This window comes from Streptomyces sp. NPDC051578 (genome assembly GCF_044454045.1).
Classification (GTDB): domain Bacteria; phylum Actinomycetota; class Actinomycetes; order Streptomycetales; family Streptomycetaceae; genus Streptomyces.
Genome location: NZ_JBITDH010000002.1, coordinates 890,847 through 1,005,225 on the forward strand (window position 1 = coordinate 890,847; position 114,379 = coordinate 1,005,225).

The window sequence follows — 114,379 nt, forward strand, 5'->3', positions numbered from 1 at the left end:
TGGGAGACCACCGTCCTTGCCAATGACCCGGCCATCCAGCGCACGCAGTACATGCCCGGAGTCGGACACCACATGTGGAACGGCCTCGACGACAACAACGACCGGGCCGTCGCCGTCATCACTGCGTTCCTTCAGGGCAAGCCAGCACCTCTGCCGAACTCCCCGACCCGCGACGAGATCCCTACTTTCCTGCGCGACCACAAATGAAGACGTTTCAGCCCGGAACCGGCAACGGCGCGGGAGGAGAGAGACCTCGAAGCCGCCCCGGCCCTGCGGCATGTACAGCCAAGGGCGATCTCTTAGTCCGGAAAAGGTCAGCGACTACCGGATGATCCTCGTCGAAGGCGTAGCCTCGGGCGAGCTGCCCGCGCTGCTCGGCTCATCGCCCGGCACGGAGCTCTCCCCGCCCCTGCGGCAGTGGGATGTTACCAGGCACCATCGATCCGGCCGGCAGGTCTTCTCCAGCTACGACGACAAGGCGCTTCTCAGCGTCGGACGGGCCGGATCGGGCTGGAGTTTCGCCTTCGAACAGGACCCTTCCGCAGGATTCGACACCGCGCGCTTCGTCTCTCCCGCGCCGGCCGCCTCGGCCGGCGGAGGGTGGGCGATCGTGATCTGGCACGAGTGGCGCCAGGGCATCCCGCCCTTCCACGTGTCGGCCGCCAAGGGTGGCACCCTGCGCTACGCGTTCACCGTGCGCGCCGGGACGCTCGAAGCCACCGTCGGCGACGTACCTGCCGAACTGACCTCGCCCACCCCCGGGTTCGATGCCCCCGACGGGGACGGTCAGGCCGCGGCGGCAGCCCGCGTCCTGGCCGCCATCGCCCGCCTCCACGGTGTCACCCTGCCCCGCCTCGCCCTCACCGAGGGCCGGCTGCACACCTTCGAGTCGCCCTCCTGGAGCCGCCCTCCCGGCCCCGGAGAGACGTACATGATGATCAGCATCAGCTAACCCCGCTGGCCCCCGCCTCGGGACTGGTTGGACCAACAGAACAGTGGGTGGCGGCAGTGATGATTCCGCTTGTCGGTCTCGTAGATACAACCAGTTGCGAGAACTGCTCTGAACCGCTTGTGTGTGCCGCCGGTACACACAAGCCGTACACGTCAAGCGCTGTCGGTCATGATGTCTCCATGTTGCAGCGGTCAGCGGTGCCGACGGCGCAGGAACGCGAAGGCCGCGACGATCGCGGCGGCGGCGAGGGCCAGCACGAGCGCACTCTCGAGCAGTTGCAGCGGCCAGAAGTGGGACTCGGGGTGATAGCGGGTCCCGATGAAGTCGACCGGACCGGAAATGTCCCCCCCGCCCCCGCGCGCGGGCTCTTCGAGGGTGGGCCAGAACCAGGGGAGGATCAGGACGAGGGCCGCCGTGACGATCCCGGCCATGGTGACGGCCGCGGCCAGGGCGGGTACGCGCGTCCGATCAGCAGGCCGGCCATGGCGCCGCCGCGATGCCGAGGAGGGCATAACTCACCGACACCGGCCTGATCACCTGGTAGACGGGGAGTTCGTTCCAAGTCGGTAGGTGCCCGATTCCAGCTCGCGTCCGACCAGCGGGCCCGCGACGAACGCGCCGAGGGCCAGGGGCAGTACTCCCGTTCCGAGCCCGATGTAGTTGAACACCTTGTTGACGCAGAGGCTGCGGGAGAGGAAGCCGCGGACTTGGATGCCGCATCCGGGCACGGAGTTCTCCACCTTGCAGCCGGTTGCGGCGAGATCGTCGGCCAGTGACTGGACGTACCAGCGGCCGGCAGGCAGGGCGATGGCGGCGAGCAGTACGAGGGCGAGCGCCGCCCACAGCACGTGTCGGTGCAGGCCGATCGTGACTCGAACAGGGCCGCGCAGATCGAGGCGGGTCATGCCGCCGCCTCCATGGCCGTGGTGAGCAGGGCCGGGACGCCCGGGGCGCCCAGGTGGGCGAGTACCAGTTCCTCCAGGGTGGGTTCGAGAGCCTGTCGGCCTTCGCCGTCGGTACTCACGGGCCCCTCCGGACGGATGAGGGCGGTGAGTTGGTGGCGCCCTCCCGTCCGTACACGGCAACACAGCGGGCGACAGCAGACAGGGCGAACACAGTGGCCAGCTGCGCGTCGTCCAGAGCGAGACGCGGTGTTGCGCCGTCGCCAGCGAGGACCAGGAGGGCTTCGGCGACGGCCGTTTCCATGGGGATGCTCTCCAGCCACTCGATGTCCGCGGGCCCCATTACCACGCGGCGGCATGGGAAGAAGTCGGGGCCGGCCAGGACGGATTCGGTCAGTAGCCCCGAGCCCCGCTGGTGCATCAGGCGGCCGTGGTCGGGCCACGGCGCCCGCCGCCGCGGCGGCAACGACGGCTTCCGGGTCAGCGGCGAGGTACCCCCGCGCATCAGATCCAGGGCGCCCGTTTCGCCGGCGATCTGTTCCGTGCTGGTCGTCATGTCGCCGCCCGATTACGCCGCGGGCCTGGCCGGGACAGCCACGATCCCGTTCGGGACCGTGCTCCGGTGCCGCGGCATGCCCAGGCGCGGCACCGCAGTACGGCGCGTCTCCCGCAAGTGGCGCGCCTGAGCCGGGCGGTGCGGCGCTCCGGCCCCGTGCGCTCAGCCGCCCATCGCCTCGCAGTACCGCTTCAGCCCGGCCGCCTCCATGTCGACGTACCGGCGAGTCAGCTTGCCGTACGCCAGCGCGAGCAGCGGCGCCATGAAACCCTTTTGCCGCAGGCCGAGCACGACGCGGGACCGGCCCGCGCCGAGCGGCTCGATCCGGTGCGTACTGATCGTGGTGAACACCGGGTTCTGGGAGCGCCACTCGAAGCTTCGCCCGGCCTCCATCTCGGTGACCTGCCACACCTCGGTCGCCAGCTTGAGCTGCCGGACCTCCGCCTCGCTCCCGACCGCCACCGGGCCGCCGGACAACAGCCGTACGCTCGGCTTCGACACCGTCCAGCGAGGCCAGCCCTCGATGTCGGCCAGCACCTCCCACACCCGCTCCGGCGCTGCCGCGACATCCACCGTCACCTTGTACCGCACTCGCGTTCCCTTCTTCGGAGCCGATGCCCCACGGTACGGCCAGTCGCGTGGTGACGTTCACTCAGCACGTTCTTCCTGTGCGAAGGTCAGTGCGGCGTCCTCGGCGCGGTCGTGGGTCATGATCAGGACATGGGTGCCGGAGGGGAGTGCGGTGAGGACCTCCTCCGACAGCAGCGGTGTGTGGTGCACGTGCATCTGCGCCACCTCATCGGCGAGGACCGCCGCCGTTCGTCGGCGAGCATGTCGGGGCGGTGTCGATCAGGTGCAGATCGAGGTCCTGGCGGCCCAGGATGCGTGCCAGCTCCGGTCCGACCTGCCCGACGCTGCCCCTGAGCGCTCTGGTTGGCCTGGTTGAGGAATCTGAATGGCCTGCGGGGCAGGACAGTGAGGCCAATCCGGTGGCACCCGGGCCCAACTGGAACACCGGCACCCCGTCGGGGGTGGTTCCTGGCGTTACTCCTTGGGCGTCATCCGCCAGGTTCCGTGTCGTACGTCGAGCATGGCGGTGAGGTCGGCCTGTGGGAACGGGACGCCCAGCCGCCACGGGTGCGGTAGGGCAGCCAACCCGATGACGACCACGTCCTCAGTGATGTGAGACAGGGCCCCGATCCAGTGAGGTGCGGCGCCGATCAGCTGTTCGGGCAGCCAGAGGTCGGGCTCGGGAACCCGTGCGAAGGGCTCCTCGGTGAGTTCGGCGAGGGCAGAGCCAGCCAGCAGGGCCAACAGCCGCGCCAGCACCGCGGCGGGCGGGGCGGGGTCGCGGGCTTCCAACGTCACGTAGCAGTCGTCGTGGCCCGAGAACCAGACCCGGGAGTCGCCCAGGAGACCCAGGAGCGGTTCGTCGACGCCGGTCGTGCCGAGCACGAGGGCGAGCTCGTCAAGCTGCTCCGGCGTCACATCGGCGGACACGTCGATCAGGGGGATGGACCGTGCACGGCGAGCTCGGCCGCGATCAGCGCGGGCTGCAGCGAATGCCAGTCCTCATCCGGGTAGGAGTTGGTCTTGGGACTTCACCCTCGACGGGGGCGAGCGGGCGGTGCGGAGCCTGCTTGCCGAACAGCCCGCCCTGGACGGGGTGTTCGCCGCCAACGACCTGATGGCGCAAGGAGCCTGCCTGGTGCTGCGCGAGCACGGCCGCCGGATTCCGGACGACGTGGCGGTGGTCGGCTTCGACGACTCCGGCGCGGCGGCGGCCTGCCGGCCGAGGCTGACGACCGTGAGGCAGCCGGTGGAGGACATGGCGGCCGAGATGGTCCGACTGCTCCTGCACCGTGTCGCGGGCGCGTCGGACACGGGGCCGGCGTCGGTGTTGTTCGCGCCCCACCTCGTGGTGCGCGACTCGGCGTGAACGCCCCGGGGCTGATCCCTGGCCCCCCTGGAGCTGGTCCCTGCGGCGGCCGCCCGGCGGTGCAAAGGCGTCGGGGCTTCGCACCGGAGTGCCCCGCGTGCTCGGTGGTGGGGCCGGCAGGCCGGCGTCCGGTCACGCGCGGCGGGGCGTCGTTTCGCCGCGGACGCGCAGGGCCGTGCGCCAGGCCGGGGGCTCGATGTGGGGCTGGGGTGCCGTGCGGCGGCCACCCGTGGCGAAGAAGGCGGACAGCGGGAGCGTCGCCGCGCCGACCGTCACGGCGTCCGGCCCCAGGGAGCCCATGCCGATGGTGACCCGGCCGGCGGGATGACGCAGCGAGTACCGGGTCGCGTGCTCACGTACCGCCGCAAGGATGTGGGGGCCCAACACCAGGCCCGCCCAGCCGCCGATCAGGATGCGCTCCGGCTGAAAGAGGTTGATGAGGCCGGACAGACCCGCCCCCAGGTATTCCGCGGTCTCCTCCAGCACCTCCAGCGCGACGGGGTCCTCCGTACGGGCCGCCGCCAGCAGCGCCGAGAGGGCCTCCTCCTCGTCCACGGAGTCCACCGGGCCGCCGCCCCGCTCCGCCCACCGCGCCAGCAGCGACTCCGCCCCCGTATAGGCTTCCAGGCAGCCCAGAGCCCCGCACCGGCAGCGCCTGCCGCGCACCGAGACCGTGAGGTGCCCGCACTCCAGCGGGGTCCCCTCCGTCGTCCCGCCGTCCGGCGAGCCGTCGGTGATCAGGCTCGCGCCGACGCCCGACCCGAACAGTACGACCAGCGCCTCCCGGGCGCCGCGTCCCGCCCCGAACCACATTTCCGCCTGGCCGAGGGTTCGCGCGCCGTTGTCGATGATGTAGGGGACCTCGTTCGGCACGGCTCCGGTGGCGCGCAGCAGCTCTTCCAGCGGTACGGCGTCCCAGCCGATGGTCTGGCCGTGTACCACGGTCCCGCCCGGTGCGCCCCGTTCGACGATGCCGGGCACTCCGACGCCCACGCCCAGCAGCCGCTCTGCGCCGATGGCCGCCTCGGCGAGTACGGCGGCGATCCCGTCCTTGATGTGGGCGACGATGGGGCCCACGTCGTAACAGCCGCGTGGCAGCAGCGGCATTTCGGCGCGGGCCAGTTCTCTCAAGGTCAGGTCGAACAGCTCGACACGGACGCGGGTCTCAGCGACGTCGACGCCGATCATGTGCGCACTGCCCGGGGCCACGCGCAGCAGCGTGCGGGGGCGGCCGCCGTCGGAGTCGACGACGCCGGCTTCCTCCAGGAGTCCGTCGGTGACGAGCTCGCCGACGACATTGCTGACGGATCCGGAGCTCAGCCCCGTGGCGGGTCCCAGCTCCTGGCGGCTCATCGGCCCGCCGAAGTACAGACGTTGGAGGACGGCGCTCCGATTGCCCCGCCGCAGGTCCCGCACCGTTCGCCCGCTACGTCCCGTGGTCATCCGGCCCCTTCCGCAGTGGCATTGCTCGCAACATACCGTTGTGCGAGCCCTTGACGCGACCCTTTCACAGAGCTTAACTCACGTCCTAAATTAAGGCCTGGACGGAGTGCGCCGCGTCGGCCTTCCCGCATCACCGCCGAAAGGGACCGAGCCGCCATGCGCAGAACCCGGGCCGCTGCCACCGCCGTCACAGTCTCCCTCCTCGCCACTGCCGCCACTGCCTGCGGCGGCGGGTCGACGGACAGCGGGGGCGGTTCCAACACCGCCCCCCAGGAGCTCACCTACTGGGCCTCCAACCAGGGGCCCGACATCGCGGCGGACCAGGCCGCGCTCGCTCCCGAGCTGAAGAAGTTCGAACAGCAGACCGGCATCAAGGTCAAGCTGGAAGTCGTCCCCTGGGCCGACCTGCTCAACCGGATCCTCGCCGCCACCGCCTCCGGCCAGGGCCCGGACGTCCTCAACATCGGCAATACCTGGTCCTCCTCCCTCCAGGCCACCGGAGCGCTGCTGCCCTGGGACACCGAGAACTTCCGGGCGATCGGCGGCCGGGACCGCTTCGTCGAAGCCGCCATCGGATCGGCCGGTGCGTCCGGCAAGGACCCGGCAGCCGTCCCTCTCTACTCGATGTCCTACGCGCTCTACTACAACAAGAAGATGTTCCAGGAGGCAGGCATCGAAAAGCCGCCGGCCACCTGGGACGAGATGGTCACCGTCGGCCAGAAGCTGTCCAAGGACGGCAAGTGGGCGCTGGGGGCCGAGGGCTCGAACCTCTCCAACAACATCCACCAGGCCTTCGTGCTCTCCAAACAGCACGGCGCCGCGTTCTTCGACACCGCCGGCAAGCCCACCTTCGACACCCCCGCCAACGTCGAGGCCGTCAAGCAGTACGTCGACCTGATGGCCAAGGACAAGATCATCGCGCCGGGCAACGCCGAGTACGACAAGAACCAGTCCCTCCAGGACTTCGCCAACGGCAAGACCGCAATGGTCCTGTGGCAGAGCGCCGCCAGCAGCTTCAAGGCGCACGGCATGAAGGAGGGCGACTGGGGCGTTGCCCCCGTTCCCGTCCCGGCCGGCGGCGCCCCCGGCACCGGAAAGAACACCAACTCCATGGTCGCCGGCATCAACATGGCCGTCTTCAAGAACACCGACAACATCGACGGCTCCCTGAAGTTCGTGAAGTTCATGACCAGCGACGAAGAACAGAGGCTCCTGAACAAGACCTACGGCTCCATCCCGCCGGTCAAGGCCGCCCAGAGCGACCCCGCCTTCGCCACCGAGGACCTCACCGTGCTCCGCACCACCCTCGCCACCAGCGCCGCCCCGCTCCCGCAGGTTCCCGAGGAGTCGCAGTTCGAGACCGCCGTCGGCACCGCCGTCAAGGAGCTCTTCGCCGACGCCGCGGCCGGTCGCCCGGTGACCTCCGAGTCGGTCAAGGCGAAGCTCACCAAGGCCCAGCAGCAGATGTCGAACTGAGCCCCGCCCGATGACCTCCGCACCCACCGTGATCCCGCCCGATACCACCCCGCCAGAGACGCTGCGCCGCGCGGTCGGCGGCGGCCGCCCGCCCGGACGGCTGCGCCGCGCAGCCCTGCCCTACCTCCTCCTCCTGCCTGCGCTCCTCCTCGAACTGCTCATCCACCTCGTCCCGATGGTGATGGGCATCCTGATGAGCTTCCGCCGGCTCACCCAGTTCTTCATCCGGGACTGGTCCGGCGCACCCTGGACGGGCTTCGACAACTACCGACTCGCCGTGGACGTCAACCGGCCCGTCGGCGAGGCCCTGCTCGGATCCTTCCTGACGACCTGCCTGTTCACCCTGCTCTCCGTGGCCCTGTGTTGGCTGCTCGGCACCGCGGCCGCCGTGTTTATGCAGGAGGCATTCCGCGGTCGAGGCTTCCTGCGGGCCCTGTTCCTGGTCCCGTACGCCCTGCCCGTCTACGCGGCCGTGATCACCTGGGCTTTCATGTTCCAGCGCGACAACGGCCTGGTGAACCACGTCCTGCACGACCAGCTCGGCATCGGAGGAACCGCGCACACCTTCTGGCTCCTGGGCGACAACAGTTTCTGGGCCCTGCTGACGGTGTCCGTGTGGAAGGGCTGGCCGTTCGCGTTCCTCATCGTCATGGCCGCCCTGCAGAACATCCCCAAGGACCTCTACGAGGCCGCTGCACTGGATGGAGCGGGCATCTGGCAGCAGATCCGCCGCATCACCCTGCCATCGGTCGGCGCCGTGAACCAGGTCCTGGTCCTGGTGCTGTTTCTGTGGACCTTCAACGACTTCAACACGCCATTCGTGCTGTTCGGCAAGTCCGCACCCCAGGCAGCGGACCTGATATCCATCCACATCTACCAGTCCAGCTTCGTGACCTGGAACTTCGGCACCGGGTCGGCCATGTCGGTGCTGCTGCTCCTCTTCCTCCTGCTGGTCACCGCCGTCTACCTGCTCGTCACCACCCGCGGCCGGAGGGAAGCCGATGCCCGCTAGAGCCCGCAGCCCGCTCGATCCGCCCACCTCCTTCCGGGTGATCCGGGCCGTCTTCCTGACCCTGCTTGCAGGCTTCGTGCTCCTGCCCGTCTACGTGATGGTCACCAGCTCCCTCAAGCCGCTTCAGGACGTCTCGGGCCAGTTCCGGTGGATCCCCACCGGGTTGACCGTCCGCCCCTACATCGACATCTGGCACACTGTCCCGCTCGCCGAGTACTTCGTGAACTCCCTGATCGTGGCGGGAGCGGCGACCGTCTGCTCCGTGGTCATCGCCGTGTTCGCCGCCTACGCCGTCAGCCGCTACCGCTTCCGCGGCAAGCGCCTGTTCACGGTGACCGTGCTGTCCACCCAGATGTTCCCGGGGATCCTCTTCCTGCTCCCGCTGTTCCTGATCTTCGTCAACATAGGCAACAGCACCGGGGTCGCCCTCTACGGCTCCCGTAGCGGGCTCATCCTCACCTACCTCACCTTCTCCCTGCCCTTCTCCATCTGGATGCTCATCGGCTACTTCGACTCGGTGCCCCGAGACCTCGACGAGGCGGCCGCCGTCGACGGCTGCGGCCCGCTCGGCGCACTGTTCCGCGTCGTGATCCCCGCAGCGGTCCCCGGCATCGTCGCCGTCGCCGTCTACGCCTTCATGACCGCCTGGGGCGAAGTGCTCTTCGCCTCCGTCATGACGAACGACGCCACCCGCACTCTCGCCGTCGGACTGCAGGGCTACTCCACGCAGAACGACGTCTACTGGAACCAGATCATGGCCGCCTCACTCGTCGTCAGCATCCCCGTCGTCGCCGGCTTCCTGCTGCTGCAGAAGTACCTGGTGGCCGGACTCACGGCAGGAGCCGTCAAATGACCCTTTCCGAAAGCCTCCGCCTGACCGGGCGCGGGGCCGCCGACGACGCCGTCGGGCACCCGGCCGCCGAGGACGCCCTCGATCTGGCCGCCCTCCCCGCCGACTTCGCCTGGGGCACCGCCACCTCCGCCTACCAGATCGAGGGAGCGGTCGATGAGGACGGCCGCGCCCCCTCCATCTGGGACACCTTCAGCCGTGTCCCCGGCGCCATCGACAACGGCCACACCGGCGACACCGCCTGCGACCACTACCACCGCTGGCCCGAGGACATCGCCCTGATGCGGGACCTCGGTACCAACGCCTACCGGCTGTCCGTCGCCTGGCCGCGCATCCTGCCCGACGGAGACGGCCCCGCCAACGCCAAGGGCCTGGACCACTACGACCGGCTGATCGACGCCCTGCTCGCCGCCGGAATCGAACCCAACGTCACCCTCTACCACTGGGACCTCCCACAGGCCCTCCAGGACCTCGGCGGCTGGCCCGAGCGTGCCACCGCCGAGCACTTCGCCGCGTACGCCGGCCTGGTGGCCGGCCGGCTCGGAGACCGCGTCACCCAGTGGGCCACCCTGAACGAACCGCTGTGCTCCGCCTGGATCGGCCACCTGGAAGGCAAGATGGCCCCCGGCTGGACGGACCTGACCGCCGCCGTCCGCGCCTCCTACCACCTGCTGCTCGGCCACGGCCTCGCCACCCAGGCCGTCCGCTCCGCGGCTCCCGGCGCTCGGATCGGCATAGTCAACAACCTCTCCACCATCGAACCCGCCACCGACAGCGAGGCCGATCGCGCCGCCGCTCGGCGCATGGACGGCCACGTCAACCGCTGGTGGCTCGACCCGGTCCACGGGCGCGGCTTCCCCGCCGACATGCGCGAGGTCTACGGCGTGGAACTGCCCGAACGCCCGGGCGACCTCGCGGCCGTCGCGGCCCCTCTGGACTGGATCGGCCTCAACTACTACTTCCCGCAGGTCGTCACCGCCGACCCGGCCGGTCCCGCCCCCTTCGCCCGACAGACTGTCCGTCCCGGCGTCCCGCGCACCGGCATGGACTGGGAGGTCGACGCCAACGGCCTGGAAACACTCATCATGCGGCTCCACGAGGAGTACGGGGCCCGGCGCATCCACATCACCGAGAACGGCTCCGCCTACCCGGACACCGTCGCAGCCGACGGCAGCGTCCACGACCCCGAGCGCACCGCCTACCTGACCTCCCACCTGACCGCCTGTGCCCGCGCGGCCCGCCGCGGCGCTCCGGTGGCCGGCTACTACGCCTGGTCGCTGCTGGACAACTTCGAATGGGCCTACGGCTACGACAAGCGCTTCGGCCTGGTCCACGTCGACTACGCCACCCAGGCCCGCACAGTGAAGTCCAGCGGCCGCACGTACGCCGGCATCATCGCCGCCCACCGCTCCCGCTGAAACCTACTCCCTCCTTCGCGCCCCCGCGCCCGCCCTCATGTTGTTCTTGTACGTGGTGTCCGTGACGTAGTCGGTGCAGCCGCCGGAGCCCGGGCCGCCGCCCGGCTGGAGCCAGAACCCGGCGACCATCTTGATGCTGTTCGAGGCCGCCGCGTCCAACAGCTGGCGGCTGCTCGCGTCGGTGCCCCACGTACGGATGGTGTTGGCGCCCAGCGACTTCACGTCGGGCAGCAGCCGCCCGGCGTCCGCCGAGGACGGGCCCCAGGTGACGCCCTTGACGACGTAAGGGGAACCGTTGACCGTCAGCTGCCAGTTGCCCTGCGAGCCGGTCACCTTCACCACGCTGCCGGCGGCCTGCGCCGGTCCCGCGGGGATTACAGCCGCGGTGCCCGCGAGGAGTGCGGCCGCGACGAGGGAACGCATACGGGAGTGCATGCCTGCACCTCCTTGGAAGGGGGTGGGGGAGGAGGAACGGGTCACGGGAGCCGGTAGTCCGGACCGAGGACGGATCCCGCCTCGGGGTGGGTCTCGTCGTAACCGCGGGCGTTGCATTGGAAGCCGCCGTTGATGCACTGGTCGACAAGGGCCTTCAGCGTCCGGTCGTCCCATGCGTTGAAGAAGTCGTAGTGGAAGGAGTGGCCACTGCCGCTGGACAGCCTCACCTGCGACATGTCACCGCTGACCGGGAAGGCCATCTTGAACTCGACCATCGGCAGCGCGACGGGGTGGTCGGCCGGGCACACGTTGTCGTTGCTGCCGGGCTTCACGATCGGGTAGGCCATATGGGCCTTGTGGTCGGGCGTGTCCAGATACTTGCCGTCCCAGCAGCTGGGTGACTGCATGCGGATATTGAGCTGTGTCCCGGCGGGGCAGCTCGCCGGGAACTCCACGTTCTTGAAGCTGTCGCCGCACTCCCAGCCCTCGACCCAGCCGCGGTGGGCGCGGAACTCGGCCGCGGTCTGCGTCGGGCTGCCGACCACGAAGCGCAGGCCCTTGGGGAAGGGGCGCACGCTCTTGTAGTCGGTGACGCCGGTCTTGTAGTAGATCACCTGAGGTCCGGTGGGCAGGACGGGCTGGTTGCCGTTGTAGAGCGTCGGCATCCAGTAGCCGGACAGGTCGCCGGGGGCGTTGCAGCGCGTGCCGCCCGCGCCGAGTGAGGCGGTGGTGGAGTTGGCGTCGGTCGTGGTGTTGCCCATGAAGGTGTGGTTGTGCGAGGCGCAGGGCCGGTCTGGGAAGACGATCGGGTCGTCGGGGGCGGTCTTGCTGACGGCGCAGTTCGCCTGGAACTCGTGGAAGTAGCGGTCGGGTGGGTTCGCCCAGGAGGGGGTGACGCCGGTGACCGGCGGCACGGCCGGGATGTAGCCGTCCCCGTCCCCGTCCGGGTCGTCACCGGTGGCGAGGGGCGCGACGGCGGCATGGTCCATGTGGGCGGCCGCGCCGTTGGGGGGAGAGGCCTGGGCGGTCAGGGCGAGACCGCCCAGGCCCGCCGCCGCGGTCATGGCGAAAGCCGCCGAAACCAGTAGGGCGGACAGGCTGCGAGGTCAGAGATTCACTTCTGCTCCTGCGGATGGTGGGGGAGGCCCTCTGGGTGGGAGAGCGCTCTCTCAAACGGACCGGAAAACGCGGGGCGGCCGACTGCCGCCCCGCGTGTTGCGCGGGTTCGGGGACAGGTCAGGGGAAGGAGACGACGGCCGACGGGGTGGTCGAGGTCCCCGAGGTCGGGGCTCCCGTGGCGTTGATGACGTGCTCGTACTGGCCGTTGCCGCCGAGCGAGACGACGAGCAGGTCGTGGAACTTGACGCCCGGCTTCACCGGCACCTCGAAGCCGTGGTCCTGCCGGATGGTCGGGTCCACGTTGTAGTAGCAGTAGCTGCCCAACCCCCACCCCTCGTGGGTGTTCACCGAGTCGGCCACCTTGTAGGCCGCGAACCCCTTGGTGGAGCCGTTCTGGACGGCAGCCTGGTTGGGCGCGTCGTACGCCTTCTCGTTCTGGAAGAAGATCGTGCGGCCCCGGTCGCCGTTCCACTGCACGTCGTACTTGTTGAAGTGCTCGACGAACAGACCGGTGGCCAGGACGTCGTCGCCGTTCACCCGGAAGCCGTAGTCGGAGCGGTTGGTCTCCCAGCCGACCCCGTCACCGTGGTCGGCGCGCCAGATCCACGTGTGGTCGACGATCGTGTCGTGGTTGTTGATCACCATGCCGACTGTGGCCCTGCCCGCGCCCGCGCCGCCGACCCGGACGAACACGTCCTGCACGGTGGTCGGGTTCGCCGCGTGGTCCGTCGTGGTGCCGGCCGGGCCGACCTCCAGGAGGCTGGGCGAGTTGACGGGGCCCGCGTCGATCAGGAGGCCGGCGAGCCTGATGCCGTCTACGTCGGCGACCTTCAACGCGGTCACTCCGTTGCCCGGGACGATCGTCGCCAGGCCGAGGCCGAGGACGACCGTGTCCGGGCGGTTGACCTGGATGGTCTGGCTGACGTGGTACACGCCGGGGGTGAAGAGCAGGTGCAGGCCCTGGGCCAGCGCCGCGTTGATCGTCGCCGCGCTCGCGCCCGGCTTGACCACGTAGAACTGGCTCAACGGGATCGAGGACCCCTGCGGCGTGCCGTTGCCCCAGGAGGTGCCGCGGGCGCCGGTGCGCTTGGCCGGTACGAAGACCTTGTACTGGGTGCCGTCGAGGTAGAGGAAGGGCTTCTCGCGGGAGACGGGCGTGCTGTCGAGCGTGGTGTAGGGGGCGTTCGGGAAGCTCTGGGCCGGTGCGCCCTGGACCCCCGAGAACACCTGGTTCCACACGGCGTTGGACCATCCGCCGATCGAGCTGTCACGGGTGTACCACTGCTGCTGCGAGTAGTTGCCGACCTGTCCGTCGATCTTGGAGTCGGCGATGTAGCCGCCCGAAGCCCAGCCGTAGCCGTCGGGCGCCAGGTTCAGGCCGCCCTTGACGTGCATCCGGCGGAACGGCGCGGCCTGTGAGACGGCCCAGCGGTCCGTACCGCTGACCGGGTTGAGGGCGAGGTTCTCGGCGGAGCGCCAGAAGTTCTGGGTGGCGTTGCCCCCGAACCAGCCGGCGTCGACGGTCACGTCGCCGTTGATGGTGGTGTCGTCGGGATTGAGGCCGAGGCCGGAGATCGAGGTGTAGAAGCCGAGCTGGGCGTTGAGGCCGTTGTACGTGCCCGGCTTGAAGAGGAACTGGTATCGCCCGGAGCCGAATTGGGCCGATTCCTGCTGCGCGAAGACCTGGTCCAGCTTGGCCTGGATGTCCGGCATCGAGGGGTCGAAGACGATCACGTTCGGTCCGAGGTCACCGCCGCCGGGGATCACCGGGCCGGTGCCCGTGGTGCCGTAGACCTGGAACTCCCAGAGCGAGTAGCCGTAGGCGGTGGCTCGTTGGGTGCCGTAGACGCGGACGTAGCGCGCGGTGCCCGTGATGTCGTGGGTCTGGACCCCGCCGGTGCCCGCGGTCGTCGAGTAGGCGGTGGACCAGGTGGCGCCGTCGGTGGACAGCTCGACCCGGTAGGACTTCGCGTACGCCGCCTCCCAGCGCAGGACAACCTGGTTCACCTGGGCGGGGGCGCCGAGGTCGACCTGTATCCACTGAGGGTCGGCGAACTGGCTCGACCAGCGACTGCCGTTGTCGCCGTCGACGGCCGCACCGGCCGGGGTCCCGGCGCCCTCCACGCTGGAGGCGGTGGCGGGCTTGCCCTGGGAGAGCAGAACGGGAGCCGCCTGGGCCGCGGTGCCGGGCAGCAGCACGAGGAGGGCCGCGACCAGGGCGGCGGCGAGCGCAGCGACGGTGAGCCGCGGCGGGCGGTCGGAGGGGAGTGGCATGGGGGGTGCTCCTGACGTCATGAATCCGGGGGGATCGAAGCGTGAGTGAACTGCCCTCCAGCTGGACCGTCAAGGGTTTCCGCATTCATGAACTGAAGATCCTCAGCGCGATCCGCGCCCACCAGACCTGTGAACTCGAAGTTTCTTCAATCCTTGTGAAAAGTGTTGACGAAAAAAATTCTGCGGGTCTTAACTGGTGTCCCTGACCGCTCCGCCCCGCCGTCGCTGGCGGCGCGACGGAGCGGGGCAGGGTTCAGGAAGTGAGCCATGAACAGGCGGAGTTGAGGGCTACGTCTTCGTTACTTGTCCACTGTCAGCACGCGCCAGGCCGCCCAGAGGGCGTCGAGCACGTCGGAGCGAGGGGCTTCGCGGAGCTGAAGCGGTCAGGATGAACGGCATGTACCAGACCGGTCAGGCCCTGCGCCAAACGCGCTGTTGGCGTCCCCGCTGCTGATCCCTTCCACCCCTGGCGATCGCGGGCCGGCGGCGTGCGACCAGATCGTCCTCCAGCTCGTCCAGCCGGGGCAGCATCGTCGGGCTGACCGAAAGCACGGGACACCGATGGCGCCAACAGCAGCCATCGCGGATCTGCAGCCCTACGCGCCGGTGGTGGAGGGTGACTGGCACCGGCCCCATGGCCCCCACCGCGCTTCGTTCTCCGTATACGGATTCCGGAACACCCTCGGTTCGTTCAAGGCCCACTTCTGGGCCGGGGAGCGGTGGGAATCCGTGCGCGACCACACCGACCCGCAGGTGCGCGCCGAGTTGGACGCCTTGCTGCGCGGGCTGATCTGGGGAGGCATGGACGGCGAGGCCGAGCACGTCGATCCGGGCTTCTTCCGCCCCGCCCCCGCCGCCGACGCCACCGACCCCGCCACCCGCCCCGCCGTCGACTCCGGCGTGCTGCTCGCGCGCACGCCGGACAGCGTGCGGGAACTGGCCGCCACATCGGAGCGGCTACGGCCCCGGCTGGGCGTCCTGCGTCCGGCCTTCGACCGGTACGCCGCCACCCCCGGGGGATGGGTCGGCGACTTCGACGCGTTCGCCGACCTGCTGGAGGACTGGGACCGCGTCCTGTCAGAAGCGGCGCGGCGCGGCTGGGGACTGGTGGGGCTGAGCCAGTAGGGGCGAGCCGGGCGCCCGCGGCCCCGGGGGTGAGGCGTGTCTCATCCGGCCGGTGGCGCTTGTCCATGCAACGAGTTGCATATGAAGATCGGGGTATGGCGCTTGAGCACGCGATCCTCGTCTCCCTGCTGGAGCAGCCGGGCTCCGGCTATGAGCTGGCCCGGCGGTTCGACCGGTCCATCGGCTATTTCTGGACCGCGACCCATCAGCAGATCTACCGCGTGCTCAAGCGCATGGAGAACGACGGCTGGATCGAGGTCCGCGCCGTGCAACAGCAGGGCAGGCCGGACAAGAAGGAACACTCCGTCACCCCGGCCGGCCGGGCCGCTCTGTCGGCCTGGCTCCGCGACCCCGTCCAGCCCGACACCGTCCGGCACGAGATCGCCGTGAAGATCCGTGGCGCGGCCTTCGACGACCCGGCCGCGCTGATCAGCGAGGTCGAGCGGCACCACCAGGCGCACGCCGACCGGCTGACCCACTACCTGGCGGGGGAGCTGCGGGACTTCACCGGCCCGCAGGCTCCCGCCGCGGCCGCGCCGGATACCGGTGAGGAGCTGCAACACGTCGTGTTGCGCGGTGGTATCGCCTACGAGCGGATGATGCTCGCCTGGCTCGAGGACGTCCTTGCCACGCTCCGCCGGATCGCCTCCTAGTCCGCCGACGGGCGCGCGAACCGTCCGACGTGCCCCCCGACGCTTCCCTTTCCCCGTGTCCCCAGCCCCCGAGACAGCCCGGACCGCACCCGGGCCCGAAAGGCGAACCCTCATGACCGACACGCTGCTGTTCAACCCGCACACCTACGACCCCGCCCACTTCGACCCCGAGACCCGCAGGCTGCTCCGCGCCACCGTCGACTGGTTCGAGGACCGCGGCAAGCGCAAGCTGATCGAGGACTACCGCTCGCGAGCCTGGCTGGCGGACTTCCTCGCGTTCTCCGCGAAAGAGAACCTCTTCGCGACCTTCCTCACCCCGGCTCCCGAGGCCGGCGACGACGAGCCGGACAAGCGCTGGGACACCGCGCGGATCGCCGCCCTCAACGAGATCTTCGGCTTCTACGGCCTCGACTACTGGTACGCCTGGCAGGTCACGATCCTCGGTCTCGGGCCGGTCTGGCAGAGCGACAACGCCGCCGCCCGCTCCCGCGCGGCGCAACTCCTCGGCGAGGGCGAAGTATTCGCGTTCGGCCTGTCCGAGAAGACCCACGGCGCCGACATCTACTCCACCGACATGCTCCTGGAGCCCGACGGCGAAGGCGGCTTCCGCGCCCGCGGGTCCAAGTACTACATCGGCAACGGCAACGCCGCCGGCCTCGTGTCCGTCTTCGGACGCCGCACCGACGTCGAGGGGCCCGAGGGGTACGTCTTCTTCGCCGCCGACAGCCGTCACCCGGCGTACCACCTGGTGAAGAACGTCGTCGACTCGTCCAAGTACGTCAGCGAGTTCCGCCTCGACGACTACCCCGTCCGGGCCGAGGACGTCCTGCACACCGGGCGCGCCGCCTTCGACGCCGCACTCAACACCGTCAACGTCGGCAAGTTCAACCTCTGCACGGCCTCGATCGGCATCTGCGAGCACGCGATGTACGAGGCCGTCACCCATGCGGACAACCGGATCCTCTACGGCCGCCCCGTCACCGCCTTCCCGCACGTGCGCCGTGAGCTGGCCGATGCCTACGTCCGACTCGTCGGCATGAAGCTGTTCAGCGACCGCGCCGTCGACTACTTCCGCTCCGCCGGTCCCGACGACCGCCGTTACCTGCTCTTCAACCCGATGACCAAGATGAAGGTGACCACGGAGGGCGAGAAGGTCATCGACCTCATGTGGGACGTCATCGCCGCCAAGGGCTTCGAGAAGGACACCTACTTCGCGCAGGCGGCCGTGGAGATCCGCAGCCTGCCGAAGCTGGAGGGCACGGTCCACGTCAACCTCGCGCTGATCCTCAAGTTCATGCGCAACCACCTGCTGGAGTCCGCCGACTACGCACCCGTGCCGACCCGCCTCGACGCGGCCGACGACGAGTTCCTGTTCCGTCAGGGACCCGCGCGCGGCCTGGGCTCCGTACGTTTCCACGACTGGCGGCCGGCCTTCGACGCGTACGCCTCCCTGCCCAACGTCGGCCGTTTCCGCGAGCAGGCCGACGCCCTGTGCGAGTTCGTCAGGACCGCCGCCCCCGACGAGGAGCAGAGCCGTGACCTCGACCTCCTCCTGGCCGTGGGCCAGCTCTTCGCCCTGGTCGTCCACGGTCAGCTGATCCTGGAGCAGGCACGCCTGTCGGGCCTGGACGAGGACGTGCTCGACGAACTCTTCGCCGTCCTCGTACGGGACTTCTCCGCCCACGCGGTGGAGCTGTACGGCAAGGACTCCGCGACGGCGGACCAGCAGAGCTGGGCGCTCGGGGCGGTTCGGCGCCCGGTCGTCGACGCCGACCGCTCGGCGCGCGTCTGGGCGCGCGTGCAGGCACTGGCCGGGGCCTACGAGATGGCGCCCTGACGGGACCGGAGCGCGAGGACCATCACCACGCTGCGGGAGTCCGCGCCGGGCCGAGCCGCCGGCAGCCCTGAGTTCCCCTCAGGGCCGCCGTGCCGACTCCGCCGATCCGATGTCCAGGGGGACGTCCAGTCGCTCGGCCACCGTGGTGAGGGTGGCCCCCAAGGGCAGCGCGACCCGGGTGACGGCGTGCCGGTCGCCCCGGGTCGGATCCCGGTTGACGATCAGGACGGGTTTCCCGGCCCGGGCCGCCTGGCGGACGAACCGCAGCCCCGACATCACCGTCAGCGAGGAGCCCAGGACCAGCAGCGACGTGGCCGCCTCGACCAGGTCGCGGCAGTGCTCGACCCTTGGCGGCGGAACGCTCTCGCCGAAGAACACCACGTCCGGTTTGAGGACGCCCCCGCACTGGTGGCAGGGCGCCACGGAGAAGTCCCCGACCTGCTCGTCGGTGAGGTCGGCGTCGCCGTCCGGGTTGAGTCCCGCCGCCACCGGTCCGAAACCCGCGTTGGCCTCCTCCAGCCGGTGGGCGAGCTCACGGCGCGAGGTGAGGGCGCCGCAGGAAAGGCAGACCACGCGCTCCAGGCTGCCGTGCAGTTCCACCACGTCCTCGCTCCCGGCGGCCTGGTGCAGCCCGTCGACGTTCTGGGTGATCACACCCGAGAGCAGGCCCTGCCGCCCGAACGCCGCCACCGCCCGGTGCCCGGCGTTGGGCCGGGCGCGACCGAACGTGCGCCAGCCGAGGTGGCTGCGCGCCCAGTACCGGCGCCGGGCCCGGGCACTGGCGGTGAATTCCTGGTAGGTCATCGGGGTGTGCCGACTCAGGCTCCCGCCCTCTCCCCGGTAGTCGGGGATGCCCGACTCCGTGGAGATGCCGGCCCCGCTGAGCACCAGCACACCACCGCTCCTCAGCGCGTCGACGACCGGCGCCGGCTCCGTGGTGCCCGGTAGCGGGTCCTCGGTGGGCGTCCAGCTCAGAGTGGGGCGCATGCGCATGCTGCCAGCGTACGGAACGGGTAGGACAACGGCGCGGGAGCCGGACGGATGGGCGGTGACGGTCGCCGGCCGGTCGCCGGCGGTACGGCGTCGAACGCGGGGCCTCAGGAGCGGGTGCGTCCCCATGTCTGCAGGCGGAAGGGCCGTCCCTTCTCCTCACCGGTGATCAGCGGCACGTCGAGCAGTCGAAAGCCCGCCTTGGTGGCCACGGCGACGCTGGCGGCGTTCTCCGCCTCCAGTTCCAGGATCACCTGCTCCGCGCCCAGTTGCTCGAAGGCGTAGGCGGACATGACCCGGACGGCTCGCGCCGCCAGGCCCCGGCCGCGGTGCGCCGGGCCGACCGCGTAGCCGATCTCGGTTCCCTCGGGGGCGCGCCGCAGCATCACCTCGCCGAGCGGGGCTCCGCCGTCGACGGTGATGGCGAGCAGGATCGCCGTGCCTTCCGCCCGCAGCTTCCGGTCCCGGTCCAGGCGCGCGCGGGCGGCCGCGTCGTCGAAGGGGGAGACGATCGGTGTCCAGTAGGCGATGTCGGGGTGGTCGAAGAGCCCCGGCATCGCGGCCAGGTCCGCTTCCGTCCAGTCGCGTAGGACGAGACCTTCTCCCTTGAGCTCGATCTGCTTCGGAAACGACGAGTTCGTGCTGGTCATGATGGGGGTCCTCCGCGGCTGTTCCGACGAAGCAGGGTAACCGCGGGAAGGCGGCGGGAGCACACGATTTCCTGCGCTCCCGGCGCCCGGCCGCCGGCCCGGAATGCGCAGCGTGACCGGCTGGGCGCCAAGGGTCGCCGCGGGAGATCTTCACGGCTTCCTCCCGGCCGGGGGAGCCGGCGGCCCGGCAGGCTCGCAGGGTGCGATCAGGCCGTGGCGGTGCCGAACCATGCGGGCAGATGGCTGAGGAGATCCTCCTGGTCCTCGCCGACCCAGGCGACGTGGCCGTCCGGTCGCAGCAGTACCGCGGGCGCGTCGAGTTCCTTGCTGACTTCGACGACGTGGTCGACCCGGTCGGCCCAGCCCGCCACCGAGAGGCGGCCCGTCTGGTCGAGCAGCAGGCCGCGGCCCTCGTGCGCCAGGTCGTACAGGCGCCCCCGCTCCAGCCGGATGTCCCGCAGCCGGCGGCCGAGGAGGTCGTGACCCGCGCCGAAGTCGTAGCGGATCGCGATCGCGGTGATCTTCTCGATTAGGTACCGGTTCACTTCCTCGAACTCCACCAGTTCCGCCATCAGCCGGCGCACCGCCTGCGCACCCGGCTCGGACGACATCAGCTGGATCTGTGCGCGGGTGTTGTCCAGTACGTCGGCCGCCACCGGGTGCCGTTCGGAGTGATAGCTGTCGAGCAGACCTTCCGGTGCCCAGCCGGCAACCTCCGCCGCCAGCTTCCACCCCAGGTTGAACGCGTCCTGGATACCGAGGTTGAGGCCCTGGCCGCCGGTCGGCGGGTGGATGTGCGCCGCGTCGCCGGCCAGCAGCACCCGGCCGACCCGGTACTGCTCCGCCTGCCGGGTCGCGTCGCCGAAGCGGGAGAGCCAGCGGGGCGAGTGCGCGCCGAAGTCGGTGCCGCCGTACGCCCGCAGCTGCTGCTTGAACTCATCCAGGGTCGGCGCGGCGGCACGGTCCTCGGCCACGCCCTCGGCAGGCACGACGACCCGGTACTCCCCGTCCTCCATGGGCATGGCACCGAACCGCATCTGGGTCTTGCGTACCTCGGCCGTCACGGCGGCCAGCGTCTGCGGCTCCACGTCGAGCTTCATGACGCCCAGCAGTGTCTCGACCCGAGACGGTTCGCCGGGGAAGGCGACACCGAGCAGCTTGCGCACCGTGCTGCGGCCACCGTCGCAGCCGACGACGTAGCGCGAGCGCAGCCACGTACCGTCGGCCAGTTCGACGCCCACCCCCTGGCCGTCCTGGGCCAGCCCGGTCACCTCGCAGCCGCGCCGGATCTCGGCGCCGGCCTCGACGGCGTGCTCGGTCAGCAACCGCTCGGTGGTGGTCTGCGGGATGTGCAGGACGTACGAATGCGCCGTGTCCATCCGCTCCGGCCAGGACTTGGCGAGCCCGGCGAAGAAACCGCCGACCATGTACTGCTTGCCGAGCGCGAGGAACCGGTCCAGCAGACCGCGCTGGGCCATGACCTCGATGCTCCGGGCGTGCAACCCCTGGGCACGGGACTGCTGGGTCGGCTCCGTCTCCTTCTCCAGTACGAGCACCCGCACGCCGTGCAGGCGCAACTCGCAGGCCAGCATCAGGCCGGTCGGGCCTCCACCGGCCACGATCACGTCCGCGTCCAGGTGTGCGTCCGGGTGTGCATTCAGATGTGCGTTCACGGCCATGTCTGTGTTCGTCATGCGAAACCCCCATCGAGCGTGTTGCCAACGCCCGGCTGCTGTGTGCCCGCCGACCGCCCGTAGGCCGGCGAATGCGCACATATTTCGTCAGTCACCGAATTCATGCGGTTTCCGGGTAGGTCGGCGATTCTGCAGCATCACGGGGGCCTTGCCGCAAGGCCCCCTGTGCGCTATATCTTGATAGTGGCAAGGAGTGGGCAACGACCTCCTTGCCTTTCTCATGCCTGCTGCGGTGTAGTGCGGTGGACCCTTCCGCGAGGGTCGCGGCCAGGCGGGTGGGGCCGGATGCGGTCGAGCCGAACGATCGAGCGCCGGGACACCTGGGGCCGGGTTGACGTTCGTGCATCCACGCGGTGCACAAGGAGAAGGGCGACGACACGATGAACGGATCCGTCTCCAACGGTTTGGGCCGGGCGGGCATCGCACTCGGTGCGGCCCTGGTGTCAACCGTGCTCTGCACCACCGTGAGCGCGGCGGCTCCCGTCGGCATGAGCGGGGCCGCGGGTACGGACTCCGTCGCGCGCACCGTGGCCGAAAGCGCCTGCCCCGTCGTGTACTTCGACCTGGGCGAGACCCTCGTGCACACCGCCGACGACGGCAGCATCGTCTATCAGCCGGGAGCTGCCGCTTACCTGCGCGCCCTGCGCGAGCGCCACATCAGAGTCGGTTTGATCACCAACGTCCCGCCCTCCTGGGGAACGACCGACGCCGAGCGCGCCGCCAGGCTGCAGAAGGAAGTCGACTCTGCGTGGAAGGACGCCGCGCCCTTCGCCTGGACGGACTTCGCCGGCCGGATCCTCACCCCCCGCACCGAGGCGGAGCGCAAACCGGCTCCCGTTCTCTGGGAACGCGCGAGGGCCGAGTCGGGGAACTGCCGGCTCGTCTACCAGGCGGAGACGGCCGAGGAGGTCGGGGTCGCCGCCTCGTTGGGCTATGTGCCGTACCAGGTCGGGCAGCCCCACCGGCCCGCGTTCCTCCCGGTCGGGCTGGTCCGACTGCTCGGCCACCACCGCTCCTCCAGCACGGCGTCGGCCGACGGCTCGTCGAGCCGGCGGTAGGAGGCGCCCGGCGCGAACGCGCTACTCGCGAGGCCTGCCTGCCTCGGCGCGATCAAGGATGTCTTCGGCCACAGGATCGTGGGCGGGGTGTGGCCCTCGGGCGGGCGTTTCAGCGCCCTGCCGACCGTGGCCGCCGCGGCTTCCGGCGCCGCTTCTCGTACGCCTCCCGGATACCGCCGGCCAGTCCCAGGAGCATCGCTGCCCCGATCGTCACCTCGGCTGCTGTGCGCAGGCCTTGGCCGTGGACGTCTCCGGCAGCTCGCGGGGAGACCTTGCCCTGCGGGTCGTGCACCACGGCCAGTAACGCGCCCTCCTTCGCGAGCCGCGAGGGGGTGTCCAGATGCTCGGGGCCGCCCGCGGGGCAGTCCAGGCGGTGGTCGTACGAGGTTCGGGTCGTGGTGCTCCAGTGGCCGTCGGCGTCCATGGAGGATTCCGTCTCGGTGTGCTCGGTGACCTTCAGCACGACGCAGTTGATCTCGACGCCCCGGTCCTCCAGCGCGCTGTGCCCCACGGACGCGAGTGCCAGGATGGCGCCGAGACCGGCGGGGAGTGCCGACAGCGCGATGAGTGAGGCTCCGCGCCGTGTGGCGAGCGCGGCGTGCCAGCCGAGCAGGACCAGGGGGAGCAGCAGCCCGCCGAGGTAGAACCCCCAGCTGCCCAGCGACCCGTACGCCGACTCCCAGGCCACCCCGAACGCCAGGGCCGCGGCCAGCGGCGGCGCGGCCAGCGCCACTGCGGTCCGCCAGAGCCCGCGTGCCCAACCCCCGTGTCGGCCCGCCATGCCGCCCCCCGTGGCTCGTACTCGTGCGCTCCAGCTAACCGCGACAGCAGGACCACGTAAAGAGCGCGCCTGCCCGGACGGCGCGGCCGGCTCGTCGAAGACCGCCCGCAGCTTCGGCTCGCTGTTGGGCAGCTGCTTGTAGAGGAATCGCCCCCCTCATAAGGCCTGCCGGGAGCCGAGCAGTGTGTGAGACTCCCTCTGAATGATCACTCGGGGGGAGTTTCGCGTTGAACGCGCTGGTGAAGAGGGTGTGGTTCGCGCTCGCCGCGACCTTGATCGTGAGTCTGGCTGCCGTGGCCCTGCCGGACCGCATCCAGATAGACGACGAGGGGCGCATTCACCTCGGCGCGCCCGCACCGACGCCGTTTTTGTCCACGGCGGCGCCCACACCGGAGTCCACGTCACCGCCCCTCACGCGGGAGGACGTGGACGAGGTGATCCGGACCGCGGTCAGCGCGGCGGGCCTCGACCCGGCGCAGGGCCGCCCGACCGTCGCGGCCGGCGCCAACTCGAACAGGACGGGCTGGATGGCCGTCCGTGAGAAGCCCGCCGCACAGTCGGAGATGAAGGCGATCTGCGCCGACCTGGAGCGTCGGGGATGGGTGCTGAACCCGAACGGCGACAGCGCCGACGCCTCCCGCAGCTACGAGCGCGGGGGCTGGTACCTGCTGGTGAGCACGCGCGGGAAGACCCAGGCACCGTCCAATGCCCTGAGTGACTCTCAGACGTACCTGACCATGACCGGGCTCCAGGTCAACCTGTCCGACATACCGCTCCCCGAGATCACCATTCGTATGCGCTGACCACTCGATGCAGGCCCACAGCGTTTTCGCCTGGTGGCCGTTCTCCCCGACCGCGTGCCGGGACGTTGGTACCGTACGGCAAGTTCGGTGGCCTGTGCACCGATCGGAGGCGGGTTCATTCCGCTCCCTCTGCCGACACCGCCCGCTATGTACGGCCGCAGGCCGCCCCGGTGACGACGGGCGTGGCTCACAGCCGAGGCGCGTGTGTCAGTCGCTTCCCCACACCCGATCCCCACCCTCATGGAGTTCTCGCATGTCTCACCGCACCGGTCTCGTCCTCGATTTCGGCGGGGTGCTCACCACGCCGCTGCTGCCGGCGGTGCTGGCCTTCGAGCAGCGGGAGGGGCTGGCCCAGGGGGCGTGCATCAAGGCGCTGTACATGGACGCAGAAGGTGTCCGCCTCACTCACGAGCTGGAGCGCGGTGCGATCAGCCAGACGGAATGGAATGAGGCCGCCGCCCCCAAGCTCGGGGTCTCTCCGGACAACCTGATGGGCCGGATATTCGCCGACCTGCGACCTGAACAGACCATGATCGATGCGGCCGCCGCAGCAGCGCGGGCCGGCATCAAGGTCGGCATCCTCTCCAACTCGGTGGGCCTCACCCCCTGGAACCTTTACGACGGCTACGAGCTCGAGACCCTCTATCACGGCGTGGTCATCTCCGAGTGCCACGGGATGCGCAAGCCCGAGGCGGAACTCTTCGAGGTCATGCTGAAGCTTCTGGGGCTGTCGGCTGACGAGTGCGTATTCGTTGACGACACCGAGGAGTACGTGCGGGCGGCTGAGACGCTCGGCTTCGCCGGAGTGCAGGCGCTGCAGCCTGCCGATACGATTTCCCAGCTTGAGAGCCTGCTGGGTGTCCCTCTGATCGCCGCGCGCTGATTCTGACCGGACCGCTATCGCCGAAGGCGAAGGCGATCCGCGGCGGCCCCTGGCCTCGGCCTCGGCCTCTGTCCCGCAGCCCGTGTCCTCGCCGAGTTCGGCGAGGACCGGACCCGCTTCGCCGATGCCTCTGGGCCTTGTCAACCCGCCAGGCTCCACCGGAGGCGAACGCTCATCACCGCCGGCGACGCGCGCACAGCGACTGGCACTACGCTGCCCAGCGCCGCCAACTCCACGACTGTTTCAGGCCCGGCAGCGCGTCGATGAACAACACGCCTTCGCAGCACTGCCTCAAGCGTCTGCCTGACCCGTGCGTGCCTCACGCGACACGTCGTTGGCGCGTGCTTGCCCTCCCTCGTCGTGAGTCGCGTCATCGGGACTCGTGAAGGTGAGTGAACGAATTTCCGCATCCAACATACGGATCAGCTGACCAACCCGGCCGCCGCCATCGGGCGGCGCCGGGAAGCGTTTGAGCACGTCGACGACGACCGGAGTGGCGTGATGCACCGCTTGCCGAAGGTGTTCGGCACCAACGCTTTGATCGTCGCCGGCGACGAGTTCGGCCGCTCTGGCCGCGTAAGCGCCGGCTCCGAGGATGTGCTTGACCTGGGTGGCCTTGGCCAGAGGATGCAGATAGGCGGCGCCTGCCGCGGACATCGCTGCCCAGGCTGCCTCGCGCGCAGCTGAAGAGTTCGCACCTTTGGCTGCCTTGAGGGCCGCCGACGCCGTGTCACGCAACGACTTCCCGCGCTCGCCGCCCCGAGCGAACTCCCACGCCGCATCCACAGCGTCTCGAGGTCGCGAGTCGCCCGGCTGGTCGGCCTCGAATACTCCGAGCACCACCTCCGCGCACGCCGCAGCGAACGCGGTGACCTCACGAAGGTCCTGCTTGCTCAGAACGATCTCGTTCGCTTCATCTGTCATGAAACCATTTTCGACCACTGCGCCGAGCAGCAGGCCGTCCCCGACCATCGACAGGGCAGGTCCGGGTGGGGGCACTGCTCGGGACGGAACCCCCAGGTCATGGCCCTCGTGCGGCAAGCACAATGCGGGAAACACCCAGCCCAAACAGAACGGCTACACGATTAGACGACAAGTAATCAGTAAGGGTCGAATTGCTGCCAGGCCCCTATGACTTCGACATGCTGCGCTGTCATATTCGTGCCGAGTTGCCCCGCTCATCTCGTTGCACCCGTCCAGGGGAAGGCAGGAACATGGGCAAATTCAGGTACGGACCCGCGTCGTCGGCCATCGTGCTCGCCGTCTTGGCATCGCTCGCGGCCGCGGGAGGAACCGCTCACGCGGAAGCGGGACAGGACACCATCAGCATGCTGAAGCAGGAGAAGACCCAGTGGTGCTGGGTCGCCTCCGGGCTGACCATCGCCAAGTTCCAGGGCTTAGGCTCCACACAGGCGGACTTCTGCAACCGGGCGCAGCCCTACTACGGCTGCAACAACCAGCCCGCCACGCTCGACGACATGGCCCGGGGCTGGAACAGCCTCGGCATGACCCACACCGGCTCGGGCCTCAGCAGCGCGGCCACGTTCAACCAGGTGTACACCGACGTCAAAGCGGCCCGGCCGATCGGAGCCCGCATCGGGTGGGCGTCCGGTGGCGGCCACATGAACGTGGTCTACGGCTTCGACACGTCGAACAACACGATCGCCGTTGCCGACCCGTGGCCGGACACCACCACGTACACGTGGTGGAACTACAACGACTACGTGAGCAACAGCTCGTCCAAGTGGACCCACTCCCGCATCGGCATCTCCCGCTAAGGCAGGCGACATGCGCGACACCGAAAAGTCCGGCAAGTGGGCTGGCTCCCGCTCCCGCCTGTCCATCGTCCTCGCAGTGAGTGCGTGCGCACTGCTGTCAGTCGGCGGTTTGGCCCATGCGGCCCCGGCCAGGGATCCTCTCCCCGCCGACATCCCCGACTACCAGGCCGCTCTCGACGCGGTGAAGTCCACCGACGTGCGGAACACCGTCTGCCGATTCCTGCGCACCCCGGCGCCCGCCGACGGCGCCGCCGGGTCGGTGCAGACGATCCCCGAAATGCCCGAACCCTGCCAAGGTCTTTCGTCCTTCACCATCAAGGACCCGGTGGCACGGAACGAGATCACCCCCGGGTTCGTCGCGGGGACCGCCAAGCCACTGCCCACTGAGGCGATCAAGCTGACGCAGCTTGTCTCCTCCCTGAGCACCACCGTCAACGGCCGCAACGCGACCGTCATGCTCGCCCCCACCCAGGGCGGCGGCTGGCACTTGGCCGCCGTCCGCGACGGCGACAGCGACGCCACGTACGCGGGCAAGGCCACCCTGGGCACGCTGGTCTTCACCGAGCCGCAGATCCGCGGTTGGTACCAGCTCAAGCTCACCACCGTCGAGCCGCTCAACGACGAAGCCCGGCAGGGCCTGGGCGGCCGGGCATCCCTGTCGCTCAGCGACTACCAGAAACTGGTCAAGGCCCGCTACGCCGACAAGCTGCCCGGCTCGGAGTACGACACCAACGGCTACTCCGCGGGCTACAGCCCCCAACGCAAGGTGGATGAAGGTCCGTCCTCCACCCTGCTGCTTGCCGGCGGTTCCAGCGCCGCACTCGCCCTAGCGGGCGGGGCCGCCGTCCTGCACCGCCGTCGGCGCGCAAGCACCGGCTGAGCCCGCCGGGACGGAGGTGGGAAGCCCGGCCCCGGCCGGTCATGTCCCGCGCCGTCCAGGAAGCGCCGATCCCGTCGACGCACGCAAACGAAGGTGCCCGGAGCCTTGGAGGCTCCGGGCACCCGGTGGTTCATGAGCGGTCGGCTGCTGCGGCCACTCAGAAGGTGAGCTTGAAGTCCGTGATGGTGCCGACGTCCGCGGCGCCCTTGTCCTGGACCTTCAGCTTCCAAGTGCCGTTGGCAGTCACGGCCGAAGCGTTGACCGTGTACGTCTTGTCGAGGTTCGCCGTGGAGTCCGACGAGGAGTTCTGCAGACGGTACGAGGTCCCGTTGGGGGCCACGAGGTCGATCTGGAGGTCACCGATGTAGGTGTGGGTGATCTTCACGCCGACCTGCAGGGTGCTCGGCGCGTTGCCGGTGATTCCGGTGACGCTCACCGAAGAGGTGACCGCGGGGCCGGGGGAGTCCGGGATGGCCACCCGGGCGGTGCTTTCGAAGACCTTGCCCGGCGTGGTAGAGCCGCCCGCACGGGCACCCACGTTCACCGCAGCCCAGGCGTTGGTGACGTTGGTGACCTCGGGGCTGCCGGCGCCGTACAGCTCGGTGGCTGCGGCGATCGTGCCGTCGCGGGCGCCCTTGTAGTCGGTGCTGGAGTTGAACTTGCTGGTGAGCGCCTTGTACCAGATGAGCTGGGCCTTGTCCCGGCCGATGCCGGTGACGGGCAGGCCGTCGGAGGTCGGCGAGTTGTAGGTGACGCCGTTGATCGTCTTGGCGCCGGAGCCCTCGGAGGCAAGGTAGAACCAGTGGTTGGCCGGACCCGAGGAGTAGTGGACGTCGAGGTTGCCGACGCCGGAGTACCAGCTGTCCGCGGAACCGCCGTCCTTGCTCGGCTTGTCCATGTAGCGCAGCGGGGTGCCGTCGCCGTTGATGTTGATCTGCTCGCCGATGAGGTAGTTGCCCGGCGCGCTGGGGTTGTTGGCGTAGAACTCGACCGAGGTGCCCATGATGTCGGAGGTCGCCTCGTTCAGGCCGCCCGACTCGCCGCTGTAGTTGAGGCCGGCGGTGGCGGCGGTGACGCCGTGCGTCATCTCGTGGCCGGCGACGTCAAGCGAGGTGAGCGGGTCGTTGTTGGCCGTTCCGTCGCCGTACGTCATGCAGAAGCAGCCGTCGTCCCAGAACGCGTTGACGTACGCGTTTCCGTAGTGGACGCGGGAGTAGGCGGCGACGCCGTCGCCGCGGATGCCGGTGCGGCCGAGGACGTTCTTGTAGAAGTCCCAGGTGACTCCGGCGCCGTAGGCGGCGTCGGCTCCCGCGGTGGCGGCGTTGGAGTTGGCGCCGTTGCCCCACGTGTCGGTGGACTGGGTGAAGAGCGAACCAGTGCCGGACGTACCGTGGTTGAGGTTGTACGTCTTGTGGCTGCCGCGGCCCGTGTCGTTCAGCGTGAAGCTCGAACCCGACTGCGAAGTGCCCAGGGTGACCTGGCCGCTGTAGTGGGTGTTGCCGACACCGGTCTCGATGCCCTGCCACTGGTGCAGCTTCGCACCGGTCTTGGCGTCGGTGATGACGTGGAGCTGGTTGGGCGTGCCGTCGTCCTGGAGCCCGCCGACGACGGTCTCGTAGGCGAGGGTAGGCACGCCCTTCGCCATCCACACGACCTTGCGGGGCGCGGCGTCGGCCTTGGCGGCCTTGGAGCCCACGGCCTTGGCGGCGTCCAGGGCCTGCGTGGAGGCGGCTGCCGGAGCGTCGGCCGGGGCGGTGGTGGAGATGCCCTGCAGCTGCGCGGCGGACGCCTTGCTCACGCTCTGCGTCCGGTTGTCCGTCGAACGGCTGACCACCAAGTCGCCGCCAAGGACCGGGAGTCCTTCGTACGTGCGCTCGTACCGGGTGTGGGTGGTACCGTCCTGGTCCTTGACCACATCGTGGACGAGCAGCTTCTCCTGGGCGCCGAGGCCGAGCTCCTTGGCCGTGGCGGCCGTGGTGCTCTGGGCCTTGGCTATGAGCTCGGCGCGCTGGGACGGCGAGAGCTGTGCGGGCAGCGCGCCCGGGTTGCGTACCGGCTGGCCCTGGGGGACAGCGGCGTTCGCGGATCCGTCGGGCTGCGCGCTGGCGCTGCCTGCCTGGACGCCTACGGTGAGCAGGGCGGCTGCGGTGAGCAGGGCGCCGGTGGCTGTGGCGTGACGACGAGCCGTGGACTTCACTGGACTCCTTGTGCGTGTGGGGGGTTGCCGGGCGGCTGGGGATGAGGCCCGCCGGGCAGAGCGTGCGGAACTGTTCCGCGCTGGGGATGGAGTGAGAGTGCCAGCGCTGTCGATCATTGTCAGGGGCGCGTCATGAATCAGCCTAATCGAGTCCGAATTCCATCGCTTGGGGTTCGCTGAGCGGACACTTCGGGTTGGTTTCGGTCGGCCCGCCCTCCCATCAGTGCTCTGGGGGCAGGCTCTTGCTTCGGAAGTCCCGGGCGGATGCGCCCGCGCGCGGGCGGGGGCACCGTGTGTGCGCATTCAGGTAAAGCGTTCGACATCAACCGTTAAACAGCCTTGCGGTGCAGGCGACGTGGCGGCTTTGATCACGGGAACGGCGCCCAAGCGACGCCGTCGGGCGCACAGCATTCGGTCCGTCGTACGTGGCCGGGTGCCCCAGCCATAACGTCCGCCACCACCGGCGTCGCGCTCGCTGCGGCCCCCGCATGCGAGCCTGACCGCTGCCTCGCACACCACGATTCCGCGCTCCACGAGCCCGTCGGGCTGTCGCGGGACACCAGTCGGTGCGCTCGGCGTTCGGGATCCGGCGACGCAACTCCTCACGTAGATGAGCGAGTGCGCGAAGTGACGTCCTGCTGTCACGGCCGGCGTTGCAGTGCCCCGGAGCTCCGGCGGGATCCGATAGCAACCTCAGCCGAGGATGAGCGGGAGCCGTGCGGAGAGATCGCCCAGAGCAGCCTTCTCGGCCTCGGACAGCGCGCGACGGCCGGTGCCGATCAGCAACGCCTCCGTGTCGGTGAACGTGGCGGGAAGCGGGGACCCGGCGATCTCTTCCAGCAACGCGCGGGCCGCGGTGAGCGTCGCGGCGGGCGGCTCGGCGGCCGACGGCAGATGCGCGATCAGATCGAGGTGGTGCAAGGTCCATTCGAGCACGTACGCGGACAGGTAGTCGCCGACGGTCAGCACCTTGTCCTGGGTGCTGACCCGGAGGGCGGGATCGGCCAGTTCAGCAGCTCGGCCCGCGGCGGAACCGACGTCGTCCAGGTGGAACTTGAGCCACCGCGGCTCGCCGTATGCGGCGGCCAGCCGGGGGATCAGCGCATCGAGGGGATCGTCGCCGGTCGGTGGACCGTCGAGCAGGTCCCAGTAGGAGACCGAGTTCGCGGTCGGTTCCGTTCCGGCAGGCGTGACCAGGGTGATCAGGACGTCCTGGGCGTCGATGACGAGGTGGCAGACCAGGTCCCGCACGAGCCAGCCGGTACAACCGGACGGCCGCTCGAAGTCCTCGTCCGGCAATTCGGCGACCGCTGTGCGCAACGCCGTCCAAGAACGTGAGAAGAGTTCCATTGCGGCACGGTAGGCCGCACGCGGAACGACGGACAAGCGAGTTCGGCCGGTCGGCCGGTCGTCTCGTGTGCCTGAGCGCGATCTCGCCTGACGTCTTGGGGTCGCACCGCGATAGATCCCGTGAGATCCGACGTCCTGGTGACCGCTCAGGCACCTGGCTCGCTTCGTGGGGTTGCGCTGCCGGCGTTCTGTGCGGGCGCAGGTCGTCGCGCCCGGACCGTACGGCAGGCCCCGCCCGTGCTGCGCAGGCCCCGCCATGTGAGACTCCTGGCACGGACGCCGGCCCCGACGGGATCGGCGGCATCGCAGGGGCGGGGGGCTTCTATGAGCGGGACCGAGGACACGACCGCACCGCAGTCCGATGCTGCGCCCGAGAGTGGGGGCGGTGCCGCGAACGAGGGCGAGAACGGTGCCGCGAACAGAAAGCGGCTGAAAGCGGCCGCCGTCATGGTCGCCGGACTGGGATTCGTCATCGGCGGTTCACTGCTGGCTCCCGACCCCCAACCGTCCGGATGGGTGGCGGAGCCGACCTCGACGCAGCCGCCCCTCTACGCCGGACCAGGGCCCACGGGCGAACAGGTCACGGCGGACATGCAGGCGGCGACCGCCACCGCTGGGCTCGGGCCGGCCGCCCCACCACGAGCGTTCGCGGTACCCGGGTGCCTGGCAGCCTGGGAATCCTATGAGACGGGGAGCGACGCCGGGCTGACCGCGCTCGCCGACGGTCTCACCAGCCACCAATGGCAGCTCACCGCACGTCGCAAAAGCACCTTCGGCAGCTCGTTGTCGCTGACCAAGGGCACGTGGCAGCTCATGGTCGTGCACGACAAGAGGCCCGGCGCGCGTGAGCATCTCACGCTACTGGCCTCGAACGGCACACCCACCTGCGAGGAGGCGTTCAGACAGGCGCAGGCTGCCGGCAACCAAGCCGTCTAGAATCCCTCTCCGTCAGATGGGGCAGCGCCATAGCCGCCCGGAACTGGCGGGGTGCTCTCACACCAGCAGACCGTCGCCCCCGGGTCAGCCACAGTGGCCACCGGGCCGAACTGCACCATTCGACGTCGCAGCACCAGCCATGCACGAGCTCGCTAGTGGACCTGGATGCCTGCTCCGTACGGCTTGCCACCGCTGTAACAGATGGCGGTGCTGGTGGCGCCGACGCGGCGCCACGTGGGGTCATAGACCGTGTAGTCCTGAGCCCAGGGCCGATCACACCTGGTGTACACGCGGAACTCGCCGGTGCCGTTGACGCATGTACCGGCGGCGGTCGTGGAGGACTTGTACCAGGTGCGGCAGTCGTACGCGTCAGCTGCCGCGGGACTCGCCCCGGCCACCAACAGCCCGGCGCCCAGCGCCAGCGAGGTCAATAAGGATCCGACGCGCTTCATCCGTGGCTCCTGACCGCAGGTTTCACTCTGGGCGACGAGTCGCTCGCGGCTGCGACAAGGCCCCGGGCCCTTCACTATCCGCGTACCGCCCGTACGTGACAACCCCGCGCGGACGATGGGGTGTTCCACTCCCCGGCGCATGCGCGGGCGGTCCGGGCGCGGGTAGATGGCGGGGGCGGCGCCAGGCGACCGGCTCACCGCTGCCCGCACTGTGCGAACCGCACCGGACCGCCGCCGCGAGGGACTCCTTGCCCTCCGGGCGGAAACCGTCGAGCGGGATCACTTGGCGAGTGCGGCGGGTTCGGCGAGCTGCGCGGCCGCCGTCCGCCATGCGTCGGTCACAGCGGTGCGGGCCAGCTCCGTGCGCACGGTGCTGTCGCCGGTGAGAGCGATCGGGGCGCCGACATGGACGTGCAGCCCGGGCCGGCGCAGAGGCGCTGTCGCCAGGCCCGCGATCTGCTTGATGGTGCTGCCTGAGGTGACGCGGCGGGCGCCGGCCTGGCCGATGGGCACGACAGGGGCGCCGGTGCGTTCGGCGAGGCGGACCAGGCCGGTGCGGAAGTCACCCGGGGCCGCTTCTGCGGCGTCCTTGCGACGGGGCAGGCCGCCCTCTGCGTAGATGAGCAGGTGCCTGCCCTGCTCCAGGGCCTGGGCGGCCAGGTCGAGCGCGGCCGAGGCCCGTCGCTCACCGCGGTGTACGGGGACGTGCCCCTCGCGGTGGAGGGACCGGCCGAGGAGGGGGACGCGCCAGAGACCGGCGGTGGCCATGATGACCGGTTCGACGCCGAGGCGGTGCAGAGCGGCGATCACGATGGCGGGGTCGGCGAGCGAGGTGTGGTTGGCGGCGATGATGCTGCCCGGCGCCAGATCGGCGCCCGCGTCGGTGGTCACCGACAGGCGGCCGAAGACGGGCACCAGGACGTGGGCGATGCGGCTGAGCACGATGCGGTCTCCAGACCTCGACGATGTCGGTCTTCATCGTGGGAGGTGGAGCATCAGCACCGCCTGAGTCACCGTACTCATCTTCCCCCTTACGGATGCTCACTCCTGGCCGCCGCAGCACGGGCTCGCGTTCTCCAGACCCCGCCGGAGCCCGCGGACCGCGAACTTCTCCAGCCGCTCCGCCGAGGCAGGCCGCCGCGGCGTTCGCGGCGGCCTGCCTCGTACGGCTCCGTGCGGCCGCCGTCAGCCCTCGTGGCCCGGCAGCATCTCCTTGACCTTGGCCATGGCGAACCCCCAGCCCTGTGCCACGGTCGGTTTGCCGGGGACGGCCACTTCCTCCGGGTTGGTGAGCACGTCCAGCAGGACCGGCCCCGGTGTGTCGAAGGCCCGGCGCACCGCGTCGTGCAGCTCTGCGGGATCGGTGACCCGGATCCCCGTCAGGCCGAGGGCCGAGGCGACGGCGGCGAAGTCCGGGTTGTCCAGCTCCGTACCGAACTCGGGCAGACCGGTCTGCTCCTGTTCGAGCTTGACCATGCCCAGGCGGCGGTTGTCGAAGACGACCAGCTTCACCGGCAGCCGGTACGTCTTGATCGTCATCAGGTCGCCCAGCAGCATGCTCAGGCCCCCGTCACCGCAGAACGCGACGATCTGCCGGTCGGGCGCCCAGAGCTGGGCACCCAGCGCCTGCGGCATGGCGTTGGCCATCGAGCCGAGGTTGTACGAACCGAGCAGGCGCCGGGCGCCGCGCATGGTGACGAAGCGGGAGAGCCAGACGGTGGCCATCCCGGTGTCAGACGTGAAGACGGCGTCGTCGTCCGCGTACGCGTCCACCGCCGCGGCCAGCGCCTCGGGTCGGATCTGGTGGTCGCGGTTGTCCAGTGCGGCCCGGGCGCGGCCGGTCAAGCGCTGCTCGTGCGCCGGGTCGGCGAGTCGCTGCTGGCCTTCGCTCCACTTGACGAAGCGTTCCCGTGCGTCGTCCAGGTGGGCTCGCTCCCGGCCCCCCTCCAGCAGCGGCAGCAGGGCCCGCAACGTGGCGCCCACATCACCGGCCAGGCCCACGTCGACAGGGGTCCTGCGTCCCAAGTGGTCCTCGCGCGCGTCGACCTGGACCACCTTGACGTCCCGCGGGTACCACTCCCGGTACGGGAAGTCCGTCCCCAGCATGAGCAGGGCGTCCCCGCTGTCGAGCGCGTGGGCGGCGGCGGGGTTGCCGATCAGGCCGGTCTGGCCCACCTGGTACGGGTTGTCGTCCTCGAACCCCTCCTTCGCCTTCAAGGTGAGCACCATGGGCGCGGCCAGCAGCTCGGCGGCCTCCAGCACCTCGCCGCGGGCCTCGCGGGCGCCCTGGCCGACGAGCAGCGTCACCCGCGACGCATCGTTCAGCACCGCGGCGGCCCGGACCAACGCCGGTTCGTCGGGGCGGGTGACGGCTCGGTCGAGGGCGAAGCGCGTGGGCCGGTCATCGGTCAGCTCCTGGTCGCCCAGGTCGCCGGGAACGGTCAGCACGGCCACGCCGCCCCGCGTCACCGCGGCGCGTACGGCGGATTCGAGCAGGCGCGGCATCTGGTCCGGGGAGGTGACGGTCGCCCGGTACACGGCCACGTCACGGAACAAGATGTCGTTGTCGACCTCCTGGAAGTAGTCGCTGCCGATCTCGGCGAGGGGTACCTGGCCGCAGATCGCGAGGACCGGGGCATGGCTTTTGGCGGCGTCGTAGAGGCCGTTGAGCAGGTGCACCGAACCGGGTCCCACCGTACCCATGCACACCCCGAGGGTCCCGGAGAGCTGGGCCTGCGCCCCGGCGGCGAAGGCCGCCACCTCCTCGTGCCGGCAGCCGACCCACTCCAGGCCGTCGGTGGTACGGATGGCGTCGGTCAGCGGGTTCAGCGCGTCCCCGACGACGCCGAAGACGTGCTGGACGCCCAGCTCCTTGAGTGCGCCGACGATGACGTTGGCGACGGTACGTGCCACGGAAATGCCCTTCGGTCCGGTTGCGGCTCCTCGTAGCGGGTGCCGGGAATCAGCTGGTGAAACGGTCGGGATCGGCCGCTTGCCAGTCCCTTGCCCAGGCTTCGGGCGGAGATGCGAGCAGCTCCCCGGGCGCGAGCCAGGCGTGCAGTTCGGCGTACGAGCGGACGGTGTGCGGGTCCACCCGGTGCAGCAGCATGTGGGGCCGCAGCTCGCCGGGCTCCCTGACACCCATCGACGCCATGATCTGGAGGGCGCTCTTGACGGTCGCCTCCTGGTAGCGCCGTACCCGCTGCGACTTGTCGCCGACGTCCACCGCGCGGGCGCGCCTCTCGTCCTGGGTGGCGACACCGACGGGGCAGGTGTTGGTGTGGCAGCGCTGCGCCTGGATGCAGCCGATCGCGAACATCATGGCGCGGGCGGCGTTGGTGTAGTCGGCCCCCTGGAGGAGGCGCTTGACGAGGTCGCTGCCGGTGGCGACCTTGCCCGAGGCCCCGATCCGGACGCGGTCGCGCAGGCCGGCGCCGACGAGCGCGTTGTGCACGGTCATCAGCCCTTCGTCGAGCGGCAGGCCGACGTTGTCGGCGAACTCCAGCGGCGCCGCGCCCGTTCCGCCCTCCGCCCCGTCGACGACGATGAAGTCCGGTGTGATGTCCTCCTCCAGCATGGCCTTGCACACGGCGAGGAACTGACGGCGCGAACCGACGCACAGCTTGAACCCGACGGGTTTGCCGCCGGCGAGGCGGCGCATGCGGCCCAGGAAGCGCACCAGCTCGCGCGGGGTGGAGTACACGCGGTGGTACGGCGGCGAGATCACGGTCTTCCCCTCCGGCACCCCGCGCACCCCGGCGATCTCCGCATTGACCTTGGCCCCCGGCAGGACGCCGCCGATGCCGGGCTTGGCGCCCTGGCTGATCTTCAGGGACACGCACTTCACCTGGGGCCGCGCGGCCTTCTCGGCGAACTGCCGCTCGTCGAACTCCCCGTCGTCCGTGCGGCAGCCGAAGTATCCGGTGCCGATCTCCCACACGAGGTCCCCGCCCGGTCGCAGGTGGTACTCCGACAGGCCGCCCTCGCCGGTGTCGTGGGCGAAGCCGCCGAGCCGGGCACCGGTGTTGAGGGCGAGGACCGCGTTTCCCGACAGCGAGCCGAAGCTCATCGCCGAGACGTTCAGCAGGGCCATGTCGTACGGCTGGGTGCAGTCCGGGCCGCCGATCCGGACCCGGGGCGGGTCGGTGCGCACGGGCACGGGGGCCATGGAGGGGGTGAGGTACTCGCTGCCGGGCCGGTAGAGGTCGAGCTCGGTGCCGAACGGCTCCTCGGCGTCGGTGCCCTTGGCCCGCTGGTAGACGATGCTACGCACGTCGCGGTCGAAGGGGCTGCCTTCGACGTTGCGCTCGATGAAGTACTGCTGGATCTCGGGGCGCAGGGCTTCGAGGGCGAACCGCAGGTGCCCGAGGAGCGGATAGTTCCGCAGGATGGAATGCCGCCGTTGCAGGAGGTCGTGGACGGCGGTCAGCGCGAGCAGCAGCAGGGGGCCGGCCGCGGCCCACCACCAGGGCGAGGCGAAGAGGGCGGCGAGCGAGGCGAGCGCCGCCGCCGAGCCGAGCAGGGCCACCAGAAGTATCTTGAGCACGCCCCGCTTGTGTCCGTTTGCCGGCGTGCCAACCCCGGCTCCCGGCCCGAGCGCGTGTCTGCTCGGTCACTCCACCGCGGTCACTCCACCGCGGCCGTCCCACCGCGGTCACTCCGCCGCGGCCTTCCCGCCGTGATCATTTCGCCGCGGCCGTCCCACCGCGGCCATCCCGCCGTGATCACCCCGCCCGAGGCCTTCCGGCCCCGGTCGCCCCGTCGCAGCCGGCCCGCGCGCCTGCCGTGGCGGGCCGCCGTGCGCATCGGACGGGGTGCGACGGCCACGGCTGCGGATTTCTTTGCCGGGTGCGGCAACCTTTGGGCGACCGGCGGCAACTGACGGGGGAACAGTGCACCTCACCCCCAAGGAGCCACCGCGCATGTCCGCCGCTTCGCTGCACCGCCGTCCCACCGGACGGCGCGGGCTCGCCCTGATCGGCCTGGCCACCCTGGCCGCCGCCGGTCTCGGCGCCGTACCACTGGTCGTCAACGCCGACGCCGCGGCGCCCGCCGACCTGGCCCACGGCGTGCTGCCGGCCCGGGACGGCTGGGCCGCCGACGGCGCCGGCACCACCGGGGGCCGCACCGCGGATCCCGCCCACGTCTTCACCGTGTCCACCCGCGCCGAGCTGGCCCGCGCGCTGGCCGCGGGCCCCGCCGACGCCGCGCGGATCATCAAGGTCAAGGGTCTGATCGACGCGAACACCGAGGACAACGGCAGACCGCTCAACTGCGCCGATTACGCCCGGGGCACCGGGTATTCCCTCGACGCCTACCTCAAGGCGTACGACCCTGCCGTCTGGGGCCGTTCCAAGGTGCCGACCGGTGCTCAGGAAACCGCGCGCAAGGCGGCGCAGGCCAGACAGGCCGCCCGCATGACGTTCACGGTGCCGGCGCACACCACCCTCGTCGGCGTGCCCGGCACCGGCGCCGGCATCACCGGCGGCAGCCTGATGGTGAAGAACGCCGACAACGTGATCATCCGCAACCTGTCGCTCACCGACGTCCGGGACTGCTTCCCCCAGTGGGACCCCACCGACGGCTCCACCGGCAACTGGAACTCCGCCTACGACGCCGTCAGCCTGCGCGGCGCCACCCACGTATGGGTCGACCACAACTCCTTCACCGACGCCCCGCACCCGGACTCGGCCAACCCCTCCCACTTCGGGCGTGAATACCAGGTCCACGACGGCGCCGTCGACATCACCAACGCCTCCGACCTGGTCACCGTCGGGTACAACACGTTCAGCAGCCACGACAAGACCATGCTGATCGGCAGCAGTGACAAGGACACGAAGCTGCGGGTGACGCTGCACCACAACGTCTTCCGGGGCATCGTCCAGCGCGCCCCGCTCGCCCGGGTGGGCCAGATCCACCTGTACGACAACTACTACGACACCGCCGAGTCCGACGGCTACGCCCACAGCTACAGCGTCAATTCCCGCGCGGGCGCCCAAGTCGTCGCGCAGAACAACTACTGGAAGCTGTCGCCGGACCGCCGGATCGAGGACCTGCTCAGCGGCGACGGCACGGGAGCCGTCGCGGGCGGCGGCAACCTCGTCGACGGCAAGGCCGCCGACCTGGTCGGCGCCTACAACACCGCACACCCCGGCAAGAAGATCAAGAGCATCGTCTCCTGGACGCCCGCCCTCGCCGCCGGTCTCGAACCGGCCGCGGGCCTGCCCGCCGAGCTGGCGGCGCGAGCGGGCGCCGGCGTCCTCGCCGACAACGGCGGCGGTACGTCCGCCGCCCCCGGTTCCGGAGGCGGGCGCACGCTGACGGTCGCCGCCGACGGCTCGGCCTCCTACCGCACCGTGCAGCAGGCAGTGCACGCCGCCGCCCCGGGCGACACCGTCCTGGTCGCGCGCGGCACCTACCGCGAGACGCTGGACGTGCCCGCCGCCAAGCGCGGGCTGACCCTCAAGGGCGCCACCGGCAACGCCGAGGACGTGGTCATCACGTACGACAACGCCGCCGGCACCGCCAGGCCCGGAGGCGGTACGTACGGCACGGCGGGCAGCGCCACCGCCACCTTCTCGGCGAACGACCTCACCGTCACCGGTCTGACGGTCCAGAACACCTGGGAGCGCTCGGCGCACCCGGAGGTCAAGGACACCCAGGCCGTGGCGGTGAATGCCGCCGGGGACCGCCAGCGGTACCTCAACTCGCGTTTCATCGGGCACCAGGACACCGTCCTCAACTGGGCTCCGAAGCCCACCGGCCAGTACCGCCAGTACTTCCGCTCCTGCTTCATCGCGGGGGACGTCGACTTCGTCTTCGGCAACGCCACCGCGGTCTACGACCACGTCAACATCACACTGCGCGACCGGGGCGCCGCGGCCGGCGGGAACAACGGGTACCTCGCCGCGCCGAGCACCGACGCGGCGAAGCAGTACGGCATCCTGATCACCGACAGCACGGTCAGCAGCGCCGCCCGGGCCGACACCTTCTCCCTCGGCCGGCCGTGGCACCCCGGCGCGAACGCGGTCGGCCGGCTGGTAATCCGCAACACGAGTCTGCCGGCCGCCGTGAAGCGGCAGGCTCCCTGGGCCGACATGGGCGGCTTCGCATGGAAGTCGGCCCGCTTCGCGGAGTATGCCAACACCGGCCCCGGCGCCGGGACGGGCCCGAACCGTCCGCAGTTCAGCGCCGCCCAGGCGACCGCCCACACCGCCCGCGCCTACCTGGCCGGCAGTGACGGCTGGAACCCGGCGGGCTGATGGGAGCCACCACGCGGACCCGGCCCCCGCGAGCCGAGCCGGCCGAACGGTCCCCGAACGTGCTGCTAAGGTCGCGCACCTGCCCGGGACCGCCACAGATCGCACCGAGAGGCCGCACCGAGGCCATGACCACCGATGAGGCGTCCGCGGCGTTCCAGGACTTCTTCGAACGCCACCACGTCGAACTCGCCCGCCTGGCGTACCTGCTGACCGGCGAGGCGGACGCCGCCGACGACCTCGCCGCCGACGCGATGGTCGCGCTCTGGCACCGCTGGGACCGGGTCACCCGCGCCGACAGCCCGGCCGCCTACGCCCGCGGCGTCGTCGCCAACCTCGCCCGCAGCCGGATCCGCAGTTCGGTGCGCGAGCGGCGGCGCGTCCTGCTGTTCTGGTCGCACCGCTCGGAGCGCACCGACGGGCCGGACGTGGCCGCCGTCATGGACGTGCGCGCCGCGCTGGCCCGGCTGCCGTTCCGCAAACGCGCCTGCGTGGTCCTGCGGCACGCCTTCGACCTCTCGGAGAAGGACACCGCGCACGTGCTCGGGATATCGGTGGGTACGGTGAAGAGCCAGACCTCCAAGGGAACGGCGGAACTGCAGCGACTACTCGGCGCCCGTGCTGCCGACGAACTGGCGGGGAGCAGGACGCGATGACGGACGAACTGCGCCACCTGCTGCGCGAGGGCGCCGAGGCCCATAGGCCCGACCGGGACCGCATGCTGGCCCGGGTGCGGCGCGGCACGACCCGGCCCGAGCCGGCCGTCCGGCACGAGCGCACAAGAGCCCTGTCCTGGCCCAAGGTCGTCCTCGCGACGCTGGCCACCGCCGGCGCCCTGACCGCGGGCAGCTTCGCGGTGGTTTCCGCCGTGCGCGCCCCCGACCCGGCGCGGAACACGGTCGGGGTCGCCTCCGACCCGTCCTCGCCGGCCTCCGGGCCGACCTCACCGGCCGGGTCGCCGCCGCCCTCGCGGTCGACCATCCCGCCGGCACCCGGACCGAGCCCGTCCCCGACCCGCTCCGCCGCCGGTGACGGCCCGGCCGCCGGAGCATCTCCGTCCACCGGCTCCCGGCCGGCGTCACCCGCGGCCGGGAACCACACCGAGGACGGTCCGCTGTGGGCGGACGGCTCGGTCGATCCGCACAGCAACGTCTACTGGGCCCAGAGCAACATCACCCTGAAGACCACGAGCGTGCTGACGACGCTGACGGTCGAGCTGCGGATCGCCAGGAGCGAGGGGGTGAAGAACACCGGGAGCTGGCAGACCCGCCCCGCCGCCGACTTCGACTCCTCCGTCCGGGAGGACGGCCCCTTCCTCGTCTACCGGTGGACGCTCAAACCCGGACGGACGGTCCCGGCCGGCCAGCACGTCTTCGCAGGCCAGTACGACCACGCCGTCGGCGGACGCGACGCGGGCGCCGACTCCTACCGGGCGGATGCGGCCACCGCTGGCGGCAGGGCCTCGGTGTGGGGCGATTTCGCCCGCAGCCGGTGAGCCCGCCGGGCCGCTTCCTCCCCGGGATCCGGCAACCGGCCGGTGGGAAGAGCCGTTCCTTTCACGAACCCGGCCCGCGGGAGAGTCCGTCACGCGGCGGCGGTGACAGGGGCGCGGCCGGTGCGTCAGCTCTGTGTGGTGTCGTCGCCCGCCTGCCCGGTGGCCTCGGCGGTGCCTGCCTTCTCGCGCATCTTGCGTACCAGTTCCGCCTTCTGGTCGGCTGCGCCCTGGCGGTCGAGATTGCGGTGGGGGCCGTTGTTCTGGCGTTCGGCGCGGGACAGCCTCTTGCGCTGGCCGCCGCCCATGCCCACGGGGTTGTTGATGTTCTTGCTCACGGTCACGGGTTCTCCCGGTAATGATTGAAGTGGATCTACGGATTCATCGGTGGGGGACGGGCGGCGACGTCGGAGGACGTCAGCAGGGGCTCATCTCGCTCTCACTCGTGAATCGGCGTCTGGAAGAACATGACAAAGACGTTACCCGGTGTCCGTCGGCCCCCACACCATCGACCTGGGGGACACCTCTGCCGCCAAGTCGTCAGGCCGTTGCCGGTCGGCGCGAGGAGCCGTCCCCGCCGGGCTGCGGACGTGCCGCGTCACTCATTGCGTGTGGTGAGGCGCCCGACGGCGTCGAGTCGTGCGAGGCGGTCGTGTTCCCTGTCGGCCCACTGCCGTACCCGGTCGGGGTCGAGCGGGGTGCCGTGGCCGACGTGGAGGGCGGCGGGGTCGAGGGCGAGCATCCGGCGAAGGCTGGCGAGATTCTGCCGGGGGTCGTCGTGGAAGGGCGGGTTGGCGGGCCTGCCGGGGATCAGGCCCATGAACGACCCTGCGATCAGGTCGCCGGCGACGAGGTCTCCGGCGTCAGTGAGCACCGAGACCGATCCGGCGGTGTGGCCGGGGGTGGGCATGATGCGCGCCGCGAGTCCGAAGTCCTCCAGACTCGTCTCGCCGCGGATCAGCACGGCCGGTTCGAATGGTTCGGCCGAGACGTGGAGCTTCTTGTTGCGGGCCATGAGGCGGCCCATCGGGCCCGTGGGCAGGTACGGTTCGCGGACCCGGCCGGAGCGGTACGGCCCGAGGTCGGCGACGTGGCCGGCGACGGGCGCGCCGGTGAGCCGGTGCAGTTCGGCGGCGGAGCCGAAGTGGTCGATGTGGCCGTGGGTGATGACGATCAGCGAGACGTCGGCGGGGTCGACGCCGCCGGCGGCGACCTGGTCGAGGATCCTCCGGCCGCTGCCGGGGGTTCCGGAATCGACGATGACGGGCCGGCGGCCGAGCAAGAGGTAGGCGTTGATGTTGTGCCGGCCCATGACCGGGATCGGGACGACCTTCGTGCTGGACATGGTTTTCCTCCGGAGTGTGCTGGTCGATGCCGGCCCTGTGCGGGCATGGCGAAGCTCGGCCGGTGCGGCAGCGCGCCCGGTGGCCGGCAGGTGGGGTGGTCGGGGTCGGTGGGGTGGGGTCAGAAGCGGCGGCGGTACTCGGCCGGGGTGGTGCCGAGCCGCCGCCTGAAGACGCGGTGCAGCGTCTCCACGGAGCCGAGGCCGCTGGCGGCAGAGACCTCGGGAAGGCCCCGGTCGCTGTCCTCCAGCAGTCGCCGGGCGGCCTCCAGCCTGGCCGCCTCCACGTAGGCGGCCGGCGTCGTGGAGGTGCGCTGGTGGAACAGCCGGGTGAAATGGCGCACGCTCAGGTGTGTCCGGGCCGCGAGGGCTTCGAGGGAGAGGTCCTCGGTGAGGTGTTCGGCGATCCATCTGCACAGGTCGTCGATCCGGTCATCCTGGGAGCTCTGAACGGACAGAGGCACACTGAACTGGCTCTGCCCGCCGGAGCGTTTGACGTACATGACCATCATCCGGGCCGTCGCGAGCGCCAGGTCCTGGCCGTGGTCCTCGGCGACCATGGCCAGTGCCATGTCCATCCCGGAGGTGACGCCGGCGCAGGTCCACACCTGCCCGTCCCGGATGAAGATCGGATCGGGATCCACCCGGACGCCGGGGTGTTCGGCGGCCAGCCGGTCAGCGGTGAGCCAGTGCGTGGTGGCCGGCCGGCCGTCGAGCAGACCGGCGGCGGCCAGCAGGTGCGCCCCCGCGCAGATCGACCCGATGCGCCGGGCCCGGGGTGCGGCGCGCCGCAGCCAGTGGGTGACGTCCTGGTCGATCACGGGCTCCACGCCGCCGTCGACGAGCTCGATCGCCCCCGAGACCAGCAGGGTGTCGATCGGCCCGGTCACGTCGTCGAGGGCCAGGTCGGCCATCAGCCGGACGCCGCTGGAGGTGGTCACCGGCCCACCGTCGGCCGTCGCGAGCCGCACCAGGTAGCCGGGCCGGCCGGCTCCGGCGACCCGGGAAGCGACGGAGAACACCTCGGCGGGGCCGGTGGCGTCCAGCAGCTCGATGCCGGGGAAGGCGACGATCACGACGCGGTGGAGTTGGGGCATGCCCTGATCATTCCGCCCGGCCGGAGTGGCCGCAATGACCAGGATCTGTCACATCAGGCCATCGAGAGGGGTGGCCGGATCCACGCCGAACCGCGCCCTACCTGCGCTCGGCAGCCGCCTCACGCCGAAACCGGCTGCCGCGCCGAAACCTGCCTGAGCCCCTGCGACAGTCCTCCCGGCCGGGCCGACGACCAGGGGGAAACCGTATGACAACCCGCCCGGGGCGGGCTCAGGCTGGGCGCATGCCTACGCCTCTGAACGTCTTCGGTATCCGTGTGATCCCTTCGGATCCGCGGCACTACGACAGCCCCGAAGTCCGCCCGCTCATCGACGGCTGGGACTTCATCAAGGACGATTACTCCGGGGCGGTCTGCGGTGACGCGCTCCGATGGCTGCTGCCGGACGGGCCCTTCGCGGTGGGGGAGGCGTCCCATGAAGTAGAGATGGCGGTTTGGTGTTGTTGCCGCTCCGCGCTCGATGTCGTCATGCGGCGCGAGGGTGACACGGTGGTGTGGGTGTGCAAGGAACCGGAAGGCACTTCCTCTTACGAATTCCACTTCGATGCCGGGCAGTACGACGCCGAGGTGGCACGGGCCACCCGGGACCGTGAATGGGAGTGGCCCTCCGTGGCCGTCGCCCGGGAACTCGAAACCAACCTGCGCGCCCACTCCACGTGGCTCGACACATGGACGTGTGAAGTCGAGCAGGCGTGGGCGACCCCCGGGACCCTCGATGAGATACACCTCGTCCTGCGGACCCATGCGCTCGAGCCCGATGGTGCCTGGCGTTGGCTGGGGCGCATCGGGCTCGTACGACCAGTGACCGAGGAGGATCCCCTGCTCCAGGCCGAGCGTCTGGCGCGGGAGATCGCGGCGGGTGATCCCCGTACGGTGGACGGCATGCGGGACGAGACGCCCGACGCACCGCTCACGAACTGGCGGATCGGTCCACGGGATTTCGGGCCGAGCAGTTACAAGTGGCGCTGAGCTCGCGAGGCGGAGCGTGGCGGCACGGTCCCGCACCCGGCCGAACTGCGTGCGTGCCGATGAGGCGTATGCGTCCCGGAAGAACCGCGCCCATTGCGACGGTGCGGTATCCGAAGCACCATCCCGGACGAGGCCGACCAGGCACGGAACCGCAAGAAACGCGGCTCCTCCCGTCCGTGGTAGACCAGGGTGAGCAGCTTGCGGGCCGCGGCCGCGGCCTCGGCCTCGGCCTCGGCCTCGGCGAGGCTGCGTGCCTGACTGCCGCGGCGCGCTTCGATCCGGTCCCTGTGGGCGCGCGTGGGGGTGTTCTCGGGAGCGTGCTGGAGGCTTCGACGGCCGCCCAGCGACGGGCTCTCGTAGTGGCTTCGTATCCAGGTGTGGGGTCGTCGAACACGTTCGGGGGCCAGGGCGAGTGCCACCATCTGTAAGACCCACCACGCATGGGTAGGATCACGCCGCACGCCGAGCGGACGGTTCGAGTCACGCCGCGCACGGCACAGGCGAAACATCGGGGGCGCATGCGATGAGTACGCACGGCAATGGTCAGTGGGGTCCGACGGGCGGACCCGGATACGGCCCCGTTGGACAGCCGGGCTCAGGTCCCGGTCCTCAGCCTTACCCCGGAGGCGGACCCCATCCGTACCCCGGCGGTCCCGGCGTGGGACCCTACCCGCCGCAGCCCGCCCCCGTGCCGCCGCAGGGGTTTCCGGGACGTCCGCAGGGCTGGGGCCCGTACCCGTCACCACCGCACGGCGGTGGCCCGCAGCATCCGTTCCCGCGACCGCCCCGGCCGCCGCTGACGCGCGGGCAGCGGATCCTCAAGTGCGTCTACAACCCGTTCTACGCCGCCCAGCGGGCCTTCCGCCCCTCGCGCCCGGACGCCGTCGAGGACCTGACGGTACGCAAGATCCAAATGTGGCGGACCGGGCTCGGTGCCGCCGCCTGGCTCGTGCTGGTCATGTCGTACAAGCCGGTCGACACCGCCAAGGGTGTCGACGCCGTGGCGAGCGACAAGTTCGACCAGAGCTGGACCAGCACACTCTTCCTCGTGTGTGCTTTCCCGTTCGTGATCGCCCTGTTCGCGTTCGCCGCGCAGGGCGCGCTGCGTCGGCTCTATCTGCGACGGTCCCTGAAGCCCTTCGGGGCGGTGGCGGCTCTGATGGGGTCCATGGCAACGTTCCCGCTCGCCGTCGCGCCCGACCCGGCGACCACTGGCTTCCGTGATGCCATCGGGATTCCCGGCATGGTCGTCCTCATCGTCCTCTGCACATGGTCGCTGGGATTCGCCTTGTACGGGATCGCACTCTGCCTCAACCACGTGTTCCGCACCGCCGATATCCACGAGGTGCTGCCGCCGGTTCTCGCCACCGTGCTGGCGTGGGTGATGGCCGCCCTAGACGTGATCAATAACGCGAACGCCGAGGTTCCCGTCCTTGCCCGGATCGTCTTTCTGCTCGGCGCTCCGGTGTCGGTGACGGTGTTGTCGTGCTGGGAGCTGTACCGGCTGCGGAAGTACCACAACCTGTCCCTGCGACAGGCCCTCGGCCGCTAAAGGGTGTTGCAGAAGGTCTGGCTTGGGCAGGCCGGGGTGGGGGTTGATCTGCTGTTTCACCGTGCGAGGGTGAGGTTGTGCATGGTGGCGATGGCTTGGACGGCGTGGTGGAGGCCGTCGCCCCTTTGGCGGCAGTCGCGGAGGATCTTCCAGTTCTTCATGCGGGCGAAGGTGTGCTCGACGCGGGCCCGGACCCGTCGGTGTTCGGCGTTGTCCTCCTCCTGGCCGAGGGGCCGTCCGGCCCTTCTGCGGTAGGGGACGATCAGTCCCGTGCCGAGGTAGGCGCCGTCCGCGATCACCGTCATTCCGGCCGCCGCGGCCGGCAGGTGCGACTCACGCCAGACGTGGGCGTCCGCCTTGTTCCCAGGTGCCGGCCGGGCTGCGGCGACGACCAGGCGGGTGTCTGCATCGATGATGACCTGCACGTTCGCCGAGAACCGGTAGTTGCGCGAGGAGGCACCGACGGTGCGGTCGCGGACCGGGATCAGGGTGCCGTCCACGATCCACAACCGCTCCACGTCGGCGACCGGCTTCGGGGCCGGCTCCAGCGCGAGCAGCGGACGCAGCCGCTGGGTGACCCTGCAGGCGGTGGCCGGGGAGATCCCGAAGAGCGGGGCGAGCTGCCGCATCGTGAGGTTGGTGCGGCAGTAGACGGCAACCAGCAGCCCCCGGTCCGCAAGCGGCAGGCACCACGGCCGGCCACCGCCGGGCCCGTCCCCGCCCCGCTCCCGCACCACCCTCACCAGCCTGCCGAACCGCTCCATCCGCAAGCCCGTGAACGTCTCCACCCACACCGGCTCAGCCCGCAACACCCCACCCATACAGGCAAAATGCCCAGAACCGAGCCTTCTGCAACACCCTTTAGTAGCGGTCCAGCCGGTGGGCGTGCGGGGTCGGCAGGGACGGGTTGCCGCCCCCGGGAAACCAGGCCGCGCACAGATCGCGGTACCGGTCGGGCATCGCCACGCCCGCCGCATCCGCGTCATCGGTCGACCAGTGGCCGAGAAGCAGCCGGATGAGCGCCGTGTCATCGGGGATCAGATCGCCGCGCCGCAGTGCGGCGAGCGCGGTGTCGTAACCCTGGTCCGGCCGCTGTCCGGCGGCCCGGCGGCGCAGCTCGGGTTCCAGCTTGCGCACCAGCACCGACCGGTTCAGCACGGCCGCCATCATCCCGCCGCTCGGCCGAAACCCGCGCTGCACGGTGCAGCCCATGTGGCGTGCCACGCGACCCACCAGGCTGTCGGCCGGCTCCCGGACCGTGAACTCGCTCAAGCGCCTCTGCCAGCACATCCGGGCGAGGGCCGCGAGCAGTAGGGCGGCGGCAGCCGCGTCTTCGGCCACCAGCTCGTCCACGACGACCGACCCCAAGGGGTCACCGAAGGCTCGGCCCTCCAGCACGGCATAGCCCGCGAGGGCGTCGCGGTTGTGCAGAACCAGCGTCTGCGAGCCGGGTTCCCACGTCGCCTGGGGAACGAGCCGGTTCCAGCCGACGTGCCGTTCATGAGTCCAGGGCCGCTGAGCGTGAGCAGTGTTGTACAGACGGACCATCGCCGGCAGGTCCGCCGCCGAGCCGCTGCGGACGCCCGGAACGGCAGCTGCCGGATCGTCCCCGGAGGCGCGTTCCACGTTGCGCACGGGGACCACCAGAGACCCGTCTGCCACAGCGCCGACGAAACCGAACTTCTCGTACACCCCCTCGACACCGTCGGACACGAACGCGACGTCCACCCGCTGCGCCATGCCGGCCAGCGCCCGGCGCAGGAGCCGGCTCATGTGTCCCCGCCGCCGGAACTCGGGCTCGGTCTCCACGCCGCCGATGCCCTCCGCGGCGACGGCCACCCCGCCGAAGCGGACGCGGAAGGAGACGGCTTCGAGTTCGGCGACCGGTGCGCCTGCGTCGGTGCGCAACCGGCAGTAACGCGTCCGCAGGCTGCGCACTTCCTGGTCCGCGACTTCGGTGTAGCGGACGGCTGGCTCGTGTTCCGGCACAGTTGTTCCTCGGCCTTCCTTGACGCACAGCATCGCGTGGCGCCGTGCTGTTCGGCGCGGAGCAAGCGAGACCTTTACCTGCCCGTCGCCGCTGAAACCTGCTCCCGGCCCCACTCGGCTGAACCCACTCGCAGCACGGCGCACAGACGCGCAGCAATTGGAGGCCAGTGCCAGGCCAGGCCGCGCCTGAGCCGCCCCGGCGGTCGTCGGGACCAGTTACAGCCTCACGGGGCCGGGCTGATCAAGCCGTCTTGTCCAGGACGCACGTCGAACCCCACATGAATCGGCTGCCCGGCGACGTTCCGGAGCCGGGGGCTGTTCTGCGATCAGGTGCGTTGGGTTAGGTTCCGGGGTGTGACTGACGATCGTGGACGACTGCTGGCCGGTCGGTACCAGTTGGCGGAACTGCTGGGCCAAGGCGGAATGGGGACCGTCTGGAGGGCCCACGACGAGCAACTCGACCGCGAGGTGGCCCTCAAGGAGCTCCGCCTCCCCGATGACCTCGACGCCTCCCGGCGCACGGCGTGGATCGACCGCCTCGACCGCGAGGCGCGCGCGGCCGCCAGACTGAAACACCCGGGGGTCATCACCGTCCACGACCGGATATCCAGCGACGACGGCCGTCCGTGGATCGTGATGGAACTCGTCCACGGCCGCTCGCTGGACGACCTGATCAAGAAGGACGGCCCGCTACCGCCGGCCCAAGTGGCCAGGATCGGCCGGCAGATGCTGGACGCGCTGCGCGCCGTGCACGCCACCGGTGTCACCCACCGGGACATCAAGCCCGCCAACGTGCTGCTCGAAGGCGAGCGGGTGGTGCTCACCGACTTCGGGATCGCCTCCGTGGAGGGCGAGCCCGGTCTGACCCGGTCGGGGGCCCTCATGGGGACCCCGGCCTACATGTCCCCCGAGCAGGTGCGCGGTCTCCCGGCGACCGCCGAATCCGACCTGTGGTCCCTGGGCGCGACGCTGTTCACCGCCGTGGAGGGCCACCCGCCATTCAGCGGCTCCGGCTCGTGGGCCGTCTTCGTCGCCGTCGCCACCGAGGAACCTGTCACCGCCGTCCGCGCCGGGGGACTCGGGCCGGTTCTGATGGGCCTGCTCCGAAAGGACCCGGCCGAGCGCCTCACCGCCGAAGAGGCGTACGACCTGCTCGCGGAAGCGGCGGGTGAAGTGGCGGGTGAAGCGGAGCCTGCCCGGCCGGACCCCGGTCCGACATCCGCGTCCACGCTGCGGCTGGGTGCGGCGCAGGGCGCCGGCCCCGGGCCGGGACGGCCGGCCCCAGCGCAGCCCGGCCCCGCCCGTCCTCCTCGGCGGAGGCGGTATGCGTTGGGCGCCCTTGCGGCGGTTGCCGCGATGCTCCTGCCCGCGGTGCCCGGGTGGTTAACCGGGTCCGGATCCCGCGACGATGACGCCGGCCGCACCCGTGCGACCGACACCACGGCGCCTCCTTACCGCTCCCCGTCCCCATCCCCGTCTGCCTCCCTCACGGCCACCTCGTCCAGCCGCACCTTCACTCCCAGCCCCCACCCCGCCTCCAAGCCCACGCACACCCCCCTCGACCGCCAAGCCATCGAGCGTGTCTTTGCGCTCTACATGAACGGCCTGGCCGACCACGACATGACCTCCCTGCGCCGAGGCACCTGCCCCCGGTTGCGCGCAGGGCTGCTCGGATTCGCCCTCAACGGCTACTTCGTGGACCGTTGGGAACTCCAGCCCTACGAGATCCCCCCGAACATGGACCAGATCAGCGTCGAAGCGAAGATCACGCGGCGCGACCCCGAGACCGGGAAGATCGCCGGCGACGTCCTCAACCAATGGATCATCGAGCGGGATCCCGACCAGCAGTACTACGTATGCGGCTGGCTCAACGAGGAGTGACCCGGCCACGCCAGGGGGTGGACCTCATGCAGAGTAGGCGACGCCGCTGCCACGGCATCAAATGAATCGGACGGCCCCAAGGACCGTAGCGAGCTGACCTGGCTCAATCGCTCCTGCACGAAGAGCTGCTGACGTGAGGAAACTGTCATGAGCACCGGTAAGTGGCTGTGGATGTCCCTACGGCGCTACGTCCTGACCGTCGTGCTGGCCTGGCTGGCTGCGGCCTCGGTGCTGCCCGCTCTCGGTGACGAACCCTTCGCCGAGGAGTTCGCGCTCGAGGCGGGAGTCGGACTCGTGGGGGTTCCCCTCCTGACACTCGCGACCATGTTCGTACTCGTCCTGCTGGCCGACCGTCGGTTCGAACCGCCGACCGGTGGCGCCCAGCGGATCCGGGGCGGCTGGATGGTCAGCCTGCCGTTGTTGCTGATGCTGCCGGTCGGAATGCTCGTGCCACTGCAGTACCTGATCGTGCTGGGCGCACAGCTGGCCTACGTGGTCTGGCTACTGCCCTGCGAGGACGCACGTGACACGGCGAACGTCCTGCGCTCAATCGCCGACCCCGCCGTCCCCGCGAAGCAGCGGGCCCGGACGGCACGGGCGGTCGCGGGACTGCGGACCAGTCCGGTCGTGCAAGCCCTGGTGCTCGCCGCTGCGGACGAGGAGCCGGAGGTCGCCGAAGCGGCACTGGAGGGCCTCTGCACCATCTGGCGGCACGATGGCGTCGTCGGCGAGAACATGTTGCTGAGGCTTGCACCGAAGGATCAGGACCGGGTCCGTGCGCTGGGCATCAAGGTCCGTAGCCCCTGGTGACGGCGCGGCGCTCCGCTAGAGGCAGGCAGGGTCCGAATCGGGATGACAGGTCTCGGCATTTGGCATGATCGGTCAGTTGTTCCGTCATGACTGACCTCGGAGGTACGCCACGTCCATCCACTGCGAACGCGTCCGGGACTTGCCATGGTCTGCCGCTGATCCCGGCCTGAACGCCTTCGACTGGGACGACGATGAGGCCGTACGGCTGACGGCACTGGTCGTACCGATGGTGCCTCCTGTCGGGGCCGAGCGGATGGCGGGCTTTCGATTCATCGATGAGGTCACCATGCTCCTGGTGTCCCGTTACGGCCGGTGGGCCTGCGACTGGGAGTGCTCGACCCACTACGGTGGTCCCGTCGAGAGTTGGTGCTGCGATTCGCATTCGGTCGGGGAGGCGCAGGAGACCGCCGAACGCGTCGTGACCTGTCTGCTGGAGTGGCGCGACTGGCTGGAGGACATGGCCGAGCGCTTCGAGCGGCTCGCACCCCGTCCCGACGCGGACGCGGAGGACCGCAGTTGGCACCTGGAACGCGCCGCGACCCGCCTGGTCACGGCTGTGGTCAACAGCACCCACGCCGAGTCGTCCTGGTACGGACTCTGCCAGACAACGCTGACCTGGTTCCTTTCCTCCACCGGCCTGGGGCCGGCAGAGGCGCAGGAGGCGGTGGAGGCTGCGATCGGCGGTCGGTTCGAGAGCCACATTGCGCCCGCCCCGACTCTGGTCGACACGGTGGGAGAGGACCTGGCGATCCGCCTGACCGGCCGCGGGTTCTACCGTGAGTGATGATGCGCTGGCCACCTGGTGCAAAGTCCGGGAGCAAGTCGACTGGTCCTCGGCCCCGAGCGTGAACCCGGCACCGGTGCGCCAGGTCGTGGACGGACTCGCCGCCTGGTTCGAGGGTCCGGTCCGCTTGTGCGGTACGGACCGCGCCGACCGGCTGCTCGCCGCGATGACCTTGTCCCGTGCCGCGGCCTCAAGGGGAGAACTGCTCGCCCCGGCCCTTCTCACCGGCTGGCAACAACTGGTCCTCGGGGGGAACGAGGTGCGACTGCGCCAGAGCGACGCCTTCGCCAAGGACGGCCGGGAGCGATACGGGCTCACCCCCGTACCTGGCAGGACTTCGCCGCCTGCCTGGGTCAGAGCGCCGATCCGTCGGTCCCCTTGCCGGCCCGCGCGGCCAGGGCGTACCTCGACATCGCCTTCTTCCACCCCTACCCGGACGGCAACGCCCGCCTGGCGCTGCTGGTCCTCGCCCACGTCCTGGAGAGGGAGGGAGTGCGTCTGGACGAAGTGGGCCGCTGCAGACCACCCGCTACGCGGACGACCCCGACGGCGCCATGGACTTGGCGGTTCTGGTCACCGTACTGATCCGCGCCACTCGCCGTCGTGCCTGTTCGTCCTGCCCGCAAGGACCGCCTGGGAACATCCGCCGCAGGAACTCGGCTTCGGCTCGGGCACGACCTGCTGACGGCGCCTGGCCGAGTGGACCCGGGCCGGGGTGTGGCCCCGGCTGCACGAGGTCCTGCTCGCCAAGCAGCGCGGTGCGAACGCCCTGGACTTCTCCCGGGGGGGGCGACGACTCCCACATCCGGGCGTCAGAAGGGGACTTGAGACCGGACGAAGCCCCGTTGACCGGTGCAGGACGGGCAGCAACCACCACCATTCCGCTGCTTCAGGCGGTGCCGCATGTGCGTGGCAAGCGCAGCCGGCCCCGGCACCCTCCGGACGTGGTGCTGGGCGACCGCGGCTACGACCACGACAAGTACCGCCGCCTCGTCCGCCGTCTCGGCGTGAAGCCCGCTGATCGCCCGCCGGGATACCGAGCACGGCTGCGGACTCGGCACCCAACGCGGGGCCGTACGGCCTCCATTGACAGCCCGGTGGCCGACCTCAGGTTGGCTTGCGCCACACGGAGATGTGCTTCGCGGAGTCCTGGGTGAACGGCGCCCCGTCCCAGTCCGCGACACGACGTTCCAGCTCGAGCCCAGCGATCCGTGCCATCAGATCGAGCTCTGCCGGCCAGGCGTAGCGGTGCCGGGAGTTGCCGCGGCGGTAGCGGCTGTCGTCGCCGTCGCGGGTGAAGTGGTGCGAGACGAGGATCTGCTCGACGAGGTCGAAGGTGTCGAAGCCGAGATGCTGCTCGGAGACATCGAACGGCACCGCGACCTGGCCGGGTGGCAGGAACCGCAGCGGCGGCACGCCCAGCTCGACGACGAATCGGCCGCCCGGCTCCAGATGCCGTGCGGCGTTGCGGAAGCACTCGACCTGCTCGTCCTGCGTGAGCAGATTCGTAATGGTGTTGTAGACGAGGTAGACCAGGGTGAACTCGCCGGGAACGACGGTGGTGGCCATGTCCCCGATGACTACGGGGAGCATGTCCTCGTCGATCTTGTGCCGCAGCACCGCTGCCATGTGCTCGGACAGTTCGATGCCCACTACCGGCACGCCGCGTTCCCGCAGTGGGACACCCACTCGTCCGGTCCCGATGGCGAACTCCAGAGCCCGGCCGTCTCCGGCGAGCTCTGCGAGGAAGTCGAGGGTCGGGCCAAGGACGGCGGCCGAGGACGCTTCGGCCTCCTCGGTGTCGTAGCGGTCGGCGGTCGCACGGGTCCACAGTTCACTGCTCGTCACGGGCGGCCACTCTGCCGGGTGCCGAGGGGGACTGTCGACACATTTAAGTTCTCCGCGGCGAAGCCTGCACCGCCACAAGCCGTAGTCGCCCTTGACAGGGCTCGGCAGCGTCCGGTCTGAGCCCGCAGGGCCCCGAACGGGAGTTCGATCGAGGTGTCACCCATCGACCGTCGCCCGGCGAGGTCGTGGTCAGTGTGCGCCCGTCGACCGTGTTCGCCCATGCGTCCGCCGCCGAGAACCCGTACGCGGCGCCCGCCGCTGTTGCTCCTGATCTGGCCCCGGCCCCGGCCCCGGCCTCGGCCCCGGTGGCAGGGAGCGCGGGCGCCCGAGCGATGTGGGGCCGCTGACCGAGGACCTGCACGTTCCGAACGACCTGGACCTGTACGACCGTCCCGCCGCTCTGGAACAGCTCGACGTCAGTGCGGCGGCCGACAGCCGGCTCGTGAACGTCACCAAGGACTACATCGGCTCCGGCCGGGAGACGGCCCAGTTGGCCAGTACGTCACGACCGCGACGAACAGCCGCAGAATGCTGCTGGCTCGCGCAATCGGAACGTGACCAGCGGGCCGCTATCCCGCCTGCTTGACGCAGGTCCGGTCCTTCGCCGGCAGCTTGCCGGTGGCCAGGTACCGGTTGACCTCATCGTCCACGCACGCGTTGCCGTAACGCCCGTAGAGGGCGTGCCGGTTGGCGCCCTCGAGGGTGACCAGCCTGGAGCTCGGCAGCTGCTTGTGCAGCTCGACGCTTCCCTTGTACGTCGTACGCGGGTCCCCGGTGGCGGCGACGATCAGTGCAGGGGCATCGCGCCGCACCCGGGTGGGCTCTTCGCGCGGCGAGTCCCAGAAGGCGCACGGGTTGATGTTGTTGGTCAGAGCACCGAAAAGCGGGTGCGCGATGCGGTTTCGCTCGATGTCCCGCCAGTAGAGCTCGGGATCGCGCGCGGCGGCCACGTCCCCGCAGATGACCGCGGACTGCGCCCCGGTGGGCTCGCCCTCACCGCGCAGCACGTACCGGAGCTCCGGGACGAGCATCGGCGGCACCGTCGCAGGCCGGCCCTCCGCGGCTTCGGCCAGAGCGGAAACCAGCTCGCCGAACGACGCCCGCGCCGGGGCGGTGTCGTCCGCGATGCCCGAGAAGAGGAGGAGAGGCACCTGGCTTTCGTCGATCCGGAAGGCATCGGCGCCGACGCCGATGGTCAGCGGACCGCGCGCGGCCGCCGCGACGATGCGGTCGACGGCGGCGAGCACGTCGGCGCGGCTGCGGCCGAGGCCGTAGGTGTCGTGGTGCTCCGCGGCCCAGGCGGCCCAGTCGGACAGAGCCTTCTCGTTCTCGCGCTCGGCGCCCTTCAGCAGCCGGGGGCGGTAGTCGCTGGGGTTGATCGCCCCGTCCAGCACCATCCGGTCGTGGCGGCCGGGGAACATCTGCGTGTAGACCGTGCCCAGGTAGGTACCGTACGAGTAGCCCAGGAAGGAGATCTTCCGCTCGCCGAGCGTGCCGCGGATGACGTCCATGTCGCGGGCCGTGTTGCGGGTGGTGATGTGCGGGAGCACCTCGGCGTCCTTGGCCCGGCACTTGTCGGCGAGGCTCTTCTGCAGGGCGACCTGGCGGTCGAAGCCCGCCCGGCCGGTGCCGGCGGACAGCCAGGTCATGCCGACGGGCAAGCCGCAGTCCAGCGCGGTGCTGCGCCCGATGAAGCGCGGGTCGAAGCCGACGATGTCGTAGCGCGCGCCGACCTCCTTCATCGACGTACGGGCCTGCGGCGGGGACTGGAGTGCGGGACCGCCCGGACCGCCGTTGTTGAGGAGTATCGCGCCGATGCGATGGCGGGTGTCGGTGGCCTTGAGCCGGGATATCGCCACGGTGATCGTGCGCCCCCGCAGGTCGGCGTAGTCCAGGGGCACGGTCACGTCGGCGCACTGCACGCCCGCCTGGTCCAGAACGCGGCCCGTGGTGTCGTCGGCGCCCTTGATGCAGCTGCCCCAGCCGAGGTACTGGCGGTAGTACCTGTCCAGTCCGGCCCCGGAGCTGTCCGGGGCGGGGGTCTCGGCGGCCGTGGCCAGGACTGGGGAGGACGTGAGGCAGGCGGCGAGGGTAAGGCTCACGGCCAAGGCGCGGCGCGTGGCGGGGCTGACCGTGGCCACAGGGTCTCGCTGAGTATCGTCCGCTTCGTGTGATCGCATGCCCCGAGGCTAGGAACCCGCCCCGGTACGGCACATCACTCGAGGGCACGAGGATCCCGGTCCTGTCCGCGCCTGGTCCGGGACCTGCGTCCCGGACCGGTGCCCTCCTCCGGGAGGAGACCGTCGGTGAGACTGCGCTACGAGAGGTGACGCAGCCTGCTGCGGGGGCCCATGGCGGTTGCCCGGGGGCTTCGTTCGGGCTAGTGCGAGGGCCGAGACAGGCCCGTGACCCTCCCGTCCGGGCCCTTGGACAGTCCGACCATCGGCCAGTTATCGTCTTTCAGGGCCAGTGTGCGAAACGGCTTCCCTCCATTGTCCAGTCGGTAAGTTCCGACTTTCCCATTGCTGTTCCACTTGATTTCCAGGTACCACGTGCAGTCGCGTGCAGTGGTTTGTATCGAAAAATGGAACACTTCTGGTTCGGTCGCGGAAATCTTGTAGGGAAAGTTGACGACCGTCGGTGACGGGTCGGAGGGGATGTCCGGAGGTACTGGTTTCGCGGTAGGTGATTTGCTGTCGAGATCAATGGAAAAAGACCGTGTCGGCACTGCGGCACCGCACCCTCCCGTACCGAATACCGAGGAGGGAGGCGGCTGGGGTGGACGGGACATCACCACCCGGACCCCGGTGATGACCACCGCGCTCTGCGTCCTCCCCTGGAGCGTGACCGTGAGTTCGGTCGCCCGGCCGTCCGCCTCGCCGTGGTTCGCCAGGATGCTCAGCGCCTCCTCCTCCGTCTTGCCCGTCACGGCCTTCTGGAGCTGGTCGGGGAAATGTGTCCAGACGGTCGGGCACGAGTCGTCTTCAGATACCACGGTAAATGGAGGCCGCTCTTTGCTGAACTCGTTGACAGCCTTGTTCCCCGCCGTTGTGAACAAGTTCTGCAGAGCGCCGCCGAGCACTGCAGCCAAGGCCCCCAGTAGCACCGTCATCACCCACGTCAAAGGCCGCTTCCACAGAGGAGGATTCTTCTGCTTGCTCGATTCCACTCCTTGCGGATCGCCGTCACCCGACTCCTCATCCGAAGAATTGGCTTTCATGAAGACCTCCCGGGAGCTCAGACGCCCGTCATCCTCTCGCCGTCATGCTCACCCGACCCGCCTCCCCCCGCCACCGAGGCGATCATCCTGTGCCCAGCGATTGGCGACACGGTCCCAGGTCAAGAGCCCGGCCCGTCCGGAGTTTGTGAAGGCGCTGCTGGACCGGGTCGAGTGGTGGAACACCGAGCACCACCCTGTGGGGCTTGAGGGCGGGCGGAGGCCGCTGGGGGCGTGCAAGGTGGATCCGGCGCCGGTTGAGGGCGTTGCGCAGGAGCCGCTGGCCTTGTTGCACGACGGCGGACAGATCGAGATGTCACGACCGAGGAGTGGGGCCGGCATCTGGGTTCCGCCGACCCCCCAGACGGCGACGCTCGAGTACGCCGGGCACTGAGTCCGCCCCCGACCGACGCCCATACCGGCAGGCCGGGACGTTCACTCTCATCGTCCCCATGAAGGTGCGCGCAGCGTGACGAGCCTCCGTGCCGGTGCCTCCGGGCGCCGGGCCCTGGTGGGCTCCTCGGCTCCTGCCGCGGGTGCGTCCGCTTCCCGTCACTGTTCGAGTGGGATTACCTATCCGTCGAACACGCGGAAATCTATGTTCGTCAGAGTAGACATTGGGTGGGACTGTGGCTATGGTTTCTTCTGTAACCGCAAGGTCGAAGGGCCCGGCAGAGACGAACTGCCGGGCAGCAGTACCCGCAGTATCCGTAGGTGCAGTACCGATGGACGGTGCGGCGGCGGAGCGTCGAAGCCAGTTGGTGCATGACGGCGACGGCGCTGGCGGCCGGACCGGGTGGCCCGCAGTGATCAGGGGCCGCCATGAGCAGGACCGCGGTAAATCAAGCAGTACCGCATCACGCAGTATCCGCAGTAGAGCAGTACCGCATCACCAGCAGTAGGCAGTTCCGGTAAGTGATCAGGTGATCAAGAGGGAAGAACGGAGGAACGAGCGCCATCGGGATCGCCCGGGTGAAGTTGTATCCGGGTACCGCAGGACATCGATAGTGAGGTGGTCTCCGGTCAAGCAACCGCGATCCCCGCAGCCCCGACAGCAACCAGGTCAGGCACGCGGAAACACGAAGCCGGCGCAGTACCAGGGCCGGCAGATGGTCTAGCAGTTCCTTCGGGGCCCTGGTGCCATTGGCACCAGGGCCCCTCCAACGTGTTACACAGAGAGGTGCGATGACAGCAGCCGACTCCTTCGGCCGTCTCGACGACGACGACTACCCCGCCTACACCATGGGCCGCGCGGCAGAGATGCTCGGCACCACCCAAGGCTTCCTCCGTGCCATAGGCGAACACCGCCTCATCACCCCGCTCCGGTCGGCGGGGGGCCACCGCCGCTACTCCCGCTACCAACTGCGCATCGCCGCCCGTGCCCGGGAACTTGTCGATCAGGGCACCCCCATCGAGGCTGCATGCCGGATCGTCATCCTCGAAGACCAACTCGAGGAAGCCCAGCGCATCAACGCCGAATACCGGCGGACCGCCGACTCCCCGCCTTCGCCGCCTTCGGCTTGAAGACATAGCCACACAGTGAACACACCTCAGCCCCGACTGCGCCTCATCGCCGGCGAAGTATCGGCGCGAGGAGCCGTTCTGCCCTGCCGCTCCCACGTCTTCGCCGGCGTGATCACCGCTGCACCGCTCACAGGCCCCAGTCCTTCGTCCAGGACCGCTACGACGACCGGCCCGCCTCCCGCGGGCAGTGAGGGATGCAAGAGGGCGCTCCGATGAGAGTGGCGGTGTCGGCGCCGGGCGCCCTCACCCGCGCATGTCACACAGGCTGGCGAACCTTGCGCTTCTGAGGGGGGGACTGGTGCCGTGGCGGCGGAGGCCCGGAGACCGCAGTGCCCCGCCCGGCCGACCCGGGGCTGACGCCGCTGAGGGCCTTCGGCCTGGCAGGAGCTAGGCTGCCCCGATGGCCATGGCCTTCTCCGACGCCTTCCTGCATGCCGCCGAGTACCACGCGGCCTGGGGCGTGCAACAGTTGGAAACGATCGACCAGGCCTTCCCGGCTGGGCCGTGGACGGCAGATCTGGACCAGTGCCGCTACGAGTCCGGCGGCCGAAGCCTTCGGGTGGGACTCCTGGGCAGCTACGACCTGGCCGAGCAGACCTGGCTGTGGGGCTGGGCCAACCCGGGACTGCGCGGCACTGAGGTGACCGCCGCCGCCGCGCGAATCCCCGAGTTCGGCCTCCGTCACGGCATCGTGGAGTTGCTGCAGGAGGGCGTGGCGCTCGCCCGTTTCGCCGATCCGCACCGCGCCGCTGAGGCGCTGGCCTTCCTCGGCATGGCAGTGCTCGGTGCACCCGGCTACATCGGCCAGGAGGCCGGTCCACAGACCCGGGTCTACTTCGTGCCGCAGGATCCGCAACTCCAGCCCGCGCGGCTGGATCCGGTTGCCATGCCGCGCCATCTGCTCACTGGCGCACAGCTTTTCGCACGCTTGCCGCGGCTGGTGGTCAAGGGGTGGTTCGCCCTGCACGGTGTCCCGGTGCAGGAGGCCGCCGACCAGATCACCGCGCCACTCCCCAGCGGAGGCTCCGCGGTGGTCTCCTTCGACTCCGCCGGCCGCATCTCGGGCATCAACGCCGGACCGGTTTCTGTCTAGTACACAACCGGTGCAAGCTCAATCCTGGGTCAGGCATGGCTTGGTGGGTAAATGGACGTACGGCATCCCATAGGGGAGTGGCTCGACGAAGCCTAGGTGCGGACCCGGCTCGTTCAGGTGCTCGCGCGTGGGGAGGAGGATGGAGCGCCCTCCGACCGGCGTGTGTTCGGCTGGAGCGAGAGCCAGGACGCGTTGGCGGAGCTACGCGTCCTCACGTCGGAAGTGAGCTTCACCGGACCTACCTGCCGGTGCCCGGGCAGCTTGACCCTGAGCTTCCACGGTGGCGGTGGCGGTGACGGTGGCGATGGCGATGGCGAACCGGTGGGCCAGGGAACTCTTCACGGAGGCGGCGCCGTCGCCTGGGAGCGCGCCAGGTTGCGGGACAACCTCGAAGAGCCCTGTCCTACCGGCTCGAGGGCCGGCCAACCGCCCCTGCTACGTACTACTTCTCCTCCGGCTCCCAGGCACGGAGCAAGTCGAGCAGCCCGGCATCTCCGTCAACCTGCAAGGACTCGGCCGGGATACGGTCGTACAAGTAGAGGACCAACTCGCTGGCCGTGCCGTGGACGGAGGCGCCGGCCGCGTCCGAGTCCCCGCTGGTCGCGGCAGTGGGCTCGGGGATACGAGCGGAGCGTGCGCCGTCGCCGTCGACCGTGAGGCGCCAGGAGCGGCCCTCGGTCGTGTGGAAGTCGAAGGCCGTAGCCTTGTGCGGCCAGGCACTCGGCGTTGCGCAGACGGTGAACAGGAACTCCTCCACACCGTCGAGTGCCAGCTCGACCGGCAGCGGCTGCGGGGCGCCCCCGGTGAGCTGGGTGTCGTAGGTGTGCACCGCGGTCTCCTGTGCCCGGTGCCGGGCGACACCGCCGGAGGTTTGCGGTGACTGCGACGCAGGCCACCACGTCCAGCAACCGCTTTCCGGTCCTGCCTCGCGCAGGGCGCTCAGCAGAAGCTGCGTCGACGCCGCCAGCCAGGCCAGCAGGGCCTCACGCTCCTGCGGCACTTCCAGAGCGGCGCGCGCGGCGGTGGCCTCGGCCGGGGGAGCGTCGGCAGGCCCCGCGCCGACGATGGCGGCCCAGAAACGGTCTCCCCCACCAAGGTGCGTCACCAGATCGAACAGGGTCCACTCGGGGCAGGTCGGCACCTGCGCGTCCAGACTGGGCGCTGCGGCGACCGCGGCGCGGAAGGCGGTCGACCGTTCGTCGATCAGTCGCAGCAGGTCAGGGAACTCAAGATTCTTTTCCACGCCGGATGTGTATCACTGTGCTCCGGTGGTCGGACAGCGGTTTTACCAGTCCCCGGCCGCTGGCCATTGCAGACGTCCTGGCCTCCCACCGCTCGGGTGACAAGCTGCGCACTGCTGCGAGGACGCTGGTGGTGGCGGTACGCGAGGCGTCGTGCCCGTGGGCGCTCTGGCCTCGCCGCGCGGCCGGGCACCTTGGTGACATGACGTCCACCCGGTGCGCGGGTCATGCTGCCGTTCGATGTGATGGACGCGGAGGTCACGACGGCGGGGGAGGGCATCTGCGGTGACGCTGTTCGTAGCCGCCCAGTCTGCTGGGCGCCCGCGCCGGGGCGAGGCAGGGGCGGCCTTCCACGGCCCGGCCGGCCGGGAGAACGTGGGGCCGCCGATATGGCGACGGCGGCTTGGTCTCTATGGACTGGTGCGAGGAGCAACGCGACGCGGCATGTCGGCGGCGGGGCTGCTGCCAGGCCCTCGCCCGCAGCCGCGCTGTGGCGGCTGCGCACGGGTGACCGGCAGCTGGCGGGGTCGCCTCCCAGGTGCCGTCGACTGACCATAGGCGAAACCGTTCGTAGACGGCTTCCACGGCCCCGAGGGCGTGAATCGAAAGTGGATCAAGGGGCCCCGTAGGGTCCTGACATGGGGCATGTGATGCTGGCGGAATGACTGATCAACGTGAGGTTGTCTTCGTCCGCTGGCCAGCTCAGGGCCCTTCTGATCAGGGTGGGTTGGCCGCGCTGCTGGCGGACTACCATCTTCAGACGCAGGCCGAGAAGGGCGAGGCCGTCGCTGATGCGGACCGGTTGCCGGACCGCTACCGCGCAGAGGTCCTGGACCCGCGAGCCGCGTTCTCCGACGATGTCGTGCTGGTGGCGTTGAGTGAAGACACCGTCGTCGGCTGCCTGGTGGTGACCGCTCCCGTCGGCGGGCGGTGCGAGGTGAAGAGGCTCTGGACGGCTCCGGCATTCCGGGGCCAGGGCATCGCGTCCGGCCTGGTCAGCGCCGCGCTTGCGCATGCCGCGGATGGCGGCGCAAGCACGGTGCGTCTGTCGGTGTGGAGGTGGCGGGCAGGCGCAATCGCCCTGTACGAGCGGCTCGGATTCACCGTTACCGAGTCGTGGGACGACCGAGACCAGCTGGTCTGCATGGAACGAGCCGTGTGAGTGGTCACGGCCGTTCATTGACGGCCGGCAGTGAGGACGGTCGCCTCGTATCGGACAGCGGTACGGATGGTGCCGCGGATACTGCGTCTGGTCAGGTGGGCGCGGTTCTCGCGCGAGGCGTACGCCTTGTCGGCGCGGACCCGATCGGGGTGCACACACGGCCTGCCTGGCCCCACTGCGGGACCCGGATGCGGTCCAGGGCGCCCTCGAACTGCGGGGAATCGCCGCTCTGTCCGGCTGTGAGCCGCGGCCGCGTGGTTGATCCGGCTCAGGTCATGAAACCCCTGCCGTCTTGCCGACCAACACCGGCCAGCGTCGGAGCCGGGGCGCGAGCCGGGCCGGCCGTCAGCGTGGGTCACGCGGCGGGCAGCCAGCGGGCTTCGACCGCTACGACACGGAAACGGCAGTCGCGGGCTGAAAAGCCCACCGGTCAGGCGCCCTTCCGGCGCTGAGGCGTCTTCCTCGTCTTCACCCCGCCGATGACGAGTGCCAGCCCCACGGCGACGATGCCGAGGTAGGCGGTGGGTGGAAGGTCGACGACCTTGGGTATCCAGCCCCACTTCGTGCCGAAGAGGGTCTGCGAAGCGAAAGTGACGAGCCCCTGGGCTCCTACGACGTAGCCGATGCTTTCGAGGGTGTATCCGATGGTTGTTCGCACGGATCAACGATCTCGCGGAGGTGCCGCAAGATCGTCCTCCTCAGGGCCGAAAACGGAGTAGGCCAAGGGATGTACTGGCGTGTGGAGAACACTGGCACAGCACCCCGCCGCGGCCGTCACACATTCGTACGCCGAGCGCATGGGCCAGTCGACCTCTCAGACCAACGTGCCGTGGTTGTGCTCGGCCGGTGGGCCGCACCACGACGAGTCGTAAACGGTCGACGGTGCCCTCCATGTGCGCCTCGGCACGCAGCCGGCGGAGCCGCTCCTCCTCGGCAGGATGCGGTCGGACGCCGTCGTGTCCTCCCACGACTCCGCCGCCACCCGCCACCCGCCGCAGCGCCCGGAGCACGGCAGTGCGGGTGGTCGCTGTGCGCGCCCTGGCTGCGGCAACGATCTGAGCGTCACCTGGTCCAGCTACACCAGTTAGGTCGCTGGTGACCCACGGCAATAGCTTGATCACGTTGAGCGCGGCACAGTATGCCGCGCTTTCACGCGGATCGGGGACTCATGAGCTTTCAGCAGTTCCTGCCCCGGGCCGTAGCCCGGATCGCCGGGTGTACCACCGCGCTGGGGCTGGCGTTGTCCGTGGCGGCACCGACCCCCGCCGTAGCCGACCCGACGCCCGCCCCGCGGCTGACGGGCGTCAAGGTCGTCAAGAACACGGACACCGTCAGCGACTTCCAGCAGGTATCCGTGGCCTGCCCCACAGGGTCCGTCGCCATCAGCGGTGGTGCCGAGACGGCGTCCCCCGGCGACGTGAACGACCGCATCGGCCTGGTCGGGAGTTTTCCGGAGGTCGAGGTGAACCAGCCTCGGCGCGAGGGTGGATCGCCAACGCCCGCCCGGGACTGGGCCGGGGAGCCCATCACCGTGACGGTGTGGGCGGTCTGCGCCCTCGCCCCCCGCGGCTACGAGGTGGTGACGGCCCCGCACGCCGACGTTCAGAGCAACCAGCCCTCCACGATCTCCTGCCCGGTGGGCAAGACCATCCTGGGAGGCGGGGTAGAGATCCAGGGGGAGTACACCCCCCTCACCAAGAGCCATCCGTCAGCCTTCACCTCGTCCGGGCCGACGCAGTGGACGGTCGAAGGCCGTAACAACCAGTGGAGCAACGTCGGCGTCGCCCGCTACGCGACGTGCGCCGACCCCATCGCCGACAACCAGTGGACGACCTACAAGGTCAGCAAGAACCAGCCCTCGGGCGGATACCTGACCTGGCTGAACGGGCGACGGGTCACCAGCGGTGGCGCCGCCGCGAACGCCCAGGAGTCGGCGCTCAGGGCGTCCCGGCCCGGTCTGACCGGTGAAGGAGCCGACCGCGACGGCTCGTGGTCCAAGCCGGCAGCTTCTACGAGCCGATCGACGTGGACCTCTACGTGATGCGTGATGTGCAGCACCCGGTAGCAGCCGGGACAGGCCATGTTGCGCGGCTAGGAGGTGGGTCAGTAAACGACTCCTGTAATGGCGCGCCGGGTTGTGGAGTGGGACTCTCGGGCACTGCCGTGGAAAAGGCGTGGCTGCCCGTCAGTCTCGATGCGAAAATCAGTCCGCATCTCGATCCACATCCGCGTCCCGGAGGTCCGCATGGACGTCGCCTCGCTGCTGCCGGTGACCACGCCTCGGTTGTCGCTGCGTCTGTTCACTCCCGGCGACGCCGACGAGCTGTACGCCTACCAGAGCCTGCCGAGCGTGGCGCGCTACTTGTACCGGCCGGCGCACACGCGGGAGCGCAGCGAGCAGGTCGCGGCCGAGCGCGCGGCGCACTCGGTTTGGTGCGCCGATGGAGACAAGCTGGCGCTTGCCGTGTGCCGACGCGATGAGCCCGGCCTCCTTGGCGAGGTGACACTCACCTTGGTCGATGCCCGCGCCGCCCAGGCCGAGATCGGTTGGACTCTCGACCCACGTCACAGGGTCACGGCTACGCGACCGAGGCGGCCGCGGCGCTGGCCGGGTTCGCCTTCGACAGGCTGGGCGTTCACCGGCTCTACGCACGGCTGGATGTGGAGAACACCGGGTCTGTGCGGGTCTGTGAGCGTCTCGGGATGCGTCGTGAGGCGCACCTGGTCGAGAACGACCTCGACGGGGATCGCTGGGGCAGCGAGTACATCTACGCGGCCCTGGCTGTGGACATTGGCGGTCCATCAGGCAGTTGAGCCGGTCGCCTCCGCCGTGGCGGCAAGCACGGCCTTCCCGGGCACCTACCCACCGATCACCATCAATGGCCGTCGATACATGGACGGCTCACTGCGGTCGGCAATCAACGCCGCAATCGCGCCCGGAGCGCGCACGCTCGCCGTGATCGACCACCTCACAGCCTGGGACCGGTCTACCAGGCGGGCCTCCGCCAAGCCGCCGAGGCCGCAGAGCAACTCCGCCTCGCCTGGACGACCCCGCCTGGACGACGGCTCGGGATACGGACGGAGCGCCGCCCGGCCCCGGCCCTGCTGACAGCAGATTCAAGATCACGACCTACCACCGGAGTGTTCGCCTGCGCCGCGCCGCGGGATTCGCTCCGTCAACCGGACCCCGTACCGGCCGCCATCGGGATCGTGATCCGGGCGGCGCATTTGAAGGGCCGGGGCCGCCCGTCTACGGCCGGGCAGACGAGCACATTCGACATTCACGGCTGCCCATCCGGGCCGATAAGAAACAGGTAGGTCTTCGCGCATGACCGGGAACCGCAGGGGCATTCGGTTCCTTGGAGGTTGATAACTATGGTTCCCCTGCTTCTCGTTCTTCTACTCGCTCTCATCCTGTTCGGTGCTGGTTTCGCGGTGAAGATCCTCTGGTGGGTCGCGATCGCGGTGCTGGTGATCTGGCTGCTCGGGTTCATCGCCCGCCCGAAGGGCAGTAGCGGCCGTTGGTACCGTTGGTAGACAGGCTTCTGGTCTGCGGTGATGTGGTGTGGGGTCCGCCTTCTTGAGAGGGCGGACCCCACACCCGTTTTCGGTTGTCGGGAGCATCGGGAACCGACACCTCCAAATCCCGCCAACCGCCCCAGCCCGCCCACCAGGCATCGCAGGACTTTTCCCCTACCGGGTGTGGAGGAAAAATTCGGGGGCAAACGAACTTCCAGCGAGGTTGCCCGCCCCCGAAATTTCACGGGTGAAAGGGCGGCCACCGAGTTTCCGGCTTCATGGAGGGGTTTTCGTATGTCTGAGAGCGTGTGGGGTTACCGCGAGACGTCCGGCCGTCTGGCCGGTGCGGATCTGACGGGCTACAAGGTCGAGGCGACGGACGGCTCCATCGGCAAGGTTGACAAACACTCCGACGAGGTCGGCTCCGCGTACATCGTGGTCGACACCGGTCCGTGGATCTTCGGCAAGGAAGTCCTCCTTCCCGCCGGCACGGTCGAGCGGGTGGATGCGGACGGTCAGAAGATCTACGTCGACCGGACGAAGGAGCAGATCAAGAACGCTCCGGAGTTCGACAGGGACAAGCACCTCGGCAACGCGGAGTACCACCGCCAGGTCGGCGGCTATTACGAGGGGCCGCACCACGTCTGACGCATCACCAGCAAGCTCGGCACGGGGCGGGGGTCGACAGCCGAAAGGATGTCGACCCCCGCCCCGTGCCATGCGCCGACCTCGCGCGCGGTAGCACTGGCCATCGCGCGGCCGGACCCGGTTGCTGCCGCCCCACTCGATCGCCCAGCGTTGGCGCGCTTCCCGTGGGAGCCTGCCTCGGAGTACTCCCGGGCCGCCTCAGAACCGGTGCTCGCCGGTAGCGGTATGGAGGGTTGGCGCGCCGACGAACACGGAAAGGTGTGCGCGGTGAACGCAGGTCACCCGTGTGCCCGCAGTGGATCTCCTGCCAGGATCGGCCTCCCCCTGGAAGGTGGAAGGAGAGGCCGATCCGTACCTGGCTGTCCGCGCGGCTGGTGCAGGTGAACCTATTGGGGGCTGCAAACGTGCCGGCCCCCTACCTGGTTTTGTCAGTACCCGCCGTGCCCCTGCCCCTTGTAGTGGCCGCCCTCGTGTCCGCTGGCGTTGATGCAGGTGTTGCCGAAGGCGGGGTTGAGGATGCCGACGACGTTGATGCTGTTGCCGCAGACGTTGACGGGGATGTGGATGGGGACCTGGACGACGTTGCCGGACAGGACGCCGGGGGAGCCGATGGCGGCGCCTTCGGCGGTGGCGTCGGCGGTGGCCATGCCGGCCCCGCCTGCCAGGACGGCGCCGGCGGCGACGGTGAGGGCTACGGCCTTGGCGATACGGAACATCACAATCTCCTTGAACTCATGAGGTGCGGGGAATACAGCACGGACGACGCAGCCCATAACCGCCCGAACAGCCCGACCGTCACGGCCGCTGGGCCGACCCGGTGACCTGACATCCGTATGGCCGACGAACGGCCGCCCTGCCCGTGGTCTCATCGCCAGCGGCGACCACAAGCCCACCGACCTGCCTCCGCTCGCCGGTACCCAGGTAGGCGCCGGCCGCGAGTACGGACGTCCCCGCAGCCGACAGGTCCGACTCCCGCCAGGCGTGAGAACCGGTAGTTCCTCGATGAGCGATCATTCGGCGTGGTACGGCTGCTGCTGCTCCTCGGCGGAGGGTCGTCGTACCTCGAAGTGGAAGCACCCGTATTCCACAGCCCTGACGTGCACGAGCACGACGTCCGGGTCGGTGAACGCATCGTGGAAGGCTGCATCGAAGCCGGCGGTGGTGTCGGACGGGATCTCCAGCAGGCGACCGCCTGCGATACGGCCCCGGGCGTCGTAGCGGCGCACGGTACGCAGAGCGCCCGGTCGGGCGAGGGGGTAGGTCTCGCCGGGAGTGAACCCGCCGCAGTCATCGGCGTGGATGAAGACGGGCCCCTGTTCGTCGTACGCGCCCGGTTCCGCACCTCCCGCGGCGGCCCAGCGGCGCAGCGGTGCGTACGAGACCAGGGCGATCCGCTCGCCGGGCGTGATGGGGCGCAGGCAGCAGCGCAGAGGGGAGCCCGTGTCGACGCTGGTCGCGTTGTACGGGGCGCAGGGACGGCCTGCGTCGTCGGCAACCCGAAGTTCCTTGAGGACGGCTGTGTCAACGGGGAGCACCGTGTACTTGGTCATGTGCCCATGCTCAGTCGGCGCGCAGGCACGCGCTGGCAGAAAACCGACGTCGCGTTCAGTGCGCGCCCACGTGGAACATCTGCTGCCGGACCGGGAGCCGTCGAGCGTGGCCGCGTGGCTGCGTGGCGGGCCCGGTGGCTTGGGAGAGGTGGTCTGCCGGGACCGTGCACTGTTCGTCGCCGAAGGAGCAACCGCCGGTGTACCACAAGCCGTGCAGGTCGCGGACCGATGAGTTTCCCGCGCCGTGCCGGTCTGTACGCGTGAGACCGATTTACGGAAGGCTGGCGTCATGCGGAAACTGATCTACGGCATGAACCTGACTTTGGACGGCTACATCGCCGCGCCCGGCGACGACATCGGCTGGAGCGTGCCGAGCGACGAGCTGTTCCAGTTCTGGTCCGACCAGTTGCAGGCGACCGACCTGACGCTGTACGGCCGCAAGCTGTGGCAGACGATGAGCTCCTACTGGCCGACCGGCGACCAGCAGCCAGGCGCCAGCCCGGCGGAGATCGAGTTCGCGCGGCGCTGGCGGGACGTGTCGAAGGTGGTGTTCTCCTCGACGATCGACAAGGTCGGCTGGAACACCCGCCTGGTCACCGGCGACGCGGTCGCCGAGATCACCCGGCTCAAGACCGAGGACGGCGGGCCGATGGACATCGGCGGCGCGACGCTCGCCGGAGCGGCCATGCGGGCCGGGCTGATTGACGAGTACGTGCTCGCCACCGCGCCGGTCCTGGTGGGCGGCGGCACGCCCTTCTTCACCGCGCTCGACAGCTGGGTGAACCTGAACCTGGTGGAGACGCGGAAGCTTCCCTGCGGGGTGGTCCTGACCAGGTACGAGACGAGGCGGTGAGCGCCCGTCACGCGACTCGATGTCAGCCGGCACGGACGGGCGGAGGAGGCTGGAACCGCGCCGTCCGAAACGGTGAGAACACCGACCAGCGAGGTTCGATCCAGGAAGCCGCGCAAGCGGCGGGTGGAGTTGGCAGCGTCGAGAGGCCGTCCCGTGGGCGTGGTGTTGCCGCAGGGCCGCCTCCCGCACGCCTCTCCTCGGCTTGTATCCGGACATCGAGGCGCGAGGGGGTAAATCATCTTGGTGCCGTAGCTGTATGTATGCGCGACGAACGCCAGTCTACGACCTCAACCGCGCGGCCGAGCTCCGCCACGGCCGCACTTCACCGTCGCCTGGCAGACCCCGAAGCCATGCAGACTGAGCGAGCACATGAGGCGGTATGAGCCGCGCGTCATGGCCTGCCCGACGTGCGGACGGCGCCGCAACCCGCGGCGTTGACCGGCGCAAGCGTGCGCTCCTGCGGCTTCGAAACCGCCCGTGTACGAGGCCGGTGGCGCCGGCGCGGAGGATCGTCAGGCCACGGGCCCTGGTGCTTGCCTCCGCCGCAGACGCGACGGAGGCGAGGGACACCGCAGGCACGGAGCCGTCATCACTCCCGGGGGACGTCGCCGGTGGAGGCGGGCCGCGGTCCGGCGGCGCGGCGGAGCCGGTTGGCGATCGCGAGTCCCAGCCCTTCCTCCACCGGCAGGGACGCGATGATGAGGTCGCACCCTTGTTCGTCGAGTTCGCGCAGGAACCGGTACAGTCCGCGCGCGTAGGCGGCCATCGAATCCGGGAGTGCCACTACCGCGTGCGCCTTCACCACAGCGCCGGCGAGGGAGGCGGGGAGGAAGAGGCCGACCTGATGTCCCGACTCCTGTGCGAGCTCCGCTTCGACGATGACCTTCTCGGGCTCGACGAGGACGACCCGCGCCCGCGGCGCGTAGTGTGACGGGTGCTGGCCCGGGACCCGGACAGGGCTTGCCGCAGGGACCGCGAGCGGATACCCCAGTACCGCTTCGAGGTCCTCGCGCGTCACCCCGCCGGGCCGAAGGACGCTCGGGATCTCACCGGTGACATCGACGATGGTCGACTCGACACCGACCTCGCAGGGCCCGCCGTCCAGCACGAAGTCGACGGCATCGCCGAGCTCCGCACTCACGTGGTCCGCCGTGGTGGGGCTGACCGAGCCGAAGCGGTTGGCGGAAGGGGCCGTGACACCGCCGCCGAAGGCCGACAGCAGCGCGAGCGCGACGGGGTGATCGGGCACGCGCACGGCCACCGTCTCCAGGCCACCGGTCGCTTCGAGGGGCACCCTGCGGCCGCGCCGCAGGACCAGCGTCAGCGGCCCTGGCCAGAAATGTTCGGCCAACAGGCGCGCGGTCGCGGGCACGTCCTCGACCCAGTCGCCCAACTGCTCCGCACCGCCGATGTGGACGATCAGCGGGTGGGAGGGCGGCCGCCCCTTGACCTGGAAGATCCGTCCGACCGCGCCGGGATCCTCGGCGTCGGCGCCCAGGCCGTAGACGGTTTCCGTCGGGAAGGCCACCAGGCCTCCCCCGCGCAGCACACCGGCTGCCATTTCAATGTCACTGGTTCTTGCCGTCACCCTCGTAATCCTCTCACCGATCCGCCCTCCACTTTCCGTGGTCCCGTCGGCGCATGACAACGAACCAAGGCAGACGGCACCGCGAATCACTGCCGGTGTCGGTAGCTCGCAGCGTGCGCGCGGTCCTGGCCTGAATGCGGTAATTCACCCCATACTCACCCTCATGTCTCCTCCGTCCCCCGCCCCAGCCGAGCCCGCCCCGGGTGCCACCGGACCGGCCAAGGTCGAACGGCACGCCACCTGACTGGAGCTGTTCTTCGACCTGATCGCCTTGGTGGGTGTCACCCAGCCGGCGAGCCTGCTGCGCGGCGCCCCCGGGCGCGGGGAGGCCCTCCTGTACGGCTTGCTGTACCTGGCCTTCTGGACGACCGCCTGGATGTGCTTCGTGACCCACGGGAAGGTGGCCGCCGAGAAGGTGCACACCCGTACGGTCCTCATCGGCATGTTCGGGCTCGCGGTCATGGCGGCAGCCGTGCCGGGGGTCCGTTCGGAGCACGCGGGCGCTTTCGCGCTCGCCTACGTCTCGTCAGGCTGCTGGCCGCACGCGTGTGGCAGGGCGCGGCGAGATCCTGGCGGACTGCCCGGCGGCCCGGGCCGTGGGGGTGGCGCCGTGGGTCGTCTCGACCCACGTCGACCCGCGCCACCTGGACGTGTGGTGGGGCGAGGGCATCGCGGAGTACATCTCCTCACTCCTACCGCGGCGTCACCTCGCCAGCGCAGTCGCCGAGGCGGGCAAGCACACGTACACCCTGCGGACGCTGTTCGACACCACCTACGCCAACAGCGACGTCAGCCGTACCTACGACTGGGGCTACCTTGCCGCCCGCTACATGGTCGAGAAGCATCCGGCCGACGTCAGCACCGTCCTCGGCTACTACCGCGCAGGAGACTGGACCGCCGCCCGTTCCTTCCTCACCTCGCTGGACTATGAGAGCGATTGGAACGCCTGGCTGACAGCCGTGGCAGCGGGCGCCTGACCCGTATGCCTGTTACGGCCGGACTGCCCCGCACCAGCATCAACAGCCCGTGAAAGAACGAAGGTCCCGTTCGATCTTTCGATCGGACGGGACCTCGTCACCATGCGTGAGCCAAACCGTCACATGTCGGCCCCCACCCGCAGGGGCGGGTCGCCGGGCCGACGGTGACAGGCCCGCCGGGTGGCTGGGGCGTCAGCAGGTGAGGGTGACCTCGTGGACGACCGGCCGGGGCGTCCAGGGGTAGGAGGCCACGCCGAACGTGCCGCGGACCGTCGTGCCGCAGGGGACGGTGCTCGCGGGGCCGCGCACTTCGAGTGTCGTGGCGGTGAAGAGGACCGGCTTGTCCTGGGTCAGGGGCGGCGCACCGGCGCCCACGACCTCGACGGACAGCGTGGTGGACAGCTCCTTCGTGGCCGGCGCCGGGCTGCCGGGAGAGGGCGGCCCGGCGAGACTGACCTTGCCGTAGAACTGCACCGTGTTACCGGTGACCTCCGCGCACAGCCGGGTGAGCAGGCCTGCCTGGAGACCCGAGTTCCCGCAGGTGGTCACGGTCTGGTCGGCGGCGGCCGCAGGGGTCGCGGAGGCCGGTCCGACGGCCACAACGGTCAGGCCGGCAACGCAGGTCGCGAGAAGGGCTAAGCGGTTCATGGGGACGTGCTCTCCTTGTGTCTTCGTTCGGTGCGTGACGGGTCATCAACGCACCTTGTGTGATGTGATATTTCACATCACACAAGAATACGAGCTTACCGCGCCCTGAACTCCTTCCGTCCCGGGGGCGAACAGCTCTCCGGTCCATGTCCACGGCCCGGCTGAGTCGGGATGGAGGCCGGCCGCCTGGCTCCCGGTACCGGGATCACCGCCGGGAAACGGCGAAGCAGCCAGGCAAGGGCGAGATGCTGCGGGCTGACGCCGCGTCCGGCCGCGACACGGTGGAACGCGGTGCCCGCCGAAGTCAGCGAGCTGGAGCTGCCGGCCTGCGGCTGTATTGCCGGCGGCCCCTATGGCCAGCGGTGTTCAGCGGCCCGGATCAGTCGCGGGTGGCGCGGTTCCCCTCCGCAAGAAGCCGGCGCCGCAAACGGTGGGGGAGGAGTCGCCGGTGAGCGTGAAGACCTCGGCATGGTGGACGAGCTGTCGGTCACCACCGCGGCCACGACGTCGTCGGAGAAACTCTTTCCCCGGCGCAGTGGGCACGGAGCCCAATTCGTGAGCGAGGGCGCTGATTTGGAAGAACATGTTCGCCGGCCGTTCCAGCTCGCCCACGTTTCCCCGTGCCGTGCGGGGGTGAGCGGTGATGCCGGCCTCGACCGCACAGGACGGGGATGCCTGGAGTGTGCGGTCCTGCCGCAATGGTGGGCCACGGCCCTTGGGCGGGCACAATGTTCATGGAGATGTTCGTACGGATCACTACCGGTACCGGGGATTGTCCTCGACGATGCCTACGTGATTGACCGCATCAGTGCTCTGATCTCGGCCGGCGGCTTGCTTGTCAGCATGCTGCTGCTCGGCGTTGCTGTCCGCGAGTACAGGTCCGGGGCCTCGGCTCTGTGGCTGGCGGCCGGAGCTGCGCTCGTCCTCCTTTCCTTGCACACGCTCGTACGGGATCTGCGACGACTGCGCACCGGGCGGACGGGCTGACACGAAACAGGGCCCCCACCGCTCATCGCCCCTGACGAAGCCGAGCGCAGCGAATACGCGCCGCACAGCCCGGCCGAGACGTAAGCACCCGGCCGGGCTGTGACGAGACCGCGCTTCGACCGGACCCAGTGGATACCGAGGGCGGCCCGGCCCGGGAGCTCGCGCGCCGTACGGGGGGAGTGCTTGGCGACGGGTGTGGGCCGTGGACAGCCGTACTCCGAGCCGTACCGACCTGGCGCTCGTGCACCAGCTGAGGCCGGTTCTGCGCGCGCGGTCAGCCGTCGTCGCCGGCCGGCTGCTCCGCGCCAGGAACCCGGGCCTGCCGCTCATCGAACGGGAGGCCCGGGTGGACCGGCCCGACGTCAGCCGGGCGCGTCGTGCGACGCGGTGGTGCGGGGCGTGAGCCGCCTCAGTTGCCGATGCCGGAGCTGCCGAGACCGGAGTTTCCGATGCCGTGGCTGCCGATGCCCGTGTTGCCAAGGCCCGCGTTGCCCAGACCCTCGTTCGCGATGCCCGCGTTGCCGGCGCCGTCGTTGGCGATGCCCGCGTTGCCGGCGCCGTCGTTGAGGACGCCCGAGTTCCCGACGCCCGAGTTCCCGACGCCTGAGCTGCCTACGGAGCGGTCCGGCCCCATGCCGTCCGCGCTGGCCGCCCCGGCGCCGCAGACAGCCAGCACCGTCGCGGCGCCCAGAGCGGTCGCCAGGCGGAGAAGAGTTGTACGCATCGCCACATACCTCCTATTTAGGACATCTTCGCTTGATATCCCTAGCACACGGACAGGTCCAATCCGGGGAGGAGTGCCCCGAAGTTGCCGTGTCGGCCAGCGGTCTCGTCCGGCGGTGTGCCTCGCCGCTGCTCCCCTGTGACCGGAGCCGGCCTCCGGAGATACCAGACCATCAGCCCGAGCTCCCGGCGATCGCGGCCACACCGGCGCGACCGGTGTCCGTGGGAGCCGTCTGCCGGAATGCCTCCGGAGGGCGGCCCGGTGCCCGTTCGTGGAACTCGCTCGGTTCCTCCATCGGGATGCCCTTGGCCTGGCGGCCGGTCCTGACGTGCCGGCCTGACGGTGCCGGCCTGGAGCAGCTCTTCGTCGCCCCGCGTCAGTCCTTGGAGAATTTCTTCTGGACGATCCTGGGGGCCCCGAGGGTGATGGCGACCGACCCAGATGATCAGGGCTTCGGGCTGCTGGACGAGCCGCTCGCAGTCGCGGACGTGGCGGCGGGGGTTGCAATCGCGAGTCTCAGCCGTTGAATGGCCTCTCGGAGTTGTTCTTCGTGCCTGTAGGAGGAGACCTCATGGCCCAGCCGTTTCCGCCCTTCGAACCGTACGCGCACGGCCTCCTCGATGTCGGTGACGGAAACCAGATCTACTGGGAGACCAGCGGGAACCCCGAAGGGAAGGCGGCCCTGTGCGTACATGGCGGCCCCGGCAGTGGAGGGCGCCGCGGCAGTCGCACGATGTTCGATCCCGACGTCTTCCGGATCGTCCTGTTCGATCAGCGTGGCTGCGGTGAAAGCCGGCCCCACGCCTCCGACCCGTCCGTCAGTCTCGATCACAACACCACCGACCACCTCATCGCCGATATGGAGCGGCTGCGAGAGTACTTGGGCGTCGAGCGCTGGCTCCTCTACGGCGGCTCCTGGGGCTCAACACTGATCCTCGCCTACGCTGAGCGCTATCCCGAGCGGGTCTCCGAAATCATCATCGTCGGCGTCACCATGACCCGGCCCGAGGAGACCGACTGGCTCTACCACGGTGTCGGACGCCTGCTACCCGGCCCTTGGGAGGCATTCCGCGACGCACTCCCGGAGGTGGACCGAAGCGGCAACCTCGTGACCGCCTACAACCAGCTGCTGAACAGCCCTGACGAGGCGGTCAGGACGAAGGCGGCGCGGGACTGGTGTGCCTGGGAAGACGCTGTCATCGCCCACGAGGTACTCGGCCACCCGGGCGCCTACAGCGAAAAGACTGACGACGCAATGATGGCGTTCGTTCGGATCTGCGCGCACTACTTCTCGAACGATGCCTGGCTCGAAGAGGGGCAACTCCTCCGTGACGCACACCGGTTGGCCGGTATACCTGCGGTGCTGATCCACGGCCGCCTCGACCTCAGTAGCCCATTGAAGACCGCGTGGGAGTTGTCCAAGGCGTGGCCGGACGCGGAGCTGACATTGATCGACGACTCCGGACACACAGGCAGTCCCGCGATGCAGGACGCGATCCTGGAGGCGATCGCGCGGTTCGGCAAGAGCGGACGGTGATCGGCACCTGGGCCGTGTCCTCCTGGCCTCACAGGAGAGCAGTGTGATCCGCCGCGGCAGGATCGAACAGAGGCTCACGGACGCCGGGCTCCTCGCAGTTCGCGACGAACAGGGCGGCCAGCGGTTCCTGCGCCCGGGACAGCAGTTGCCAGGCCACAGCAACCCGTTCGTCGCCTGAGGCCCTGATCTGCGGCGCAGGAGGGAGGGGACACCGCTGGGCAGCTGCCACCGGTCGCGCTCTTCCTGCCGTCCGTCCTGGCACCGGGAGTTGCTGCCGATCGGGGGGAGGGAACTGCCTGTGCGGGGGGTTCCTGGACACGCTCACCGGACATTGTCGCCTCCATGTGGCGAGGCGTACGGCGCATCACTGCGATCGCGTTGAATCCCGGGCCCGGCTCAGCCCGGTGTCAGTACGCGCCGAAGGACCAGAAGACTCCGACCTCGTGGCCGGACACGGCGATGAGGCCCAGCTCTTCAAGGAGGCCGAGGCCGTTGAGGTATTCGCCGGTGATGAACCGGTGGACTTTGGTGCCTTTGAGGCCGGCCCGGACGAAGTCCCGGGCGGGGTCCGAGGCCGCGTCGTGTGCGTTCGTCCAGAAGCGGGCGTTCGGCCCGTAGCGGTCCAGCAAGAACCGTGCGTCGGCCAGCAGGGCGTCGCGCTCAGGCCGGTTCCGTACGGGCCGGTTGTCGCCCCACTCCTCCGCCATGACGGCGAGCGCGGTGACCGCCGCCGCCGGCTCCAGCTCGTGAAGACGGTCGCGGAATCCGGCGACGGGCGGAGGCTCGAAGGGGTATGCCGGTACGGCGCAGCGGGCATTGTTGGTGCGGTCGCCGTCGATCCGCAGCCAGCCGCGCGGGTCCGGGACTTCCCGGTGTATCAGGGCGAGTGCGTCTTCGGCCCAGTCCTCGTGCCGGCGGGGACCGGTGGCGAGGAAGGTGAACGGGTTCTCCAGCAGGCGCAGGGCCGCCGCGTTCCAGGGGCTGCGGCGCCGCCGCAATTCCATGATCGTGCTACCGACGCTCCGGGCGAACACGTCGGCCGGCGAGCGCGGGATGCCCGCCAGCTGCCCGTACCCCCATCGCAGGAGTTCCGCGGCCGCGCCGTCCGCGGCGGTCTCGGCCGGCTCGCGCGGTGCCTCGGGAACGACTGCCTCGTTCCCGCGCTGGAGTTCGATGGCGGCACGCCATACGTCTTCCAGGTGGATGTCGAGGCGGTCGAGGGCGGTCTGATCGTCGTCTGCCGTGCTCATAGGCCGACCCTAGGCCGCCTTTCCTAATCTTGTATGACCCGCGCTGCCCGGCACCCTGCCTCACTGTGCCGTCGAGGTACCTGAGCATTGAGTGGGAGCTGCGCCTGTTTGAGCGGTGCGCGGGCTCGGTGGCTCACAGAAGGGGGGGAGGGCTGGAGTGTGCGAGCGTCTTAGATCTGCGGCCGTTTAGTACCCACGTCCCTCCCGACCCTTCCCCACGGGCGGCTCGCCGCGCGCCGGAGTCAAGGCAGGTCGGCGGGCGGCGGCCCGGGCTCCGGCTCGTACTCGTGCGGCCCGTCGCCCTGCCAGACGATCAACGGCGAATCGCCGAGGACCAGCTCGTCCGGATCCGGTACCTCGATCAGCCGCAGGAACTCGATCACGTCCGCGTCGGAGTATGCGATGCCGAGGATCGTGTCGGTACCGCGCACGTGGAAGCTGACCCGCCGGCCGCCCGACGGGGAGATCCGGTGCACGACGATCGGTGCGCGGTCCATAGGTCCAGCCTGCACGGGGCGGGTCGGTCCAGCACGCCGAGCGCCGCGTTCGGGGGATCAGTACAGGCAGGGCTCCGGACGATCCACGCTGAGCGCCCGAAGCGCCGCATCCAGGGTCAGCGGCTGCCGCCTGCAGTCCTTCCCGCCTATCGAGCATCCGCCCCCATGCAACCGCACGGCGCTGGCCGACGTCGGTCTCCGGCTCCCACTTCAGCCGCAGTGCCGGCGGCAGCGGCGCCGTCACCTCCGCTTGCCGGGTCTCCGCGGTGATCGTGCTCCGGACCCGGGCGAAGCTCATGGCGGGCACGTCTCCAGGGCGCGGAGGGGGGCTGGTCAGGCCGGGCGGTCCATGCCGAACTCTCGCCCGTCGATGCGGCTCGCACTGATGGTGCGCAGGCTCTCAGCCCATTGCGCGACGATCGGCACCTTTGCCCGGGCGGCCCGAGGATCGCCCCGGGGACGTCGTCGTCTTGGGGTCCCGGCTCAGCGGGCGATGCCCGCAGCCGGTTCCGCGCCGGCCGTCTCGCCGCCCAGCGCAATCTGCTCAACTGATGGCGGGCGCCGCCCGCTCCCCACCGGCCGCGCGCCGGGTCAGCTCGGCCTGTGCCAGCGCCGACTCGATCTTGCGGTTGGTGGTCATGGTGAGGCTGACCAGCGTGCTGGCGACGAGGAAGCCCGCGCCGATGAGGTACGGGGCGCGCAGGCCGGCCACGGTAGCGAGCCAGCCGCCGAGCAGCGCCCCGATCGGGGCCGCTCCCAGCGCCATCAGGCGGCCCGCGGCGGTGACCCGCCCCATGAGTTCGTCCGGCACGACGGACTGGCGGACGGATGCCGCCAGCACGATCGTGCAGCCGAGCGCCGCGGCCCGCAGGGCCATCGCCGCGGCTACCACCACCGGGCTGTCGGTGAGGCCGATGCCCGCCTGGGCGACGGTCAGCACGGCGGCCGTAAGGATCAGCCCCCCTCCGATGCCGAGCCGGTCGCTCAGCCGCGTCGTGAGCATGCTGCCCAGGACACCCCCGACGGCCTCGGTCGAAATCAGCAGGCCGTAGCCGGTCGGACCGAGGTGCAGCTCGTCCTGTGCGAGGAGCACGAAGACGGCGCTGCCTGCGCTGAAGGCGAGGTTGCCGAGCGCCGGCCGCAGCGACAGGCCGAGCAGCAGCGGGTCACGGAGGAGGTACGCAGCACCGGCCCGCGCGTCCTTCAGCAGCGAGCCCTTGGCTGCGGCGGGCTTGGGCGGGCTCGCGGGCAGGGACCGTATCAGCAGGGAGCTGACGACGAACGAGACCGCGTCCGTCACCAGTGGAACGGCGCGCCCCAGGGTGAACAGGGCGGCCCCCGCCGACGGGCCGACGAATCGGTCCGAGGCCTCCACGGTCGCCCGCAGCCGCGCGTTGGCTCGCTTGAGTAGTGCGGGGTCGCGCTCCAGCAGCTCCGGCAGGTACGAGGCGGCGGCGGTGTCGAAGAGGATCTGCCCGATCCCGAGCAGGAACGCGAGCCCGATGAGCAGGGGGATGCCGATCCAGCCCGCCGCGATCGCGCCGACGGCCGCGAACAGCAGCGCGGCGCGCGCCACATCGGTGATCCACATCGTGCGGCGGCGGTCCCAGCGGTCCACCAGCGCGCCGCCGATCAGACCGAAGAACAGCCAGGGCAGCAGCGCCGCCGCGGTGACGACGGAGAGCAGTACCGGATTGCGGGTCAGACTCGCGGCCAGCAGAGGCAGCGCGGCCAGATAGACGCCGTCTCCGAACGAGGACGCCCCGGACGCCGCCCAGACCTTGTGGAACGCCTTGGGCATGGGAGTCTTGACGGTCAAGCTGTTCTCCGTTTCACAGGGGTGTCGTTGCGGTGCGTTCGCGCGCTCCGCTACGCCGCCGGGAGCAAGTCTCCGCGGCCTTCCCCACGACCGTCTTCCACGACCAGCCGCTCGTCGTGGAGGGCGGTGATCGGCGTGGTGTCCCGGCCGACGAGGAAGGCCGGCCGGGTGGGGTTGGCGGGGGTGTTGGCGACCGCGTTGTAGGTGATCAGCAGGAGGGCTCGCCGGTCGGCGGAGCGGTTGTTCGACGAGGAGTGCACGATGCTCGGGTGGAAGGCGTGCAGTGAGCCCGCCGCGCCCAGGATCGTCGACGTGCCGTTCTGGGCGATCAGCCGGTCCGCCCGGTCGGCGCCGACCGTGTAGGCGAGGTCGTTGGACACGTGCCGGCGCCAGTCCGAGGCGGAGTCCGCCGACTTGTCGGGCAGGTCGAACAGGCCCATGGTGTGCGAACCGGGGATCACGACCAGCGGGCCGTTCTCCTCGTGCACCACCTCGGGCCGGCGCCGGGCGCTGATGTCCGCCACCCGCCGGCGCAGCAGCTCGACCGATTCGCCGCCGAACCGGTAGGGCAGCCCGCAGATGCCGTCCTTGTCGCAGGCCGACTTCGGTTCCGGAGAGGTCCGGCCTGTAACGGCAGGCGTAGTCATGTGGGGTACTCCTCCTTCTGTCCTCCGTTACAGGCTGGTCTCTGTTACAGGCCGGCCGCGGGAAGGCGGCCGAAGGCCCGGACGGAGCCCGTGCCGTCCCGGCAGCGAAGGGCGCAGGCGGCGGCCGGGGCGCCGGGCACCGGCACGTCGAGGACACTCCATCCGTACGGACGGCCCGCGCTGCTCCGTTCCCCCAGGTAGTCCAGACACAGGTCGCGCCCGAGCCCGGTCCCCAAACCCTTCAGGTACGCCTCCTTGCGGGTCCACACGCGGGTGAACAGCGCGGCCCTGTCCTGCGGCTCCTCGCCCAGGAGGTCGTACTGCTCGACGGGGTGGAGCTGGGGGATCAGCTCGGCGACCGTGGCGGGCCCCGGCGGCGCCTCCACGTCCACGCCCACTGGTGAGGAGGCCACGCCCAGCAGGGCGAGCCCGGCCCGGTGGGAGAGCGAGAAGTGCACTCCCGCCGAGCGGTCCGCCGGAGCGGGGCGCCCGTGCGGGCCGCGGCACAGCGGACACGGCTCGTTGCGCAGCCGTACCTCGTGTGGCGGCCGCCCGAGGTACGCCCCCAGGATGCGCCGGAGCATGATGTGCGCTCCGAGGTAGCGGAAGCGCGCCAGGGGGTGGAGCAGCGCATTCGCACGACGGTGTTCCTCCGCGTCGAGGACGCGCCGCGCGGTCGGATCCGGCTCGGAGGCCGGGAGGTTCAGCAACCACAGGTCCACGAGTCCCGGGCCCGGGACGTCGGCCGAGACCGGCCAGGGCGTCTCGTACGCCTCTGGGACAGCGGACGCTGAGGGGTGGAGTCGAGTGGGTGTGGCCATGGTGTTTCCGCCGTCTCGAAGGTCGGGTCGGTCGCTCAGAGCAGGACGGATCCGCCGCCGGCGCGGTGGGCCGTGGTGCGTCGGTGGTCCAAGTGGACGAAGGTGCGGTGCAGCCAGCGGTCCTGGCCGTCGTAGTGGGGACGGAACGACGTCCGGCCGTGGACGGCGACCCGGTTGTCGACGAAGGCGAGCTCGCCCGGCTGGAGGACGAGCATCGCGGCCACGTCGAGGAAGGCCGCCCGCAGGGAATGCAGGGCCTGCTCCGCCTCCTCGTCGAGCGGATGCGTCGCGTGGAAGTCCACCCGGACGTTCGGGTCCTGGGGGTCACCCTCCAGTACCGGATGCCGGGGAGTTTCGCCGGACCGGAAGGACGGCGGGGGCTCGGTGGCGAACCGCGGGGCGGCCAGCACCTCACGGACCTCCTCCGGGAGCAGGGCCAGCGCCCGGCGAATGGAGGAGACGAAGGTGCCCGCCGTGTTCGTGTGGTCGTTGCGCAGGCAGAAGAGGCCCACGTAGTCCGGGCGGTGAGGGTGGAAGGCATTCTCCACGTGCAGTTCCAGCAGGGTGGAGCCCGCGTTGCTCTGGGACTCCTCCCGGCCGGGGATCGGCACGACGTTCTGTACGAGTGCGCCCGACTTCTCGGCGCGGTACGCGACGACTTCGCCCAGGCTCAGGCTGATCATGCTGATCACCGATGCCGCGACGGTGGCCGTGCGCTCGACCGACTCGGGCACGGTGGGCGTGTCCGGCAGCTCGTCCGCCACGAGGGGCAGGTTCCGAAGGATGAGAAGACCGCCCGCACCGGGGTCGTGCCGGTACTGACGGATCTCCTCCCGGATGCGCAGCGGCAGCCGGTTCGAGAGACGGCGGGCGGTGTCCGTCCAGGCGCGCTCGTCGATCAGCTGCGGCGGCTGCGCGGCCAGGAGCGCGGCGAGCCGGCCGACCTCGTCGCGTTCGGATTCCGTCAGTGTCAGGCCGACGGTGGCCGCGACCGGCGCCGGGAGTGCGGTGGTCATTTCTGGGTTCCTCTCGTGATGTCTCGTGCGGTTGGGCCCGGGTCAGCCGAGGTATTCCTCGGCGCCGCCGGCGCGGACCATGTCGAGGGTGAAGCAGTGGAAGCCGCCGCCGAAGAGCCTGCGGTGGCGGTGGAGGACCGGGACGACCGCGAACTTGTGGTCTTCCAACGTGCGGATGAGCGTCCTGCACGCGTCGTTGACCATGACGGTCGACTCGTCGACCGACCGAGCGGAGCTACCTGGTGAAGCCGGTCGTCGCGGCAGGCGCGCGGGAACGCCCTGGGCGCGGGGTCGAACCGGCTTCGTCGTGTGACATCGTCATTGCCTCCGAGGACGCGACGTTCGACCTGCACGAGGCCAGGCCCGGCCCCCTGGCGGGGTGGCGGGCTGTGCCGACGGCTGCCGTGGAAGACGGCGATGAGGCAACCCGCTACGCGTGGAGGAGCGGCGGACGGACAGCGAGGACGCGGTCGAGGGGCCGGTCGGCCTTCGCCGAGGAGCGCCCGCCCAGGTGACAGGCCCGCTGCCGCCGCCCGGCCGGCCGGTGAGGCCACTGGCCGACCGGCATCAGCCGAAGCAGTCCTCGGCCCCGCCTTCGCGCACCGTGTCGAGGGTGAAGCAGTGGAAGCCACCCCCGAACAGCCGCCGGTGCCGGTTGCGGACCGGCACGACGGTGAACCTGTGCCGCTCGAGCTTCCGCATCAGAGGCGACCACTCGTCAAAGCTGTTCAGCTGCACAATTTTCCTCTCCCGCTCCCCGGGTGCCCGGTCTCCTCGCCGTCCAGGGCTCGAACGCTACGTCCAAGCCACCCGGTCGGAACCCTCGTGGCAAGTTATTGCCAGGCATTCCAGCAGCTCTGAGACGGTAGGGCGTGGGACTGTCATCCTCCAAGAGAGTGTCCTGGCAAGAAATTGCCAGAGTGCTGCCGGGCGCCCCGCCCGTGCGTACGTTCGTCTCCGGCCCGGACCCCGTCACATGGGGCACGACGAAAAGAGACGGACACCATGGACACCACCCCGCACAGCGGAGACCCGGTTTTCGAGCGGTTCCAGTTCCTCGTGAACGCCCCCGCGCTGTTCAACGCGGTCGCCACGGCGGTCGAGCTGCGGATCTTCCACTTCCTCGCGGAACACCCCGAGTCGGACTTCGCCGCCATCCGCAGCGCCACGGACATGCCGCAGCACCAGCTGCGCGTCCTGCTCCAGGCCGTGTGCACGACCGGCCTGCTGCGCCGCGAGAACGGAAACTACGCCAACTCCGCGGTCGCCGCGGACCTGCTGGCCTCCGACGCCGAGGACAGCTGGGGTCACATCATCGTGGGCTGGAAGGAGGTCTACTACCCGGCGTTCGTGCACATGACCAAGGCGTTGAAGGCCGGTACGAACACTGCCCTCGACACCTACCCCGGTGACGAGCCCACCCTGTACCAGCGCCTGTCGCGCAACCCGGACCTCGAAGCGGTCTTCCACCGCGCGATGAGCGCCTTCACGCTCCAGTCCGTCGACGCCCTCGTCGAGCGTCCCGAGTTCGCCTCCGTACGCAAGCTGCTCGACATCGGCGGCGGCGACGGCACCACGTCCGCCCGCCTGGTGGCCCGGCACCCGGAGCTGAGCTCCACCGTCTTCGACATGCCCAGCGTCTCCAAGCTCGGCGAGGACAAGGCCGCGGCCGTCTTCCCGGACCGCGTCGAGCTGCACCCCGGCGACATCTTCACGGACGAGTTCCCGATGGGCTCGGACGCTGTGCTGTTCAGCCACGTCCTTGAGATCTTCTCCGAGGACCAGATCCTCGGCCTGATGAAGAAGGCGTACGACGCCCTGCCGGCCGGCGGCAAGGTCTTCGTGTACGGCTACAACGTCTCCGACGACGAGACCACCGGCATCTTCGGTGCCCGTCTCGGCCTCTACTTCAACGTCCTCGCCAGCGGCCAGGGCATGGCCTACCCGGCCCGTGACTACGAGAACTGGCTCCGCGAGGTCGGCTTCGGCTCCGTGCAGACCATCGGCGGACTCCCGTACGAGCACGGCCTCACGCTCGGCGTGAAGTAACCCCTTACGCACATCAGGCCCCACCGAGGAGAAACCATGGCCAATCCGTTCGACGACCCCGACGGCCGCTTCGTCGTCCTCGTCAACTCCGAGGGTCAGCACTCCCTGTGGCCCGAGTACGTCGCCGTCCCGCAGGGCTGGACCACGACGTTCGGCGCCTCGGACCGCGCGGCGTGCATCGAGCACATCAACGCCAGCTGGACCGACATGCGGCCGCTCAGTCTGGTCGCCCAGATGGACCAGGCCGGCTGACCTCCCTCAGTACCCCCGTCGCCGGGGCGGCGACAACCATCTCAAGGAGCGAGTGACGATGATCGTGGGTTCGGTACCGGCGTCCTTCCTGGCGCAGGCGGCGCAAACGCCTGACGCCGTGGCCGTGCGGTGCGCCGGTCGCAGCCTGACTTACCGGCAGTTGGACGAGCAGGCCGACAGCCTGGCGCAGCGGCTGGTCTCCGAGGGTGCGGGCGCGGAGCGCCCCGTACTCGTCCTGATGGACCGCTCGGTCGACATGGTCGTCGCCCTCCTCGCTGTGCTGCGGACGGGGTCGTACTACCTGCCGCTGCACCCCGCCTTCCCGCGGGAGCGCATGGAGTGGATCGCCGCCGAGAGCCGGGCATCGGTCCTGGTCACCGACACCGTCATGCGCAGCCGTGCGCCTCGGACCCCGGCCACCGTCCTGGCCGACCGGCCCTGGGTGCGGCCGGAGTCCGCACCGGCCGCACCCGCCGGACCGGCCCCGGAAGTGCGTCCCGACCAGCTCGCGTACGTGATGTACACCTCGGGCTCCACGGGCACCCCCAAGGGCGTCGCCATCACCCACCGCAACGTCACCGACCTCGTCTCGGACGCCATGTTCGGCGCCGCCGGCGCCCACGACCGGGTCCTGCTGGTCGCCTCGTACGCCTTCGACCCGTCGACGTACTCGATCTGGTATCCGCTCCTGCACGGCGGCACGGTCGTCATCGCCACCGAGGCCGAACTCACCGTCGACCGCCTCGCGCTGCTGCTCGTCGAGGAACGGATCACCGCAGCCGAGATCCCGGCGGGCCTGTTCCGCGTCCTCGCCGAGGAGCGCCCCGAGTGCTTCGCCGGTGTCCGCGAGGTCCTCACCGGCGGCGACGTCATCCCGGCCGGAGCCGTCCGCACCGTGCTGGAGCGCTGCCCCGGCACGCTCGTGCGCGGCACCTACGGCCCCACCGAGACCACCCTCTACGCCACGCAGTCCCGCTGGACCCGGGCCGCGGCCGTCCCCGACCAGGTGCCGATCGGCACCCCTCTCGACGGCATGCGCGCGTACGTGCTCGACGGCGCTCTGCGTCCCGTCGCTGCCGGGGAGACGGGAGAGCTCCACCTCGCCGGCGCCGGACTGGGCCGCGGCTACGCGGGCCGGCCCGGCCTGACCGCCGAGCGCTTCGTCGCCGACCCGTTCGGCGAGCCCGGCACCCGTATGTACCGCTCGGGCGACCTCGCCCGGTGGAACGCAGACGGCCTGCTCGAATTCGCCGGACGGGCTGACGACCAGGTCAAGATCCGCGGCTACCGCGTCGAGCCCGGCGAGGTCGAGGCCGCGCTCGCGACCCTCCCCGGCATACGCCAGGCCGTCGTCACCGCCCGCGAGGACCAGCCGGGCGAGAAGCGGCTCGTCGCCTACGTCATCGCGGAGCCCTCCGGCGCGGTCGACCACGACGTCCTGCGGGCAGCTTTGGAGAGCCGCCTTCCTGCCTACATGGTCCCGGCCGCCTTCGTCACCCTCGACCGGCTGCCGCTGACCCCCAACCACAAGGTCGACCACCGAGCCCTGCCCGCGCCCGCCGCCGCGTCCGTCCCCGGCCGGGCACCGCGCACCGCGCACGAGTCGCTGCTCAGCGAGCTGTTCGCCGACACCCTCGGTCTGGCCGGCGCGGGCATCGACGACGACTTCTTCGTGCTCGGCGGCAGCTCCCTCCTGGCGATGCGTCTGATCAGCCGGATCCGCACCGCCTTCGAGGTCGATCTCGCCCCCACGGCCGTCTTCCGGCACCCCACCGTGGCCGAGCTGGCCGAGCTGGTCGAGGAGGCGCCGGCCGGCCGTCCCGTGCTGCGCGGCGGCGCGCGTCCCGATGTCGTACCGCTGTCGCCCGCCCAGTACCGCATGTGGTTCCACCACCGCTTGGAGGGGCCGTCCGGGGCGTACGTCCTTCCCATCGCCGTCCGGATCGGCGGGGGGCTCGACCGGACCGCCCTGGAGGCGGCCCTGGGTGACCTCTTCGCACGCCACGAGGGCCTGCGCACGGTCTTCCCCGCGTACGAGGGTGAGCCCTGTCAGGTCGTGCTGCCCGCCGCGGAGGTCCACCCGGCCCTGCCCGTCGAGCACCCGGCCGACCTCGACCGCGCTCTGCGGGAGGCCGCGCTCGTCCCGTTCGACCTCACCACCGACGTCCCGCTGCGCGCCCGGCTGTTCGCATCCGGGCCCCAGGAGCACGTACTCCTGCTCACCCTCAACCACATCGGGACCGACGGCCTGTCGATGCCGACGCTGACCCGGGAGCTGGACGAGGCGTACGCTGCGCGGCTCACCGGCGAAGCCCCGCAGTGGGAGCCGCTGCCCGTACAGTACGCCGATTACGCCCTCTGGCAGCGCGAACTGCTCGGCTCCGAGGGCGACCCGGACAGCCTGGCCTCCGGACAGCTCGACTTCTGGCGCACCGCCCTGGCCGGCGTGCCCGAGGAGCTGGAGCTGCCCACCGACCGGCCCCGGCCTCCCGTGGCCGGCACCCGTGGCGGCGCCGTCCGCCTCGACATCGACCCCGAGCTGCATGCGGCGATCGCCCGCCTCGGCCGCTCCACCCGGACCAGCGTCCACATGGTGCTCCAGGCCGCCCTGGCCGGGCTGCTCACCCGCCACGGCGCCGGCACCGACATCCCGATCGGCAGCACCATCTCCGGCCGCACGGACGCGGCGCTCGACAGCCTCATCGGATTCTTCGTCAACACGCTCGTGCTGCGCACCGACACCTCGGGCGACCCGACCTTCCGCACGCTGCTGCAGCGCGTTCGTGCCTTCGACCTCGCGGCGTACGAGCACCAGGACGTGCCCTTCGACCAGGTCGTCGAGGCGGTCAACCCGGTCCGCTCGCTCTCCCGGCACCCCCTGTTTCAGGTGATGCTGACGCTGGAGAACGCGAACGGCTACTCGTTCTCCCTGCCCGGACTCACCGTGTCGTCGACGGAACTGGAGACCGGGGCGGTCCAGTTCGACCTGCTCCTCGCCTTCACCGAGCGGTACGCGCCGGACGGTTCGGCGGCGGGCGTCACCGGGCGCCTGGAGTTCTGTGCCGACCTGTTCGACCCGGCCACCGCCGAACTGCTGGCCCACCGTTTCCTGGCGCTGCTGGCCCGCGCCGTCGCGGATCCCGACCACCCGCTGTCCGGCATCGACATGTTCCTGCCCGGCGAGCGCGCCCAGGTCCTCGCGGCGGCCGACACCTCGCCCCGGGAACTGCCCGACGCCTCCCTCGCGGAGCTGGTGCAGGCGCAAGCCACCCGTACCCCGGACGCCCTCGCGGTCTCGGCTCCGGACGGTGAGCTGACGTACGCGGAACTGGACGACCGGGCCAACCGGCTGGCCCACGTGCTGCTCGCCCAGGGCGTCGGACCGGGCAGCCACGCGGCCGTGGCGCTGCCCCGCGGTACCCGCCTGGTCGTCGCGTTCCTCGCCGTCCTCAAGGCCGGTGCCTCCTACCTGCCCATCGACCCGCAGTACCCCGCCGAGCGGATCGCCTTCATCCTGGACGACGCCCGCCCGGCCGTCTGCCTGGTCGACGGCCGGACCTCGGCCGTGATCAGCCCGTCCGGTCACCCGGACGTGCTCGATCTCGACGACGCGCGCACCCTGGAGCGGCTGGCCGGGGCAGCCCGCCACGCCCCGACGGACGAGGACCGGCCCGCGCCGCTGACGCACGAGAGCCCCGGGTACGTCGTCTACACCTCGGGCTCCACCGGTCGCCCCAAGGGGGTGGTCCTGCCCGCCCGCGTCCTGGTCAACCTGCTCGGCTGGAACGCCTCGGTGTTCCCGTGCGAGCCGGGCTCCCGTGTGTCCCAGTTCAGCGCCGTCAGCTTCGACGCCTCCGAGCACGAGATGCTCACCGCCCTCCTCAACGGCAAGGCACTGTGCGTGCCCGACGAGGACACCCGGCTCAACCCGGCCCGGCTCGCCGCGTGGTTGGACGAGCAGCGCATCACCGAGTTCTTCGCGCCCGACCTGGTCATCGCCGCCGTGTACGAGGCCGCCGAAGAGCAGCGGCTCGGCCTGCGCTCCCTGCGCCATGTCGCTCAGGCGGGCGAGGCCCTGCAACTGACCGACCTGGTAAGGGACTTCCACGCGACCCGTCCCGGCCTGCTGCTGCACAACCACTACGGCCCGTCCGAGACGCACTGCGTCACCAGCGCCACGCTGCCGGCTTCCGTCGACGCCTGGCCGACCGCCGCCCCGCTGGGCGAGGGCCTGTGGAACACGCAGCTGTACATCCTCGACGAGCGGCTCGAACCGGTCCCGGCCGGCGTGCCCGGCGAGCTGTACCTTGCGGGCGACTGCCTGGCCCACGGCTACCTGAACCGCGGCGACCTCACCGCCCAGCGGTTCGTGGCCAACCCGTTCGGGGAGCCCGGCTCCCGTATGTACCGCAGCGGCGACCTGGTGCGCCGGCGAGCAGACGGCGGTCTCGCCTTCCTCGGCCGCGCCGACGACCAGGTCAAGATCCGCGGTGTGCGCGTCGAGCTGGGCGAGCTCAACGCCGTACTCGGCCGCGTCCCGCAGGTCGCCCAGGCGGCCACGGTGCTGCGCGAGGACCGTCCCGGCGACAAGCGCCTCGTCTCCTACGTGGTCGCCGTGCCCGGTGCCGAGATGCCGCCCGCCGATGCCCTGCGCAGGCACGTCGCGGCCTGCGTGCCGGCGGCGGTCGTACCGTCCGCCTTCGTCACACTCGACGTGCTGCCCCTCACGTCGAACGGCAAACTGGACCGGCGCGCGCTGCCCGCGCCCAGCTACGAGGGGGTGTCCTCGCGCACACCGCGCACGTCCGAAGAGCGGCTGCTGTGCGCGCTGTTCGCCGAGATTCTCGGTGCCCGCTCGGTGGGCGTGGACGACAACTTCTTCGACCTCGGCGGGCACTCCCTCCTGGTGACCCGGCTGGCCAACCGCATCCGCCTCGTCCTGGGCCGGGAGCTGGCCGTACGCACCGTCTTCGAGGCGCCGACACCTGCCGAGCTGGCGGCCCGCCTCGCGGAGGCGGGCCGCGCCCGGCCCGCGCTGCGCCCGGCGGAGCGCCCCGGGACGCTGCCGGCGTCCCCGTCCCAGCAGCGCCTGTGGTTCCTGGACCGGTTCGAGCCGTCCGGCACCACCTACAACCTGCTGCTCCACTACCGGCTGTCCGGTCCGCTGGACGCGGACGCCCTGGAGCTGGCCCTCGGGGACCTGGTCGAGCGGCACGAGATCCTGCGCACCGTCTACCGTGAGACGGACGACGGCCGGGCGGCCCAGGTCGTCCTGAGGCCGGGGCCGTTCACGCTGCACCGCGCTTCATGCAGCGAAGAGGGGCTGGCCGCGAGGTTGAGCGCCCTCGGCGGACACGTCTTCGACCTCTCCGCCGAGATCCCGTTGTGCGCCACCCTGATCGGACTCGGGGACGGGGACCATCTTCTGGTGGTGCTGCTGCACCACATCGCGGGGGACGCCGCCTCGATGGCCCCGCTCGGCGCCGATCTGAGCGCCGCCTACGCGGCGCGCCTGGCGGGCCGTGCACCTGACTGGGCGCCGCTGCCACTGCAGTACGCGGATTACACCTTGTGGCAGGAGCGGATCCTCGGCAGCGAGGACGACCCCGACTCCGCCCTCGGCCGCCAGAGCGCCTACTGGAAGGAAGCCCTCGACGGGCTGCCGGTCGAGCTGGAGTACCCGACCGACCGGCCCCGGCCCGCCGTCGCCTCCCGGGGCGGCGCCGCCCTGGAGATCGAGCTCGGCGAGGCCCTTCACACCCGCATGGCGGAGCTGGCCGGTGCCACGGGCACCACGCTCACGATGGTCGCCCACGCCGCCCTCGCCACCCTCCTGACCCGCCTCGGGGCAGGCTCCGACATCCCCATTGGCACCCCGGTCGCGGGCCGCAACGACGAAGCCCTCGACCAGCTCATCGGCTTCTTCGTGAACACCCTCGTCCTGCGTACCGACACCTCCGGCAACCCGGGCTTCGCCGAACTCCTGGGCCGCGTCCGCGACACCAGCCTCGCCGCCTACGGCCACCAGGACATCCCCTTCGACCGCGTCGTCGAAGCCCTCAACCCACCCCGCTCCACCACCCGCCACCCCCTCTTCCAGATCATGCTCCAGGTCAACACCGAAACCGGGCCCGAGCTGGAGCTGCCCAGGGTGGCCGTCACCTGCGAGACGGTGAACCGCGACGGCGCCAAGTTCGACCTTTCCGTGAACCTGCGCGCCTTCTCCCACGAGGACGGCCGGCCCGGCCCGCTGCGCGCCTTCGTCGGCTACTCCGCCGACCTCTTCGACGCCGGCACCGTCAACACCCTGATTCGGCGCCTGGTCCGCGTCCTCGAAGCGGTGACCGCCGACCCCGCCACCCCGATCGGCGCCATCGACGTACTGGAGCCGGCCGAGCGGGCCGCCCTGCTCGCCGCGCCGGTCGCGGCAGACGAGCCGCAGGGCCTGCTGACCGAGCTGTTCGCGGCGCAGGCGGCGAGCACCCCTGACGCCGTGGCCGTGGTGTGCGAGGGCGAGCAGACCACGTACGCGGAGCTCGACGCCCGTGCGAACCGGCTCGCCCACCTCCTCGCGGACCGCGGCGCGGGCCCCGACCGCCTCATCGCGGTCGCCCTGCCGCGCTCCACCGAGCTGGTCGTCGCCCTCCTCGCCGTCCTCAAGGCCGGCGCGGCGTACCTGCCGATCGACCCGGACTACCCGGCCGACCGCATCGCGTACATGCTCGACGACGCCCGCCCGGTCCTGCTCGTGACCACCGACGCCCTCGTCGACCGGCTGCCCGGGGACACCCCCTCCCTGCTGGTCGACACCCCCGCCACGGCCGCGCTGCTCGAAGCCGCCGGGGCCGCTCCTGCGGCGACCGGCTTCCTGCTGCCGCAGCACGCGGCGTACGTCATCTACACGTCGGGTTCGACCGGCCGCCCCAAGGGCGCCGTCATCCCGCACCAGAATGTGACCCGCCTGTTCTCGGCCACCCGCCCGTGGTTCGAATTCAGCGCCGAGGACACGTGGACGCTCTTCCACTCGTACGCGTTCGACTTCTCCGTCTGGGAGCTGTGGGGGCCGCTGCTCCACGGCGGACGGCTCGTCGTCGTCCCGCACGCCGTCAGCCGCACGCCGGGCGAGTTCCTCAAGCTGCTCGCCGACGAGCGCGTCACCGTGCTCAACCAGACCCCGTCCGCCTTCTACCAGCTCGTCCAGGCCGATGCCGAGGACCCGCTGACCGGATCCCGCCTGGCCCTGCGCACCGTCGTCTTCGGCGGTGAGGCCCTCGACCTGCGGCGCCTCGGCGACTGGTACGAGCGGCACGCCGACGACGCGCCGGCCCTGGTCAACATGTACGGCATCACCGAGACCACGGTGCACGTCACCCACCAGGCGCTGGACCGAGTCTCGGCCGCCACGCTCCCCGGGAGCACCATCGGCCGCGCCATCCCGGACCTCGGGCTGTACGTCCTCGACGACGGCCTGCGAGCGGTACCGGCTGGGGTGACGGGCGAGCTGTACGTCTCCGGCGCCGGCCTCGCGAGCGGCTACCTGGGGCGCCCGGGCCTGACCGCGGAGCGGTTCGTGGCCTGCCCGTTCGACGGGCCCGGCAGCCGGATGTACCGCACGGGCGACCTCGTACGGTGGACGGCGGACGGGCGGCTGGAGTACATCGGCCGCGCCGACCACCAGGTCAAGGTCCGCGGCTTCCGCATCGAGCTCGGTGAGATCGAGTCCGTGCTCGGCTCCTTCCCGCCCGTCGCACAGGCGGCGGTCGCGGTCCGCGAGGACCAGCCGGGCGACCGCCGGCTCGTCGGCTACGTCGTGCCGCGCGACGGCGGCGCCGTGGACGCCGCAGGGCTGCGGGCCCACCTGTCCGGTCTGCTGCCCGACTACATGGTGCCGTCCGCGCTGGTCGTGCTCGACGTCCTGCCGCTGACTGCGAACGGCAAGCTCGATCGCACGGCGCTGCCCGCTCCCTCGTACGAGGGCTCCGGCGGCGGCCGGCCCCGCACCGAGGCCGAGCGCCTTCTGTGCACACTGTTCTCGGAGGTGTTGCATGTCGAAGACGTCGGCGCCGACGACAGCTTCTTCGGGCTGGGTGGGCATTCGCTGCTCGTGACGAAGCTGATCGGCCGGGTCCGTGCCGCCTTCGGCAGCGAACTCTCCGTCCGCGCCGTGTTCGAGGCCCCGACCCCCGCTGAGCTGGCCCTGCGCCTGCGGCCCGCGGGCGGCGTACGGACCGCTCCGGTCGCGGTGCCGCGGCCCGAGGTGATCCCGATGTCGGCGGCGCAGCAGCGCCTGTGGTTCCTGGACCAGTTCGAGGGTCCCAGCGCCGCCTACAACGTACCCGTCCACTACCGGCTGTCCGGTCCGCTGGACGCGGACGCCCTGGAGCTGGCCCTCGGGGACCTGGTCGAGCGGCACGAGATCCTGCGCACCGTCTACCGCGAGACGGACGACGGCGGGGCGGCGCAGTTCATCCGGCCTCCGGCGCCCTTCCGCCTGGCCCGGGCCACATGCACCGAGCAGGAACTGCCCGGAACGCTGGCCGCCCTGGGCAGCCGCGTCTTCGACCTCTCCGCGGATCTGCTGGTGTGCGCCACCCTGGTCTCGGTCGCAGGGAGCGAGAGCGATCACGTACTCGCCCTGGTCTTCCACCACATCACCACGGACGGCGCCTCGATGGCCCCGCTCGGCGCCGATCTGAGCGCCGCCTACGCGGCCCGCCTGGCGGGCCGTGCGCCCGACTGGGCGCCGCTGCCACTGCAGTACGCGGATTACACCTTGTGGCAGGAGCGGATCCTCGGCAGCGAGGACGACCCCGACTCCGCCCTCGGCCGCCAGAGCGCCTACTGGAAGGAAGCCCTCGACGGGCTGCCGGTCGAGCTGGAGTACCCGACCGACCGGCCCCGGCCCGCCGTCGCCTCCCAGCGCGGGGCCGCTGTCGACGTCGAGCTCGGTCGGCAGCTGCACGTGCGGTTGGCGGAGCTGGCCGGTGCCACGGGCACCACGCTCACGATGGTCGCCCACGCCGCCCTCGCCACCCTCCTGACCCGCCTCGGGGCAGGCTCCGACATCCCCATTGGCACCCCGGTCGCGGGCCGCAACGACGAAGCCCTCGACCAGCTCATCGGCTTCTTCGTGAACACCCTCGTCCTGCGTACCGACACCTCCGGCAACCCGGGCTTCGCCGAACTCCTGGGCCGCGTCCGCGACACCAGCCTCGCCGCCTACGGCCACCAGGACATCCCCTTCGACCGCGTCGTCGAAGCCCTCAACCCACCCCGCTCCACCACCCGCCACCCCCTCTTCCAGATCATGCTCCAGGTCAACACCGAAACCGGGCCCGAGCTGGACCTGCCCGGGGTGGCCGTCACGGGTGTCGAGGACGAGCCGGACGTGGCCAAGTTCGACTTGCTGCTGACCTTCCGCGCGGGCCACGACGAGCGGGGCCGTCCCGGGCCGCTGCGACTCACCGTCGGCTACGCCGTGGACCTCTTCGACGCCGGCACCGTCCACAGCCTCATCGGGCGCCTGGTCCGCGTCCTCGAAGCGGTGACCGCCGACCCCGCCACCCCGATCGGCGCCATCGACGTACTGGAGCCGGCCGAGCGCAGCCGCATGCTCGTGGAGTGGAACGACACGGCCGAGCCGATGCCGGACGCAACCGTCCTGGAACTGTTCGAGGCGCAGGCCCGCCGGACCCCGGACGCGGTCGCCGTGACGGAGGAGGACGGCACGTCGCTGACGTACGCCGAACTCGACGCGCGGGCCGACCGTCTCGGATGGCTGCTGCGCGAGCATGGCGCCGGACCGGAGTCACTGGTCGGCCTGTGCCTGCCCCGCAGCGCCGAGGCCGTCACCGCGATCCTCGCCGTCTGGAAGGCCGGCGCGGCGTACCTGCCGATCGACCCGGACTACCCCGCCGACCGCGTCGCGTACATGCTCGACAACAGCCGGGCCGGCCTGATCGTGACCGTCGCGGAGCTCCGCGACGGGATCCCCGACACCGGTCTCCCGCTCGTCTGCCTGGACGACCCGGGGCTGCACGCCGCGTTGGCTCAGGCGTGCCCCGGAGCTCCGGGGGTCACACCCGGCTCGGAGGCCCTCGCCTACGTGATCTACACGTCCGGATCGACGGGCCGCCCCAAGGGCGTCGGCGTCCACCACGGCGGACTCGTCAACTACGTCGTCTGGGCGGCGCGGGCCTACGGCGTGACCGGTGGTTCCGGCGCCGCGCTGCACTCCTCCCTCGCCTTCGACCTCACGGTCACGAGCCTCATGCTGCCCCTGATCGCCGGCTCCCCGGTGCTGATCAGCCGGGAAGGAGGCGCCGAGGGCCTTGCCGAATCCGTGCGCACCGCGGGCGGGTTCGAGGTCATCAAGGTGGTGCCGGCTCACGTCCCGCTGCTGCGCGAACTGCTCTCCGATACGGAGGCCTCGTACGCGGCGCAGCGCCTGGTCGTCGGCGGTGAGACCCTCACCGTGGCCGACGTACGGGAGTGGCTGCGGCGCGCCCCCGGGTCCTCGGTGACGAACGAGTACGGCCCGACCGAGACGGTCGTCGGCTGCTGCGTCTTCGACATCGCCGCCGGCCAGGACCTGGGCGAGTCCGTGCCGATCGGCAGGCCGATCGCGAACACCCGGCTCTACGTGCTGGACGAGCACCTGGAACCGGTCGCACCCGGAGTCCCGGGCGAGCTCTACATCGCGGGGTCCGTCGTGGCGCGCGGCTACGTCCAGCGCCCGGACCTGACGGCCGAGCGCTTCGTCGCCGACCGGTTCGCCGGTGACGGTTCGCGGATGTACCGGTCGGGCGACCGCGTCAAGTGGACCGAGGACGGCTTGCTGTGGTTCATCAGCCGGGACGACGAACAGGTCAAGATCCGCGGCTTCCGCATCGAACCAGGTGAGGTGCGCGCCATCGTCACCGCCCACCCCGGGGTCGCTCAAGGCGCGGTCGTCGCCCGCGAGGACGTGCCCGGAGACCGCCGACTGGTCGCGTACGTGGTGCCGGAGGACGGCGCCGACGCGGAGCGGCTGGCCGACTCCGTACGGGAGTTCGCAGCCGAGCGGCTGCCCGAGTACATGGTCCCGGACACCGTGGTCCTCCTGGACGCGCTGCCGCTGACCTCCAACGGGAAGATCGACGCGAAGGCGCTGCCCGCTCCCGTGCGCGAAGGTGCCGGGACCGGGCGGTCCCCGGGCACCGAGGCCGAGCGCCTGCTGTGCGAGCTGTTCGCGCAGGTGCTGGGTGCCACCGAGGTGAGCGTGGACGACGACTTCTTCGGGCTGGGCGGGCATTCGCTGCTCGCGACGAAGCTGATCGGCCGGATCCGTGCCGCCTTCGGCAGCGAACTCTCCGTCCGCGCCGTCTTCGAGGCCCCGACCCCCGCCGAACTGGCAGTACGACTGGACTCGGCGGACCGCGCGCAGTCCGCTCCGGACGCCGCACCGCGGCCCGAGGTGATCCCGATGTCGGCGGCGCAGCAGCGCCTGTGGTTCCTGGACCAGTTCGAAGGCCCCAGTGCCACCTACAACGTGCCCGTCAACTACCGCATCAGGGGTGCGCTCGACTCCGGCGCGCTGGAGGCCGCCCTCGGTGATCTCGTCGAGCGGCACGAGATCCTGCGCACCGTCTACCGCGAGACCGAGGGCACGGCGGCTCAGATCATCAGGCCCGCAGATGGCTTCGTCCTGGAGCGGACGACGAGCGCCGAACACGAGCTGCCCGAGACGCTGGACCGGCTCGGCAGCCGCGTCTTCGACCTCTCCGCGGATCTGCTGGTGCGCGCCACCCTGGTCTCGGTCGCAGGGAGCGAGAGCGATCACGTACTCGCCCTGGTCTTCCACCACATCACCACGGACGGCGCCTCGATGGCCCCGCTTGGCGCCGATCTGAGCGCCGCCTACGCGGCCCGCCTGGCGGGCCGTGCGCCCGACTGGGCGCCGCTGCCACTGCAGTACGCGGATTACACCTTGTGGCAGGAGCGGATCCTCGGCAGCGAGGACGACCCCGACTCCGCCCTCGGCCGCCAGAGCGCCTACTGGAAGGAAGCCCTCGACGGGCTGCCGGTCGAGCTGGAGTACCCGACCGACCGGCCCCGGCCCACCGCCTCCAGTCAGCGGGGCGAGGTGATCGAGCTCGACCTCGGCACCGAGCTGCACGTGCGGATGGCGGAGCTGGCCCGTGCCACGGGCACCACGCTCACGATGGTCGCCCACGCCGCCCTCGCCGCCCTCCTGACCCGCCTCGGGGCAGGCTCCGACATCCCCATCGGCACCCCGGTCGCGGGCCGCAACGACGAAGCCCTCGACCAGCTCATCGGCTTCTTCATCAACACCCTCGTCCTGCGCACCGACACCTCCGGCAACCCGGGCTTCGCCGAACTCCTGGGCCGCGTCCGCGACACCAGCCTCGCCGCCTACGGCCACCAGGACATCCCCTTCGACCGCGTCGTCGAAGCCCTCAACCCACCCCGCTCCACCACCCGCCACCCCCTCTTCCAGATCATGTTGGAGGTGGGCACCGGCTCCGGACCCGGGCTGGACCTGCCCGGTGCCCGGGTCGAGGGCGTGGAGGGCCTGTTGGACGTGGCGAAGTTCGACCTCAACCTGAACTTCCACGCGGAGCAGGACAAAGACGGCCGGCCCGGCCCGCTGCGTGCCTTCGTCGGCTACGCCGTGGATCTGTTCGACGCCGGCACCGTCCACACCCTGATCCGGCGCCTGGTCCGCGTCCTCGAAGCGGCGACCGCCGACCCCGCCACCCCGATCGGCGCCATCGACATCCTCGGCGACGAGGAGCTCGCCGCACTCGCCCTCCAGGGCGCCGGCCCCGAGCCCGTCGACCGTTTCAACGAGCCCTCCCTGCAAGAGGCGTTCCGCCACCAGGCGGAGCGCACACCGGACGCGGTGGCGGTACGGTGCGCCGGCCGCAGCCTTACCTACCGCGAGCTCGATACGCGGGCCAACCGGCTGTCACACCGGCTGCTGGCGGCCGGCGCCGGACCGGAGCGGCCGGTGGCCATCCTGATGAGCCGCACCGTCGACCTGGTCGTCGCCCTCACCGCGATCCTCAAGTCCGGTTCGTACTACGTACCGTTGCACCACGCCTCCCCGCTGGACCGCATGCAGGTGGTCCTGGAGGAGTGCGGTGCGCAGGTCCTCCTCACCGACCCGGTGATGCGGGACCGCGGCCTGCCCGTGGCGCACACCGTGGTCGTGACCGGCCCGGAGGGCGAGGACGGCGGGAACGGGGACGCCGGCGCCGCCGGGAACCACTTCGACGACCCCCGCGTGCCCGCCCACCGCGAACAGCTCGCTTACGTCATGTACACATCGGGCTCGACCGGTAAGCCCAAGGGCGTCGCCGTCACCCACCAGGACGTCTTCGAGCTGGTCAACGACTCGATCCTGGTCCCCGGAGACCACGACCGAGTTCTCCTGCTCACCCCGTACGAGTTCGATCCCTCCACCTACTCCTTCTGGTACCCCCTCCTGCACGGTGGCACCAGCATCATCGCGCCTGAGGCCGACCTCACGCTCGAGCGGCTGGCCCGGCTGATGCAGGAGGAGCGGATCACCGGCGTCGACGTGACCGCGGGCCTGTTCCGCGTGATGGCCGAGGAGCACCCCCAGTGCTTCGCGGGTGTCAAGGTCGTCATCACCGGCGGCGACATAGTGTCCCCGGTGGCCGTCCGGCGCGTCCTGGAGCACTGCCCGGACCTGCTGGTGCGCAGCAACTACGGGCCGACGGAGACCACGCTGTTCGCGACCTCGGCGCCCTGGCGCAAGGCCTCGGACGTACCTGCCCCGGTGCCCATCGGGCGTCCGCTGGACGGCATGTCGGCGCATGTGCTCGACGACCTGCTCCAGCCGGTCCCCGGTGGCGTCACCGGCGAGCTCTACCTCTCCGGAACGGGCCTGGCCCGCGGCTACCTGAACCGGCCCGACCTCACCTCGGACCGCTTCGTGGCCAACCCGTACGGCCCGCCCGGTTCCCGGATGTACCGAACGGGCGACCGGGTGCGCTGGACCGCCGACGGGCTGATCGACTTCGTGGGCCGCGCCGACAACCAGGTCAAGATCCGCGGGTTCCGCATCGAGCTGCCGGAGATCGAGTCGGTGCTCGCAGCCTTCCCCGGCATCCGGCAGGTCGCGGTCGTCGCCCGCGAGGACCGGCCCGGCGACAAGAGGCTCGTCGCGTACCTCGTCGGCGACGGCGAGATCGACCTCGGCGCGCTCGACCGGCATGCCCGCCGCTCCCTGCCCGCCTACATGGTCCCCGGCACCACCCTGGTGCTGGAGAAGCTGCCGCTCACCCCGAACAACAAGCTCGACTACCGGGCGCTGCCCGCGCCCGCCCTGCCGCCACGGGAGGGCCGCCCGGCCCGCAACCCCGTCGAGGCGACGCTGTGCGGCCTGTTCGGGGACGTCCTCGGAGTGGAGGGGGTCGGGATCGACGATGACTTCTTCGAGCTCGGCGGCCACTCCCTGCTCGCCACGCGGCTGATCAGCCGGATCCGTACGGCCTTCGACAGTGAACTGCCGGTTCGGGCCCTCTTCGAAGCGCCCACCGTGGCCCTGCTGGCGGCGCTGCTCAGCCGCGGACCGGCCGGCGATTCGCTCAACGTGCTGCTGCCGCTGCGTGAGGGCGGAGGCAGGCGCCCGCTCTTCTGCGTGCACCCGGCGATCGGCCTGAGCTGGTGCTACAGCGGTCTGCTGGCCCACTTGGACCGGGAGCAGCCGGTCTACGGCCTCCAGGCCCACGGGTTCAGCGAGCCGGGGGCAGCCCCGCGCGACGTCGAGGACGTACTGGACGACTACCTCCGCGAGATCCGCTCCGTCCAGCCGCAGGGCCCGTACGCGCTGCTGGGCTGGTCCTTCGGCGGGGCCGCGGCACACGCCCTGGCCGTACGGTTGCGGGCGCAGGGGGAGGAGGTCGAGTTCCTCGCGGTGCTCGACGCCGAGCCGATGACGAAGGGGGCCGCGGGGGAGCAGATCGCCTACGACGACCCCGAGGTGTGGCCGGCGCTCATCGATTCGGTCGGCCATGACCCGGGTGCGTCCGACAGTCCGCTGGCCGAACTGGGACCGGACGGCCTCGCCTCACTGGCCCGGGTCTTCGTGGACGTGTCCAACCTGCGCGGAAGCCACGATGCAGGGGTCTTCGACGGATCCCTGCTGCTCTTTGTGGCCACGACGCCGGGACGCACCCCGGTCACGGCCGGGACCTGGTCGGACCATGTCACCGGGGACATCGAGGTCCACGAGGTGGACTGCACGCACGGGGAGATGACGGCGCCGGCCCCCCTCGCCGCTATCGCCCGCGTCGTGGCCCGCCACCTCGCCTGACCCGTCCGGCCGCTGCCCCCTCCGCCACAGCGGAGAGGGCGGCGGCCATGGGCCCGTGCCCTCTTCACCAAACGGGCTCGTCGACACCGCCCCGGCCACGGGGGAACATGAGCGCACAGGAGTTACTCCCTCGTCCGGCGCGGCCGGACTCGGGCAGGCCGGCCAGCGGCGCACATCTTTCGTCGTAGACCGAAGCGATGAGGCATGCTGGGAGGCATGACCGAATCGCATACCGACACGCCGAGGCCTGGATCGCCGGGCGACGGGACGCCCGCGGAGGGCGCCGCCCCGGCCGCGCGCCTCGCGGCTTTGGCTGCGGCCCTGGCCGACGAGACCCGGGCCGCCATCTGCATGACGCTTCTGGAGGGGCGGGCGTGGACCGCCGGGGAGCTCGCCAGGGTCACCTCGGTCGCGCCGTCCACCGTGAGCGGGCACCTGGCCCGCCTGACGGAGGCGGGCCTCTGCGTGACCGAGCGGCAGGGGCGGCACAGCTACGTGCGGGTCGCCGACGCCGCGACGGCCCGCCTGCTCGACGAGCTCGCCTCGTACGCGATTCCGGACCGGGACGCGGCGCACGCGGTGCCGGTGGTCGCGGCGCCCGACCCGCTGGCCCGTGCCCGTACCTGCTACGACCACTTCGCGGGCCGCCTGGGAATGGCGGTGACGGACGCGATGGAGCGCCGCGGGCTGCTTCGCACGGAGGGCGTCTTCGAACTGACGGAGGCCGGTCGGCGATGGTGCGCCGAAGCCGGTGTGAGCCTCCTGGCCGCAGGCCGACGACCCACCGCGAGTTCCTGCCTGGACTGGACGGAGCGCCGCCGGCACCTGGGCGGCGTCGCCGGGGCTCGATTGTGTGCGCGGGCGCTGGACCGCGGATGGGTGGTGCGACCGGCCGGCGGCGGACGGGCCTTGGAGGTGACCGCCGTCGGCGAGCGCGTGCTGCTCGACCTGCTCGGAATCACTCCCGAGGACTGGAGCTGAACCTACGGGTCGAACGGGTGGTGCCAGGCAAATCATTTCGGCAGACACCGAAGTGTTCTGCGGTAGGGTGAACCCATGACCATGACCTCCCTGCGCCCGAGCCGGATATCGCCCAGCGTCCTCACGGTCGGCGCCGTCACCTTCACGGTCTTCGCCTGGGCGTCCGCCTTCGTCTCCATCCGCAGCGCGAGCGCCGCCTACTCGCCTGGCGCCCTGGCCCTCGGCCGTCTGATCGCCGGTTCGGGGGTGCTCGCCGTCCTGTTGCTGATCCGCCGCCAGGGCTTGCCGCCCCGCAGGGCCTGGCGGGGCATCCTGATCTCCGGGGTGGTGTGGTTCTGCGGCTACACGGTCGCCCTCAACTGGGGGGAACGACTGGTCGACGCCGGTACGGCCGCCCTGCTCGTGAACACCGGCCCGATCCTGATGGCCCTGCTCGCCGCCCGTCTGCTGGGGGAGGCGCTGCCGCCGCGCCTGTTGTCCGGCATGGCCGTCTCGTTCGTCGGAGCGGTCGTCGTGGGCCTTTCCATGTCCTCCGGCGGCGATGGGTCGGCCTCGGTGCTCGGCGTGGTCCTGTGCCTGCTGGCAGCCGTGGCCTACGCGACCGGCGTCGTCTCGCAGAAGCCCGCGCTGTCCTTCGGCACGCCCCTGCAGATCACCGCCTACAGCTGCATGACGGGAGCGTTGGCCTGCCTGCCCTTCGCCGGGCAGCTGGCCACCGAACTGCCGAGGGCACCGATCTCCGCGACGCTGAACATGATCTACCTGGGTGTGGTTCCGACCGCCCTCGCGTTCATCACCTGGACCTACGCCTTGGCGCGCACCCCCGCCGGCAAGCTGGGCGCGACGACCTACGCCGTGCCCGCCATCGTGGTCCTGCTGAGCTGGGTCCTGCTGGGCGAGGTGCCCGGCTGGCTGACTTTGCTCGGCGGAGCGCTGTGCCTGGCCGGAGTCGCGGTCTCCCGCTACCGGCCCCGCACGGCCACCCCGTCAGAACCGGCCACCCCGTCAGAACCGGCCGCCCCCGCACCGGCCGGGCCCGCACCGGCCGGGCCTGACGCGGGCGCCCGCACCACCGGCAGTCCCTGCGCCCGTTCCTGACCGCTCTCGGCCACTCCGGGCGCTGGACGCAGGTAACGGGAATCGCTGGGCGCGGCCCCGCGTTACCGCACCCATGGGCGATGAATCCGGACAAGGCCAGGCGGCGCGCCGCCTGGCCACGGTCGCGGCGGTCCGCGCCCGCCTCGCGGCCGACCGCGCCGATACCCTCGCGCAGGCGGCGGCACTGGGCCGGGACTTCGACGCGATCGTCGACGCGAACGCCCTGGTCGCGGTCGACGACGAGCATGACCCAGAAGGGGCCAGCACCGCCTTCGAGCGCGCCCATGTGGCCGCCCTGCTGGCGCGGGCGCGCGAGCACCTCGAAGAACTGGACCGGGCAGCAGAACGCCTCGAACGCGGCGAGTACGGCCAGTGCGAGCACTGCGGCGAGGCGATCCCGCCCGAACGCCTCGAAATCCGTCCAGCGGCCACCACCTGCGTTCGCTGCGCCCGCCACGGCAGCTAGGAAGTGACCCTGGGCGGTGTCATGCCTTCCCGCTGGTCTCGGGTCGGCCGTCGTGGCCAGTGCGCCATGAGGCGAGGGTCGAACTGTCCGGTGGACAGGCAGAAGCCGGGTCGCCAAGTGTGCTGAGGGCGAGCACAACAACGGCTTGCTGCGACAGGCCTGCGCTCGTCGGCGCGGAGGAGACACCTCCGCGGGCATGCTTAAGCCCGGCCAAGTGGGAAAGGCGCAGACCGCGGCGTAAAGGAGAGCAGCCGCACAAGCCGACTCGACAGGGAAGTGCCATGAGCGACGAGCAGATGGCGGATGACGTCTACCAGCCCACCGGAACGAACGAGGAGCAGGAGGACGCAGCCCCGCTGGACCTCCAGAACGCCATGGACGAGCGCTCGTACGACGACATGCTCGACGAGGGCTACTCACCCCCCGAGAAGCCGCTCGGTGTGACGAAATACGGTACGACCGCCGCCGAACAGCACGAAGGTGAATCCCTGGACGAGCGGCTGAGGCAAGAGGTCCCCGATGTCGGCCAGGACCCGGGCGAGTACTCCGGGCCCCGGGCGGAACTGCCTGATCCCGAAACGGGCACCGCCCGCGCAGGCAGGTTGACCGCCCCTGACGAGGGCGCGCATCCCGACAGGACGAAGGAGCTCATCGCCGAGGACCACGGAGCCGAGGACCACGGAATCGACTCGGGCGCCGCGAGCGCCGAGGAAGCCGCGGTCCACATCATCGAGGACGAGCCGGACGAGCCGGACGAGCTTTTGTAGGCGCGTAGGCGCGTAGGCGCGTAGGCGCGTAGGCGCGTAGGCGCGTAGGCGGGGGCGGGGCCCCGGTTGGCCCCGCCCCCCTTTACAGGCCGGGGGCCGGGGCCGCCACCATGTCGTCGTCTCGTGGCCGGGTCGTCGGCGGGGGGAGGACTTACCAGTGCTGTTCAGATGATGTGTGACTGATGGGTGCCGGACGGTTGCGGTCTGGCCTCGGGAGGTGTGGGCGGACGTGGGTGGAGCAGGCCGGTGGTGATGGCTGCGGCGGCGGAGACGGCGCCGCCCAGCGCGAGGGCGGTGCGGGGGCCGGCGCTCTGGGCGATCCATCCGATGGCAGGGGCGAGCAGGGGTGTGGTGCCGAGGGTGGCGAGGAGGTACAGGCTCGTGATCCGGCCGCGTATGCCGTCGTCGACGCCGAGCTGGAGTCGGGCCTTGGCGGCGGTGAGGAAGACCAGCAGCGCTGTTCCCGTCGGGACGAGCAGGACGAGGAACGTGACCGGTCCGGGTATCAGGGCGCAGGCGGTCTCCAGCATCCCGAAGGCGAGGGAGGCGGCCGCCAGCCGGCGGCCGGTCACCAGCGGACGGCAGGCGGCCAGGAGCGAGCCGATGACGGAGCCGGCGGCCAAGGCGGTGTTGCCGAGCCCGAACGCGGCGGCCGGGGCGTGGTAGACGCGGGTGATCATGAGTGCGGTGGTGATCTGGAAGTTCATGCCGAACGCGGCGACGACAGCGACGAGGCCCAGGGTGAGGGCGAGGTCGCGGTGGTCGCGGACGTAGCGCAGGCCCTCTCGTACTTGCCGTTTCGCGCGGGGAAGAGGCGGGGCCGGGCAGCCGGCTCGGGGGTCCATGCGCAGCAGGCAGGTGATCACGGTCAGATAGGAGAGGGTGTTGGCGAGGAAGGCGGGGCCGGGGCCGAAGAGGACGATGAGGGGTCCGGCGAGTGCGGGGCCGGCCATGCGGCCGATGTTGAGGACGGCGCTGTTGAAGGCGAGGGCGCTGACGAGCTGGCCGGGTGCGACGGATTCTGCGATGAAGGCCTGCAGGGCCGGTTTCTCGACGACCATGGTGAGCCCGAGGGCGAGGGCCAGGACGTAGAGGGTGTCCAGGCGGGCCGTGCCGGTGGCGACGAGCAGGGCGGGAATCAGTGCGAGGGCCGCCATGACCGCCTGGGAGGCGAGCAGGATTCGCCGTGTGGAGTGCCGGTCCACCAGGACGCCGCCGTAGGGCCCGAGGAGAAGGAGGGGCAGGAACTGCAGGGCCGTGGTGATGCCCAGAACCGTGCCGTTACCGTGCGACAGCTGCAGGGCCAGCCAGTCCTGGGCCACCTTCTGTATCCATGTTCCCGTGTTGGATGCCGTCTGGCCTACGGCGAAGAGCCGGAAGTCCGGGCTTCTCAGCAGCGGCCACCGGTGCGGCCGGGGCAGGGGCGCAAGCACGGGTTGGGCTCCTCAGCCTATCGGTCCGACGATGCGTCTCGGCGTTCGGCAGCCGTGAGACGACGCCGGCAGGCCGCGGCGAGCGCGGCGGTGATCTCTTTCATCTCGGGCTGCCAGCCGGCGTTGGCGTTGACCTCGCAGACCGTGAACCCGCCGTCAGGGGCGAACAGCAGGTCCACCCCCGCCACCCCGAGGCCCATCACGGCGGCGGCCCGGACCGCGAGGCCCTCACCTTGCGGGTAACGGCCCGTACACGGCGTGAGGGACGCGCCAAGAGCCAGATTGGAACGGAACTCCCCTCCGCTGGCGGTACGCACGACCGCACCGGCCGCACGTCCGTCGACGACCACCACCCGCAAGTCACGTCCGTGGGAGGAGCCGACGTACTCCTGGAACAGGCAGACGGTGTCCCGTGCGAACCCGCTATGGACGGTCCGGATGGCTTCAGCGTCCGGCGCCAGGAACACCTGTTCGCCGCGGTGTCCCCGTACCGCCTTCACCACACACGGCTGCGGTAACCCGGCACCGATCAGCGCATCCATCGAGCCACCCGCACTTATGAAGGTCTCCGGCACCGCGAGACCCGCCGCCGCGAGCCGCTGCACCTGACAGAACTTGTCCAGACACGCCAGCACCGCATCCGCCGGGTTCAGCACGGCGGTGCCCATCGCCTCCAGATGCCGCAGCAGGGAGATCTCCCTGCCGACGTCCTTCCCCGGAGTCCACACCCGCCCGTACGCCACCCGAGGAGCTTCCAGACCACGCCCGTCCAGACCGCGCAGCGTCAGACCACCAGGTCCGGCCCCCATCAACAGCTCCCCACTGCCCACGACAGTGAACCGGTCGCCGAACTCCTCCGCCAGAGCCTGCGTGATCAGTCTGGTCACCGGCCGCCCCGACAGACCGGCACCCAGCACCAGCCACACATCGGCGCCGTGACTCGCCACGTTCATTCGGTTCCCGTCACTGCCAGCCGCGGACACCGGACCCCTTCCGTTCACCGGGCCGGCGGACAGTCCGCCACCCCCACCAAGCTCTGCCCTTATCGGGATATGTCAGACAGAACGCCACTGGCCTCACCCAAATGGCGCAGACCTGGAGCCCGGTTGAGTCTTCACCGTGGGGCGTCGCAAGAGGTAGTCAAGAGGTAGTGAGGTGCAGGGGGACGCGACTCCACCCGGACGGGGGTATCGCGGTGGGTGAAGAACGCTTTGGACGGTCCAGCGTGCCACGCGGCCCCCGCCCCGCCCCCGCCCCGCAGGCTCGGCGACCGGTACGGGGGCGCGACCCCGTACCTCCTCAGTGCGGCCGGAATGTTGGCGGCAACCACCTCGCTACGCACGCCACCGCGCCGGATGCCACGCCGGCCGAGCCTTCCCGGTACATGCGCGCCCCCCGGACCCTGCCCCCCCCCGCGTCGCCATACCCGGCGCTGTCTGCTGTGGTCACCGTGCCAAGGAGGCCGCGCCGGCAGCCCCGGCCAAGGGTCGTCAGCTGCGGACGTCGCGGAGAAAGTCGCAGATGAGGGTGGCCCACTGCTGCGGCTGCTCGACGAAGGGAAGGTGTCCGGTGGTGATTTCGGCGTAGCGCGCCCCCGGGATGGCCTCGGCGAGCTGTCGGTGGTGGTGGGGTGTCACGAGCTGGTCGAGCGTGGTGGATATGACCAGGGTCGGCACGTCCAGCCCGGCGAGGTCGGCGCGGACGTCGACGTGGTCGAGGAGCAGGTCGAGGTGGTCGGGTGTACCGGGCGGGACAGTGGCCGCGGTGGTCTTGAGGGCGGCGTCCAAGTCGACCTGGGCGACGGTGTCCAGGGCTGGTGCGCTGAGGCCGATCAACGAGACGAAGGCGGCCAGCCGCTCCAGGTCTCCGGCGCGCAGCAGGTCGCGCCACAGTTTGGCGGCGAGCAGGAGGCGCGGGTTGGGGTGCGCGAATCCGGCGGTGAGGACGATGGCGGTGACGCGCTCGGGGTGGCGGGTAGCGGCCCGGACGGCGACCGCGCTGCCGAGCGAATACCCGGCCACGGCGAAGGTGTCCTGGCCCTCCTCGACGGCGGCGGCGACCAATGCGTCGGCGAGGCCGTCCAGGCTGAGCGGCGCCTGGGCGCGCTCGGTACGGCCGGTGCCGGGGTAATCGGGGCCGATCACGGTGTGCTGGGCGCTGAGGGCGTCCATGATGGGGCCGAAGTTGGCGTCGATGCCGCCGCCGGCGCCGTGGGCGAGCAGCAGACCGGGGCCGGTGCCGCGCACGATGCGGCCGAGGCTGGAGGTGGGCAGCGCAGTGGACATGCTCGTGTCTCCTTGGATTCCAGCAGTGGGATCACTGCTGGTTGGGTGTGGTGGCGGATGGTTGCGGCTGCGACTGCGATGAGCACGGCGCCGCAGGCGAGCAGGCCGCCGGTCCTGGGCAAATCGGTCAGGGTAGGGCCGGTGGTGAGGGTGTGTCCGCCGAGCGGGGAGCCACCGCACCGCCGTCGAGGCCCTGGCGGAACCCTGAGGTGCTGATCGCGTGACCAGGCTGGGGCCGGGGCGGCGGCCGGCGCCCTATCCGCAGCAGGCGGACATGGTCACCGGCCACCCGCCCTACGGCGCGGTACGGATCGGACGGGGCTTTGGCCGCCGGGGGTGCGGTGCTTGTGGTCATGAACGCGACGCTAAAGTCTCACATCGGTGTGAGAGTCAACGCAGTGAGGTGCAGATCACGTGCGCATCGGAGAGATGGTCCGCCGGACCGGAGTCAGCGAGCGGCTGCTGCGCTACTACGAGGAACAGGGCCTCCTGGCGCCGACGAGGTCGCCCAGCGGCTACCGCGCCTACAGTGACGCGGACGTGGACACCGTCCGCCGCATCCGCGCCCTGCTCGCCGCCGGCCTGTCGACCGCCGCCATCGCTCAGGTCCTGCCGTGCGTCCGTGACGACGGGACGCATCTCGCACCGGTGTGCACCGACCTGGTGGCGCACCTGCGCCGCGAGCGGGAGCGCATCACCCGCGCGATCGAGGACCTGCAGACGTCACAGGGCCTGCTCGACGTGGTCATCGCCGCCGGACCGGCAGACGCAGACCAGCCGGTCTAGGCCAAGCGCGGATCGAGCCGTTGCTCCCGGATCGGATGCCGAAGCGGGGTGGCCGCTGGCGGGACCAGATAATACTTGACCGATCGTTTCAGTATCTCCTAGGGTTCGAGCGTGGCCAGAACCAAGGAATTCGACCCGGACGCCGCACTGCAGTCAGCCCTGGAGCTGTTCTGGCGGCGCGGCTACGAGGCGACGTCGATGGCGGACCTCGTCGAACACCTAGGCATCGGCCGCGCCAGCATCTACGCCACCTTCGGCAACAAGCGCGAGCTGTACCTGAAGGCGCTGGACCGGTACAACGAGAATCGCGACCCGGGCCTGCTGGCAGAACTGTCCCAGCCGGGTCCCGCACTGCCCGCCGTGCGTACGGTGGTGCGGCGCTTCGCGGCCGAGGCGACCTCCGACGACCGGCGTTTGAAAGGGTGCTTCGTCACCAACACGGCCGCCGAGCTGGGCGCGCACGACACGGCGGCGGCACGCCGAGTCGAGGCGAGCTGGGGCCACGTCGAAACCCTGCTGCACTCGGCGCTGGTGCGGGCCCAGGCGCAGGGTGAGCTGCCCGCGGACCGCGATCCGCGTGGGCTCGCACGGATGCTGTTGGTGCTGATGCAAGGCCTGCGGGTGGTCGGCAAGGCGTCGGACGACCCGCGCCGGGTGCGGGATGCCGCCGAGCAGGCATTGGGGCTGCTGGACTGAACAGAACCTCCTGCGGGGAGGCGCATTCATAGCCAAATTATGGAACGTTCGGTCAAATATCAGGGGGGAGAAATGTCCGGCATGCTGAGCTGGAACACCACGACCGTAGCCACCTCGCCCGGGACGCCGCCCGGGACGCCGCCCGGGACGCCGCCCGGGAAACCGCCCGGAAATGCGCCCGGGCCTGCGCCCGGCCCTGCCTTCGCGCTGCTCGGCACCGTGCAGATGGCGCTGATCTTCACGCTCACCTCGCTCGTCGTGCCGCTGCCCCGGATCGGCCGCGAATTCTCGCTCGATCGGGACGACTTGATTCTCCTCAATGCCGCCTACGGGCTGACCTTCTCCGGACTGCTGCTCTTCGGCGGCCGCGTCGCCGACCGGTTCGGCGGGCGCCGCGCCCTCACCACGGGGCTGCTCGTGTTCACCACAGCGTCCGTCGCCGCCCTGCTCGCCCGGAGCCCGCAGACCCTGCTCGCCGCCCGCTTCGCGCAAGGGGCCGGCGCCGCGCTCACCGCACCCGCCGCCATGGCCGTACTGCGCGCGGTCTTCCCCCAACCCGCTGCATACGGACGGGCAATGGCCACCTGGGGCGGCCTCTTCGTACTCGGCGCGACCGCAGGGAACCTGCTCTCCGGGGTCATTTCGGCGCTCGCGTCCTGGCGGCTGGCCTTGGGTGTCCCGGTGGCGGTGGCCACCGTCGCCCTCACCGTCGCCCCGCGGCGGCTGCCCGAAACCCCGGCAGGCACGGGCCGATCCCTGGATCTGCCGGGTGCACTGCTCGCCACCACCGCCATCACCCTGGCAGGCTACGGCCTCGTCCTCACCGACGCTCACCCCTGGGGATCGGCAGCCGTCCTGACCCCCTTGCTCACCGGTCTCGCGCTCCTCCTCGGATTCGTCATCGCCGAGCGCCGCGCCCGCGACCCGCTGCTTCCCCTCGAATTCCTCCGCGACCGCCGCCGGGCCCTCGCGCTCGCCGCCATCGCCCTCACCGCCGCCGGAACCGCCACGACGTTCGTCCTGCTCTCCCTCCATCTTCAGCAGGACCGCGGCTGGTCGGTGCTGCAGACCTCCGCTGCCTTCGTGCCCTTCGCGGTGGCCCTGCTCATCTCGGGCCGTACGGCGGGCCCCCTCATCACCAGGTACGGGGCGTCGGCCGTCACCACCTCCGGCCTCGCGGTCGCCGCGACGGGCCTCGCGCTGCTCGCGATCACCGGGCTGGCGCCAGACGACCCGTACGCGTACGGGCTTCTCCCCGGCCTGCTCCTGCTGCCGGCCGGCGCAGCCGCCGGCTTCGCGGGAGCTGCCGTCCTCGCGACAGACGGGGTGGAGCCGCAGCAGACCGGACTCGCGGGCGGAGTCATGAACACCGCGATGGAACTCGGCCCCACGGTCGTCCTTGCCGCCCTGCTCACCGCCGGCTCCGACACCACGTCACTCGCCGCGACGGCGATCGCCTTCTTCGCCGCCGCATTCTTCAACGCCCGCTCCAAATAACCAATTAACCGCCAAGGGAGTCATCACCATGACAGCACGCTTCACCGGTAAGACCGCCCTCGTCACCGGCGCAGGTTCCGGCATCGGCCGGGCCATCGCTCTCGCCTTCGCCGCCGAAGGGGCCTCGGTGGTCGCGGCCGGACGTACCTCCGACTCGCTCGACCAGACGGTGGCCCTGATCGAGAAGGAGGGTGGTACGGCAGCCGCCGTCACCGCGGACGTGAGCCGCTCCGATGACGTCAGGGCCCTCGTTCGCCGCACCGTCGAACACTTCGGCAGCCTTGATGTCGCCGTCAACAACGCGGGCGTCTTCCGGGGCGGCGTCCCCCTAGCCGACCTCCCCGAGGAGGACTGGCGCACCTTGCTCGACGTCAATGTCACCGGTGTTCTCCTCGGCCTCCAGGCCCAAGTCGCCCAGATGCGCAACCAGCCCGCCGGCGGCGCGATCGTCAACCTCTCCTCCAACCTCGGCGCGCACAGCCGTATCCCGGGCATGGCCGGTTACATCGCCACCAAGGCGGCCGTCTCCGCCTTGACCCGGGCCGCCGCCCTGGACCACATCGCCGACGGGATCCGCATCAACGCGGTCAGCCCCGGTCCGACCGCCACCACCATGTCGCTGTGGCCGGGCGAGACCGACGCCGACCGCGCCGTCCGGATGCAGGGCGCGTCGCCGCTGGGGCGGATCTCCTCCACCGAGGAGGTCGCGTCAGCCGTGCTGTATCTGGCCTCGCGGGATGCCGCTTCTGTGGTCGGCAGCGACCTGGTCATCGACGGCGGAGCCTCTGCCTGACCGGCGGTCCCGGCCCGCCCAGAGCTACTGCGACGGCGCGCTGCCGACCCACTGGTAGACCTCGGGTACGGTTCCCCCCCCTCGTGTCGCTCCCCGGTCCGGTGAAACCGAATCCTTGATCGTCCAGAACTCCGCACAACACAGGCCCGAGCCGCTAGGAGGCATGCGGCGGTCAGTGACGGGACGGTGCCGTGAATGGTGTTCGGCCGGGTGCGGCTGGCCGAGCGGTTCCGGCCGGGGGGGTCTACGGCGTGCTCTGCCAGAGACGCGGATGTCACCAGCCAATCTGCGGGTACCGCCGCGGCGCGGGGGAGTGGCGCACCCCTCGATCCTGTGCTCGGCGTAGGCGCCGGCTGGGTGCGTACGTCATAGCTGTGGTGGAGCACGGCCATGTCGTTGTGTCCGGCTCACGGCATGCGACGACGGGTGACCGGGGAGGCGGGGAGCCTGGGCGGTCCGCGTGAGCCAGGTCGCCTCGTGGGAGGTCCGGGCGTCAGGGAAACCCTGACCCTCGGCGCGCGCGGCAGCCGTTCGGTCAGTCTGGCGCCGCTCATCGGGCTGCCCCGGCTGCGATCCCTCGTCGCCCCGCCCGGGACTCTCGCCGACCCCACTGAGATCGCGGGGCTGAACCGGCTTGAGTACCTGGAGCTTGGATCCCAGGAGTGGGGCGTCCTCCTTGAGGCAGACGCGGTCCCGCAGGGTCTGTTGGCGGCTGCCGTCAACGGGCCCTTCGACGAAGACCCCCTGGCCGTCGCCGGTCTCGCCAACGAACTCCTCGCCCTGTGGGGCCGGCCCCGCATCCTCCAGACCATCGTCGAGGGCGACCTCGGCCTGCAGGCCTAGGGTGGGAGACCCAAGCGGGGACTAGACGAAAGCGCATCTGCCCGGCGGCCCGTCGGGATCCGTTCGGGCTGTCCGACATCGCCGAGAGTATGGACGAAGGCCCCTACCTCCTGTGCCCTGTTGGAGCGGGAGGAGAAGAACAGCGGGGCCCTCGCTTCGAATCGATCGGAAAAGCGCACACGTACCGCTCAACCTGTGCGAGGCAGTGCCGAACGCGGATCACTGCCCGCGCCACGGCGTCGACGCTCTGCTGGGTAGACCAGACCTCGCTCCCGGCGTTGTCGTGCTCGGCGACGTCGTGGACGTCGGTCAGGGCCCAGTCATGCTTGTTGCGTGTGCCGGTCAGGAAGCGGGCGAGGCCGCGGACGATCGCCAGGGCCGCTTCGATGGCTGTCGGTTCGCGGCAGGGTGCCGGCCTTCACGGCGCGCTCGCGTGCTCGCAGCTCGGCTGCGCCCGGTGAAGAACCGCAGGTGCCGCACGGTCCCCGTTCGACGGTGCACAGGTCGGTGGGCTCGGCCCCGACGCCTGGGCCGGCAGCACCAGCACGCCGGGGCGCGGAGTGCGGGAGCCGGCGAGGTAGAGGCCGACGGCACCCTCGGCCACCTGGGCCCTACCCGCGATGTGGGCACCGAGGGTGAGCCAGAACCCTTACATCTTCGACGTGGCCCGTCTCCGCGCCGCCCGAACCGCCGCCGACGTCACCTATCCGCCCTGGGCAGGGTTCGTTCACTGCTGAACAGAACATCGTCTACAGGGTTCTGTGAAGGTCCGTTCAGGGGTGAACGCGGGCGGGGAGTTCGGCGAGGGTGGGTGCCGGCTTCCGCAGCCGACGCGCGACGACGGTTTTGATGAGGGTGGCTGCGGTGTGCTCGGCGGCGTACGCGATGGAGGAGAGCAGCTGGTCGGCGTGGCCGGGCGCCGGTGCCTTCCCGGAGTCGGGGGCGGGCAGGGGGAGGCGGAGGGGTTCGCGCATGCCGGTGACGTGCAGGGCGAGGCCGTCTGGGGCGGGCTCCACGGCCATGAGCCGGTCGGCTCGGATCCGCGCCGCCGGCGCATCGCTGCCCTGCTCAAGGTGACCGTCGTACCGGCCGCAGGTACCCGGCCGCAGGTCGGCCGAGGCGGGGACGGTCAGATCCGGCTTTCCGCCCGCATGTGGGACCTCGCCCCGCCCGGCTGGCTCCCCGCTTCCGGATCACGGCCCCGGCCTGCCCGGAGACGGAACCGGCGCGGCCGCCCTTCCCACCTGGAGGAGGCGGTGGCGCGGGTCGGCCGCGGAGGAAGCCGGTCGCCACCGGCCGGCGTCCCCCAGTGGCCGGCCTTCCTCGGGCGGGTACGCCGCCCGCGCCAACGCCGCCGCACATCCAGCCGATACCGTCGCCGTCCTCGTCCAGGGGGCGACCGCCCGGCCCGCCCGGTCCATCGGCCGGGTCTGCGGTGGCGGACCCGGGCCGCCCGCCGTCACACCGCCGAAACCCCGTACACGCCCGCCCGTCCCGCCGCCGCGGCACCGGCGGCGGCCCGGCGGGGGAGGGCCGGGTCCGGGGCCCCCCGCAGGAGCAGCAGCTCGTGGTAGAGCGGGGCGGTCGCCGCGACCAGCAGCGCGCGGGCGTCGGCCGGGCCCGGCAGTTCGCCCCGCCTGGTGGCGCGCGTGACGACTACCGCGCAGCGTGCGTAGCGGTCCTCCCAGAAGCGGGCGAGGGCGCGGGCCGCCTCGCCCGAACGGAAGCCCGCGGCGATCAGCGCCGTCGTCAGGCTGGGCCCGCCGCCCGCCAGGGCCTCGTAGACCTCCTGGTTGAGCGCGGTGAGGTCGCCCTCCAGTGATCCGGTGTCGGGCGGGCTCCAGGTGTCGTCGGCCGCGGCGTCGAGTACGTCGGCCAGCAGTCCGCCGACGTCGCGCCAGCGCCGGTAGACGGTGGTGCGGTGGACGCCGGCCCGCTCGGCGACCGTGTCGATCGTCAGCCCGTCGTACCCGGCAGCCATCAGCAACTCGCTCACGGCCGCCAGTACCTGGGCCCGGACCCGGGCGCTGCGGCCTCCCGTCCGGCGCCGCGGTGTGGCCGAATCTGGATGGTCTCCATGGCCGGAATTCTCGCTTGTGTGCTCAGCAGGATCCATGGAACGATTTTAAAGCAACATTCGTCGCTATAAGGAGTTCCCGATGATCCTCACCCGCCCCTCCCGCCACCATGCCGCCCTCCTTCCCGCCCCCGAACCCCTGGAGCCGCTTCATGACCGCCCAGCTCACCGCGACTGACCTCGGCAAGTCCTACGCCGGCCGCACCGTGCTCGCCTCCGTCGACTGCTCCGTCACCGACGGAACCCGCCTCGGCATCGTCGGCGACAACGGATCCGGCAAGTCGACCCTTCTCCGGCTCCTCGCCGGCGTCGAACGCCCCGACACCGGCACGGTCACCGTCCGCGCCGACGGCGGCATCGGCTACCTCGCCCAGGAGGAACACCTCCCCGCCCACCTCACCGTCCAGCACGTCCTCGACCGCTCCCTCGCCGGACTCCGCGCCACGGAGGACGGCATGCGGCGCCTGGAGGCACGCATGGCCGGCGGCGACACCACCGACGAGACCCTCACCGCCTACGCCGACCTCCTCACCGCCTTCGAACTGCGCGGCGGCTACGACGCCGACGCCCGCACCGAACGCGCCCTGCACGGGCTCGGACTGCTCGGACTGCCCCGCGACCGCACCGTCGGCGACCTCTCCGGCGGCGAACAGGTCCGCCTGCGCCTGGCCGCACTGCTGGCCTGCGCCCCCGAGGTCCTCCTCCTCGACGAACCCACGAACCACCTCGACCACGCGGCCCTGACCTGGCTGGAGGACCACCTCCGCGCCCGCCACGGCATCACCGTCGCCGTCTCCCACGACCGGCAGTTCCTCGAACGCGTCACCACCGCCCTCCTGGAGGTAGACGGCGACCTGCACCGCACGGTCCGCTACGGCAACGGCTACGCCGGCTACCTCGCAGGCCACGCCGCTGAATGGCAGCGCCGCTCCCAGGCCCACACCGCGTGGCGCGATGAGACGGACCGGCTGCGGGAGTCCGCCGCCGTCACCGCCCGCAAGGTCGCCCCCGGCCGGCCCATGAAGGACGGCAACAAGATGGCCTACGACCGCGCGGCCGGCCGGGTCCAGCAGTCCCTGGCGAGCAGGGTCCGCAACGCCGAAGAACGCCTCGCCCGCCTGCTGGCCAACCCGGTCCCCGCCCCACCCGACCCGCTCCGTTTCACCGCCGTGCCGCGCACGCCGTCCACCGCCACGGCGCCCGGACCGTCCCTCACGGCGTACGACGTCTCCCTGGCGGGCCGCCTCGCGCCGGTGGACCTCACCCTGCCGCCCGGCGGCCGGCTCCTGATCACCGGCCCGAACGGCGCCGGCAAGAGCACGCTGCTCGGCGTCCTCGCCGGCACCGTCACCCCCGACCGAGGCCACGTCGCCCGCCCCGGCCGGACCGGACTGCTGACGCAGCACACCCACCCCGGACCGGCCCACCGCCCACTCCTCGCGGCCTTCGCCGCGGGCCGCCCCGGCACACCCGAGGAGCACACCGAACAGCTGCTGTCGCTCGGCCTGTTCGCCCCCGGACAGCTCACCACCCCCGTCGGCGCCCTTTCCGTGGGCCAGCGCCGGCGGCTCGCCCTGGCCCGGCTGGTCACTGAACCGGCCGATGTCCTGCTCCTGGACGAGCCCACCAACCACCTCTCACCCGCCCTGGCCGAGGAACTCGACGAGGCACTCGCCTCCTTCCCGGGCGCCGTGGTCGTCGTCAGCCACGACCGCCGCCTGTGCACCCGCTGGCAGGGCGACCGCCTCTCCCTCCGCACCGCAGCCTGACCTCCTCACCCCCTCTCTGGAAGGCCCCCTCTTGACCCCGCCCCGCCTGATCCACACGTACGCCCCCACACCGGGCGCCGGCCCCTACGCCCTCACCGCCGGCACCGACGGCAACGTCTGGTGCACCCTGGTCCACGCGGGCCGCATCGCCCGCCTCACACCCGACGGCCGGATCGACGAGTTCCCCCTCGACTCCCCCGACTGCGGCCCGACCGTGATCACCGCGGGCCCCGACGGCGCCCTGTGGTTCACCCGCAACCGCGACCACCGCATCGGCCGCATCACGCCCGACGGCGAAGCCCGTTCCTACGCCGTCCCCGGCTCCGAGCCGGGCCCGTACGGCATCACCGCCGGCCCGGACGGCGCCGTCTGGTTCACCACCGTGCACACGGCGACCGTCACGCGCGTCACCCCCGACGGCGAGTTCACCGAGCACGCCC

General features: G+C 70.7%; 98 protein-coding genes and 7 pseudogenes (2 of these 105 only partly in view). 55 read left to right on the forward strand and 50 right to left on the reverse strand.

The genetic code is table 11. From position 1 onward, the window contains the following. Positions 1-207, forward strand: the 3' end of a protein-coding gene (locus ACIA6C_RS15270) for an alpha/beta fold hydrolase (RefSeq protein ID WP_399275909.1). Its footprint begins 1,128 nt before the window's first position; 207 of the gene's 1,335 nt are visible here — the last part of the coding sequence; its start codon lies off the left edge, out of view; its stop codon occupies positions 205-207. Between the two features lie 121 nt (positions 208-328). After that, entirely contained in the window at positions 329-952 is a 624-nt protein-coding gene (locus ACIA6C_RS15275; RefSeq protein WP_399275911.1) for a hypothetical protein, read from the forward strand. Positions 953-1,143: 191 nt separating this feature from the next. Here ACIA6C_RS15275 and ACIA6C_RS15280 read toward each other — a convergent pair whose 3' ends face one another. The 7 genes and pseudogenes from ACIA6C_RS15280 to ACIA6C_RS15310 all read right to left on the reverse strand — a co-directional run bounded on the left by ACIA6C_RS15280 (position 1,144) and on the right by ACIA6C_RS15310 (position 3,910). Then, positions 1,144-1,383, reverse strand: coding sequence for a hypothetical protein (locus ACIA6C_RS15280; protein ID WP_399275913.1), 240 nt, complete (start codon positions 1,381-1,383; stop codon positions 1,144-1,146). A gap of 102 nt (positions 1,384-1,485) precedes the next feature. Continuing rightward, entirely contained in the window at positions 1,486-1,857 is a 372-nt protein-coding gene (locus ACIA6C_RS15285) for a hypothetical protein (protein WP_399275915.1), read from the reverse strand. Next, positions 1,854-2,027 (reverse strand): annotated as a pseudogene (locus ACIA6C_RS15290) (ABC transporter ATP-binding protein); the annotation flags it as partial. The gene ACIA6C_RS15285 and the pseudogene ACIA6C_RS15290, both read right to left, overlap by 4 nt. Then, complete coding sequence (locus tag ACIA6C_RS15295) at positions 1,973-2,410, reverse strand: hypothetical protein (RefSeq protein WP_399276262.1); 438 nt, start codon at positions 2,408-2,410, stop codon at positions 1,973-1,975. The pseudogene ACIA6C_RS15290 and the gene ACIA6C_RS15295, both read right to left, overlap by 55 nt. Before the next feature lie 162 nt (positions 2,411-2,572). Then, complete coding sequence (locus ACIA6C_RS15300; protein ID WP_399275917.1) at positions 2,573-3,001, reverse strand: SRPBCC family protein; 429 nt, start codon at positions 2,999-3,001, stop codon at positions 2,573-2,575. A gap of 87 nt (positions 3,002-3,088) precedes the next feature. Continuing rightward, positions 3,089-3,323: pseudogene (locus ACIA6C_RS15305) on the reverse strand (xanthine dehydrogenase accessory protein XdhC); the annotation flags it as partial. Between the two features lie 131 nt (positions 3,324-3,454). Then, positions 3,455-3,910: a hypothetical protein gene (locus ACIA6C_RS15310; protein WP_399275921.1), complete on the reverse strand. Its 456-nt coding sequence runs from the start codon at positions 3,908-3,910 to the stop codon at positions 3,455-3,457. 19 nt (positions 3,911-3,929) lie between these two features. Here ACIA6C_RS15310 and ACIA6C_RS15315 point away from each other — a divergent pair. Further along, positions 3,930-4,349, forward strand: a pseudogene (locus tag ACIA6C_RS15315) (LacI family DNA-binding transcriptional regulator); the annotation flags it as partial. Between the two features lie 132 nt (positions 4,350-4,481). On the opposite strand, the gene ACIA6C_RS15320 reads toward ACIA6C_RS15315, so the two are convergent. Continuing rightward, on the reverse strand, positions 4,482-5,792 hold the full coding sequence (locus ACIA6C_RS15320; RefSeq protein ID WP_399275923.1) for an ROK family protein: 1,311 nt from the start codon (positions 5,790-5,792) through the stop codon (positions 4,482-4,484). A gap of 156 nt (positions 5,793-5,948) precedes the next feature. Here ACIA6C_RS15320 and ACIA6C_RS15325 point away from each other — a divergent pair, with 156 nt between their 5' ends. The 4 genes from ACIA6C_RS15325 to ACIA6C_RS15340 are packed head-to-tail and all read left to right on the forward strand — an operon-like array spanning position 5,949 to position 10,548. Next, complete coding sequence (locus tag ACIA6C_RS15325) at positions 5,949-7,268, forward strand: ABC transporter substrate-binding protein (protein ID WP_399275925.1); 1,320 nt, start codon at positions 5,949-5,951, stop codon at positions 7,266-7,268. 10 nt (positions 7,269-7,278) lie between these two features. After that, positions 7,279-8,280 carry a carbohydrate ABC transporter permease gene (locus ACIA6C_RS15330; RefSeq protein WP_399275928.1) on the forward strand — a complete coding sequence of 334 codons (1,002 nt, stop codon included), beginning with the start codon at positions 7,279-7,281 and terminating at the stop codon, positions 8,278-8,280. Continuing rightward, positions 8,270-9,133, forward strand: a complete 864-nt coding sequence (locus tag ACIA6C_RS15335) for a carbohydrate ABC transporter permease (protein WP_399275930.1) — start codon at positions 8,270-8,272, stop codon at positions 9,131-9,133. Before ACIA6C_RS15330 ends, ACIA6C_RS15335 begins: the two co-directional genes overlap by 11 nt. Continuing rightward, positions 9,130-10,548, forward strand: a complete 1,419-nt coding sequence (locus ACIA6C_RS15340; protein ID WP_399275932.1) for a GH1 family beta-glucosidase — start codon at positions 9,130-9,132, stop codon at positions 10,546-10,548. The genes ACIA6C_RS15335 and ACIA6C_RS15340 overlap by 4 nt, the downstream gene beginning before the upstream one ends. Positions 10,549-10,578: 30 nt before the next feature. On the opposite strand, the pseudogene ACIA6C_RS15345 reads toward ACIA6C_RS15340, so the two are convergent. The 3 genes and pseudogenes from ACIA6C_RS15345 to ACIA6C_RS15355 all read right to left on the reverse strand — a co-directional run. Then, a pseudogene (locus ACIA6C_RS15345) lies at positions 10,579-10,991 on the reverse strand (hypothetical protein); the annotation flags it as partial. A gap of 33 nt (positions 10,992-11,024) precedes the next feature. Next, the gene (locus ACIA6C_RS15350) at positions 11,025-12,047 is read right to left on the reverse strand and encodes a DUF1996 domain-containing protein (protein ID WP_399275934.1); all 1,023 of its coding nucleotides are present in this window, start codon (positions 12,045-12,047) and stop codon (positions 11,025-11,027) included. A 172-nt stretch (positions 12,048-12,219) separates the two neighbouring features. Beyond that, a complete protein-coding gene (locus ACIA6C_RS15355; RefSeq protein ID WP_399275936.1) occupies positions 12,220-14,376 on the reverse strand; it encodes a discoidin domain-containing protein in 2,157 nt (718 codons plus the stop codon). A gap of 41 nt (positions 14,377-14,417) precedes the next feature. Here ACIA6C_RS15355 and ACIA6C_RS15360 point away from each other — a divergent pair, with 41 nt between their 5' ends. The 4 genes from ACIA6C_RS15360 (at position 14,418) to ACIA6C_RS15375 (ending at position 17,991) form a co-directional block, all read left to right on the forward strand. Beyond that, positions 14,418-14,582 carry a hypothetical protein gene (locus tag ACIA6C_RS15360; protein WP_399275938.1) on the forward strand — a complete coding sequence of 55 codons (165 nt, stop codon included), beginning with the start codon at positions 14,418-14,420 and terminating at the stop codon, positions 14,580-14,582. Positions 14,583-14,937: 355 nt separating this feature from the next. Further along, positions 14,938-15,501: a hypothetical protein gene (locus tag ACIA6C_RS15365; protein ID WP_399275940.1), complete on the forward strand. Its 564-nt coding sequence runs from the start codon at positions 14,938-14,940 to the stop codon at positions 15,499-15,501. 95 nt (positions 15,502-15,596) lie between these two features. Further along, positions 15,597-16,154 carry a PadR family transcriptional regulator gene (locus tag ACIA6C_RS15370; protein ID WP_366083352.1) on the forward strand — a complete coding sequence of 186 codons (558 nt, stop codon included), beginning with the start codon at positions 15,597-15,599 and terminating at the stop codon, positions 16,152-16,154. 112 nt (positions 16,155-16,266) lie between these two features. Beyond that, a complete protein-coding gene (locus ACIA6C_RS15375) occupies positions 16,267-17,991 on the forward strand; it encodes an acyl-CoA dehydrogenase family protein (protein ID WP_399275942.1) in 1,725 nt (574 codons plus the stop codon). A 78-nt stretch (positions 17,992-18,069) separates the two neighbouring features. Here the strand turns inward: ACIA6C_RS15375 and ACIA6C_RS15380 are convergent, their stop codons facing one another. From ACIA6C_RS15380 to rox, 3 genes are all read right to left on the reverse strand, one after another. Next, positions 18,070-18,984: an NAD-dependent protein deacetylase gene (locus ACIA6C_RS15380; RefSeq protein WP_399275944.1), complete on the reverse strand. Its 915-nt coding sequence runs from the start codon at positions 18,982-18,984 to the stop codon at positions 18,070-18,072. A 104-nt stretch (positions 18,985-19,088) separates the two neighbouring features. Further along, complete coding sequence (locus ACIA6C_RS15385) at positions 19,089-19,631, reverse strand: GNAT family N-acetyltransferase (protein ID WP_399275946.1); 543 nt, start codon at positions 19,629-19,631, stop codon at positions 19,089-19,091. 206 nt (positions 19,632-19,837) lie between these two features. Beyond that, positions 19,838-21,310, reverse strand: a complete 1,473-nt coding sequence (gene rox / locus ACIA6C_RS15390) for a rifampin monooxygenase (protein ID WP_399276251.1) — start codon at positions 21,308-21,310, stop codon at positions 19,838-19,840. A 368-nt stretch (positions 21,311-21,678) separates the two neighbouring features. Here rox and ACIA6C_RS15395 point away from each other — a divergent pair, with 368 nt between their 5' ends. Next, positions 21,679-22,383, forward strand: a complete 705-nt coding sequence (locus ACIA6C_RS15395) for a hypothetical protein (RefSeq protein WP_399275948.1) — start codon at positions 21,679-21,681, stop codon at positions 22,381-22,383. A gap of 109 nt (positions 22,384-22,492) precedes the next feature. Here ACIA6C_RS15395 and ACIA6C_RS15400 read toward each other — a convergent pair whose 3' ends face one another. Next, the gene (locus ACIA6C_RS15400) at positions 22,493-23,116 is read right to left on the reverse strand and encodes a hypothetical protein (protein WP_399275950.1); all 624 of its coding nucleotides are present in this window, start codon (positions 23,114-23,116) and stop codon (positions 22,493-22,495) included. A gap of 275 nt (positions 23,117-23,391) precedes the next feature. Here ACIA6C_RS15400 and ACIA6C_RS15405 point away from each other — a divergent pair, with 275 nt between their 5' ends. Next, a complete protein-coding gene (locus ACIA6C_RS15405) occupies positions 23,392-23,967 on the forward strand; it encodes a hypothetical protein (RefSeq protein ID WP_399275951.1) in 576 nt (191 codons plus the stop codon). A gap of 253 nt (positions 23,968-24,220) precedes the next feature. Next, positions 24,221-24,850: an HAD-IA family hydrolase gene (locus ACIA6C_RS15410; RefSeq protein WP_399275953.1), complete on the forward strand. Its 630-nt coding sequence runs from the start codon at positions 24,221-24,223 to the stop codon at positions 24,848-24,850. 291 nt (positions 24,851-25,141) lie between these two features. Here the strand turns inward: ACIA6C_RS15410 and ACIA6C_RS15415 are convergent, their stop codons facing one another. Beyond that, positions 25,142-25,774 (reverse strand): putative immunity protein, encoded by a 633-nt coding sequence (locus tag ACIA6C_RS15415; protein WP_399275955.1) that lies wholly within the window; start codon positions 25,772-25,774, stop codon positions 25,142-25,144. A gap of 290 nt (positions 25,775-26,064) precedes the next feature. Between ACIA6C_RS15415 and ACIA6C_RS15420 the strand changes: the two genes are divergently transcribed. Together ACIA6C_RS15420 and ACIA6C_RS15425 are read left to right on the forward strand one after the other, a co-directional pair. Next, positions 26,065-26,628, forward strand: coding sequence for a papain-like cysteine protease family protein (locus ACIA6C_RS15420; protein ID WP_399275957.1), 564 nt, complete (start codon positions 26,065-26,067; stop codon positions 26,626-26,628). Between the two features lie 10 nt (positions 26,629-26,638). Continuing rightward, positions 26,639-27,508: a hypothetical protein gene (locus tag ACIA6C_RS15425; RefSeq protein WP_399275959.1), complete on the forward strand. Its 870-nt coding sequence runs from the start codon at positions 26,639-26,641 to the stop codon at positions 27,506-27,508. A 157-nt stretch (positions 27,509-27,665) separates the two neighbouring features. Here ACIA6C_RS15425 and ACIA6C_RS15430 read toward each other — a convergent pair whose 3' ends face one another. Continuing rightward, a complete protein-coding gene (locus ACIA6C_RS15430) occupies positions 27,666-29,705 on the reverse strand; it encodes a M4 family metallopeptidase (RefSeq protein WP_399275961.1) in 2,040 nt (679 codons plus the stop codon). A gap of 693 nt (positions 29,706-30,398) precedes the next feature. Next, complete coding sequence (locus tag ACIA6C_RS15435) at positions 30,399-31,055, reverse strand: maleylpyruvate isomerase N-terminal domain-containing protein (protein ID WP_399275963.1); 657 nt, start codon at positions 31,053-31,055, stop codon at positions 30,399-30,401. Between the two features lie 324 nt (positions 31,056-31,379). Between ACIA6C_RS15435 and ACIA6C_RS15440 the strand changes: the two genes are divergently transcribed. Further along, positions 31,380-31,991, forward strand: coding sequence for a hypothetical protein (locus ACIA6C_RS15440; RefSeq protein ID WP_399275965.1), 612 nt, complete (start codon positions 31,380-31,382; stop codon positions 31,989-31,991). A 152-nt stretch (positions 31,992-32,143) separates the two neighbouring features. Here ACIA6C_RS15440 and ACIA6C_RS15445 read toward each other — a convergent pair whose 3' ends face one another. The 4 genes from ACIA6C_RS15445 to ACIA6C_RS15460 all read right to left on the reverse strand — a co-directional run bounded on the left by ACIA6C_RS15445 (position 32,144) and on the right by ACIA6C_RS15460 (position 36,989). Next, positions 32,144-32,443: a hypothetical protein gene (locus tag ACIA6C_RS15445; protein ID WP_399275968.1), complete on the reverse strand. Its 300-nt coding sequence runs from the start codon at positions 32,441-32,443 to the stop codon at positions 32,144-32,146. A gap of 279 nt (positions 32,444-32,722) precedes the next feature. After that, positions 32,723-33,385 (reverse strand): lysophospholipid acyltransferase family protein, encoded by a 663-nt coding sequence (locus ACIA6C_RS15450; protein ID WP_399275969.1) that lies wholly within the window; start codon positions 33,383-33,385, stop codon positions 32,723-32,725. Positions 33,386-33,628: 243 nt separating this feature from the next. Continuing rightward, positions 33,629-35,356 carry a thiamine pyrophosphate-dependent enzyme gene (locus ACIA6C_RS15455; protein WP_399275971.1) on the reverse strand — a complete coding sequence of 576 codons (1,728 nt, stop codon included), beginning with the start codon at positions 35,354-35,356 and terminating at the stop codon, positions 33,629-33,631. A gap of 49 nt (positions 35,357-35,405) precedes the next feature. Beyond that, entirely contained in the window at positions 35,406-36,989 is a 1,584-nt protein-coding gene (locus ACIA6C_RS15460; protein ID WP_399275973.1) for an FMN-binding glutamate synthase family protein, read from the reverse strand. Positions 36,990-37,365: 376 nt separating this feature from the next. Here ACIA6C_RS15460 and ACIA6C_RS15465 point away from each other — a divergent pair, with 376 nt between their 5' ends. The 3 genes from ACIA6C_RS15465 (at position 37,366) to ACIA6C_RS15475 (ending at position 41,197) form a co-directional block, all read left to right on the forward strand. Further along, complete coding sequence (locus ACIA6C_RS15465; protein WP_399275975.1) at positions 37,366-39,705, forward strand: pectinesterase family protein; 2,340 nt, start codon at positions 37,366-37,368, stop codon at positions 39,703-39,705. Between the two features lie 125 nt (positions 39,706-39,830). Further along, positions 39,831-40,358: a SigE family RNA polymerase sigma factor gene (locus ACIA6C_RS15470; protein WP_361127371.1), complete on the forward strand. Its 528-nt coding sequence runs from the start codon at positions 39,831-39,833 to the stop codon at positions 40,356-40,358. Next, entirely contained in the window at positions 40,355-41,197 is an 843-nt protein-coding gene (locus ACIA6C_RS15475) for a hypothetical protein (protein WP_399275978.1), read from the forward strand. The genes ACIA6C_RS15470 and ACIA6C_RS15475 overlap by 4 nt, the downstream gene beginning before the upstream one ends. Before the next feature lie 125 nt (positions 41,198-41,322). Here the strand turns inward: ACIA6C_RS15475 and ACIA6C_RS15480 are convergent, their stop codons facing one another. The 3 genes from ACIA6C_RS15480 to ACIA6C_RS15490 all read right to left on the reverse strand — a co-directional run bounded on the left by ACIA6C_RS15480 (position 41,323) and on the right by ACIA6C_RS15490 (position 43,633). After that, a complete protein-coding gene (locus ACIA6C_RS15480; protein ID WP_399275980.1) occupies positions 41,323-41,538 on the reverse strand; it encodes a DUF6243 family protein in 216 nt (71 codons plus the stop codon). Positions 41,539-41,792: 254 nt separating this feature from the next. Next, entirely contained in the window at positions 41,793-42,539 is a 747-nt protein-coding gene (locus ACIA6C_RS15485; protein ID WP_399275982.1) for an MBL fold metallo-hydrolase, read from the reverse strand. A gap of 119 nt (positions 42,540-42,658) precedes the next feature. Beyond that, positions 42,659-43,633: a GlxA family transcriptional regulator gene (locus ACIA6C_RS15490; protein ID WP_399275984.1), complete on the reverse strand. Its 975-nt coding sequence runs from the start codon at positions 43,631-43,633 to the stop codon at positions 42,659-42,661. A 242-nt stretch (positions 43,634-43,875) separates the two neighbouring features. Here ACIA6C_RS15490 and ACIA6C_RS15495 point away from each other — a divergent pair, with 242 nt between their 5' ends. Both ACIA6C_RS15495 and ACIA6C_RS15500 read left to right on the forward strand, forming a co-directional pair. Then, the gene (locus ACIA6C_RS15495; protein WP_399275986.1) at positions 43,876-44,619 is read left to right on the forward strand and encodes a hypothetical protein; all 744 of its coding nucleotides are present in this window, start codon (positions 43,876-43,878) and stop codon (positions 44,617-44,619) included. 658 nt (positions 44,620-45,277) lie between these two features. Next, on the forward strand, positions 45,278-46,171 hold the full coding sequence (locus tag ACIA6C_RS15500) for a hypothetical protein (protein ID WP_399275988.1): 894 nt from the start codon (positions 45,278-45,280) through the stop codon (positions 46,169-46,171). A gap of 56 nt (positions 46,172-46,227) precedes the next feature. Here the strand turns inward: ACIA6C_RS15500 and ACIA6C_RS15505 are convergent, their stop codons facing one another. Together ACIA6C_RS15505 and ACIA6C_RS15510 are read right to left on the reverse strand one after the other, a co-directional pair. Beyond that, the gene (locus ACIA6C_RS15505) at positions 46,228-46,992 is read right to left on the reverse strand and encodes a transposase family protein (protein WP_399275990.1); all 765 of its coding nucleotides are present in this window, start codon (positions 46,990-46,992) and stop codon (positions 46,228-46,230) included. 40 nt (positions 46,993-47,032) lie between these two features. After that, positions 47,033-48,160 carry a GNAT family N-acetyltransferase gene (locus ACIA6C_RS15510; protein ID WP_399275992.1) on the reverse strand — a complete coding sequence of 376 codons (1,128 nt, stop codon included), beginning with the start codon at positions 48,158-48,160 and terminating at the stop codon, positions 47,033-47,035. Between the two features lie 354 nt (positions 48,161-48,514). On the opposite strand from ACIA6C_RS15510, the gene ACIA6C_RS15515 reads away from it, so the two are divergent. The 4 genes from ACIA6C_RS15515 (at position 48,515) to ACIA6C_RS15530 (ending at position 52,220) form a co-directional block, all read left to right on the forward strand. Beyond that, positions 48,515-50,041 (forward strand): serine/threonine-protein kinase, encoded by a 1,527-nt coding sequence (locus tag ACIA6C_RS15515; RefSeq protein WP_399275994.1) that lies wholly within the window; start codon positions 48,515-48,517, stop codon positions 50,039-50,041. Positions 50,042-50,188: 147 nt separating this feature from the next. Continuing rightward, the gene (locus tag ACIA6C_RS15520; protein WP_399275996.1) at positions 50,189-50,851 is read left to right on the forward strand and encodes a hypothetical protein; all 663 of its coding nucleotides are present in this window, start codon (positions 50,189-50,191) and stop codon (positions 50,849-50,851) included. 139 nt (positions 50,852-50,990) lie between these two features. After that, positions 50,991-51,635, forward strand: coding sequence for a hypothetical protein (locus ACIA6C_RS15525; protein ID WP_399275998.1), 645 nt, complete (start codon positions 50,991-50,993; stop codon positions 51,633-51,635). 129 nt (positions 51,636-51,764) lie between these two features. Beyond that, the gene (locus tag ACIA6C_RS15530; RefSeq protein ID WP_399276000.1) at positions 51,765-52,220 is read left to right on the forward strand and encodes a Fic family protein; all 456 of its coding nucleotides are present in this window, start codon (positions 51,765-51,767) and stop codon (positions 52,218-52,220) included. Positions 52,221-52,742: 522 nt separating this feature from the next. On the opposite strand, the gene ACIA6C_RS15535 is transcribed toward ACIA6C_RS15530, so the two are convergent. Continuing rightward, a complete protein-coding gene (locus ACIA6C_RS15535) occupies positions 52,743-53,483 on the reverse strand; it encodes a class I SAM-dependent DNA methyltransferase (RefSeq protein ID WP_399276002.1) in 741 nt (246 codons plus the stop codon). Positions 53,484-53,817: 334 nt separating this feature from the next. On the opposite strand from ACIA6C_RS15535, the gene ACIA6C_RS15540 reads away from it, so the two are divergent. Then, positions 53,818-54,069 carry a hypothetical protein gene (locus tag ACIA6C_RS15540; RefSeq protein ID WP_399276004.1) on the forward strand — a complete coding sequence of 84 codons (252 nt, stop codon included), beginning with the start codon at positions 53,818-53,820 and terminating at the stop codon, positions 54,067-54,069. Here the strand turns inward: ACIA6C_RS15540 and ACIA6C_RS15545 are convergent. Continuing rightward, complete coding sequence (locus ACIA6C_RS15545) at positions 54,053-55,663, reverse strand: alpha/beta hydrolase (RefSeq protein ID WP_399276006.1); 1,611 nt, start codon at positions 55,661-55,663, stop codon at positions 54,053-54,055. The two genes, ACIA6C_RS15540 and ACIA6C_RS15545, sit on opposite strands and share 17 nt — an antisense overlap. 200 nt (positions 55,664-55,863) lie before the next feature. Beyond that, positions 55,864-56,703, reverse strand: coding sequence for a hypothetical protein (locus tag ACIA6C_RS15550; RefSeq protein ID WP_399276008.1), 840 nt, complete (start codon positions 56,701-56,703; stop codon positions 55,864-55,866). 1,182 nt (positions 56,704-57,885) lie between these two features. On the opposite strand from ACIA6C_RS15550, the gene ACIA6C_RS15555 reads away from it, so the two are divergent. Further along, positions 57,886-58,224, forward strand: a complete 339-nt coding sequence (locus ACIA6C_RS15555; protein WP_399276009.1) for a MerR family transcriptional regulator — start codon at positions 57,886-57,888, stop codon at positions 58,222-58,224. Between the two features lie 400 nt (positions 58,225-58,624). Then, positions 58,625-59,317, forward strand: a complete 693-nt coding sequence (locus tag ACIA6C_RS15560) for a DUF6882 domain-containing protein (RefSeq protein ID WP_399276011.1) — start codon at positions 58,625-58,627, stop codon at positions 59,315-59,317. 442 nt (positions 59,318-59,759) lie between these two features. Here ACIA6C_RS15560 and ACIA6C_RS15565 read toward each other — a convergent pair whose 3' ends face one another. Next, entirely contained in the window at positions 59,760-60,560 is an 801-nt protein-coding gene (locus tag ACIA6C_RS15565; protein WP_399276013.1) for a maleylpyruvate isomerase family mycothiol-dependent enzyme, read from the reverse strand. 659 nt (positions 60,561-61,219) lie between these two features. Between ACIA6C_RS15565 and ACIA6C_RS15570 the strand changes: the two genes are divergently transcribed. After that, positions 61,220-61,720 carry a GNAT family N-acetyltransferase gene (locus ACIA6C_RS15570; protein WP_399276015.1) on the forward strand — a complete coding sequence of 167 codons (501 nt, stop codon included), beginning with the start codon at positions 61,220-61,222 and terminating at the stop codon, positions 61,718-61,720. A 430-nt stretch (positions 61,721-62,150) separates the two neighbouring features. Here ACIA6C_RS15570 and ACIA6C_RS15575 read toward each other — a convergent pair whose 3' ends face one another. Then, positions 62,151-62,378 (reverse strand): hypothetical protein, encoded by a 228-nt coding sequence (locus ACIA6C_RS15575; protein ID WP_399276017.1) that lies wholly within the window; start codon positions 62,376-62,378, stop codon positions 62,151-62,153. Positions 62,379-62,888: 510 nt separating this feature from the next. Between ACIA6C_RS15575 and ACIA6C_RS15580 the strand changes: the two genes are divergently transcribed. The 5 genes and pseudogenes from ACIA6C_RS15580 (at position 62,889) to ACIA6C_RS15600 (ending at position 65,887) form a co-directional block, all read left to right on the forward strand. Then, complete coding sequence (locus ACIA6C_RS15580) at positions 62,889-63,761, forward strand: hypothetical protein (protein ID WP_399276019.1); 873 nt, start codon at positions 62,889-62,891, stop codon at positions 63,759-63,761. Positions 63,762-63,965: 204 nt separating this feature from the next. Next, positions 63,966-64,534, forward strand: a pseudogene (locus ACIA6C_RS15585) (GNAT family N-acetyltransferase). 16 nt (positions 64,535-64,550) lie between these two features. Then, complete coding sequence (locus ACIA6C_RS15590; protein WP_399276021.1) at positions 64,551-64,829, forward strand: patatin-like phospholipase family protein; 279 nt, start codon at positions 64,551-64,553, stop codon at positions 64,827-64,829. 266 nt (positions 64,830-65,095) lie between these two features. Further along, positions 65,096-65,257: a hydrophobic protein gene (locus ACIA6C_RS15595; protein WP_361127435.1), complete on the forward strand. Its 162-nt coding sequence runs from the start codon at positions 65,096-65,098 to the stop codon at positions 65,255-65,257. Between the two features lie 276 nt (positions 65,258-65,533). Then, positions 65,534-65,887 carry a PRC-barrel domain-containing protein gene (locus ACIA6C_RS15600; protein WP_399276023.1) on the forward strand — a complete coding sequence of 118 codons (354 nt, stop codon included), beginning with the start codon at positions 65,534-65,536 and terminating at the stop codon, positions 65,885-65,887. A gap of 428 nt (positions 65,888-66,315) precedes the next feature. On the opposite strand, the gene ACIA6C_RS15605 is transcribed toward ACIA6C_RS15600, so the two are convergent. Both ACIA6C_RS15605 and ACIA6C_RS15610 read right to left on the reverse strand, forming a co-directional pair. Continuing rightward, positions 66,316-66,603 carry a chaplin gene (locus ACIA6C_RS15605; RefSeq protein ID WP_399276025.1) on the reverse strand — a complete coding sequence of 96 codons (288 nt, stop codon included), beginning with the start codon at positions 66,601-66,603 and terminating at the stop codon, positions 66,316-66,318. Positions 66,604-66,897: 294 nt separating this feature from the next. Continuing rightward, on the reverse strand, positions 66,898-67,437 hold the full coding sequence (locus ACIA6C_RS15610; protein ID WP_399276027.1) for a DUF1203 domain-containing protein: 540 nt from the start codon (positions 67,435-67,437) through the stop codon (positions 66,898-66,900). A gap of 289 nt (positions 67,438-67,726) precedes the next feature. Between ACIA6C_RS15610 and ACIA6C_RS15615 the strand changes: the two genes are divergently transcribed. Beyond that, the gene (locus ACIA6C_RS15615) at positions 67,727-68,290 is read left to right on the forward strand and encodes a dihydrofolate reductase family protein (protein WP_399276029.1); all 564 of its coding nucleotides are present in this window, start codon (positions 67,727-67,729) and stop codon (positions 68,288-68,290) included. A gap of 589 nt (positions 68,291-68,879) precedes the next feature. Here the strand turns inward: ACIA6C_RS15615 and ACIA6C_RS15620 are convergent. After that, complete coding sequence (locus ACIA6C_RS15620) at positions 68,880-69,878, reverse strand: L-threonylcarbamoyladenylate synthase (protein ID WP_399276031.1); 999 nt, start codon at positions 69,876-69,878, stop codon at positions 68,880-68,882. A 250-nt stretch (positions 69,879-70,128) separates the two neighbouring features. Here ACIA6C_RS15620 and ACIA6C_RS15625 point away from each other — a divergent pair. Next, positions 70,129-70,389, forward strand: a pseudogene (locus tag ACIA6C_RS15625) (low temperature requirement protein A); the annotation flags it as partial. A 37-nt stretch (positions 70,390-70,426) separates the two neighbouring features. Further along, positions 70,427-70,855: a collagenase gene (locus ACIA6C_RS15630; RefSeq protein ID WP_399276033.1), complete on the forward strand. Its 429-nt coding sequence runs from the start codon at positions 70,427-70,429 to the stop codon at positions 70,853-70,855. A 192-nt stretch (positions 70,856-71,047) separates the two neighbouring features. On the opposite strand, the gene ACIA6C_RS15635 is transcribed toward ACIA6C_RS15630, so the two are convergent. Next, complete coding sequence (locus tag ACIA6C_RS15635) at positions 71,048-71,503, reverse strand: hypothetical protein (protein ID WP_399276035.1); 456 nt, start codon at positions 71,501-71,503, stop codon at positions 71,048-71,050. Positions 71,504-71,794: 291 nt separating this feature from the next. Here ACIA6C_RS15635 and ACIA6C_RS15640 point away from each other — a divergent pair, with 291 nt between their 5' ends. Next, positions 71,795-72,490: a hypothetical protein gene (locus ACIA6C_RS15640; protein WP_399276037.1), complete on the forward strand. Its 696-nt coding sequence runs from the start codon at positions 71,795-71,797 to the stop codon at positions 72,488-72,490. Between the two features lie 202 nt (positions 72,491-72,692). Then, positions 72,693-72,893: a hypothetical protein gene (locus tag ACIA6C_RS15645; RefSeq protein WP_399276039.1), complete on the forward strand. Its 201-nt coding sequence runs from the start codon at positions 72,693-72,695 to the stop codon at positions 72,891-72,893. Positions 72,894-72,899: 6 nt separating this feature from the next. Here ACIA6C_RS15645 and ACIA6C_RS15650 read toward each other — a convergent pair whose 3' ends face one another. Then, positions 72,900-73,214, reverse strand: coding sequence for a hypothetical protein (locus ACIA6C_RS15650; protein WP_399276041.1), 315 nt, complete (start codon positions 73,212-73,214; stop codon positions 72,900-72,902). A 571-nt stretch (positions 73,215-73,785) separates the two neighbouring features. On the opposite strand from ACIA6C_RS15650, the gene pip reads away from it, so the two are divergent. Beyond that, entirely contained in the window at positions 73,786-74,751 is a 966-nt protein-coding gene (gene pip, locus ACIA6C_RS15655) for a prolyl aminopeptidase (protein WP_399276043.1), read from the forward strand. 407 nt (positions 74,752-75,158) lie between these two features. On the opposite strand, the gene ACIA6C_RS15660 is transcribed toward pip, so the two are convergent. From ACIA6C_RS15660 to ACIA6C_RS15695, 8 genes and pseudogenes are all read right to left on the reverse strand, one after another. Beyond that, entirely contained in the window at positions 75,159-76,001 is an 843-nt protein-coding gene (locus ACIA6C_RS15660) for a hypothetical protein (RefSeq protein ID WP_399276045.1), read from the reverse strand. 242 nt (positions 76,002-76,243) lie between these two features. Next, entirely contained in the window at positions 76,244-76,498 is a 255-nt protein-coding gene (locus ACIA6C_RS15665) for a hypothetical protein (RefSeq protein WP_361127473.1), read from the reverse strand. Between the two features lie 544 nt (positions 76,499-77,042). Further along, positions 77,043-78,317 (reverse strand): MFS transporter, encoded by a 1,275-nt coding sequence (locus tag ACIA6C_RS15670; RefSeq protein WP_399276047.1) that lies wholly within the window; start codon positions 78,315-78,317, stop codon positions 77,043-77,045. Between the two features lie 50 nt (positions 78,318-78,367). Next, a complete protein-coding gene (locus tag ACIA6C_RS15675) occupies positions 78,368-78,964 on the reverse strand; it encodes a phytanoyl-CoA dioxygenase family protein (RefSeq protein WP_399276049.1) in 597 nt (198 codons plus the stop codon). 44 nt (positions 78,965-79,008) lie between these two features. Then, the gene (locus tag ACIA6C_RS15680; RefSeq protein WP_399276051.1) at positions 79,009-79,785 is read right to left on the reverse strand and encodes a 4'-phosphopantetheinyl transferase family protein; all 777 of its coding nucleotides are present in this window, start codon (positions 79,783-79,785) and stop codon (positions 79,009-79,011) included. 35 nt (positions 79,786-79,820) lie between these two features. After that, complete coding sequence (locus ACIA6C_RS15685) at positions 79,821-80,801, reverse strand: TauD/TfdA family dioxygenase (protein ID WP_399276053.1); 981 nt, start codon at positions 80,799-80,801, stop codon at positions 79,821-79,823. A gap of 42 nt (positions 80,802-80,843) precedes the next feature. Then, positions 80,844-81,005 carry a hypothetical protein gene (locus ACIA6C_RS15690; RefSeq protein WP_399276055.1) on the reverse strand — a complete coding sequence of 54 codons (162 nt, stop codon included), beginning with the start codon at positions 81,003-81,005 and terminating at the stop codon, positions 80,844-80,846. A gap of 363 nt (positions 81,006-81,368) precedes the next feature. Beyond that, a pseudogene (locus ACIA6C_RS15695) lies at positions 81,369-81,506 on the reverse strand (glycine amidinotransferase); the annotation flags it as partial. A gap of 300 nt (positions 81,507-81,806) precedes the next feature. Here ACIA6C_RS15695 and ACIA6C_RS15700 point away from each other — a divergent pair. The 7 genes from ACIA6C_RS15700 (at position 81,807) to ACIA6C_RS15730 (ending at position 101,760) form a co-directional block, all read left to right on the forward strand. Beyond that, entirely contained in the window at positions 81,807-82,850 is a 1,044-nt protein-coding gene (locus tag ACIA6C_RS15700; protein WP_399276057.1) for a methyltransferase, read from the forward strand. A gap of 36 nt (positions 82,851-82,886) precedes the next feature. Continuing rightward, positions 82,887-83,102, forward strand: coding sequence for an MbtH family protein (locus ACIA6C_RS15705; protein WP_399276059.1), 216 nt, complete (start codon positions 82,887-82,889; stop codon positions 83,100-83,102). A gap of 58 nt (positions 83,103-83,160) precedes the next feature. Continuing rightward, on the forward strand, positions 83,161-98,448 hold the full coding sequence (locus tag ACIA6C_RS15710; protein ID WP_399276062.1) for an amino acid adenylation domain-containing protein: 15,288 nt from the start codon (positions 83,161-83,163) through the stop codon (positions 98,446-98,448). A 216-nt stretch (positions 98,449-98,664) separates the two neighbouring features. Further along, a complete protein-coding gene (locus ACIA6C_RS15715; protein ID WP_399276064.1) occupies positions 98,665-99,429 on the forward strand; it encodes an ArsR/SmtB family transcription factor in 765 nt (254 codons plus the stop codon). Between the two features lie 81 nt (positions 99,430-99,510). Then, a complete protein-coding gene (locus tag ACIA6C_RS15720; RefSeq protein WP_399276253.1) occupies positions 99,511-100,527 on the forward strand; it encodes a DMT family transporter in 1,017 nt (338 codons plus the stop codon). Between the two features lie 73 nt (positions 100,528-100,600). Continuing rightward, positions 100,601-100,993 (forward strand): TraR/DksA family transcriptional regulator, encoded by a 393-nt coding sequence (locus ACIA6C_RS15725; RefSeq protein WP_399276066.1) that lies wholly within the window; start codon positions 100,601-100,603, stop codon positions 100,991-100,993. A 281-nt stretch (positions 100,994-101,274) separates the two neighbouring features. Further along, complete coding sequence (locus ACIA6C_RS15730; RefSeq protein WP_399276067.1) at positions 101,275-101,760, forward strand: DUF5709 domain-containing protein; 486 nt, start codon at positions 101,275-101,277, stop codon at positions 101,758-101,760. Between the two features lie 164 nt (positions 101,761-101,924). On the opposite strand, the gene ACIA6C_RS15735 is transcribed toward ACIA6C_RS15730, so the two are convergent. The 3 genes from ACIA6C_RS15735 to ACIA6C_RS15745 form a co-directional block, all read right to left on the reverse strand. Beyond that, the gene (locus ACIA6C_RS15735; RefSeq protein ID WP_399276069.1) at positions 101,925-103,193 is read right to left on the reverse strand and encodes an MFS transporter; all 1,269 of its coding nucleotides are present in this window, start codon (positions 103,191-103,193) and stop codon (positions 101,925-101,927) included. Positions 103,194-103,210: 17 nt separating this feature from the next. Next, positions 103,211-104,119, reverse strand: coding sequence for a RimK family alpha-L-glutamate ligase (locus tag ACIA6C_RS15740; protein ID WP_399276071.1), 909 nt, complete (start codon positions 104,117-104,119; stop codon positions 103,211-103,213). Positions 104,120-104,683: 564 nt separating this feature from the next. After that, the gene (locus tag ACIA6C_RS15745) at positions 104,684-105,478 is read right to left on the reverse strand and encodes an alpha/beta fold hydrolase (RefSeq protein WP_399276073.1); all 795 of its coding nucleotides are present in this window, start codon (positions 105,476-105,478) and stop codon (positions 104,684-104,686) included. Positions 105,479-105,892: 414 nt separating this feature from the next. Here ACIA6C_RS15745 and ACIA6C_RS15750 point away from each other — a divergent pair, with 414 nt between their 5' ends. The 5 genes from ACIA6C_RS15750 (at position 105,893) to ACIA6C_RS15770 (ending at position 110,093) form a co-directional block, all read left to right on the forward strand. Further along, the gene (locus ACIA6C_RS15750) at positions 105,893-106,264 is read left to right on the forward strand and encodes a MerR family transcriptional regulator (protein WP_399276075.1); all 372 of its coding nucleotides are present in this window, start codon (positions 105,893-105,895) and stop codon (positions 106,262-106,264) included. A 111-nt stretch (positions 106,265-106,375) separates the two neighbouring features. After that, the gene (locus tag ACIA6C_RS15755) at positions 106,376-106,960 is read left to right on the forward strand and encodes a TetR/AcrR family transcriptional regulator (RefSeq protein ID WP_399276077.1); all 585 of its coding nucleotides are present in this window, start codon (positions 106,376-106,378) and stop codon (positions 106,958-106,960) included. Positions 106,961-107,032: 72 nt separating this feature from the next. Next, positions 107,033-108,457, forward strand: coding sequence for an MFS transporter (locus tag ACIA6C_RS15760; protein WP_399276079.1), 1,425 nt, complete (start codon positions 107,033-107,035; stop codon positions 108,455-108,457). A gap of 28 nt (positions 108,458-108,485) precedes the next feature. After that, complete coding sequence (locus tag ACIA6C_RS15765) at positions 108,486-109,250, forward strand: SDR family NAD(P)-dependent oxidoreductase (protein WP_399276081.1); 765 nt, start codon at positions 108,486-108,488, stop codon at positions 109,248-109,250. Between the two features lie 477 nt (positions 109,251-109,727). Then, the gene (locus tag ACIA6C_RS15770; protein WP_399276083.1) at positions 109,728-110,093 is read left to right on the forward strand and encodes a hypothetical protein; all 366 of its coding nucleotides are present in this window, start codon (positions 109,728-109,730) and stop codon (positions 110,091-110,093) included. Between the two features lie 773 nt (positions 110,094-110,866). Here ACIA6C_RS15770 and ACIA6C_RS15775 read toward each other — a convergent pair. After that, positions 110,867-111,109, reverse strand: coding sequence for a hypothetical protein (locus ACIA6C_RS15775; RefSeq protein WP_399276085.1), 243 nt, complete (start codon positions 111,107-111,109; stop codon positions 110,867-110,869). Positions 111,110-111,552: 443 nt separating this feature from the next. Continuing rightward, the gene (locus ACIA6C_RS15780; protein ID WP_399276087.1) at positions 111,553-112,209 is read right to left on the reverse strand and encodes a TetR/AcrR family transcriptional regulator C-terminal ligand-binding domain-containing protein; all 657 of its coding nucleotides are present in this window, start codon (positions 112,207-112,209) and stop codon (positions 111,553-111,555) included. A 113-nt stretch (positions 112,210-112,322) separates the two neighbouring features. Here ACIA6C_RS15780 and ACIA6C_RS15785 point away from each other — a divergent pair, with 113 nt between their 5' ends. Both ACIA6C_RS15785 and ACIA6C_RS15790 read left to right on the forward strand, forming a co-directional pair. Beyond that, the gene (locus ACIA6C_RS15785) at positions 112,323-113,939 is read left to right on the forward strand and encodes an ABC-F family ATP-binding cassette domain-containing protein (protein ID WP_399276089.1); all 1,617 of its coding nucleotides are present in this window, start codon (positions 112,323-112,325) and stop codon (positions 113,937-113,939) included. A 31-nt stretch (positions 113,940-113,970) separates the two neighbouring features. After that, positions 113,971-114,379: the start of a virginiamycin B lyase gene (locus tag ACIA6C_RS15790; RefSeq protein ID WP_399276091.1), read on the forward strand. 476 nt of this gene lie beyond the right edge of the window; the window shows 409 of its 885 coding nt (coding positions 1-409); the start codon lies at positions 113,971-113,973; its stop codon lies beyond the right edge, outside the window.

Excerpts from the sequence above, each read along its gene's own strand:
- ACIA6C_RS15285 (WP_399275915.1), bottom strand. The coding sequence starts at position 1,857 with ATGACCCGCCTCGATCTGCGCGGCCCTGTTCGAGTCACGATCGGCCTG.
- ACIA6C_RS15700 (WP_399276057.1), top strand. The coding sequence starts at position 81,807 with ATGGACACCACCCCGCACAGCGGAGACCCGGTTTTCGAGCGGTTCCAG.
- ACIA6C_RS15410 (WP_399275953.1), top strand. The coding sequence starts at position 24,221 with ATGTCTCACCGCACCGGTCTCGTCCTCGATTTCGGCGGGGTGCTCACC.
- ACIA6C_RS15715 (WP_399276064.1), top strand. The coding sequence starts at position 98,665 with ATGACCGAATCGCATACCGACACGCCGAGGCCTGGATCGCCGGGCGAC.
- ACIA6C_RS15760 (WP_399276079.1), top strand. The coding sequence starts at position 107,033 with ATGTCCGGCATGCTGAGCTGGAACACCACGACCGTAGCCACCTCGCCC.
- ACIA6C_RS15320 (WP_399275923.1), bottom strand. The coding sequence starts at position 5,792 with ATGACCACGGGACGTAGCGGGCGAACGGTGCGGGACCTGCGGCGGGGC.
- ACIA6C_RS15490 (WP_399275984.1), bottom strand. The coding sequence starts at position 43,633 with ATGCCCCAACTCCACCGCGTCGTGATCGTCGCCTTCCCCGGCATCGAG.
- ACIA6C_RS15550 (WP_399276008.1), bottom strand. The coding sequence starts at position 56,703 with ATGAAAGCCAATTCTTCGGATGAGGAGTCGGGTGACGGCGATCCGCAA.
- ACIA6C_RS15350 (WP_399275934.1), bottom strand. The coding sequence starts at position 12,047 with ATGACCGCGGCGGCGGGCCTGGGCGGTCTCGCCCTGACCGCCCAGGCC.
- ACIA6C_RS15555 (WP_399276009.1), top strand. The coding sequence starts at position 57,886 with ATGACAGCAGCCGACTCCTTCGGCCGTCTCGACGACGACGACTACCCC.
- ACIA6C_RS15605 (WP_399276025.1), bottom strand. The coding sequence starts at position 66,603 with ATGTTCCGTATCGCCAAGGCCGTAGCCCTCACCGTCGCCGCCGGCGCC.
- ACIA6C_RS15485 (WP_399275982.1), bottom strand. The coding sequence starts at position 42,539 with ATGTCCAGCACGAAGGTCGTCCCGATCCCGGTCATGGGCCGGCACAAC.
- ACIA6C_RS15570 (WP_399276015.1), top strand. The coding sequence starts at position 61,220 with ATGACTGATCAACGTGAGGTTGTCTTCGTCCGCTGGCCAGCTCAGGGC.
- ACIA6C_RS15330 (WP_399275928.1), top strand. The coding sequence starts at position 7,279 with ATGACCTCCGCACCCACCGTGATCCCGCCCGATACCACCCCGCCAGAG.
- ACIA6C_RS15420 (WP_399275957.1), top strand. The coding sequence starts at position 26,065 with ATGGGCAAATTCAGGTACGGACCCGCGTCGTCGGCCATCGTGCTCGCC.
- ACIA6C_RS15475 (WP_399275978.1), top strand. The coding sequence starts at position 40,355 with ATGACGGACGAACTGCGCCACCTGCTGCGCGAGGGCGCCGAGGCCCAT.
- ACIA6C_RS15710 (WP_399276062.1), top strand. The coding sequence starts at position 83,161 with ATGATCGTGGGTTCGGTACCGGCGTCCTTCCTGGCGCAGGCGGCGCAA.
- ACIA6C_RS15440 (WP_399275965.1), top strand. The coding sequence starts at position 31,380 with ATGAGCGGGACCGAGGACACGACCGCACCGCAGTCCGATGCTGCGCCC.
- ACIA6C_RS15365 (WP_399275940.1), top strand. The coding sequence starts at position 14,938 with ATGGCGCCAACAGCAGCCATCGCGGATCTGCAGCCCTACGCGCCGGTG.
- ACIA6C_RS15595 (WP_361127435.1), top strand. The coding sequence starts at position 65,096 with ATGGTTCCCCTGCTTCTCGTTCTTCTACTCGCTCTCATCCTGTTCGGT.
- ACIA6C_RS15635 (WP_399276035.1), bottom strand. The coding sequence starts at position 71,503 with ATGAACCGCTTAGCCCTTCTCGCGACCTGCGTTGCCGGCCTGACCGTT.
- ACIA6C_RS15690 (WP_399276055.1), bottom strand. The coding sequence starts at position 81,005 with ATGGTCAACGACGCGTGCAGGACGCTCATCCGCACGTTGGAAGACCAC.
- ACIA6C_RS15415 (WP_399275955.1), bottom strand. The coding sequence starts at position 25,774 with ATGACAGATGAAGCGAACGAGATCGTTCTGAGCAAGCAGGACCTTCGT.
- ACIA6C_RS15375 (WP_399275942.1), top strand. The coding sequence starts at position 16,267 with ATGACCGACACGCTGCTGTTCAACCCGCACACCTACGACCCCGCCCAC.
- pip (WP_399276043.1), top strand. The coding sequence starts at position 73,786 with ATGGCCCAGCCGTTTCCGCCCTTCGAACCGTACGCGCACGGCCTCCTC.
- ACIA6C_RS15615 (WP_399276029.1), top strand. The coding sequence starts at position 67,727 with ATGCGGAAACTGATCTACGGCATGAACCTGACTTTGGACGGCTACATC.
- ACIA6C_RS15560 (WP_399276011.1), top strand. The coding sequence starts at position 58,625 with ATGGCCATGGCCTTCTCCGACGCCTTCCTGCATGCCGCCGAGTACCAC.
- ACIA6C_RS15280 (WP_399275913.1), bottom strand. The coding sequence starts at position 1,383 with ATGGCCGGGATCGTCACGGCGGCCCTCGTCCTGATCCTCCCCTGGTTC.
- ACIA6C_RS15665 (WP_361127473.1), bottom strand. The coding sequence starts at position 76,498 with ATGGACCGCGCACCGATCGTCGTGCACCGGATCTCCCCGTCGGGCGGC.
- ACIA6C_RS15495 (WP_399275986.1), top strand. The coding sequence starts at position 43,876 with ATGCCTACGCCTCTGAACGTCTTCGGTATCCGTGTGATCCCTTCGGAT.
- ACIA6C_RS15685 (WP_399276053.1), bottom strand. The coding sequence starts at position 80,801 with ATGACCACCGCACTCCCGGCGCCGGTCGCGGCCACCGTCGGCCTGACA.
- ACIA6C_RS15445 (WP_399275968.1), bottom strand. The coding sequence starts at position 32,443 with ATGAAGCGCGTCGGATCCTTATTGACCTCGCTGGCGCTGGGCGCCGGG.
- ACIA6C_RS15650 (WP_399276041.1), bottom strand. The coding sequence starts at position 73,214 with ATGCGTACAACTCTTCTCCGCCTGGCGACCGCTCTGGGCGCCGCGACG.
- ACIA6C_RS15780 (WP_399276087.1), bottom strand. The coding sequence starts at position 112,209 with ATGGATCCTGCTGAGCACACAAGCGAGAATTCCGGCCATGGAGACCAT.
- ACIA6C_RS15505 (WP_399275990.1), bottom strand. The coding sequence starts at position 46,992 with ATGGGTGGGGTGTTGCGGGCTGAGCCGGTGTGGGTGGAGACGTTCACG.
- rox (WP_399276251.1), bottom strand. The coding sequence starts at position 21,310 with ATGGCCGTGAACGCACATCTGAATGCACACCCGGACGCACACCTGGAC.
- ACIA6C_RS15470 (WP_361127371.1), top strand. The coding sequence starts at position 39,831 with ATGACCACCGATGAGGCGTCCGCGGCGTTCCAGGACTTCTTCGAACGC.
- ACIA6C_RS15705 (WP_399276059.1), top strand. The coding sequence starts at position 82,887 with ATGGCCAATCCGTTCGACGACCCCGACGGCCGCTTCGTCGTCCTCGTC.
- ACIA6C_RS15785 (WP_399276089.1), top strand. The coding sequence starts at position 112,323 with ATGACCGCCCAGCTCACCGCGACTGACCTCGGCAAGTCCTACGCCGGC.
- ACIA6C_RS15275 (WP_399275911.1), top strand. The coding sequence starts at position 329 with ATGATCCTCGTCGAAGGCGTAGCCTCGGGCGAGCTGCCCGCGCTGCTC.
- ACIA6C_RS15675 (WP_399276049.1), bottom strand. The coding sequence starts at position 78,964 with ATGACTACGCCTGCCGTTACAGGCCGGACCTCTCCGGAACCGAAGTCG.
- ACIA6C_RS15745 (WP_399276073.1), bottom strand. The coding sequence starts at position 105,478 with ATGTCCACTGCGCTGCCCACCTCCAGCCTCGGCCGCATCGTGCGCGGC.
- ACIA6C_RS15730 (WP_399276067.1), top strand. The coding sequence starts at position 101,275 with ATGAGCGACGAGCAGATGGCGGATGACGTCTACCAGCCCACCGGAACG.
- ACIA6C_RS15765 (WP_399276081.1), top strand. The coding sequence starts at position 108,486 with ATGACAGCACGCTTCACCGGTAAGACCGCCCTCGTCACCGGCGCAGGT.
- ACIA6C_RS15325 (WP_399275925.1), top strand. The coding sequence starts at position 5,949 with ATGCGCAGAACCCGGGCCGCTGCCACCGCCGTCACAGTCTCCCTCCTC.
- ACIA6C_RS15725 (WP_399276066.1), top strand. The coding sequence starts at position 100,601 with ATGGGCGATGAATCCGGACAAGGCCAGGCGGCGCGCCGCCTGGCCACG.
- ACIA6C_RS15580 (WP_399276019.1), top strand. The coding sequence starts at position 62,889 with ATGAGCTTTCAGCAGTTCCTGCCCCGGGCCGTAGCCCGGATCGCCGGG.
- ACIA6C_RS15600 (WP_399276023.1), top strand. The coding sequence starts at position 65,534 with ATGTCTGAGAGCGTGTGGGGTTACCGCGAGACGTCCGGCCGTCTGGCC.
- ACIA6C_RS15545 (WP_399276006.1), bottom strand. The coding sequence starts at position 55,663 with ATGCGATCACACGAAGCGGACGATACTCAGCGAGACCCTGTGGCCACG.
- ACIA6C_RS15425 (WP_399275959.1), top strand. The coding sequence starts at position 26,639 with ATGCGCGACACCGAAAAGTCCGGCAAGTGGGCTGGCTCCCGCTCCCGC.
- ACIA6C_RS15465 (WP_399275975.1), top strand. The coding sequence starts at position 37,366 with ATGTCCGCCGCTTCGCTGCACCGCCGTCCCACCGGACGGCGCGGGCTC.
- ACIA6C_RS15720 (WP_399276253.1), top strand. The coding sequence starts at position 99,511 with ATGACCTCCCTGCGCCCGAGCCGGATATCGCCCAGCGTCCTCACGGTC.
- ACIA6C_RS15660 (WP_399276045.1), bottom strand. The coding sequence starts at position 76,001 with ATGAGCACGGCAGACGACGATCAGACCGCCCTCGACCGCCTCGACATC.
- ACIA6C_RS15520 (WP_399275996.1), top strand. The coding sequence starts at position 50,189 with ATGAGCACCGGTAAGTGGCTGTGGATGTCCCTACGGCGCTACGTCCTG.
- ACIA6C_RS15355 (WP_399275936.1), bottom strand. The coding sequence starts at position 14,376 with ATGCCACTCCCCTCCGACCGCCCGCCGCGGCTCACCGTCGCTGCGCTC.
- ACIA6C_RS15385 (WP_399275946.1), bottom strand. The coding sequence starts at position 19,631 with ATGACCAGCACGAACTCGTCGTTTCCGAAGCAGATCGAGCTCAAGGGA.
- ACIA6C_RS15680 (WP_399276051.1), bottom strand. The coding sequence starts at position 79,785 with ATGGCCACACCCACTCGACTCCACCCCTCAGCGTCCGCTGTCCCAGAG.
- ACIA6C_RS15610 (WP_399276027.1), bottom strand. The coding sequence starts at position 67,437 with ATGACCAAGTACACGGTGCTCCCCGTTGACACAGCCGTCCTCAAGGAA.
- ACIA6C_RS15340 (WP_399275932.1), top strand. The coding sequence starts at position 9,130 with ATGACCCTTTCCGAAAGCCTCCGCCTGACCGGGCGCGGGGCCGCCGAC.
- ACIA6C_RS15370 (WP_366083352.1), top strand. The coding sequence starts at position 15,597 with ATGGCGCTTGAGCACGCGATCCTCGTCTCCCTGCTGGAGCAGCCGGGC.
- ACIA6C_RS15435 (WP_399275963.1), bottom strand. The coding sequence starts at position 31,055 with ATGGAACTCTTCTCACGTTCTTGGACGGCGTTGCGCACAGCGGTCGCC.
- ACIA6C_RS15335 (WP_399275930.1), top strand. The coding sequence starts at position 8,270 with ATGCCCGCTAGAGCCCGCAGCCCGCTCGATCCGCCCACCTCCTTCCGG.
- ACIA6C_RS15380 (WP_399275944.1), bottom strand. The coding sequence starts at position 18,984 with ATGCGCATGCGCCCCACTCTGAGCTGGACGCCCACCGAGGACCCGCTA.
- ACIA6C_RS15295 (WP_399276262.1), bottom strand. The coding sequence starts at position 2,410 with ATGACGACCAGCACGGAACAGATCGCCGGCGAAACGGGCGCCCTGGAT.